The sequence below is a fragment of the Vibrio sp. MA40-2 genome (assembly GCF_047302445.1).
In the GTDB taxonomy this organism is placed as follows: Bacteria; Pseudomonadota; Gammaproteobacteria; order Enterobacterales; family Vibrionaceae; genus Vibrio.
The window spans coordinates 980,412-1,095,754 of the sequence record NZ_CP178628.1; the positions used below are offsets into that span (position 1 = coordinate 980,412).

Below are 115,343 nucleotides of genomic sequence, written 5' to 3' on the forward strand. Positions count from 1 at the left end.
ACCGTTTAGACGTAAAAAACCGAGGTTTTTTACTGTTTCTTGAACAGGTAAATGTACTCACTACCGAAACCCGTGAAATGGTTATTGACAGAGTCATGGGATTAGAAACTCAAGAATTACAACTTGATGATTTAAAATGGATTATCTTGATGGTGTTATTTAACGTACCCGGTAATGAAAATGCTTATACGTTAATGGAAGAATTATTGTATACCGCAGAAACGGGAATATTACATTAACATTCAACATCTAAGGTATGTATGAGTGCAAAGATAAATAATCAGTTGTTTGAAGCACACGAGCAAGCGCTTGAGCATGGTGAGTGCCCATCTTGTTCAAAGACTCATGGCGGTGAATTGATCTTACGCCATGGTAAGCGTGGGCCATTTTTAGGTTGTAGTCGTTACCCTGAATGTGACTACATTAAGCCTTTACATCATAATGATGGACACATAGTCAAATATTTAGGTGTACCTTGTCCTGAATGTGGTGAAGAGTTAGTTCTTCGCCAGGGTAGGTATGGCATGTTTATTGGTTGTCATGGTTATCCTGATTGCCAACATATCGAGTCCCCAACCCATACTACGGAAACTAATCAGGAAAAGTTACAATCAGTCAGTTGTCCTGAATGTACCAAGGGAAAACTTGTCGAAAGACAGTCACGATTTGGTAAAACTTTTTGGGCTTGTGATAATTATCCTAGTTGTAAGTTTGCGATTAACTCAACGCCTGTACAAGGTCAATGTGAACAGTGCCACTTTCCATTGCTGGTTGAAAAAAACAGCAAAAAAGGTAAAAGCATTCAATGTGCTAGTCGTAAGTGCCAACATATACAAAAATAAACGGCGCCTAATGCGCCGCTTTAGTGTGAATATTTATTGTTAAATTGATGTTTCGTTAGCTTTTTGCTTTAAGACAAATTGTCTTAAAGCAGGGTAAGCTACAGGATCAAGAATATTTGATAATGTAAGTAAATGCTCACTTAGCTTTGCTTTATTATCAGCACTAACATTAATATGCCCCATTTTTCTTCCCGGACGTTTTTCTTTTCCATACCAATGTATATGACATGCTGGCTGTTTTAATACATCGATTGGTACGCTATCTTCGCCGAGAATGTTGATCATAGTGGTCGGGCGAATTAATGATGCGCTTCCAAGTGGTAATCCACACACTGCTCTGAGATGGTTTTCAAACTGACAAACTTCGGCACCTTGCTGTGTCCAGTGACCAGAGTTATGAACGCGAGGCGCTATTTCATTGACTAATAGATCGCCAGCAACATCAAAAAACTCTATTGCGAGTACGCCAACATAGTTAAGCGTTTCTGCAACATTGGCGAACATCTCTTTAGCTTGGGCTTGCAGATCAATATCAGTTATCGCAGTAGAAATTGAGAGAACACCATTAGTGTGAATGTTTTCGGCTAATGGGTAGACTTCTATTTCTCCATCTTTTCCTCTGGCTCCAACAAGAGAAACTTCACGGTCAAATGGAATGAATGCTTCTGCAACGATGGCTTGTTCTGGAGACTCCGCTATACAATCTGCTAATTCAGGCCATAGGTTATCAGCATCAGACAATGACATTAGTCGCCATTGACCTTTTCCGTCATACCCCCCTAACGTACTTTTTAAAACCATTGGAGCGCCGACTATCTCTAATGCTTGAGCGAAGTCTTGCTGACTATTGATTATGTGGTATTTAGCGTTTGCAACCTTTGCTTTATCTAAGAGTGCTTTTTCTAGTCGACGATCGCCACCAATTTTTATTGCTTCGGTACTTGGTAAAAATCTTCCGCTTGCTTGGCAAATATCTAAAATGTCATGTGGAATGTGTTCAAACTCAGCAGTGATTACATCTGCTTGTTGAATGGCATTATCAAGTCCATGACCCAGTACCGCTTGAGTTAGTGGGTGAACAATTTTTTCACTTGTTACGTCAAACGCAGAAATTTTAATATTAAGTGGTGCACCAGCAAGAGCCATCATTCTAGCAAGTTGCCCAGCGCCTAATACAAGAACATGCATCATTAATCCTCGGCAGGGTTTGGGTTGGCTAAAACGGTGTCAGTTTGCTCATTGCGAAAGGCTTCGACTTTAGCCATTACGTTTTCATCACTTGTACCGATAATTTGCGCCGCAAGTATACCGGCATTAGCTGCACCTGCTTCACCTATGGCTAGAGTTCCAACTGCAATGCCTTTAGGCATTTGTACAATAGATAATAATGAATCCATCCCTTTCAACGCACGAGATTGAACCGGAACCCCTAATACTGGAATACTGGTAAACGCTGCTGCCATGCCTGGCAGGTGAGCCGCACCACCCGCGCCAGCAATAATAACTTTTAATCCACGTTCTTTGGCACTGTTAGCATAATCTGCTAATAATTGTGGCGTACGATGTGCTGAAACAACTTTTGTTTCATATGGAACTCCAAAAAGATCAAGCATCTCCGCAGCAAGTTTCATTGTTGGCCAATCTGACTTTGAACCCATAATAATTCCGACTTTCATGTTTAACTCCTACAGATTTATGATAATGCGCGGATATTTTTCGCGCATTATAAGGTTAAAACGGCGCAAGGAAAACGTTTGCGTCGGTTATTTTTGTTTCTTGTAAAGATTTACCGTAACTTTCGATAGGCTGTAATGGTTGATATTGTTATAACCGTGAGTAAAGTGGCACTGCTCAACTTTTATTTGTTCCAAGTAGATAGGTATTATGTCTGATTGGACTAACTTAGGTGAAATAAATTTAGTCGCTTGGACAAAGAATTTGTACACTAAACAAAATAAAGAATAATTTGAATAGATTTATGACTCATTTTAACCAAGTTAACCTTGATCAAGTTGTTAATGCCCTACATAACGGGGATGTCATTGCGTATCCTACCGAAGGTGTTTTCGGTGTTGGTTGTGATCCTGATAATGAGATGGCAGTTAAGAGACTCTTACAAGTGAAAAACCGGTCGGTAGATAAAGGACTGATATTAATAGCCGCTTCCTATCAACAGGTTCTACCTTATATTGATGAATCTAAACTGACCAAAAAGCAATTAACGGAAATAAAAACTACTTGGCCAGGCCCTGTTACGTGGGTAATGCCAGTCAGCACTAAGACATCAAAATTAGTCACAGGTAAGTTTAATTCAGTCGCGGTGAGGGTCACAGATCACCCTTTAGTTAAATACCTGTGCACCTTGTTTGATAAGCCTATTACCTCAACCAGTGCAAACTTATCTGGTATGCCGCCTTGTATGACTACGTCTGAAGTGCGAAATCAGCTTGGTCAATCGGGTGTAGTTATTCTATCGGGTGAAACGGGTGGGCGAAATAAACCCTCAGAGATACGAGATGCAGTAAGCGGAAAAATTTTGAGGCAAGGTTAATTAGGTCTTTGGTAATAAATAGTGTTTGTATTGATAAAGGTTAGGTATGTCCACGGTAAATAAACAAGCAGTAAAGTCATTTCTTTTGCAACTGCAAGATGATATTTGTCAGCAACTTGAACAAATCGACGGTAAAGGTAAATTTGAAGAAGATGCTTGGCAAAGAGAATTAGGTGGTGGGGGAAAAACTAGAGTACTTAAATCTGGTGACGTTATTGAACAGGGTGGCGTTAATTTTTCTCATGTATTTGGTGATAAAATGCCTGCTTCAGCAACGGCTCACCGACCAGAATTAGCAGGTCGAAAATTTGAAGCTATGGGAGTATCTTTAGTTCTCCATCCAAATAACCCTTATATTCCAACATCTCATGCAAATGTCCGCTTTTTTATTGCCGAAAAAGAAGGTGAACAACCTATTTGGTGGTTTGGTGGAGGATTTGACCTTACTCCATTCTACCCTTTTGCAGAAGACTGTGTTTACTGGCATCAAACGGCAAAATCTATTTGTGACGATTTTGGTGAAGGCGTTTACTCTAAGCATAAAAAATGGTGTGACGAGTACTTTTACCTACCACATAGAAATGAAACTCGCGGCGTCGGTGGATTGTTTTTCGATGATTTAAATTCATGGGGTTTTGATAAGAGTTTTTCTTACATTAAAGCCGTCGGTCAAGGTTTCACTCGCGCTTATTTACCTATTGTGGAAAAAAGAAAAGAGATCCAATACGGAGAACGAGAACGCCAATTTCAACTTTACCGTCGTGGACGCTATGTTGAGTTTAATTTGGTTTATGACAGAGGAACATTGTTTGGTTTACAAAGTGGCGGAAGGACAGAGTCTATTTTAATGTCGATGCCTCCTTTAGCTCGTTGGGAGTATGATATTCAATTAGAACCCAATAGTCCTGAAACTGAGCTCTATAGAGATTACCTTAAAGCTAAAGAGTGGATATAAATTCTTGTCGATAAGATATGGTTTTATTATTTGGCCTTGTTAATTACAAGACCTGGGCTTCAGTGATTGAAAAGTCTCTGTACTTTAAAATTAGAGGGTTATAGACTTTCTCCTTAAAAGTTCAGGTTAGGTAAGAATATGGCTAGCACTATTGATAAATACGTAGTATTTGGTAATCCAATTTCACAAAGTAAATCTCCATTTATCCATACACTGTTTGCAAGGCAAACGATGCAAAAGATGCAGTATTCTAAATGTGAACCTGAGGAAAATGGTTTTTTAGCTGCTGTGACCGCATTCTTTGAACAAGGTGGAAGAGGTTGTAATGTCACTGCACCATTTAAGGAAGAGGCGTACCAATTCGCCGACCGGTTGACTGAGCGTGCAAAATTAGCGGGCGCAGTAAATACGCTTAAAAAATTAGATGATGGCGAGATTATTGGTGATAATACTGATGGGGAAGGATTGGTTCAAAACCTCCTTCAATATCAGGTTTCGTTGAAAGATAGCCGTATTTTATTATTGGGTGCTGGTGGTGCAGCCAGAGGAGTAATAAAACCCCTATTAGACCAACAACCTTACCAACTTACTCTAGTTAATCGTACCGTTGAAAAAGCAGAACAACTGGCAGAAATATTTATGCCGTTTGGTAAGATTAATGTTGAGCATATGGACCGGGTAAATGAGCCTTTTGATTTAGTTATCAACTCAACTTCCGCTAGCTTATACAAACAACTACCGGATGTGAGCAGCAGTATATTTAGTCCTACCACAACCGCATACGATATGAGTTATGGAGCAGGTATGACGGTATTCAATCAATGGGCAAGAGACAATGGTGTTGCGCAAGCATACGATGGCTTAGGGATGTTGGTTGGTCAAGCGGCTGAAAGTTTTATGCTGTGGCGTGGATTACGCCCTGGAACCAAGCAAATATTACGTGAACTCAGAAAAAACTTAGAAGGCCTATAATGAATCAAGCTATTTTGTTTGCCGATATCCAAGATTGGAATGATGAGCTGAGTATCGTCGAGTTCTATGCTCAGAATGCAGGTACGCTAATAGAATGCAGCATTTCTAAACAAAAATTAGCCGCTATTTCTGGTGTTAGAGAGATAAACTCATCTAACGCAGTGAATATTTTCTTGCAGTATCGTTTCGATATAGAAGAAATAGCAGAAGATATGATCGAAGATGAGCAGTTTAATCATCTCGATCAAATCCAAATTAGATAACAGGTTTCATTTCTAAAAGGTAATTATTTTTGGTTTCGACGTAATTACTAGCAGATTTTTTCAAAAACGCTCGTTCGTCATTAGTTAACAGTCTTACCTGTTTTACTGGAGAGCCAACATATAGATAGCCACTTTTGAGTACTTTATTGGGCGGAACTAAACTACCGGCGCCAATCATGACATCGTGTTCTATTGTTACTCCATCTAATACGATAGCCGACATACCAACAAGAACCCGATCTTGAATGACGCAACCATGCAACATAACTTTATGCCCAATAGTGACATCATCGCCGATAATAAGCGGAAATCCTTCGGGATTTTTTTCGGATTTGTGGGTAACATGCAACACACTGGCATCTTGTATATTTGAACGACGGCCAATAGATATAGAATTAACATCGCCTCGAGCCGAAACAAATGGCCAAATGCTCGAATCCTCTCCTATTGCTACTTGTCCAACTAATATAGCACTTGTATCTATATAGACATTTTCTCCAATGTCTGGTGATATTCCTTTATAACTCTTTAAAGTAGTCATAGTTTATCCTTTGATAAGTGAGTAAATAGAGTATAGATAAAGAGTAAAGTGAGTAAAACTAGTCTTTAGTGGACAAAAACTGTTCGAACAGTAAAAAAATCAGCAAAAAGTGCAAAAAGGGGTTGCCAATGTGATTCAGCTCTCTATAATGCGCCTCACTGACACGGCAGAGCCCACAAGGGTTACCGCTAAAACCAGTAAGACGAGCTGCTTGAAAAAGCCTTTCGAAATTAAATTGAAAAAGTATTTGACTCTTCACTTTAAATCGCTAGAATGCACGTCCGCTTCAAGGCAAAGCCAAGAAGCAACGCTCTTTAACAATTTAAACCTATATCAATCTGTGTGGGCACTTGTTGATGATAATCGACACGATTTTGTATCTTAGGATATACAATCACAACGGTATCAATGAACCAGTGACCTAATTTGATGACAGATACTTTAGCTTTTTAAGTTAACGTGTCTTAAGTATCAAGCACAGTTATTTATCTATCATTCTGTTGGAATGATAGGAACTTTAAATAGCATTTACTGCTTGGTTATTACCAAGAAGTAAAGGCAATTTGAAGTCAGTATTCATTGAGACCCGTTTTTCTTTCTTAGGAAAGAGAAACACATCAAAATCTTAAATTGAAGAGTTTGATCATGGCTCAGATTGAACGCTGGCGGCAGGCTTAACACATGCAAGTCGAGCGGAAACGAAAATAGCTTGCTATTTGGCGTCGAGCGGCGGACGGGTGAGTAATGCTTAGGAATTTGCCCAGTTGAGGGGGATAACCATTGGAAACGATGGCTAATACCGCATACGCCCTACGGGGGAAAGGAGGGGACCTTCGGGCCTTCCGCGATTGGATAAGCCTAAGTGAGATTAGCTAGTTGGTGGGGTAATGGCTCACCAAGGCGACGATCTCTAGCTGGTCTGAGAGGATGATCAGCCACACTGGAACTGAGACACGGTCCAGACTCCTACGGGAGGCAGCAGTGGGGAATATTGCACAATGGGCGAAAGCCTGATGCAGCCATGCCGCGTGTATGAAGAAGGCCTTCGGGTTGTAAAGTACTTTCAGTCGTGAGGAAGGTGTTGTACTTAATACGTGCAACATTTGACGTTAGCGACAGAAGAAGCACCGGCTAACTCCGTGCCAGCAGCCGCGGTAATACGGAGGGTGCGAGCGTTAATCGGAATTACTGGGCGTAAAGCGCATGCAGGTGGTTTGTTAAGTCAGATGTGAAAGCCCGGGGCTCAACCCCGGAAGGTCATTTGAAACTGGCAAACTAGAGTACTGTAGAGGGGGGTAGAATTTCAGGTGTAGCGGTGAAATGCGTAGAGATCTGAAGGAATACCAGTGGCGAAGGCGGCCCCCTGGACAGATACTGACACTCAGATGCGAAAGCGTGGGGAGCAAACAGGATTAGATACCCTGGTAGTCCACGCCGTAAACGATGTCTACTTGGAGGTTGCGGTCTTGAACTGTGGCTTTCGGAGCTAACGCGTTAAGTAGACCGCCTGGGGAGTACGGTCGCAAGATTAAAACTCAAATGAATTGACGGGGGCCCGCACAAGCGGTGGAGCATGTGGTTTAATTCGATGCAACGCGAAGAACCTTACCTACTCTTGACATCCTCAGAAGAGAAAAGAGATTTTCTTGTGCCTTCGGGAACTGAGAGACAGGTGCTGCATGGCTGTCGTCAGCTCGTGTTGTGAAATGTTGGGTTAAGTCCCGCAACGAGCGCAACCCTTATCCTTAATTGCCAGCGAGTCATGTCGGGAACTTTGGGGAGACTGCCGGTGATAAACCGGAGGAAGGTGGGGACGACGTCAAGTCATCATGGCCCTTACGAGTAGGGCTACACACGTGCTACAATGGCGCATACAGAGGGCAGCTAACTAGCAATAGTGTGCGAATCCCAAAAAGTGCGTCGTAGTCCGGATTGGAGTCTGCAACTCGACTCCATGAAGTCGGAATCGCTAGTAATCGTAGATCAGAATGCTACGGTGAATACGTTCCCGGGCCTTGTACACACCGCCCGTCACACCATGGGAGTGGGCTGCAAAAGAAGTAGGTAGTTTAACCTTCGGGGGGACGCTTACCACTTTGTGGTTCATGACTGGGGTGAAGTCGTAACAAGGTAGCCCTAGGGGAACCTGGGGCTGGATCACCTCCTTAAACGATAAGATTGTGATTGATGAGTGTTCACACAGATTGATTAGGTTTAGAAAGTAAAGAGAGATAACTCAATCTCGGTTATTGAAAAGCCCAAAGCAAGTATGGGTCTGTAGCTCAGCTGGTTAGAGCGCTCGCCTGATAAGCGGGAGGTCGGTGGTTCAAGTCCACTCAGACCCACCAAATTGCCTTTATGCTGCGTTAAGTTGCGCGTTGTGTGCTTAAAGTACACAGCCTTACAACTTGCCTTGTCTAAAGAATATTTCATCCTAAATGAGTTATCACAAGCCACACCCACTGATGGGGTTATAGCTCAGCTGGGAGAGCGCCTGCCTTGCACGCAGGAGGTCTGCGGTTCGATCCCGCATAGCTCCACCATCTTTAAGTGTTTTTACTCTGTATCAGATGAGAATATTTAAAAATGGTTTTGGCTTATTTTAAATAAGTATAAAATCTTTGCTCTTTAACAATTTGGAAAGCTGACGAATAACAACTTTGATTGGTTGTTATTCAAATAAAAGTTCTCAAATCCTATGACTCATTATGAGTGATAGGTACCAACACACATTCAAGTGTTCTTGGAAACAGCGAAAGCTGTTTATATTTGAGTCCGGCAAAATCGAACGTTGTCTCGCTCATTCAAATAATGAGACAACAATAAACACCTTGGTTGTTTGCCATACGCTTATTTATCGTCACGTAAGTGACAGTAAAAAGAAACCTCTTGGGGTTGTATGGTTAAGTGACTAAGCGTACACGGTGGATGCCTTGGCAGTCAGAGGCGATGAAAGACGTAATAACTTGCGATAAGCCCAGATTAGGTAGTAATAACCGTTTGAGTCTGGGATTTCTGAATGGGGAAACCCACTAGCATAAGCTAGTATTATTAACTGAATACATAGGTTAATAAGGCAAACCCGGGGAACTGAAACATCTAAGTACCCGGAGGAGTAGAAATCAACCGAGATTCCGAAAGTAGCGGCGAGCGAAATTGGACTAGCCCTTAAGCTTTTAATGATGCAGGTGAAGATTCTGGAAAGTATCGCGATACAGGGTGATAGCCCCGTAACCGACACGTCATTTTAAGTGAAAACGAGTAAGGCGGGACACGTGATATCCTGTTTGAATATGGGGGGACCATCCTCCAAGGCTAAATACTACTGACTGACCGATAGTGAACCAGTACCGTGAGGGAAAGGCGAAAAGAACCCCTGTGAGGGGAGTGAAATAGAACCTGAAACCGTGTACGTACAAGCAGTAGGAGCACCTTTTTGGTGTGACTGCGTACCTTTTGTATAATGGGTCAGCGACTTATATTTAGTAGCAAGGTTAACCGAATAGGGGAGCCGTAGGGAAACCGAGTCTTAACTGGGCGTCGAGTTGCTAGGTATAGACCCGAAACCAGGTGATCTAGCCATGGGCAGGTTGAAGGTTGAGTAACATCAACTGGAGGACCGAACCGACTAATGTTGAAAAATTAGCGGATGACTTGTGGCTAGGGGTGAAAGGCCAATCAAACCTGGAGATAGCTGGTTCTCCCCGAAAGCTATTTAGGTAGCGCCTCGGACGAATACTACTGGGGGTAGAGCACTGTTAAGGCTAGGGGGTCATCCCGACTTACCAACCCTTTGCAAACTCCGAATACCAGTAAGTACTATCCGGGAGACACACGGCGGGTGCTAACGTCCGTCGTGGAGAGGGAAACAACCCAGACCGCCAGCTAAGGTCCCAAAGTATAGCTAAGTGGGAAACGATGTGGGAAGGCTCAGACAGCCAGGATGTTGGCTTAGAAGCAGCCATCATTTAAAGAAAGCGTAATAGCTCACTGGTCGAGTCGGCCTGCGCGGAAGATGTAACGGGGCTAAGCTATACACCGAAGCTGCGGCAATGAAGTTTACTTCATTGGGTAGGGGAGCGTTCTGTAAGCCGTTGAAGGTGAACTGTAAGGTTTGCTGGAGGTATCAGAAGTGCGAATGCTGACATGAGTAACGATAATGGGGGTGAAAAACCCCCACGCCGGAAGACCAAGGGTTCCTGTCCAACGTTAATCGGGGCAGGGTAAGTCGACCCCTAAGGCGAGGCTGAAAAGCGTAGTCGATGGGAAACGGGTTAATATTCCCGTACTTCTTATAATTGCGATGGGGGGACGGAGAAGGCTAGGTGGGCCTGGCGATGGTAGTCCAGGTTCAAGGGTGTAGGCTAATTTCTTAGGTAAATCCGGGAAATTATTAGGCTGAGACCCGATGTCGAGTCACTACGGTGATGAAGTCATTGATGCCATACTTCCAGGAAAAGCCTCTAAGCTTCAGATTATAAGGAATCGTACCCCAAACCGACACAGGTGGTCGGGTAGAGAATACCAAGGCGCTTGAGAGAACTCGGGTGAAGGAACTAGGCAAAATGGTACCGTAACTTCGGGAGAAGGTACGCTCTTGACGGTGAAATCCCTAGCGGATGGAGCTATTGGGAGTCGCAGATACCAGGTGGCTGCAACTGTTTATTAAAAACACAGCACTGTGCAAAATCGTAAGATGACGTATACGGTGTGACGCCTGCCCGGTGCCGGAAGGTTAATTGATGGGGTTAGTCTTAGGACGAAGCTCTTGATCGAAGCCCCGGTAAACGGCGGCCGTAACTATAACGGTCCTAAGGTAGCGAAATTCCTTGTCGGGTAAGTTCCGACCTGCACGAATGGCGTAATGATGGCCACGCTGTCTCCACCCGAGACTCAGTGAAATTGAAATCGCTGTGAAGATGCAGTGTACCCGCGGCTAGACGGAAAGACCCCGTGAACCTTTACTACAGCTTGGCACTGAACATTGACCCTACATGTGTAGGATAGGTGGGAGACTATGAAACTTCGTCGCTAGATGGAGTGGAGTCAACCTTGAAATACCACCCTTGTATGCTTGATGTTCTAACTTAGTCCCCTAATCGGGGATGAGGACAGTGCCTGGTGGGTAGTTTGACTGGGGCGGTCTCCTCCCAAAGAGTAACGGAGGAGCACGAAGGTGGGCTAAACACGGTTGGACATCGTGTGGTTAGTGCAATGGCATAAGCCCGCTTGACTGCGAGAATGACAATTCGAGCAGGTGCGAAAGCAGGTCATAGTGATCCGGTGGTTCTGAATGGAAGGGCCATCGCTCAACGGATAAAAGGTACTCCGGGGATAACAGGCTGATACCGCCCAAGAGTTCATATCGACGGCGGTGTTTGGCACCTCGATGTCGGCTCATCACATCCTGGGGCTGAAGTCGGTCCCAAGGGTATGGCTGTTCGCCATTTAAAGTGGTACGCGAGCTGGGTTTAGAACGTCGTGAGACAGTTCGGTCCCTATCTGCCGTGGGCGTTGGAAGATTGAAGGGGGCTGCTCCTAGTACGAGAGGACCGGAGTGGACGAACCTCTGGTGTTCGGGTTGTCATGCCAATGGCATTGCCCGGTAGCTAAGTTCGGAATCGATAAGCGCTGAAAGCATCTAAGCGCGAAGCGAGCCCTGAGATGAGTCTTCCCTGGCACTTTACGTGTCCTAAAGGGTTGTTCGAGACTAGAACGTTGATAGGCAGGGTGTGTAAGTGCTGCGAGGCATTGAGCTAACCTGTACTAATTGCCCGTGAGGCTTAACCATACAACACCCAAGGGGTTTTGGCAGAAATTGTTCCAGACAATTTACTGCACTTCCTACATCCGTGTAGGTCGTGGACTCAAATAAAGAACATTGAATGTGTATGAGACTTTTATAATTAGCTTTCCAAGTTTTTTAGACTTCCCAAGTGCTCTAGGTAGCGCAGGGATAAAGTTTGCTGGTAAGGCAACTTGAGTAACGATTGAAGGCGCTTACATTGGTAAGTAACTGAAAGAGAGAACAAGTTAACGCAGTCCAGCGAGTTTTATCACAAGCGGGAGGTTTAATACCAAATTTTGCTTGGCGACCATAGCATTGTGGACCCACCTGAACCCATGCCGAACTCAGAAGTGAAACGCAATAGCGCCGATGGTAGTGTGGGGTTTCCCCATGTGAGAGTAGGACATCGCCAGGCTTTAATTCGCTTTTATCTTTTTTAGAGAAGATGAAGGCAAACATTAATAAAGCGTACCAATAAGACTTTATTAAGTGTCACCAATACCATGTGGAGTGGTAGTTCAGTTGGTTAGAATACCGGCCTGTCACGCCGGGGGTCGCGGGTTCGAGTCCCGTCCACTCCGCCATTTGGTATTGAAATCTAGTAAGAATTTTAAAAAGCCTCAACAGAAATGTTGAGGCTTTTTTGCGTTTGATTATCTATACGTTTTTTATCTTTGTCCTTATAATTCATAAATTAAATGCTGTTTGTGGGTACAGTTAAAGTGACACATGTAACTTTTTAAAAGTATGTAACTTTATGCTGTGTGCTACATGATTTTTATTGGTTAATTTTCACTTAAATCTATAGAATGGGCTTATCTTTATAAATCATTGGTTACTTATGGGACAGTTTTCTATTTTAGGATATATAGCGTTAGGAGGGGCTTTTGGTGCATGTTCTCGTTACTTACTTTCAGAGTTATGCGTCAGCTTATTCGGTCGAGATTTTCCTTATGGTACGCTTGCTGTTAATGTTCTAGGCTCGTTCGCTATGGGGTTATTGATAGCTGCTTTTGAAACTGAAATGCTATCTCAGATACCTTGGCGTCAAGTTATCGGTCTAGGTTTTTTAGGCGCGCTAACTACATTTTCTACCTTCTCTATGGATAACGTTTTGTTGTTACAACAAGGCGACTTTTTCAAAATGGGCCTCAACGTATTATTAAATGTGTCTTTAAGTATTTGTTCTGCTTGGTTGGGTTTTCAATTGCTAGTGAGAGGTTAATTATTTTTAACTGTTGCATGCTTTGACTGCTTAACTATAATAGAAGGACTTGTCGGAGTGCCAACTGGCTGAGACCGTGAAAACGGAATCCGTAGAACCTGATTCAGGATAATACCTGCGAAGGAAACAAGCGAAAGCCAATTTTTACCTAAGTCAATTATTCTGACGACTTATGTCCTATTAGTTGCTTTTCCGACAAGGTTTTATTTACTTTAGGGAAAAGCAATGCCACATAATTTACTTCATTTTTTATTACCTATCTATACACCGCTATTTCTATTATTTCAGCTTATCTTGGAAGAGGTGTAGTGTGTATATCCATATTCCTCGAAATTTTCAGTGGCTTTCTGACTTGTTGACAAAGAACTTACAAGTAGCCTACTGTCTTCATCCTATCGATTTTACACTTGTTGATACCGATATTTTCACCATTTTTGACGGTTACTCTAAATTCGAATTCCAAGTGTTTAGTAAGCTCTCCGCTTCAAAAAAAGATTGTTTACAACTTTGTTATTCTCCAGGCAATACTATTAGCCATGCTTTGATCCAGCGTCAAAATATAGTAACTATTGGCTTTCCTGACCCAAATCATGAAGGACATTATGTTGATAGCTGGTTTGACGAGATAGCTCATAAAATCAGCTATGACTATCAGGTTACTGATAGAGTTGATTTCAATCAGCGACACTTATCATGGTTTATTTCACTGGTCGTGCTTGGCTATGCGTTAGAAGATGCAATTCTAGTCGCTAATACTATGGTCTGTTGTAATGTTTCACGTGAAACATGGTCGAATCATTTGACCCTTCCTTATGCGACTGTTGATATAGAACAAATTGTCAAAACTAGTAGGCATAAATTCGATAGCAAAAATATCAATTTCAAGGCGCTTCGTAGTAATAGGCTAGGGCTATATCCAGTAGTAGATAACCTGGCGTTACTAGAAGAGTTATTGGCTTTAGGTATTGGAATAATCCAGCTACGTGTTAAGGATAGCAAATTGAGTATTAGTCAGATTGAACAACTGATCATTCAGGCTATAACAATGGGCGAATCTTATAACTCGCAAGTATTTATAAATGACTATTGGCAACTGGCAGTAAAACACGGTGCTTATGGCGTTCACTTGGGTCAGGAAGACTTATATTGTGCAGATTTAAATGCGATACATTGTGCCGGACTAGCTTTAGGTATTTCTACTCATAGCTACTATGAAATTCTGCGGGCGATTGAGTTTTCTCCCTCATATGTTGCGTTAGGTCATGTATTTGCTACGCCGACTAAGGTCATGAAATCCAACCCACAAGGTCTGGATAAGCTAAGTTCCTATGTGCAACTCATTAAGGCCAAATGTCCCAATATACCAACAGTTGCAATAGGTGGTATTGATACCCAAAATGCAGAGCAGATAATGTCAACCGGGGTTTCAGGTATCGCAGTTGTTAGAGCGGTATCAGAATGTTCAGACCTCACTAAAACAGTTGGCTATTTGTCTACGCTTATCTCAAACAAAAGTAACCATGACGAGTTTAACCATGTTAAATGACTTCGAATTTCTGCGGTATAGCCGGCAAATTTCCGTCGCGCAAATAGGGTTAGGTGGTCAAGAAAAACTTAAACATTCACGCGTCTTAATCGTTGGATGTGGCGGCTTGGGCAATGTCGTCGCATTATATCTCGCGGCTTCTGGTATCGGTAAATTGGTATTATCAGATGGCGACAAAGTAGAAAGTTCAAACTTGCAACGACAGATTGCCTATTCCGAACACGAGATCGGTAATTCTAAAGCTAACAGCTTGTGTAAAAAAATAGTTGCGCTGAACTCATCCTGTAACGCTGTTGCTATTGACCAAAACCTATTCGGTGAAAGGTTACAGTTAGAGACAATGATTAGTGATTTAGTCATTGATTGCACCGACAATTTTAGAACTAGAAAAGAGATTAACCAAGCTTGTGTATTACATAGAACACCGTTGGTTTCTGGTTCTGTAATTAATTGGCAAGGGCAGGTTGCTATCTTTAACAATCATAGAGACGCACCTTGCTATGAATGCTTATTTCCTAGCACGGAAGAGCAAAGTAATGTCAATTGTTCCTCGTTGGGAGTAGTTGGCCCTATCGTAGGTGTGATTGGATCAATGCAAGCTTTGCTATCGATTCGATTGATAGCCAATGTAGACAGTACTACACAAAATGAGCTCCATTGTTTTGACGGATTGGATATGAAATGGAATAAGTTTGTTATGCAGCGGAATATCGATTGCGTTGTGTGTATGGATAAGGAGTTTTAAGTGGACCACAACATCGAATTAGAAGTGAATGGGAAAGCAGTCAACGTTGCCAAAAACATGTCTTTGGCTGAAGTGATTGCGTTAATGGGGTTGAGCTCGAATGGCTCCGCAGTTGCTGTCGGAAGTCGCATTATTAATCGAAACGAGCTCGATAGTTACATTGTATCTGAAGCTGAGAAAATATCAGTATTTCAAGCTATAGCAGGAGGTTAATTATGCTTACAATCGGAGATAGAACATTTGAATCGCGTTTGTTTATTGGTACTGGGAAATATGCCAATAGCAGTGTAATGGCACAGTCAATCCTTGCATCCGGATCTGAGCTAGCAACGATGGCGCTTAAGCGTATAGACATAGAAGATCAACAAGACGATATATTAAGTCCACTTTTGGCTGCTAACATTAATTTGTTGCCTAATACGTCTGGTGCTAAGAATGCCCAAGAAGCGGTATTTGCATCTCGATTAACTAGAGAAGCGCTACAAACTAACTGGATAAAATTGGAGGTTCACCCCGATCCCAAGTATTTGTTGCCTGACCCGATAGAAACACTCAAAGCTGCTGAAGAGTTAGTGAAACTTGGCTTTGTTGTATTACCTTATTGCCATGCAGACCCTGTACTGTGTAAACGCTTAGAAGAAGTAGGTTGCGCAGCAGTAATGCCTTTAGGCGCGCCTATTGGTACAAATAAAGGGCTCGTTACTAATGAATTTATTAAAATTATTGTCGACCAAGCAAATATTCCGGTTGTGGTCGATGCTGGTATCGGCGCACCTTCACATGCTGCTTACGCTATGGAAATGGGGGCAGATGCGGTATTGGTCAATACGGCTATAGCGACAGCAGCTGATCCGGTTGAAATGGCAATAGCTTTTAAGATGGCTGTGACTTCAGGTCGAATTGCTTACGAGTCGGGTTTAGCTTGTCAATCTCCGCGAGCTCTGGCATCAAGCCCTCTTACTTCTTTTCTTGATGAGTAGGTCAGTTATGAACTATTACGACCAGCTAGCCTCTATAGCTTGGGATGACGTAAACCTATCGATATATTCTAAATCTGCTAATGATGTGCGTAAAGCTTTGCTGGCTGAGCAACCTACACTAGAAGATTTTAAAGCATTGATTTCGCCAGCTGCAGAACCGTTTTTAGAGCAAATGGCGGTTAAGTCTCAGCAGATCACTCGAACACGCTTTGGTAATACGATGTCGCTGTACATACCACTATACCTTTCAAACCTTTGTGCCAACGTTTGTACTTACTGCGGCTTCTCTATGGACAACAGAATTAAGAGAAAGGTTCTTACTGTGGAGGAGATAGAGAAGGAGGTTGATGTAATTGTCGGGATGAAATTTGATAGTGTTTTATTAGTAACTGGCGAACATGAAACCAAAGTTGGTTTAGAGTATTTTAAGCAAGTTGTTCCGGTCATAAAAAAAAGAATTAACTATGTTGCACTTGAAGTGCAACCAATGCAGCAACAAGCTTACCAAGAATTGGTGTCCTTAGGTGTCGATGCAGTGATGGTTTACCAAGAAACTTATCATCCATCTACTTACGCCCAGCATCATTTACGAGGTAATAAGCGTGATTTTGAGTTTAGAGTTAACACTCCCGACAGGTTGGCTAGGGCAGGAGTCAAAAAAATTGGACTTGGTGCTCTGATTGGACTAGAAGATTGGAGAGTAGATACTTTCTTAACCGCCTCCCACCTCAATTATATGGAACGAAATTATTGGAAATCTAGCTATTCTATTTCGTTTCCTCGGATACGGCCGTGTGAAGGCAGTATCACTCCTAAGTCAAATATGAGTGACAAACAACTTGTTCAGCTTATCTGCGCCTATAGAATATTCAATCAGCAAGTTGAATTATCCTTATCAACTAGGGAGTCACCTAAGTTTAGAGATAACGTCCTGTCGTTAGGGATAACGAATATGTCCGCGGCATCGAAAACGCAACCAGGAGGGTATGCCTCCAACCAAGAGGAACTAGAGCAATTTGCTATAAGTGACGAACGTAGCGCGCTAATCGTGGCTGATTCTATTATGAAGGCAGGGCTGCATCCAGTTTGGACTGACTGGGATAAAGTCTATTCTGGAAAATAACAAAAAAACGATAGTGTTTCACGTGAAACATGCAGTACATTTGTGTACTGCATGTTAAGTCTGGAGGCTAATTTATAAAATTAGCGACTTAAAGGCATAGTAGCTTGTCTTAACCATCTTGTGTCATCTTGGTCTAAATGTATGTGTAAAGCGTCCCATACTTTTTGGTGATACTGGTTTAACCAATTTAGTTCACTATCAGTAAGAAATTCCACCTCTATATTTCTATAGTCAATAGGACAGAGAGTCAGGGATTCAAATCCCAGCGCTGAAAAATCACCGTTCGTTTTCTTTTCAACCACAAGCTCTAGATTTTCGATACGAATACCAAAATGACCAGCGCGATAATATCCAGGTTCATTAGACAGCACCATTCCTGGTAGTAGCGCAACGGTATTAGGCTTTTTAGAAATACTTTGCGGTCCTTCATGAACACTTAAAAAATGACCTACACCATGTCCAGTCCCATGATCGTAATCATATCCTTTAGACCATAGATGGTTTCTAGCTAAAACGTCCAACTGGCTACCCGTTGTGCCATGCGGGAAGACAGCACTGGCTAGGCTGATATGACCTTTTAAAACTAATGTAAATAAAGTACGCATCTCTAGTGATGGTGTACCTATAGCAACGGTTCTAGTGATATCAGTTGTTCCGTTTAGATATTGACCTCCAGAGTCGACTAAATATAAGGAGTCAACAGATAGTGCTCCGGGTGTAGATTGATCATTATGATTGTAATGGCACATTGCTGCATTAGCGCCCGCAGCTGAGATAGTATCAAAACTCAAATCTACTAAGCTAGGTTCTTGCTCTCTAAATGCTTGAAGTTTGTCTGATATTATAGCTTCATTATGTAACCGTTCAGCTGCAACTTCTTCGTCTAACCAACGTAAAAATTTAACCATCGCTATGCCATCTAGAACATGACAGGCCTTCATGCCATCGGTCTCGACGTTATTTTTTTGTGCTTTGGGCAATGAGCATGGATCAGGACTTTCTATAACGTTTATCGATGCTGAGTCCATTGCTAATTTAAACCATGCATTGCTTGAAGTAGGGTCAAGAATTACTCTTTTGTGACTTAAATCATCAATGCACTGCTGCAATTGGTCAGGCTGCTTTATCGTTACACCGATACCTGCATGTGTTTCAAACCCGTCAACCTTTCTATTTGAATCTAAAAAGAAGTCTACGGTAGCGTCGGAATAAATGATGGCGTGCGAGAGTAAAACAGGAAGGCGAGATATATCACTTCCTCGGATGTTTAATAGCCAACAAATGGAATCTAGCTTAGTTAAGATCGCGGCATCAACGTCGTTGCTTGTTAAGTAAGCACTGATTTGCTCTCGTTTATCTTTACATGATTGACCCGAAATACTGTCGTCCATTAAGCGCATTTGACTTAGCTTGGCAATAGGTCGATCTGTCCAAAGCTGATCGATTGGATTTTGTGCAACTGCAGCTAAAGATATATGTTTGTCTAAAAGGCTGGAAGCTGAACTGTACCAACTAGCGGAATGCATTTTAGGGTCAAATGCGATTATTGCCGTTTTGGTGAATTGCGTGTTGACCCAGCTTAGATAAGGATCATCAATAAGATGTTTGTATTCGAATACTGAATCGGGAACTTGGTTTTGTACTTGCACAGTATATCGCCCATCAACAAAAACTGCGGCGTTGTCTTGCGTGATAACAGCTACACCCGCAGAACCTGTAAACCCTGTGGCCCAATGCAAACGTTCATTGTGCTGGGGAAGATATTCTCCAAGGTACTCATCTTCGTGTGGGACAATTATAGCGTCATAGTTGTTTGTAGTGAGCCAAAGACGTAAAGCTTCGATACGTTGTGAAATTGACGTGTGCATTAACACTCCTTGCAGGTGCATTTGTAGACTGACTAAACACGGTTATTTATCTAACATAACAATGCTTATCTTAGGTGTTGGGTTTTATTGATGATAAGATCTTTAAGCCAAGTTAAGGCGGGATCATCTTCTCTGTTTGAGTTCCAAAACAGTGTATACGCCATGGGCGGAAACTCAAGTGGTAGCGGCAGTAATACGAGGTCATAATGTTCAGCGACAAGCTTAGTAAAATAACTCGGTGCAGTAAAAATATAGTCAGTATAGGTGCACAAAGCTGCGGCACTATTAAAATCTGGTACTGTTATCGCTATATCTCGAATTAAGCCTTGTTCTGCTAATTTATAATCTAATAACCAACGGTCACTGCCTGCACACCTTACTTGAATATGCCTTGAGTGTAAGTAGTGTTGTAAGTTCCAGTTTTGTCCTAGCGCGGGATGGTTAGGTCTTACGACACACATTTGTTTATCTCGATAAATTTCACGTTCATTAATGAAGTGCGGAATTGGCATAGTAAGAGCAGCATCAGCGATATCAATATCTCTACCTGTTATACCGATGTCGATTTCTCCCTTTTTGAGTTTTTGGAAAGTATTGTCATCCCAGGTGTGGCTATTAATACTTACAGACGGTGCTGATTGGAAAAGAGTTGGCAGAAAGTGGGGTAGGATAAGTGGGTACGCACTTTCAACTAGAGCAAGGTTGAACTTGATTGTAGAGGTTACTGGTGAAAATAGATCCGGTTGGCTAATCAATTCTAATTGGTGAATGAGTTGGTCTAATTTTGGTTGAAGATTGAGAGCTCTCGGTGTTGCTTTCAAACCATGCGATGTTCTAACAAATAACGGATCATCAAATTGATTACGAAGTTTTGCTAAAGATTTACTTACCGCTGATTGGCTTACACATAAGCGGTTTGCTGCTCGAGTAACACTAAGCTCTTGAAACAACACTTTCAAACAAACTAATAAATTTAAGTCTATACGACCTAGTGCTTCTAAATTCATCTTACATTCCATTAGGGAATAACTATAATGATTATAAAGTATTTGAATTCATAACAGTAGAGAATTACTATGCCAGGCCAAAAATAGCCTGAAGAAATATAATGCCTACTAATCACAATTCTACAAAATATCAAATCGTACTGTTAGTACTACTCGTTCTTTTCGCTCCCTTAGCTATCGATATTTATCTTCCGGCTTTGCCGATGATTTCAGATACGTTCCACGTGGAACATTCAATGGCTCAAGATACAGTAACTTGGTTTTTGTTCACTATGGGAGTAGGACAGTTGTTTGCGGGCCCATTGGCGGATAAGTTAGGCAGAAAAAAAATAGCTTTAGCGGGTATTTTTATATACGGAATTAGTGCGCATTTAGCTTGGTTAGCGTCTAGTATTGAATGGTTGTTGGCTGCTCGATTATTACAAGGCTTTGGAGCTTGTGCCACATCAGTTGCAGCATTTGCGACAGTAAGAGATATTTTTGGAGCACACAAAAGCGGCAGAATGATTAGCTACCTAAATGGTGCAATTTGTTTTGTTCCAGCCTTAGCTCCTATTCTTGGTAGTTACCTGACCCAGCATTTTGGTTGGAGAAGTAACTTTTCTTTTATGACAGTATTTTCCGTTGCTATCGGTATATTGTTATTCTTTGCGATGAAGGAAACTAATCCTGCACAGGAAAAAACCAATGTATTTAAATTGTCTCGGTATGGGGCAGTCATTTCAAACCAAAATTTTATTTATCATGCTTCACTTTGTATGCTCGCCATGTCTGTAATTTTAGCCTATGTCACTAATGCACCAATTGTTCTAATGGACCAAATGGGCTTAAGTATGGATACGTTCACGTTTTGGTTTGCAGTCAATGCGGCAATAAATATTGCGGCGGCTTTGTTAGCACCAAAATTAATGGACAAAGGGACACATAAAGCTCTGATCATTGGAATAGTTACTATGATTGTTGGTGGAGGATTGATGATTATTTTACCTAGTGATCAATATGCATGGGCATTTATGATACCGATCTTTCTTTCTTCAATAGGGTTTGCCTTGGTATTAGGGACTGCTGCAGGTAAGGCTTTATCACCGTTTGGAGACAAGGCGGGTACGGCTGCCGCCTTATTAGGACTATTCCAAATGAGCGGAGCTGGTTTAGTTGTTGGTATAGTACATAGGTTAGATCTTACTGCTCAATCGACAATTTCGTTACACATGTTTCTCATTGCTCCAAGCCTGCTGATTTTATTAACGAACAAAGGTAGAGAATGGCATAAAGTATATAGCTAAACTATTTTGCTATAATTAATAGAATGTTGGTTTTCCAACTAGATATTAAGGTGTATATTTAACCTTGTATAGTAAATATCTAATTAACTAACTTTGGAAATATATATCCCTAATGTCATTAACGACTTATGAATTAGCTCGCGTATTAGAGCAATTAGAAGAATCCCCAGAAAAAGTAATGTTTGGTAAGTTGCTTACCGAGTTGGGTAATCAAAGTGAAGAGCGCATTCGTAGTGCTGCTAAACAAGTGCCAATTAGTACTTTAAGAGATATCGTGTTCCAGTTTCAGACGGTTATTGAATCCCGAAAAAGCGAACAAGTCGAGCACATGGCGAAACAACTGGCTGAGCAAGGTATATCAGCCGAAGAATTAAAAGAGTACCTAAATAAGTAAAACACTCTATTTATTTATATTACCTCCTAAAATTAAATATTCTAATGTAGAGTGACTTGCTTCATTAAGTTAAAGGTACTTTAGTTAGCTATCTTTAGCGTTAAAAGTAGGACATTGAGCCAAATCAATCATATATTATTTTCAATATTGAGTTTAAGCTGCTTTTTGTCTTTACTTCTTTTCTAGGCACATTAATTATTTTGGATATAACATCCAATATTATTAATACGATTGTGTAAATAGAGTAATCGTTATAGCTATTGAGCTTTTTTTCACTTATAACCAATCTGCTATATCAACGCCTCTAATCAAACGCTACCGCATTCAAATTATGACGTTAATTCAGAAATTTATTGCTATGAACAGCGATATAAAAGACGTTTAATGTATAATCTTTACAATATGTATAAATACACAGTAATTTTAATTGGGACTAAATAATGGACGCTTCACTACTACTTGATGGCCTAAATGATAAGCAAAGACAAGCTGTTGGTGCTCCCTTGGAAAATATGCTGATTCTTGCAGGCGCAGGTAGTGGTAAAACTCGAGTACTTGTCCACCGGATCGCATGGTTATTATCGGTCGAGAGTGCATCGCCTTTTTCTATTATGTCGGTTACGTTTACCAACAAAGCAGCAGCAGAAATGCGTGGGCGTATTGAAAACCTCACAAAGGGCAATGCTTCAGGAATGTGGAATGGAACATTTCATGGAATTTGTCATCGAATACTTCGAGCTCACTATTTAGATGCCGATTTACCACAAGATTTCCAAATTTTAGATTCAGAAGATCAACAGCGTCTGCTTCGTCGTTTGATTAAAGCGCAAAATTTAGACGAAAAACAATGGCCAGCTAGACAAGCAGCGTGGTGGATTAACGGTAAAAAAGATGAGGGGCTAAGACCAAAACACATTGATGCTTACCAAGACCCAATAACTCAAACGTGGTTACAAGTTTATTCCGCGTATCAAGAAGCATGTGATAGAGCGGGATTAGTTGATTTCGCAGAAATTTTACTTCGTGCAACCGAACTACTCAGAGATAAAACCTTCATAAGAGAGCACTATCAAGCGCGTTTTTCACATATTTTGGTGGATGAGTTTCAGGATACCAATAATATTCAGTACGCATGGCTCAGGTTGATGGCTGGTAAAACAAGTCATGTGATGATTGTAGGTGATGATGACCAATCTATTTATGGTTGGCGTGGTGCAAAGATAGAAAATATCCATAAATTTACAGAAGAATTTCCAAGCGTGACCACTATTCGCTTAGAACAAAACTATCGCTCAACCAAAACCATATTGAAGGCTGCTAATGAGCTGATCGGAAATAATACAGAGCGAATGGGTAAAGAGTTATGGACCGATGGAAGTGAGGGTGAACAAATTTCCGTTTATTCTGCCTATAACGAATTAGATGAAGCAAGATTTGCTGTTAGCAAAATTAAAGAGTGGCAAGAGCAAGGAGGGGCACTTACGGATTGTGCCATGTTATACAGGAATAATGCACAATCGCGAGTTTTAGAAGAAGCATTAATTCAAGCTCGATTACCATATCGTATTTATGGCGGGATGCGCTTTTTTGAACGGCAAGAAATTAAAGATGCGCTAAGTTATATGCGATTGATGGCGAATCGTCGAGACGATGCTGCATTTGAACGGGTCGTAAATACCCCAACTCGAGGTTTAGGTGATAAAACACTAGAAACAATTCGTCTTGCTGCGCGAGAGCGTGGTGCGACAATGTGGCAAGCGAGTGTCGCATTACTTGAAGAACGAGTGTTTGCGGGAAGAGCAGCTGGAGCATTAGGTCGATTTATCGAACTGATCAATGCGTTAGAAGATGATACGTCAGAGTTTTCATTACACCAACAAACGGACCATGTAATTAAGTCTTCTGGTCTATTTGCTATGTATGAGCAAGAGAAAGGTGAAAAATCACAAGCACGTATAGAAAACTTGGAAGAGCTTGTTACCGCAACAAGGCAGTTTGAAAAGCCTGAAGAAGCCGAAGATATGACTTTGCTCTCTGCGTTTTTATCTCATGCTGCATTAGAAGCAGGAGAAGGGCAAGCGGATGAATTTGATGATGCAGTTCAGTTAATGACATTACATAGTGCAAAAGGCTTAGAGTTTCCCTTAGTGTTTATGGTTGGTGTTGAAGAAGGTATGTTTCCAAGCCAAATGTCTGCAGAAGATGCGAGTCGTTTAGAAGAAGAACGACGCCTCTGTTATGTGGGGATGACTAGAGCAAAAGAAAAACTTTATATTACTTATGCAGAAATGCGACGTGTGTACGGACAAGATAAATACCACAAGCCGTCAAGATTTATTAAAGAGCTTCCTGAAACCTGTTTGGACGAAGTTAGAATGAAAGCTCAAGTGAGTCGTTCAGCAACTCATGGTCGTTTTAGTCAAACAGTAGTAAAAGAAAACTTCAATGAAACAGGCTTTAGTTTAGGCCAACGAGTTAAGCATCCTAAATTTGGCGAGGGCACTATTATCAATTTTGAGGGAAGCGGTCCACAGAGTAGAGTACAAGTTGCGTTTAATGGTGAAGGTATTAAATGGTTGGTTACACAATATGCCAAATTAGAAAAAGTGTAGAATGGAACGGTAAGAAATAATACTCTAGATGAAAAAGAAAACCCCGATACCTAGGTATCGGGGTTATAGTCTTACTTGCAGCAATCCGGCTACTAAATGTGCTCCATGCATCAAATCCTTGATAGTGTGCTGTATTCCTTCAGCGCATTCCCTTTCATCGCCTTCCTAGCGGTGTCCTTGATCTTATCCTGATCTGCTAACAATCCTCGTCAGCGTCCGTCACTTGATCCTTGAGCGGTGTCCCTTACATCTTCCTGATGTTCAGTCCTTGCCTCTTCCTGAGGTGTCCTTTGTCTTTCCTTAGTAGTAACCATCCTAGTTACTATTGAGTCCATTCAAAGTCCTATTTGCTTTCCGTGCAGATTATTCATCCTGAATAACCATCCCTTCTTCCTGAAGGTTACCAAATCCTTGGCTAATTAAACTTAATGTTAGATTCCTTCCAACGCAGAAAATCATAGCAACTACAGTTATATCATCAAGAGCTACAAAAATAAGATCATACAAATAGATATTAAAAATTGAGAGGAGTTTAGCATCAACGCCTATTCTAAAAGGGGTTGATGCTAAATTTTAAAAAATACATCAGTAAAAATAGGCTGGATGTCTTACGTTCCTGTGAGAGATCTCTTACAAATGTATAATCTTATGACTCTGTGAAATATATTGAGATAAGTCAAATTATTGGGCTATTGATGGTTGTTGGCAAACACAGCGTCATGTTTTTTTTGTTTTCGTTTTTGATTAGCGAATTTAAGTCCATCAAAACTGAACACGATAAGTGCTCCCCAAATAAATGCGAAGGTAATTGCTTTGTCTGTAGTAAAAGGTTCGTTATAAATGAATACTGCTAATAAAAACATTAAGCTAGGCCCGATATATTGGAAAAAACCCAATGTAGAAAGCATGATTCTTGTTGCGGCACCATTAAAACAAAGTAACGGTAGAGTGGTAACAACCCCTGCTGACATTAGTAATAAGGTTAGCTTTATATCGTTATCTAATAGATGAGATGTGGCACTGTCAGCAATAAAAAATAGATAAATAAGTGCGGCAGGAAGAATAATCATAGTTTCAATAAAAAGTCCTGTTTGTGCATCCAGATTAATTTTTTTCCGAAGTAAGCCATAGCAGCCAAAGCTGGTTGCTAAAGCAAGAGCAACTACGGGGATCCTACCAAAGGCAATAATTTGAATAGCGACGCCAATAAAGGCGAGTAAAACAGCAAACCATTGTAACTTTCTCAATCGCTCACCAAGAAACAACATACCCAGAACAACATTGAACAACGGGTTAATATAGTAACCAAGGCTTGCATCTATCATATGATTAGCATTAACCGCCCAAATAAATATTAACCAATTAGTACCAACAAGCACGGATGTAATGGTCAGAAAAAGCATGTTTTTCTTATTTTTTAACACTTGTCTAACAGTTTTCCACCGTCTGCTAAGGTGAAGTAAAAAGGCTAAAAAAACAAATGACCAAATAACCCTATGGCTAAGTATTTCTAAAGCAGAAACTTCAGTAATGGATTTAAAATAGATTGGTGCAATACCCCACATGGTATAAGCCGCTATCGCGAGTAAAATACCTTGTTTTGACCTAGCCTGTTGTTCGTGTGTCATTATCTTTTAACTTATTATGATATTTAAACGGACGACAAGTATAAAAGGCAGATCACATATTAACCTAATAATTTGATGTTTTATTCCCTGTTAAACCCCATTACAATGTCTGACCACCGTAAAGGTAGAATAACTTACATGTATATTCGGTATTAATTATTAGGACACTAATGACTTCCAACCTCTTAGAACAGCAAATTGAAACTGATAAAAATGAGGCAGAATCGATACTTAATGATGTTTTTGGCTATCAACAGTATCGTGATGGCCAAGAGGAAGTCATTAATGCCGCTCTAAACAATAAAGATAGCCTTGTCATTATGCCAACGGGAGGTGGTAAGTCTCTTTGTTATCAAATTCCCGCACTGGTTAAAGATGGGCTTACCGTTGTTATTTCTCCTCTTATCTCTTTGATGAAAGACCAGGTTGACCAATTAAAAGCAAATGGTGTTTCTGCTGAATGCATTAATTCATCCATGCCGAGAGAAGATTTAATCTCAGTGTATAACCGGATGAACAGTGGCAAATTAAAATTACTGTATGTTTCTCCTGAACGTGCTCTTACTCAAGATTTTATGGAACGGCTGTCTTGGATAAACGTTTCTATGGTAGCGGTGGATGAAGCTCATTGTATTTCGCAGTGGGGCCATGATTTTAGGCCGGAATATGCTGCGTTAGGCCAACTTAAACTTCATTTTCCAAATATACCCTTTATGGCTTTAACCGCTACGGCTGATGATGCTACCCGGAAAGATATTATTTCTCGTTTACATATAGAGCAAGCTATCACTTACCTGGGGAGTTTTGACCGTCCAAATATCCGCTATAACCTTGTAGAAAAGCACAAACCAGTTTCTCAAGTTGTTCGTTTCCTTGCTACTCAAAAAGGCCAGTGCGGTATTATTTATTGCGGTAGCCGGAAGAAAGTAGAAATGTTGACCGAAAAACTCTGCAACAATCACATTAGAGCAGCGAGTTATCATGCCGGTCTCGATTCCGATGAACGTGCCTATGTGCAAGAAGCGTTTCAACGTGATGACATTCAAATCGTCGTTGCTACAGTTGCATTTGGTATGGGTATCAACAAACCCAATGTCCGATTTGTGCTGCATTTTGATATTCCACGAAATATAGAGTCGTACTATCAAGAAACTGGTCGAGCAGGGAGAGACGGACTACCTGCAGAAGCTATGATGTTATTTGATCCTGCTGATATGGGGTGGTTGAGAAAAATCTTAGAAGAAAAACCCGAAGGTGAACAGAAGCGAGTAGAAACTCACAAACTAAATGCAATGAGTGCGTTTGCTGAAGCTCAAACTTGTAGACGACAAGTGTTGTTGAATTATTTTGGTGAGTATCGACATGAGCCTTGCGGTAACTGTGATATTTGTTTAGATCCTCCTAAACATTTTGATGCGACAGAAGCAGCAAGAAAAGCGCTGTCTTGCGTATATCGTGTGAAACAAGGTTTTGGAATGGGCTATGTCGTTGAAGTGCTACGAGGTATGCAAAATATACGAGTGAGAGAAAATGGGCACGATCAATTATCTACCTATGGTATCGGCCGAGAACATAGCCATGATTATTGGATCAGTATCATGCGCCAATTGGTACATAAAGGAATGCTATTGCAAAATATCACTCGAAATTCCACATTACAATTAACCGAAGAAGCTAGGCCACTATTACGTGGCGAACGAACTATCGAACTTGCGGTACCGAGGTTGGATACTGCGGTTAGAGCGGCCAAATCTAATAAATTAACCAATAAAAATTATGATAAAAAGCTGTTTGTAAAATTGCGCAAATTGCGTAAATCGATTGCTGATCAAGCTGGCTTACCTCCTTATGTGGTCTTTAGTGATGCAACCTTAATTGATATGGCTGAAATATTACCCTGTTCTTATGGTGAGATGTTAGCCGTAAATGGTGTAGGACAAGTTAAATTAGATCGATATGCCGATGCGTTTTTAGATCTGATTCAGGAGCATATCACCCATGAAAAATGAGCACTATTGGGGATTGGTCGACTATTGTGAAAGCGAAGCACGGTTGATAGTGTCGTCACCTCCGTTTGATGTCGATAGCTTCCCATTGCTTGGTGAAACACTGATTAACTTGTTATCTGCGAAAGTAAAAGAGAAGCAATTTGATGCCGATTTACACTCTTGGCTCATTGATTTTGAAGGTAGTTTGCTGTTTCTTCGTGCCGAACATTATTCTGAATCGCTTTGGTTGGAAGCACTAGACAAAAACCAAAGCCAACAAGTGATGGCCTATTTAGCGAAATTATTTGCTAAAGGTTTTTAATACAATCCTTTATTTTATACCAGAGAGTTAAAAAATTTAGGCGTATAGATGAATATAATCGTTTGCTATATTTTTAGCCTCTTGCAGCACTAAACTATTACTGTATAATCGCCGCCCGCTCATATGAGTATTTTATTTAACTGCTGTAAAGAAGACATGTTGTCTACTTGGGTTCCCTCAACCCCAAGCAAAACTAAAAAGGTATAAAATGAATAATTTTACCCCAGTACAAATGCGTAAAGCATTATCAATTCTTATCCTGTTTCATTTAGTTATCATTGCATCAAGTAATTATTTGGTACAACTGCCATTTACCATTTTTGGTTTGCATACCACGTGGGGCGCCTTTACATTCCCATTCATATTTTTAGCAACTGATTTAACGGTTCGTGTTTTTGGCGCGGCGCTTGCGAGAAAAATCATCTTCTTAGTAATGTTGCCGGCTCTGATTGTGTCCTATTTACTGTCAGTGATTTTTTTCGAAGGTCAATTTCAAGGTTTTGGACCATTAACCGAGTTTAACTTGTTTGTTGCTCGTATCGCCGTAGCAAGTTTTATGGCGTATATATTAGGGCAAATATTAGACGTACATGTATTTAACCGTCTACGTCAACTAAAGCAGTGGTGGATAGCACCTACTTGTTCCACATTATTTGGTAATGCATTAGATACATTGGCATTTTTTGCTATCGCATTCTATCAAAGCCCTGACGCATTTATGGCGCAACATTGGCAAGAAATCGCTTTAGTAGATTATGGTTTTAAATTGGTTATTAGTTTAGGGTTGTTTGTTCCAATGTATGGTGTGGTTCTTAACTATTTAGTAAAAAGGCTGACAACCGTTAACCCTGAATTAAAAGTCACTGGAATTAATGTATAAAGATACAAACTAAACAGGCAGTAGAGATTCATATTGCCTGCTGGATCTAAGTTAGATTAAGTATTGCTAGTTAGCATTAATGATTAATGGCCAGCCAATATCAGATTGTCGATTGGATTCTATTTCTAGCTCAGCATTTGTTAGTGGATTTGATTCTAACCACTCTTTATTGATAGTAATGGTTAAAGTGTCCTGATCTGATTTTATAATGAATTGAGGCTCAAGTTCGGTATTGCGTCTATGAGTTAATATAATGGCTATTCGTAATAGACGTAGTAAGCGCTTACCACTTTTTTCCGATAAAGCATGTTGCTCTGGTAGTGAAGATAGAGGATCTTTGTACCGACGAGTAACCTCACCTATATAGAATTTTTGTGCGTGAGTAAAGCCAGGAAGATCCAGGTTTTGTAAAAGATAAGCACTGTGCTGGCCTCCTTTTTTAAAATCAATGGTTAATCCAATTTCATGTAACTTAGACACAGTTTCAAGTAACACTGGGGCTTGAGGTTCTGGTAACCATTTAGTGCCACCGCATTGTCGTAACAACGATGATGTGGTGTTATGGACTTGCTCCCCGTACTGCTTATCAATTTGATAGCGTGATTGTACGCTATTGATTGTGCGAGCCCGAACATCTTGTTGCTGCATTTCTGCCATCATCTCATAGACCATGCCTTCTCTGAGCGCTCCGCCAGCAAGTGTCATGGTTTCTATGTTTAGAAGTTCAAATATTGCAATTAATATAGACAGTCCACTTGGAAAGACTAATGCTCTTTCTAAGGTTAAACCGTCTATTTCTAATTCTTCTAGGTGATCAGATTGCATCGCTTGTTTTTGCAAACGCTTTAGTTTGGAGTGAGTGATCACTTCATCCATACCTTGAGCTAACATTATTTCTTGTAGGGCTTGAACCGTACCACTTGCTCCAACACAAATATTCCAGCCAAGGTCAGAGTATTGTTTAAGGAGAGGCTGTAATGTTAACTTAGCAGCATCAATTGCCTTATCAAAATTATGTGCATTGAGTTGGCGATCTTTAAAGTGTTTCTCAAGCCAAGTAACACAGCCCATTTTTACACTGGTTAATGCCTTTGCTTCAAAACCTTCACCAATAATGAGTTCGGTACTTGCTCCACCAATATCCACAACAAGTCGTCTTCCTAAACCACCTGATGTATGCGCGACACCTTTGTAAATTGTAGCCGCCTCTTCTTCACCAGAAATAACATTAATGTCATAACCGAGAAGAGTATTAGCTTGCTTGAGAAAAATATCCACATTGGTTGCCGTTCTTAAAGTCGCCGTGCCGACAATGCGAATATTTTCTTGAGGGATATCTTGTAGTCTTTCGGCAAATAGCTTCAAACAGTCCCAGCCTCTCTGCATCGCTTCTGGGCTTAAGGCATTATTCTGGTCCAATCCTGCGGCTAAGCGAACTTTGCGCTTGATTTTTGCCATGGTCTGAACACTACCATTAACATTGCGTACAACTAGCATATGAAAGCTATTTGAGCCTAAATCGATGGCCGCATAAAGCGGAGATGAAACTGTTTGGTCCATATTTACTTTTGTTATCCCTTGTTTATTCTAATTACGAGGTTGACGTGCTCGGTAATTATTTCGCTTGTTATTGCGATTACCATTACGAGGCCCACCAGACTGTCTGCGGTTATTACTTGTTCGGCTTTGAGAACGAAGCGGTTGAGGTAGGTCTTCAATTAAAGCGCTTGGGTCGTAATCAGAAACCGGTATTGCATGCTCAATATATTCTTCTATCGCCGTTAAATTAATGGCGTAATCTTCGCAAGCAAAACTAATTGATGAACCACTTTCTCCAGCGCGACCTGTTCGACCAATACGGTGAACGTAATCTTCGCTATCATCAGGTAAATCATAATTAAATACATGAGTCACTTGTGGAATATGTAATCCACGAGCGGCCACATCTGTCGCGACTAAAATATCCAATTCACCTTTAGTAAATTGCTCTAAAATACGTTCACGTTTCTTCTGTGGAACATCTCCGGTTAACAAACCAACACGGTGACCATCGGCAGCTAAATGCCCCCAAACTGAATCACACTTGTATTTTGTGTTAGCAAAAATTATAGCGCGGTCAGGCCATTCTTCTTCAATAATCGTCTGAAGAAGTGACATCTTGTGTTCATTTGATGGGTAAAAGAGTTCTTCTTTAATACGGTGACCAGTTTTCTGGGTCGGCTCAACGACAACATGCTCTGGGTTGTGCATGTGCTCAAAAGCAAGTTCTTGAACTCGGTATGAAAGCGTAGCAGAAAATAGCATATTGAGACGTTCGTTTGGCTCAGGCATACGACGGAAAAGAAAACGAATATCTTTAATAAAGCCTAAATCAAACATTCTATCGGCTTCGTCAAGAACAACCGCTTGAATATGATTCAAGTTAAAGACTTTCTGTTTATAGAAATCGATAATTCGACCGGTAGTACCGATAAGAATATCCACTCCTTTCTCTAACTTTTTAACTTGTTTGTCATAACTTTCACCACCATAAGCAAGCCCCGCAGTGATACCTGTCGATTCAATTAATGCTTCAGCATCATTGTAAATTTGAATCGCAAGTTCGCGCGTTGGGGCCATAATAATGGCGCGAGGTTGATTTGGTTTTCTACCTTCCTGTGCTGGTGTGGTTAGTAAATGATTAAAGGTAGCAGTAAGAAACGCTAAGGTTTTACCAGTGCCTGTTTGGGCCTGGCCTGCAATGTCTTGGCCGGTGAGCAGTACCGGCAACGCCAAGGCTTGGATAGGGGTACAATATTCGAACCCTTTTTTATCTAATCCTTCAATGACTTGCGGTAATAAACCGAAGTCGGCGAATTTTTGCTCTGTGATATGCGTCTTTGTCATAGGTATAGAATATCAGTTAAGGGTTGCATTACGGAAGTAAATACATTCCAATAGGGAATCTATTTTCTGGTTATCATCCAACCAGTAGCATATAAACACATTGGAGTGGAAGATGAGTGATAAATTTTTGCAGCTATCAGATGAAAGTTTTGAGAACGATGTAATCAAAGCTGCAGGGCCTGTATTAGTCGATTTTTGGGCAGAATGGTGTGGACCTTGTAAAATGATTGCACCTATTCTAGATGAGATCGCGGAAGAATACGAAGGTAAACTCACTATTGGTAAGCTAAATATTGACCAAAATGCGGGTACACCACCTAAATTTGGCATTCGTGGTATTCCAACATTACTTCTCTTTAAAGATGGTAGTGTAGCAGCAACGAAAGTTGGTGCACTTTCTAAATCTCAATTGAAAGAGTTTTTAGATGCAAACCTGTAGAATCGGTTGTATATGAGCAAGAAGCCGTGCATTTTGCAACAAATGCACGGTTTTGTTCTTTGTAAAACTAGACTACACTTTTATTTAATGTTAGTTTATCGCACGATAAATAAACAAATGTTCATTTCTTGGTCGCTCCTTAGGCCGAAAAAACCATAACTAACAAACAGATCCTATTTTGACTACAAAAGCTAAAGCATCCACTACTATGAATCTGACTGAACTGAAGAACAGGCCTGTATCTGAGCTTGTGAAACTTGGCGAAAGCCTCGGTCTGGAAAACCTTGCACGTCTACGTAAACAAGACATTATTTTCTCTACTCTTAAGGCTCACGCGAAAAGCGGTGAAGATATTTTTGGAGATGGTGTACTAGAAATCCTTCAAGACGGTTTTGGATTTTTACGTAGTGCAGATAGTTCCTATCTTGCGGGACCAGACGATATTTACGTGTCCCCAAGCCAAATACGCCGATTTAATTTACGTACTGGTGATTCGATCGCCGGTAAAATTCGTCCTCCTAAAGACGGCGAGCGTTATTTTGCTTTGTTGAAAGTTAATACTGTTAACCATGACAAACCAGATAATGCACGTAATAAAATACTTTTTGAAAACTTAACTCCATTGCATGCGAATGAACGTATGATGATGGAGCGTGGTAATGGTTCTACCGAAGATATTACTGCCCGTATTTTGGATTTGGCCTCACCTATTGGGAAAGGTCAACGTGGTTTGATTGTTGCTCCGCCAAAAGCCGGTAAAACAATGCTACTGCAAAACATCGCTCAAAGTATCGCTTACAATCACCCTGAGTGTGAACTGATGGTTTTACTGATAGATGAGCGTCCAGAGGAAGTAACGGAAATGCAACGCCTTGTTAAAGGTGAAGTTGTGGCGTCGACGTTTGATGAACCTGCGTCTCGTCATGTTCAAGTTGCAGATATGGTAATAGAGAAAGCCAAACGTCTTGTTGAGCATAAAAAAGATGTGGTTATTCTGCTTGATTCAATTACTCGTCTTGCTCGTGCATACAACACAGTTGTTCCTTCATCAGGAAAAGTGTTAACCGGTGGTGTTGATGCTAATGCATTGCATCGTCCAAAACGATTCTTCGGTGCGGCACGTAATGTTGAAGAAGGTGGTAGTTTAACGATTATTGCCACAGCACTGGTTGATACCGGTTCGAAAATGGATGAAGTAATCTACGAAGAGTTTAAAGGTACAGGTAATATGGAATTACATCTTAACCGCAAAATTGCGGAAAAACGTGTCTTCCCTGCCATTGGCTTTAAACGTTCTGGAACGCGTCGCGAAGAATTGCTCACAAAATCCGATGAACTGCAGAAAATGTGGATTTTGCGTAAAATTGTCCACCCAATGGGTGAGACAGACGCAATGGAATTTCTAATCGATAAGTTAGCAATGACTAAAACAAATAATGAGTTTTTTGACGCAATGCGTCGACAATAACGTTAACGACCTTTTAGTTTTTTAAACGCCATTCATATTTTGTATGAATGGCGTTTTTTTAATGCAGATAAAAATTGGCTTTCGTACAATCTTCGGATGAATACTAACTAAAAGTCGGTTTCGTTATTATTTTGTTATAAAATGAGCTTAATTCTAATAATCGAACGGTGACATGAGTAATGAGTATCAAGGATTTACGTGACTTTATTTCCCTTTTAGAAGAAAAAGGATTGCTTAAACGTATTACTCATCCAATTGATCCACAATTTGAGATGACCGAAATTAGCGATCGTACTCTACGAGCTGGTGGCCCTGCATTATTATTTGAAAATCCTATCGGTTATGACATACCAGTGTTAACCAATTTGTTTGGTACAGCCGAACGGGTTGCTTTAGGCATGGGCAGAACTGATGTATCAGAACTAAGGGAAGTCGGAAAACTATTAGCGTATTTAAAAGAACCTGAGCCACCTAAGGGGTTTAAAGATGCTATTGATAAAATTCCGGTATTTAAGCAAGTCTTAAATATGCCCACTAAAAGATTAAAAAAAGCGGCTTGTCAGAAAATAATTTGGCAAGGTGACGAAGTTGATTTAGATAAAATTCCCGTGATGAGTTGTTGGGCTGAAGATGTTGCTCCTCTTTTGACTTGGGGATTAACAGTAACCAAAGGTCCTAATCAGAAACGACAAAATTTGGGTATTTATCGTCAACAAAAATTGTCTAAAAACAAAGTGATTATGCGTTGGTTAGCTCATCGTGGCGGAGCTCTTGACTTACAAGACTGGATAGAAAATCATCCTGGTAAACCCTTCCCTGTATCGGTAGCTTTTGGTGCAGATCCTGCGACAATTTTAGGTGCAGTGACCCCAGTCCCAGACACACTGTCTGAATATGGTTTTGCTGGATTGCTTAGAGGCAGTAAAACTGAAGTAGTAAAATCTATCAGTAACGACTTAGAAGTTCCAGCGAGTGCAGAAATCGTGTTAGAAGGGTATATTGATCCGAATGAATATGCGGATGAAGGACCTTATGGAGATCATACTGGATACTATAACGAGGTTGAGCAACATCGAGTATTTACTATTACTCACATCACAATGAGAGAAAAACCAATTTATCACAGTACTTATACAGGAAGACCACCAGATGAACCGGCAATATTAGGTGTCGCTCTTAATGAAGTCTTTGTGCCTATACTGCAAAAGCAGTTTCCTGAAATTGTCGATTTTTATCTTCCTCCTGAAGGTTGCTCTTATAGAATGGCCGTTGTCACTATGAAAAAGCAATATCCCGGACATGCAAAACGAGTCATGATGGGGGTGTGGTCATTTTTAAGACAATTTATGTATACTAAATTTGTTATTGTCTGTGATGATGATGTAAATGCACGTGATTGGAATGATGTTATTTGGGCAATAACCACGAGAATGGATCCTGCTCGTGATTCGGTTATGATCAGTAATACCCCCATTGACTCATTAGATTTTGCCTCACCAGTTGTTGGTTTAGGTTCGAAAATGGGGCTTGATGCGACCAATAAATGGCAAGGCGAAACACAGAGAGAGTGGGGCCGTCCGATAAAGAAAGATCCTGAAGTAGTGAAAAAAATTGATGCCATTTGGGATGAACTTGGTATTTTATGATTTATAAAGTCACTATGCTCCCTAGTGGTCTCCAATTTGATGTACCAGCAGGACAAACGATATTAGAAGCCGCGCTCAACAATAATATAAGCTTCCCTTATCGATGTCAGGTCGGTGCCTGCGCCATGTGTATGTGCCGGAAATTGGAAGGAAACATATCCTACCATTTAGAGCCTATGTTGACCGAAAAAGAGCAGCTAAGAGGCTGGATGTTTACCTGCCAGGCTTATGCTGAAAGTAATTTAAAACTTACCTTTGAAGAGTAAGAGGAAATATGACTATCCGTTGTAAAGTAAAGTCCATCGAGCCACTAGCTTGTAATACATTTAAAATATTGCTTCACCCAGAGACACCTATTGAATTTAAAGCGGGCCAGTATTTGATGGTAGTAATGGGTGAAAAAGATAAACGTCCGTTCTCAATGGCTAATAGTCCATGCCGACATAATGGTGAGTTGGAACTGCATATTGGTGCTGCAGAACACAATCTATATGCTTCCGAAGTAGTAGATAAGATGAAGTTCGCTTTGGCAAATGATGAACTAATAGAAATTGATGCACCACATGGAAACGCTTGGTTACAACAAAGCGATCGTCCAATATTATTGATTGCAGGTGGAACGGGTTTTAGTTATGTACGTTCTATTTTAGATCATTGTGTCAGTCAAAATAATCAAAACCCCATTTATCTCTATTGGGGAGCAAGAACTGACGGTTTGCTTTATGCTTTTGACGAAATGACCAGTATTGCTAATCAATTTGATAATATTCATTTTATACCTGTAGTAGAAACTGCACCTAATGTCTGGAATGGCAAAGTAGGTAATGTATTATCGGCAGTAAAAACAGATTTCGAGACATTGCAACATTTCGATATCTATATCGCTGGCCGTTTTGAAATGGCCGGTGCGGCAAGAGAGCAATTTAGTCTAGAAAAAAATGCTAATAGAGAGCGTATGTTTGCAGATGCATTTGCATTTATCTAATTATGTTAAGTAAAGGTTATAAAATCGACTTTTTGTAACCTTGTTTTATTACTTTTGATGACAAAAACAGCAATTAAATAAAAAAATTAAATTATTTTAGAAAAGGACTTGCGTCACATATAAATCTGCCTATAATGCGCAACTCCTAACGACGAGGCCTTATTCAAAAAGGTTTCGTAGAGAAAAGGAAAAATAGGTCTTAGAAAAATAATTCTAAAAAAGTGTTTGACACGAAGAGTTATATCGCTAAAATGACCGCCCGCTTTAAAGGTAAAAGCAAAACGCTTAAATGTGCTTGTTTTTTCTTGTTAAGCAACGCTCTTTAACAATTTAAACCTATATCAATCTGTGTGGGCACTTGTTGATGATAATCGACACGATTTTGTATCTTAGGATATACAATCACAACGGTATCAATGAACCAGTGACCTAATTTGATGACAGATACTTTAGCTTTTTAAGTTAATGTGTCTTAAGTATCGAGCACAGTTATTTATCTATCATTCTGTTGGAATGATAGGAACTTTAAATACCATTTACTGCTTGGTTATTACCAAGAAGTAAAGGCAATTTGAAGTCAGTATTCATTGAGACCCGTTTTTCTTTCTTAGGAAAGAGAAACACATCAAAATCTTAAATTGAAGAGTTTGATCATGGCTCAGATTGAACGCTGGCGGCAGGCTTAACACATGCAAGTCGAGCGGAAACGAAAATAGCTTGCTATTTGGCGTCGAGCGGCGGACGGGTGAGTAATGCTTAGGAATTTGCCCAGTTGAGGGGGATAACCATTGGAAACGATGGCTAATACCGCATACGCCCTACGGGGGAAAGGAGGGGACCTTCGGGCCTTCCGCGATTGGATAAGCCTAAGTGAGATTAGCTAGTTGGTGGGGTAATGGCTCACCAAGGCGACGATCTCTAGCTGGTCTGAGAGGATGATCAGCCACACTGGAACTGAGACACGGTCCAGACTCCTACGGGAGGCAGCAGTGGGGAATATTGCACAATGGGCGAAAGCCTGATGCAGCCATGCCGCGTGTATGAAGAAGGCCTTCGGGTTGTAAAGTACTTTCAGTCGTGAGGAAGGTGTTGTACTTAATACGTGCAACATTTGACGTTAGCGACAGAAGAAGCACCGGCTAACTCCGTGCCAGCAGCCGCGGTAATACGGAGGGTGCGAGCGTTAATCGGAATTACTGGGCGTAAAGCGCATGCAGGTGGTTTGTTAAGTCAGATGTGAAAGCCCGGGGCTCAACCCCGGAAGGTCATTTGAAACTGGCAAACTAGAGTACTGTAGAGGGGGGTAGAATTTCAGGTGTAGCGGTGAAATGCGTAGAGATCTGAAGGAATACCAGTGGCGAAGGCGGCCCCCTGGACAGATACTGACACTCAGATGCGAAAGCGTGGGGAGCAAACAGGATTAGATACCCTGGTAGTCCACGCCGTAAACGATGTCTACTTGGAGGTTGCGGTCTTGAACTGTGGCTTTCGGAGCTAACGCGTTAAGTAGACCGCCTGGGGAGTACGGTCGCAAGATTAAAACTCAAATGAATTGACGGGGGCCCGCACAAGCGGTGGAGCATGTGGTTTAATTCGATGCAACGCGAAGAACCTTACCTACTCTTGACATCCTCAGAAGAGAAAAGAGATTTTCTTGTGCCTTCGGGAACTGAGAGACAGGTGCTGCATGGCTGTCGTCAGCTCGTGTTGTGAAATGTTGGGTTAAGTCCCGCAACGAGCGCAACCCTTATCCTTAATTGCCAGCGAGTTATGTCGGGAACTTTGGGGAGACTGCCGGTGATAAACCGGAGGAAGGTGGGGACGACGTCAAGTCATCATGGCCCTTACGAGTAGGGCTACACACGTGCTACAATGGCGCATACAGAGGGCAGCTAACTAGCAATAGTGTGCGAATCCCAAAAAGTGCGTCGTAGTCCGGATTGGAGTCTGCAACTCGACTCCATGAAGTCGGAATCGCTAGTAATCGTAGATCAGAATGCTACGGTGAATACGTTCCCGGGCCTTGTACACACCGCCCGTCACACCATGGGAGTGGGCTGCAAAAGAAGTAGGTAGTTTAACCTTCGGGGGGACGCTTACCACTTTGTGGTTCATGACTGGGGTGAAGTCGTAACAAGGTAGCCCTAGGGGAACCTGGGGCTGGATCACCTCCTTAAACGATAGATTGTGATTGATGAGTGTTCACACAGATTGATTAGGTTTAGAAAATAAAGAGAGCGCTTTATGTTCATTTTTTGATGAAGATAAAGCAAAGCACCTGCTTAGTTGCGGGTGTTGTTGTGAAAGTGCCCAACACTTTTACAAGCCTGTGTCCCGTTCGTCTAGAGGCCTAGGACACCGCCCTTTCACGGCGGTAACAGGGGTTCGACTCCCCTACGGGATACCACTTCCTTTTGTGAAGTATTTAGGGTCGTTAGCTCAGCTGGTAGAGCAGTTGACTTTTAATCAATTGGTCGCAGGTTCGAATCCTGCACGACCCACCATTCTTTCCCACGAAGGAATTAAAATCGTTTAACTTCATGAATAAATGAAGAAAAACAATGTGGGCGATTAGCTCAGTTGGGAGAGCACCTCCCTTACAAGGAGGGGGTCACTGGTTCGAGCCCGGTATCGCCCACCATTCTCTAAGTGTTTTTGGCATGTCTGTTAAATCAATAATTATTCATTGTTGGTTTTTTTGTAGACTCTGAAAATCTTTAGAAAATGTATCAAGCTTATTTATAAGCTCACAACATTTAGCTCTTTAACAATTTGGAAAGCTGACGAATAATTTAGTCGTTTTTACTTTTAAAAAAGTAAAACAAAACAGCTCAACGCTGACGATTGAATTATTCAAATAAAAGTTCTCAAATCCTATGACTCATTATGAGTGATAGGTACCAACACACATTCAAGTGTTCTTGGAAACAGCGAAAGCTGTTTATATTTGAGTCCGGCAAAATCGAACGTTGTCTCGCTCATTCAAATAATGAGACAACAATAAACACCTTGGTTGTTTGCCATACGCTTATTTATCGTCACGTAAGTGACAGTAAAAAGAAACCCCTTGGGGTTGTATGGTTAAGTGACTAAGCGTACACGGTGGATGCCTTGGCAGTCAGAGGCGATGAAAGACGTAATAACTTGCGATAAGCCCAGATTAGGTAGTAATAACCGTTTGAGTCTGGGATTTCTGAATGGGGAAACCCACTAGCATAAGCTAGTATTATTAACTGAATACATAGGTTAATAAGGCAAACCCGGGGAACTGAAACATCTAAGTACCCGGAGGAGTAGAAATCAACCGAGATTCCGAAAGTAGCGGCGAGCGAAATTGGACTAGCCCTTAAGCTTTTAATGATGCAGGTGAAGATTCTGGAAAGTATCGCGATACAGGGTGATAGCCCCGTAACCGACACGTCATTTTAAGTGAAAACGAGTAAGGCGGGACACGTGATATCCTGTTTGAATATGGGGGGACCATCCTCCAAGGCTAAATACTACTGACTGACCGATAGTGAACCAGTACCGTGAGGGAAAGGCGAAAAGAACCCCTGTGAGGGGAGTGAAATAGAACCTGAAACCGTGTACGTACAAGCAGTAGGAGCACCTTTTTGGTGTGACTGCGTACCTTTTGTATAATGGGTCAGCGACTTATATTTAGTAGCAAGGTTAACCGAATAGGGGAGCCGTAGGGAAACCGAGTCTTAACTGGGCGTCGAGTTGCTAGGTATAGACCCGAAACCAGGTGATCTAGCCATGGGCAGGTTGAAGGTTGAGTAACATCAACTGGAGGACCGAACCGACTAATGTTGAAAAATTAGCGGATGACTTGTGGCTAGGGGTGAAAGGCCAATCAAACCTGGAGATAGCTGGTTCTCCCCGAAAGCTATTTAGGTAGCGCCTCGGACGAATACTACTGGGGGTAGAGCACTGTTAAGGCTAGGGGGTCATCCCGACTTACCAACCCTTTGCAAACTCCGAATACCAGTAAGTACTATCCGGGAGACACACGGCGGGTGCTAACGTCCGTCGTGGAGAGGGAAACAACCCAGACCGCCAGCTAAGGTCCCAAAGTATAGCTAAGTGGGAAACGATGTGGGAAGGCTCAGACAGCCAGGATGTTGGCTTAGAAGCAGCCATCATTTAAAGAAAGCGTAATAGCTCACTGGTCGAGTCGGCCTGCGCGGAAGATGTAACGGGGCTAAGCTATACACCGAAGCTGCGGCAATGAAGTTTACTTCATTGGGTAGGGGAGCGTTCTGTAAGCCGTTGAAGGTGAACTGTAAGGTTTGCTGGAGGTATCAGAAGTGCGAATGCTGACATGAGTAACGATAATGGGGGTGAAAAACCCCCACGCCGGAAGACCAAGGGTTCCTGTCCAACGTTAATCGGGGCAGGGTAAGTCGACCCCTAAGGCGAGGCTGAAAAGCGTAGTCGATGGGAAACGGGTTAATATTCCCGTACTTCTTATAATTGCGATGGGGGGACGGAGAAGGCTAGGTGGGCCTGGCGATGGTAGTCCAGGTTCAAGGGTGTAGGCTAATTTCTTAGGTAAATCCGGGAAATTATTAGGCTGAGACCCGATGTCGAGTCACTACGGTGATGAAGTCATTGATGCCATACTTCCAGGAAAAGCCTCTAAGCTTCAGATTATAAGGAATCGTACCCCAAACCGACACAGGTGGTCGGGTAGAGAATACCAAGGCGCTTGAGAGAACTCGGGTGAAGGAACTAGGCAAAATGGTACCGTAACTTCGGGAGAAGGTACGCTCTTGACGGTGAAATCCCTAGCGGATGGAGCTATTGGGAGTCGCAGATACCAGGTGGCTGCAACTGTTTATTAAAAACACAGCACTGTGCAAAATCGTAAGATGACGTATACGGTGTGACGCCTGCCCGGTGCCGGAAGGTTAATTGATGGGGTTAGTCTTAGGACGAAGCTCTTGATCGAAGCCCCGGTAAACGGCGGCCGTAACTATAACGGTCCTAAGGTAGCGAAATTCCTTGTCGGGTAAGTTCCGACCTGCACGAATGGCGTAATGATGGCCACGCTGTCTCCACCCGAGACTCAGTGAAATTGAAATCGCTGTGAAGATGCAGTGTACCCGCGGCTAGACGGAAAGACCCCGTGAACCTTTACTACAGCTTGGCACTGAACATTGACCCTACATGTGTAGGATAGGTGGGAGACTATGAAACTTCGTCGCTAGATGGAGTGGAGTCAACCTTGAAATACCACCCTTGTATGCTTGATGTTCTAACTTAGTCCCCTAATCGGGGATGAGGACAGTGCCTGGTGGGTAGTTTGACTGGGGCGGTCTCCTCCCAAAGAGTAACGGAGGAGCACGAAGGTGGGCTAAACACGGTTGGACATCGTGTGGTTAGTGCAATGGCATAAGCCCGCTTGACTGCGAGAATGACAATTCGAGCAGGTGCGAAAGCAGGTCATAGTGATCCGGTGGTTCTGAATGGAAGGGCCATCGCTCAACGGATAAAAGGTACTCCGGGGATAACAGGCTGATACCGCCCAAGAGTTCATATCGACGGCGGTGTTTGGCACCTCGATGTCGGCTCATCACATCCTGGGGCTGAAGTCGGTCCCAAGGGTATGGCTGTTCGCCATTTAAAGTGGTACGCGAGCTGGGTTTAGAACGTCGTGAGACAGTTCGGTCCCTATCTGCCGTGGGCGTTGGAAGATTGAAGGGGGCTGCTCCTAGTACGAGAGGACCGGAGTGGACGAACCTCTGGTGTTCGGGTTGTCATGCCAATGGCATTGCCCGGTAGCTAAGTTCGGAATCGATAAGCGCTGAAAGCATCTAAGCGCGAAGCGAGCCCTGAGATGAGTCTTCCCTGGCACTTTACGTGTCCTAAAGGGTTGTTCGAGACTAGAACGTTGATAGGCAGGGTGTGTAAGTGCTGCGAGGCATTGAGCTAACCTGTACTAATTGCCCGTGAGGCTTAACCATACAACACCCAAGGGGTTTTGTGGACTCAGATAGAGAACATTGAATGTGTAGAGACTTTTATAATTAGCTTTCCGAATTTTAAAATTTTGCTTGGCGACCATAGCATTGTGGACCCACCTGAACCCATGCCGAACTCAGAAGTGAAACGCAATAGCGCCGATGGTAGTGTGGGGTTTCCCCATGTGAGAGTAGGACATCGCCAGGCTTTAATTCTTGTTTTTAGATAATCTAGAAACAAAACTAGTTGAAGTATATTTATTATATAATTATTTCAATTAGAACAGTTTGCGGAGAGATGGCTGAGTGGCCGAAAGCACCTGACTTGAAATCAGGCGACGGGCGACCGTCCTAGAGTTCGAATCTCTATCTCTCCGCCATTATTTAAGCCCTAGTCATTAGACTAGGGCTTTTTTGTGTCTTAGTTTTTGTCGCTATTTTTGGCACGAGTAAGTGCGTTATCAACGGACTGTAACATTTGATGGTAAATTTCTTCTGCTGTGAGGTCGATGCCTGCAATACTTTTTTCACCAAAGGTAACTACACCAACATGCACTGTTACTTTATTTGATGGTAAGATTATCGACTCTTGTACGCCTATTCTTAGTCTGTTTGATGCTAATTCGGCTTGTTTATGGTTGGTATTGAACATTAAAACCATAAATTTATCGCCATCAAATCGTCCTATAATATCACTGTCTCTGGCTACATCTTTAAGTGTCGTTGTGATCTGTATTATTATTTTATTCGCTTCTACTCGCTCTAGCTGTTCGTTAATTTGTTTGAAATTATCGACCTCAACCATCGCAAGAGATATGGGCATATGTTCTCTGGCAGCAATCAATAAATGTTGTGAAAATATCTCTTGTAATGCAACGCTGTTGTATAAAGAAGTGAGCTGATCGTACCTAACCAGTTTTTCTAGCTGTAATTTTTGCTTTACCAGCTGTGCTTCGGCTTGCTTCAATTGAGTAATGTCCGTTTGTGTAACAAGTACTTTACTGGTCTTTCCATTGCCGTCTGTAATACTTATAGCACGGCATTTTACCCATACCGTCGAACCATCTTTATGTGAATATCTGATTGTTGTCTCAAAAGGGATATTGGGATTATTACAGTGTACTTTGATGTTATGCAGTACTGTTTTTAAATCATCTTCATTAATTACTTTATGCCAATGCGATATTGAGTTGGACCTTTGTTCCGTTTCGTAACCGAGCTTTGTCCAAAACCAATCGCTTATCCATAGTAAGTTGTTCTGCTCTATGTCACTTAGAAATGCGCCATCAAAACATGTGTCGTGAAATAACTTGAATAACTCAGGATGTTTCAGAAAAATAGACTGAAGTTGTTGTTCTAAATCGTGTGGTTCTGTTGGTTCCATGTTTCAGACTCATGTATTGGTTCGAAATATATATTTGATTATATTAACGACAATCCTATCTAAAGTAATAAAAACCTTACATTTTATTATTAATTTTTAGATAAGGTACAAAGTTCTGTAACTGACTTTATATTGCGTAATTATCACAATTTAAATGAATGCAACCTAACTTAAGCTACAGAAACTCCGTTAACTCTTTGATATGTTCGATTTCGATATCAGGTAATACATTAATTTTACTTTGCATATTAAGTGGTGATTTAAGTGTATTGATCCAACATGTGGTATATCCGCATTGTTTCGCTCCACTAACATCTGAAATCAGGTGATCGCCTATATGTAATATGTTCTGTTTAGGTAAGTTAAGCTGTTTGGCTGCAGTGGAAAACATATCTGAGTAAGGTTTGGATCTGCCATCAGGACCAGCTTGCAATACAAAGTCAAAGTAGTCGCTTAGTCCTATTTTTTCAACGTTGACATTACCATTGGTGATCGCGACTAAGGGGTATTTTTTAGCCAAAGATTTCAATGTTTGATGAGACTCGTTAGGTACATCGACCTTATTTCTTAGCCATAGAGCGTATTCTATTCCTACTTGAGCGGCGTTTTTAGCTTGCAGATCACTATAGCCCAATTGCTTTAGCCCATATTCAATCTGAGTTTGTCTCAACTTGGTTACATCGTGAACCAAGTTAGGAATAGACGAGGCGAGTTTAAGTTTTATCGTATGCCACTGCTGTCGTGATAGTGTTTTTGAAACAGGATGGTTCGAGTGTAACCACGTTTCCATTTCGCTTTCTACTTTCATTATTACTGGGCGGTTATCGTATAAAGTGTCATCAAGATCAAAACTTAATGCTTTAATAGAATTAAAACTTCGATAGATATGCATTTATTTCTCTTTTTTCTTATGAGCGCGAGGATGAGCCTTATCGTATTCTTGAGCCAAATGCTGGAAATTTAAATGTGTGTATACTTGTGTTGTTGATATGTTCTCGTGTCCCAGCAACTCTTGCACCGCTCTAAGATTATTACTTGATTCTAGTACATGAGTAGCGAATGAATGCCTTAATTTATGAGGGCTAATATGGCTAGAAATTCCTTGTTTTAGTCCCCACTGTTCCATTCTTTTTTGTACATTTCGTGCCGATATCCGTTTACCGAGTTTGGAAATAAATAATGCAGGCTCGTCATTTTTTAGTAGCGTAGGCCTGACCGCTAACCATTTATTAACACTTTCTTTGGCATGGCCAGAAAAAGGTACTTTTCGTTCCTTGTTTCCTTTACCAATAACTCTAATCTCACCATCATGGTTGCTAATTTGCTTGACGTCTAAATTAATTAACTCAGCGAGACGAATACCTGTGCCATACATAAGTTCCATCATTGCACGATCACGTACAGATAATGGATCACTGTCATCGACTTCGAGCAATTGGCCAACTTCATCTACATCTAGATTTTTAGGTAATGGCTTTTGTCGTTTTGGGGTCGAAACCCCTTTTGCTGGATTGGCTGTTAATTCATTACGTAAAATCAAGAAGTCAAAAAATGCTCGAAGAGAAGATAAACGAGTGGCTAGGCTACTCGACTTAATACCTTGTCGCATCCCTTTACTTGCTATTTGACGAACCCACGCTGCATCGACTTGCTGCCAGTTTTTTACCCCTAGATCAAACAATTGAATAGTGATGATTTCTAGCTGTTTCTGGTAATTTTTTTGGGTATGCGGACTAAGCCCTTTCTCAGTTCTTAAGTATTCATAAAACTGAGAAAGAGGGTCCGTGAGGCACTTAGGCAGATGTGTGATTGAGGACATTGCTAGCTTGTGGTTTATTACACCACTTCAGTAGTGTAACTAGATGAGAGACAACGACAGCTAAATGGCGTAAAAACAGAGTATCCATCATCGGTTGAAAGTGACCACCATCATCACTTGAGAAAGCAATTATCCCTAATGGTTTTTCGGTTTGTAAAGGTAAAATCACAAACGATCCGAGTTCAGGGCATGAGTTATTCTTAAATAACAGATTACGGTCTGCTTTGTTTAACCTGCCTAGATAGACGTTTTTACCATTGAAGTGATTAATAGCAAATCGCTGCCAATCTTCACTATTAATATGGTATTTTGCCTTGTCATCATTAATCAGTTTGAAGTAAGCCGTTAGAGATAAGTCGGTGGCTAGTCTCTTTATTGCTTCTACAACTTGGTCTAGCGTATCACATTTAAGCAAGGTTTCTTGGAGACTCATAAAACGATGAAAATGCTGCCCATTATTAGCGGCTATCGACATTAACTCGGTGATTTCCTCCTCTAATTCAGTAATTTTCTGCCTTTGACGTTGTAGCTGAATTTCAACTAATGAAACGGCGCCTTGCTGACGAATAGGCAGCGACATTTTTTCGACTAACTCTTGTCGTGTGCTGAAAAAGTCTGGGTGATCGAGTAGATACTCCGCTACAACTTCTTCCGTTATCCTATTTTTTTCAATTAATGACAAAATAATTCCTCTACTTTTATGCCAATAAATTAACAGGTTAGTTGTCCGTCATACACATGTGTTGCTGGTCCTGTCATATACAGAACATGCCCTGGGCCTTTCCATTCAATAAGTAAATCTCCACCTGGCAGGTGGACTTTTACTTTTTCATCTAACAAGCCTTGCGATATTCCAACTGCAACCGCACCACAAGCACCGCTACCGCACGCTTGTGTTTCACCTGCACCTCTTTCATAGACTCGAAGATTAACCTCTTGTCTGCCCAAGACCTGCATAAAGCCAGCGTTAGCTTTTTCAGGGAATCGTTCATAGGACTCTAATAAAGGGCCTAAAGTCTCTACATCGGCTGTCTGTATATCATCGACCACAGTGACAACATGTGGATTTCCCATGCTCACTGCACCACAAAATAAAGTCTGATCATTCACTCGTATTATATACGTTTTCTCAGCTTGCTTGGCTTTGAATGGAATTTTACTTGGTTCAAAAATGGGCTCACCCATATTGACCTTTACCAAGTCATCTTCTTCTATATTTAGGACCATTTTGCCTTTTTTTGTACTGACTCCAATGCTGAATTTATTGGTTAGTCCTTTCATGCGAACAAAGCGCGCGAAACATCTTGCACCGTTGCCACATTGTTCTACTTCGCTTCCATCAGCATTAAAAATACGATAGTGGAAATCAGTTTCAGGATCATAGGGAGCTTCTACAACTAATAGTTGATCAAATCCGACCCCTGTATTTCTATCGGCTAATCGACGGATAAGATCGGGTGAAAAAAACATATTTTGAGTAATGCAATCAACGACCATAAAATCGTTGCCTAGACCGTGCATTTTAGAAAAATGGAAATGCATGTTATTTAATTACTCCGGTAAAATATGTTCGTCACGCCAAAGGTCGATATATTCTTCACGTTTACGAACCAGGTGCGTTTTTTGTCCGTCTACCATTACCTCAGCTGCGCGTCGACGTGCATTATAGTTAGATGACATGGAGAAGCCGTATGCCCCTGCAGATCGAATTGCCAACAAATCACCTTGTTGTAATATTAGCTCACGATCTTTACCTAAGAAATCACCGGTTTCACAAATAGGGCCAACAATATCATACGTCGTTGACTCTCCATCTCTTGGCGAAACAGGAACAATATTTTGCCAAGCTGAATAAAGTGATGGTCGCATTAAGTCGTTCATCGCCGCATCAACAACGGCAAAATTTTTAAATTCAGTGTGTTTTAGGTATTCAACTTTGGTTAGCAAAATACCCGCATTCGCTGCAATGGCTCGGCCAGGTTCAAAAATAAGCTCAAGATTAGAGTGGTTTGATAATCGAGCGAGTAAAGCTTTCGCATAATCAGAAGGCTGAGGAGGTAGCTCATCTTTGTATACTACGCCTAGGCCTCCACCAACATCTAAGTGTTTTATATGAATGCCGTCGGCAATAAGTTGGTCTATAAGTGCTAAAAGACGATCGGTGGCATCGATAAACGGATCAATGTCCGTAAGCTGAGAACCGATATGACAATCAATACCTTGTACATTTAGATTAGGTAAGCTGTTTGCAAAACGGTAAACATCTGGAGCACGATCAAATGCGATACCAAATTTATTGTCACGTAAACCTGTAGAAATGTACGGGTGAGTTTTAGCGTCGACATCAGGGTTAATGCGCAAAGATATAGGAGCAATAACCCCCATTGATTCTGCGACCGCATTCAGTCTTTCAAGTTCTGGTTCAGATTCGACGTTAAAACATTTAATGTTAAGTTCAAGCGCTTTTTTCATTTCATCGACAGTCTTACCTACACCAGAAAAAACGATTTTAGATGGGTCTCCGCCGGCTGCTATAACACGTTCTAACTCACCACCTGAAACAATATCAAAACCAGATCCTAAACGAGCTAGGCTATTTAATACCCCTAGGTTTCCATTTGCTTTCACCGCATAACAAACAAGGTGAGGGTGTGCGCCAACCGATTTATCAAACGCGTTCCAGTGCCTTTCTAGTGTCGCACGGGAATATACGTATAGAGGGGTGCCGTATTGTTTCTCTAAAGCGGTTAAGGAGACGTCTTCAGCCCACAGCTGGCCATCATCCTGATAATTAAAATAATCCAATGGTTTGTTTCCTTAAATATATTACGATTGCGATTGGTCGCTCTGTGGTGCGTCTGCTGGAATATAGAGTGCTCCAGTGTTTCCACAACCGGTTAAACCTAATGTAGATAACAAACAAAGTAGTGCGATAGTCTTTTTCATTATGCAATTCGTGATTATTGATTCAATGCCCCCTATAATCGCACTACTAATAAGAAAAGCAATAGGATAGAGCAGGATGAATGATACTGAATATCATCAAATAGTCGATGCCGTGTTCACCAGATTAGAAGAAGCGATCGATGAATCTGGTGCTGATATTGATTATGAGATAGTTGGCAATGTAATGAATTTAGAATTTGATGATAGAAGTCAAATAGTTATAAACAAGCAAGAACCAATGAAAGAGATTTGGTTAGCATCAAAATCTGGTGGTTTCCATTTCTCTTACGTCAATGAAAAATGGATTTGCTCGAAAACAGGAGTAGAATTTTTCTCATTTGTAAAAAATGAATGTAATAAACAGTCGAGCGAAGAGATTGAATGGGAGGAATAAAACAGGTTTGAACAGCGGTTATCGTGTTCAGTTAAATTGTTTAGAAAAATAATTTAACTGAACATCGCTTTAGTGTGTTTACTTATTTCTATGCATTTACCGCTTTAGATGGTTTGGATTGAATCGCGTTATCGTTGCGATACGGCGCTACATAGCTGTTGCTTTCACCATCTTCCGGGTGAATGATTTGATAATATTGCGGCAAATTAAAATTGATCAAACTATTGTCGGTAAATACGGAATCGTGGCTTGAGGTATAAAAACGATTAATGTTGTTAATTGTGTCATCTTTGCTGCCGTTGAACTGATGGTAAACCTCAACAGAATTTTCTTCATCTAAAACATAAATATTAAAACCGTCAGTAGTGTCTTCAAAAAAGAACTGTACTAATCCCTCACTAGCATAACTGTCTACCACCGACGGCAACTGATAGTCGCTTTCTTTATCAAGTAAAGCTAATGGCGAACCTTTAAGTTTATTGGTAGAAATGCTGCGATAAAAATCGATGGAATTTTCTAGTTTTTGTACTGAGACTCCGCGTCTTTCGAAGAAAAGACCGAACATTTTATTGGCAATTTTTATTGCTTTAAATTTACGATGAGTTTGTTCTTCTACTGGTTTTAGACGCATATCTATACATTCAGCAAGAAGTTGATAAACGGTATTTCTAATGATGCCTCGTAAGTTTTTACTGTAGCAAAAAACATCAACCGATTCTGGTGGAAGTGCGTCTTGGTGCATTTTGGCTAGAATGGTTTTTAGTGCGGTTAAAATCGAATTATCACCCGTAAAATGCATAGTACGCACTTCGTGCCATGAGTTGCGATAAACTAAATCAATACTGCCAACTAAGCTTATTGCTTCTTGACCAAAACTAAATATATCAATGTTTTTAACATCTATTTTGAGAGAACGAGGATTAAATTGACTACTCGGGTCATTTTCAAAATTAATGAACATAGCCAGTTGGCTTATTTCGCAAGGACTGCCTAAAGCTTGCATTGAAGGGCGACGTTTTCGCAAAGAAAAAGTATTGCGCAGATCACTTACCATTTGATAAAACTTATCAATATCGAGCTGTGCATTTCTAACAACAGAATGTAGTCGTGTTGATTCAGTAATTAAGCCATTAAAAAAAGACCATGAAACTAACTTGCTTAAATATTCATTATGCTCAAGATTTTTCGAGCCTATGAGTCTGTGGGCGACCAGTGGTTGCTTATAAAGATACCAACCCTCAGGGTTAGTATGCCCTTGAGGAACCTGAATAAAACTGAGATCAGGTTCGTGTAAATCTGGTGATATTTGAGGGTTTAATAAGGTCACTTTGCCGGGTAGCACCTCAAAAGCCGCATAGAGCTTTCTGGCCAGAATACTGATATCTTGCGGACTTATGGCGGAAGTTATGTCATTTCGTCGAGCAAATTGGATTAAGTTTCGATAACTTAGCATCAACGCATCAAGCAATCCATCGTGAACCACTTTGACTTGTTCAACTTTCCAATTACGGCGATTATCTAACTGCTTAATGACCTCTTCATTCCAGTTCCAGTGCTTGGTCATTTTGCCTAAAGCTTCACGACGCCATTCAACAGAACCTGGGCCTGGCGTGCGGGAGAGTTTTTCATGCGTTTTAAGATAAAAGCAGCGCCGTACCAAGTCTAAACGAGTGTGATCGTTAATGCGTTCTAAATAAGTGGTAACTTTGTCAAGCATGAGATAATAAGAATCCATGCCGTACAAATCGGGTTGATAAGCAAAAAATCGGCGTTTACTGTCAACACTCAATAGTTGAGTATTGGGGTATTCCCAAGAATAAGCTTCTAAAAGAATAGCTTTTAATACGGATTTATAAGGGGAATCAATGCTTTTATATAGTTGCCACAAATTTGAGCCAAAATACTCTTCTGCTGGGATTCGGTTCAACTCTCCGAAATCGATCCAATCTTGACAATTAATGTGTCCATTGGCACATAATTGATCGACATATTCTTGATAACACTCCTCCATTTCAGGAGGAACGATTTGCCACAGTAACCGCTGGCCAGCTAGGCGTACAGCAGAGCGATAAAACTCATCGAGCAAGAGTAAATGTTGAGAGGAGCCGCAGTTTTCACCCGTCATTTCCTCAGAGTAATTATTCCTGAAGCGCTCTTCATCCATTAAAAAGAAATTTGCTTCTACACCAAGGTTTTTGGCCCATTCAGTAATTAGTAGGCATTTATTACTAAGATGAGAACGTTCATCGTGGCTCATTTTAGGGGAGACACAAACCCATACATCTAAGTCACTTGATGTACTTTGCCCAATAGAAGAGGTACTGCCCATGGTATAAAGCCCTAGAATAGGCGTATCGTTTCCTGGCAGAATAGCTTCTTGTTGAGTGGAGGCGGCTTGTTTAATAAACTGTTTTTGTGTGTCGTTTTGTTCTAAAGAATGAACGCCGTATGGGACGGGTTTATTGTAATAACCTGGAATAGCAGGGTTATTATAATGAAGAAGCGTTGGAATTAAATTGAAAACTTGCTTGGCTTGTTGATCCATAATCGCCAGCGCACGTTCAATACGCTGCCGGTTCAGATAGTCAATTCTACTGATAATGGTTTGAATATAAGCCCGCAAGGTAGTTCCTTGATTTGATAAATTCTGTTCTGTTTTTATTCTTTATGACATACAAAACGTGATCAATCTAACATTTTTTACTCAAAAAGTAAAGATATCGCCATTTGGAACGGATATCGCTTGATTTCATTATTTAGGTTATTCATGTAGGTAAAGATTAAGTTCACCAGAATAAGCAAGATGAATCTAAGTGTAACCATAGTTGGGATGAGTATCACATATTTTTTGTCAAAAATAAGAGAAAGAAGCACAATTTATCAGACCTAATAACATTCGATATATGTCATTTACTTTGGATGGTAGGATGATAGTACAGTTGTTAATTAATAAGTAAATATTCGGAATTTTTCATGAAAGATAGTACCCCCGTAAGAATTGCCACTCGTAAAAGTCCTCTCGCTTTATGGCAGGCGTATTATGTTAGAGACGCTCTACAAGCTGCGCATCCAGGTTTAGAGGTTGAGTTGATTACCATGGTGACAAAAGGCGATATCATTCTTGATACACCATTGGCAAAAGTTGGCGGGAAAGGGTTATTTGTTAAAGAGCTTGAGTTAGCCATGTTAGAAGGACGTGCTGATATTGCGGTTCATTCCATGAAAGATGTTCCAGTTGATTTTCCTCAAGGGCTTGGCCTGGTTACTATTTGTGAGCGAGATGACCCAAGAGATGCTTTCGTTTCTAATACTTATGGCTCTATTGATGAATTGCCTTTGGGATCGGTCGTGGGAACTTGCAGTTTACGTCGTCAGTGTCAGTTAAAAGAAGCACGCCCAGATCTCGTTATCAAAGAACTACGTGGCAATGTTGGGACTCGTCTCGGTAAACTCGATGCGGGTAATTATGATGCGATTGTGTTAGCCGCCGCAGGGTTAAAACGGTTAAAACTTGAAGAAAGAATTAGAAGTTACATAGAGCCAGAACAGTCTTTACCTGCTGTAGGTCAAGGTGCAGTAGGAATTGAATGCCGTATAGATGATGAGCGTATTATAAATCTATTAAAACCATTAAATCATACCGATACACAAGATCGCGTTCTATGTGAGCGTGCAATGAATTTAACGCTAGAAGGTGGATGTCAGGTCCCGATTGGCAGCTACTCATTGCTCGATGGTGATCAAATATGGCTGAGAGCGTTAGTTGGCGAGCCGGATGGAAGCAAAATTGTCCGTGGTGAAATTCGTGGTGATCGTAATAATGCAGAAAAACTTGGTGTTCAATTGGCTAATCAGTTACTTGCCGATGGTGCGAAAGATATTCTAGATAAATTGTATAGTGAACATGAATAAAAATGGCAGTGCTGATAACAAGACCAAGTCCTGACGGTGAACAGTTATGTGATGAGCTGGGTGCTGTAGGTATAGAAGTGGTATATCAGCCATTGATTGCTTTTTCATCAAGTCAGGGTTGCGGTCATGTTGCCAATTTACTGAAAGAGGCTAATTTTGTGATTGCCGTCAGTAAACCCGCGGTCGAGTGGGCGAATAAAAGTCTGCAATCTCAACGGCAATTTTGGCCTCATTCCACTTGTTATCTTGCGATTGGTCAAAAAACAGCGGATAAATTAAGCGAAGTGACGGCTCAGAAAGTACACTGTCCAGAGGTGAGTGATAGTGAGCATTTATTAGTTCTACCTCATCTTCAACAAATTAATAACGCTAAAGTAGTCATACTAAGAGGCAATGGAGGAAGGGAAACCATCCGAACCGTCTTAGAACAAAGGGGGGCCAATGTTGAGTACTGTGAAGTCTACCAACGTAAACCTCTTTTATTTGATGGGCACTCTAGTGTTAAAAATTGGAAAAACAACAATGTTACTCAAATAGTGTTGACCAGTGGCGACCAATTGAGCTATTTCTTTAACAGGATACCTAAAGAAGAACATGAATGGCTCTTTAGACAAAGACTGATTGTGCCAAGCAAAAGAGTATCAGAATTGGCAAAACAACTTGGATTTCGTAACATAATGGTTTCGGGAAGTGCATCGAACCCCGATTTAGTCGCTGTCATTCAGCAGCAATGCACAACAGGATAAATACATGACAAGTAAAGATAACGGGCAAAAAGAACCTGAAAAAAAAGACGAAGCGATAATTGATGGTAAGCCGAAAAAGGAAAAAACAGATTCAGATTCTGTAGATTCTAGTTCTTTGGATTCTGCAGTTAACGCCAAACCAGAGGTGCAAAACGAAAAAGTAGATATTGACGAAACTACGGTTAAACCTGTTGAATTCGAAGAAAAACAAGGTAAGCGTGGCGTTAAGTTAGGGACGATAGCGATTATTATCTCTCTCTTTTTTGCAGGTGGTGGTGCTTTTGCTTTTTATCAACAAAATGTCCAGCATAAGTCGCAGTTGGCTCAACTTGAAGCCAAAATTGCCAATATGAATAATCAGCTTGAGCAACGGGTTACGTCGGTCGAATCCGCGACAGAGAGTAAGGTTGCGGCGGCCTACAACAAAGCAGAAACCGAGTTAATTCAACAGAGTGAAAGTATTAAAAGCCTGCAAGTGGCACTTACTGATGTACAAGGCCGACGTCCGAACGATTGGTTGTTAGCGGAATCTGATTATTTAGTAAAATTAGCAGGTAGAAAACTATTTTTAGAGAAAGATGTAGTGAGCGCAACCAAATTAATGGAAAGTGCTGATCAACGAATTTCAGTGCTAAATGATCCAAGTTTAGTACCATTACGCAAAGAAATGGCCAAAGACATCACCACACTTAAATCTGTGCCCTTAATAGATAAAGATGGGTTAGCATTACGACTCATTAGTTTGCAACAGCAAATCGATGTTTTACCATTAGCGAATGCAATTTTGCCTGATGCACCAGTTGTTGAAGACAAAGAAATATCAACAGATATCTACGACTGGCAAGATAACTTACTAACATCGTTAAAAGATTTTTCTGAGCAATTTATTACTTTCCGCACTCGCGAAGGCAATGTGATCCCTTTACTTGCTCCAGAGCAACATTATTACTTGAAAGAGAATGTTAAAGGTAAAATCGAAACAGCCATTCGAGCTATCTATAATGAAAACCAAGCAATTTATCAAAGTTCATTAAAAACCGCAGATGAATGGGCGATGCAGTTCTTCAAATTAGACGATCCAGCTGTTAAACAGTTTAATAAATCTATACAGCAACTTGCTGGTCAAAATGTAGAAGTTAATTATCCAATAAAACTTGTTTCACAAAAAGCGTTGAAAGATGTTATTAATGAGCGCCTTCGTCGCCAGGTCACCAGTATGACAGCGGAGGAGCAATAATGATTCGAGCGATTTTTCTTTTTTTAGTGCTGGGTATTGGGTTGTTTGCCGGTACTCAGTTTTCAGGGCAACAAGGTTACGTGCTGATTTCAATTGCCGATACCACGATTGAAATGAGTGTAACCACTATGGTTATCTTTATTGTTGCATTATTGGCTCTACTTTTTGGTTTGGAATATTTTATTAAAAAGACCATGAGTATGAGTAGTACTACTTGGAATTGGTTCAGTGTCCGAAAATTAAAACGCGCTCGACGCAATACCAACGAAGGTATTATTCGGCTGTTAGAAGGTGATTGGCAAACTGCTGAGAAAAAAGTAACGCGATGGGCTAATCATCATGATATGCCATTGTTGTGTTATCTCATTGCATCTGAAGCGGCTCAAGAAATGGGCGATAACAGCAAAAGAGAAAAATACTTGCAGTTAGCAGAAAAGCAAGATAACTCTAGATTAGCAGTACAGTTGACCAAAGCTCGTCAGCAAGTACGTGAACAAAATTTTGACCAGTCACTTGAGATTTTAACTGGTTTACAGGCCGATCACGGCAGTAACCCATTGGTGCTTAATTTATTAAAAATCACGTATATCAATTTAAAATTATGGCAACCACTGCAAGATATTTTACCTAAGTTGTTAAAGTGCAACTTAATTGATGCAGAAGAACAATCTAAACTTAGTCAGCAAGCCTATTGTGGGATGCTAGAAGCGGTAGCACAATCTGAAGGAAGTAAAGGGGCGGTTTCTTTATGGAATAGTTTACCCCGTAAAGTGAAACGTAGCAGTGAGGTTGTGGCTTGTTTAGCTAGGCAGTTAATTGCAAGAAAAGCTGATTCAGAAGCTTATACCTTGGTATTAGAATCATTGAAAAAGCATCGTGATGATACTCTTATTGAGCTGATTCCAGAGATGAACCTTTCAGATAACTACCCAGCGATTGTCATGTTACAAGGTCTAATAAAGAAAGATGAACAAGATGCAGCGGCTCACAGTGCATTAGGGAAGTTATTTGCTCACAATGAAAAATGGACTGAAGCTCAAGAACATTTTGAAAAAGCATTATCGGTAAGGGCGAATGTTTCTGATTATGCCAATCTAGCCATTGTGCTTGAGAAGCAAGATTTAACTCATGCAGCAAATGATGTGTCTAGACAAGCCTTAACACTCATTAGTGCTAATTAATTAGCAATACAAAGGGTTAAGATAGATAATTTGTTTTATAAAAAGTGAGCATTTTTATCATGCCGTTTCAAGGCCTGATTTGGGTATGTTATCCGAGTCAGGCCTATTCATTTCTCCGAATTAAAAACTCTCTTTATCACAAGTAAAAATGTGAAAACAGCATTATAAACAGCGCTTGTTTTTATCCGCCTTGTACGTGTTGAGATACAATTGAAAAAAATCATCTAATTGTTTTGCGTTCTCACTTTCATCTAATAGATGCAGTAGTTCAGTGACGGTTTCACACGTACATAAATTTCCATCTTGCTGATTTCTACGTAGCGTATAAGCGGAATCATTCCTTGGCAGTAAATGCATAGTCATGAGAGATTGTAGCCACGGGCTTTTACGGACCATTTTTCTTGCTTCTTGCCAAGTGGAGTCTAAGATAATAAATAACGAAGGTTTTTCATTATGATGGACGACTTCTTGATTGAGCGGCTGGCTTTCATTATTAGGAAAGAGCAATACAGTATTATATTGCTTGTCGGTAATGAGTTTAAGGAGAGCTTGTGGTGGATTGACTCTGTCCCAAGTAAAACAGAGGCAATTTGAGAGGCTTTGTTGCACCAGTTTGCCCGTATTAGTTAAACGACCATGTTCATTTGGGTGGAGCAAAAGTACAAACTGGCTTTTGGTGATTAAATTGGGTGAATACTGACAAATACAATTGAAGTGAAAGCCGCATTTTGGACACGGCTTTTTAGTTATATTAGACATTCTATGGTGTGTTCTTGTACAGAACCAATCCACCATTGGCTATTGGATAAACTTTGCCTGTCACCTTTTCATATTCTGCAATAAGTTGATTACCTTTAAGTGTAAATAATCGCTCTGCAACTAACCGTTGTCCTTGGTGATGGGTCATAACCACTTGCACCTGATCAGTGTTGAGCTCTTGCCAGAATCCAGACTCTGTAGTAGGTAAGCCAGTCGCATATGAATAGGTAGTGGTGGCAGTATGGTCCGGGTTTAGCTGTAACTTAATATCAAATCCTGAGGTGTAGGTGCTGGTGGCAATATAGGTGTTGACCCACTTCAACGTAGCATCTTGGTTGGCTAAGGTTGCACAGCCATTCTTGGTGGTGTCGTTATTTTCAAGCGACGATGTCCAACCATATAGACTGTCGCTCATAGAATCGGTGCACAATTCTTTGGTAATAGTCAGTTGTCCTTGACCAAAATGATAAGTTCGCTCAGATGGATTTAATCTTGTTGATGACAATGATAATCCGCGTTCATCAACGCCTAATTGCTGATAGCGGGTCTTTTCATCACTAAACTCAATTGACCAAAAAGGTTCATTGCCGAATGCTTTAGTTGAACGATAAGGTTGATCGCAACGTTCAACATTTTCAGCCGTAAGAACATTAATTCCAGAAACAATAAAACGAGCAGCAAAATCACTATCGAAGCCAGCAATGGATGTTTTCTCTAAATGACCGATAAATTCAGCGTAGATAGGTTGGTAAGGATCGGCGGTGAGATTCGTTGCTTGACTAAGTAAATTGGGTTCTACTTCTAGCCAATATTGCTGATTACTTCCACAAGGAACAAAGCTTCGAGTTTCGTGGCCGAGTATCGCCGTACCTCGCATTATAAAGGTTGGTGCGAGAGGTGTTTCGACCTCTGAGAGCTCGACAAGGTTACTCGATCCTGTTATCTGTTCAGTTTTTTGTGGTGAAGATGAACAAGCTTGAATCAAGCCTACTAATGCGATAGCAACTGATTTATGCAATAAACTCATAACAGAACCCTATTTTATTTAAATTATCGGTTAGTGATATAGATATATCTATTTCAATAGATTAACCAATATAAACTTTATTATCTAATGAAATAAGACACGGTTTGTCTTATTAATTCAATGTTAAGACATTGAATTAAAACAAGTGCTTTTTAAGATAATGTGCAACAGCATGGTTCTCATTAGAACCGATGACTTCGTTGTCCGGTAGCGCTTTTTTTACTTTCTCATGCGATGTTTGCATGACCAGTCCTTTTCCTGCCATAGATAACATCTCGACGTCATTCATTCCATCACCAAAAGCAATGCATTTATCTAATGAAGAACCGATAGAATTTGCTACTGCTTTGAGTGCTTCGCCTTTCGATACACCATATGCCATGACCTCTAGACACCACGGAGTTGAAAATACAACACTGATACGTCCCGCAAATTGTTTATTGAGCTGATCTTCGAAGGTCACTAAATAATCATGATCGGGGTAGGTAAAAAATAGCTTTGCAATACCGGTAGTTGGAGCTTGTTCAACATCAAAAACGGTATAGTGAAATCCTGAATCTTTGTGATATTTTTTGATTTCTTCATCTTCTTGATTCATAAGCCAAGAATCATTTTGATAGATGTGAATACGAATTTTAGGATCTTTTTTAATGATGTCGACAATCGGTTGAACTAGGCTTTCATCTAAGTTTTTGCTGTACATTAAATCGTCTTTCTGATTATGCACTCGAGCACCATTTGATGTGATCATATAAGCAGGTATCCCTACTTGCTTACGCATCTGTGCTACATCTACATGATGACGCCCAGTAGCAAATACAAAGGTATAACCTTTTTCGTGCAATTCTTTCAAGGTTTGTTTACTAAAGGTACTTAACTGGTGATCTGGAGCGAGAAGTGTGCCATCTAGATCTGAGGCAACAATTTGAAAAGATTGATTTTTGATTACGTTCATAAAACTCTTCTTTGGATTAAATGATTTAAGCGCATGTAGTTTAGGGCAAAACGGTATAGAAAAAGAGGGTAAAGTTAGTTGTGTTCTTTTCCCTATTTATATCGAATTTTAGTGTTTATAAAATTGTTTATAATTTTGAAAATTAATGATTATTAAGAAATTGTTCCAGTTTTTTTAGTGCGATATCTCTTATTTCATCACGTTCGAATAGGACTTCGTGCTGGCTTTCTTTTATTGTTTCTAGAACGACATCGGTGTTGGTTTTCATTAATGTGGAGATAAATGTTATTTGATCATTGTTACACACAACCACATCTTTTTCTGCTTGTAATAATAATATCGGAATTGTGATTTTATTTGTATTCTTCAGGCATTCTTTTGCTGCCGTTAAGCTTTGCCATACCCAACATGCGCTTGGACCGCCTAATTTTAGTTGTGGCATTTGTTCGTAAAGGTGTCTAAACCAGGCATAGCGAGTTGGACAGGATGTTAACGCATTGGTAGAAAAATCTTTGGCTTTGTATGTTGTGTTTTTGGTTAAATACCGAGGAACCGCTGAACAATGGCTGATTACATTAGCCCAATAGGGTGCGATCATTTTAATAAACGGAGACAAATGAACACCGAGCATCGGTGCGCTTAAAAGTAATCCATCAAAATTATGTGTGGGAGTTGTTTGTATATAACGTATAGATATTGCCCCTCCCATAGAATGAGCTAACATACAACGTTTTTTGTAACGCTTTAAATCAAAGCTATCGATTAATGTTCTTGCGTCTGTAATGTAATCAGAGAAACGATTGACGTGGCCAATTTGTTGGTCTTCGGTCAGCCTATCAGAGAGACCTTGTCCTCGATGATCAAATGAGTAAATGTCATAGCCAAGTGTAAACAGATGATAAAAAATTTCCTGATATTTCCATACGGTTTCCACTCGACCATTCATAATTACGACGGCTTTTTCATGCAGAGGATCGGTGAGAGACACCCAAAATAATTTTTTCCCTGCCACTCCTTCTACATACCCTTGGTCTCTTTGTTGCCAAAGTTGCGTTACTTCATTATCCATCATTGTTTGATAATCGGTGTGGTGGGCTGTTTTCTTCATACTTATAACTGCCTATAGGTTTCGTTTTGATGCCGTTACTTAACGGAGAACAAAATTAGCATACCATTCATGATCATTGGTTGACATTGCAGAATTATTTTCCGGGCGTATTTGGCGATATTTTCTAACGTTTCAATGCATATGAAGATTTGATGACAATTGGTGTTTAATGTTGTTTTGTTGGCTTAGTTATATAAGATATACGCATATGCATATATGGGGTGTAGTTATGCTACCTAATCAATTTTTCAAAATGTTGTCAGATGAAACCAGAGTTCGTTGCTTGCTTTTAATTGCTAGAGAACAAGAGCTGTGTGTTTGTGAGTTAACTTACGCATTGAAAGAGAGTCAGCCGAAGGTGTCGCGTCATTTGGCACAGTTACGTCAATCTGGAATATTGCAAGACCAACGAAAGGGTCAGTGGGTCTATTATCGAGTGGCGGGTAATTTACCTGGCTGGCTACAGAAAATTATCAACGGATTGAAACAATCAAACTGTTTAATGGAACAGTATAAAACAGATATTGAACACTTGAATGCAATGAAAAATCGTCCCGATCGCTGCTGAAATGCGTTTTTAAATTATTTACTTAGGAAAAGAAATATGACTATTAAAGTAGGAATTAATGGGTTTGGTCGTATTGGCCGCTTGGCTTTAAGAGCTGCTTATGACTGGCCTGATATGGAGTTTGTTTTAATTAATGATGTAGCCGGTGATACCACTACTTTAGCGCATTTACTGGAATTCGATTCTATTCAAGGTCGTTGGCAGCATGAAGTAGTTGCCGATGGAACAGACATTATTATTCAGGGAAAACGTATTGCAACAACCCAACAGCGTGATATTGATTCGGTTGATTGGTCAGGATGCGATGTTGTAATTGAAGCCACAGGTGTCCATAAAAAAACATCGCTGTTAAACAAGTATTTATCTCAAGGAGTTAAGCGAGTGGTGGTATCCGCTCCGGTTAAAGAAGAAGGTATCGCGAATATTGTTGTTGGTGTAAATGACCATATATTTGACCCTGAAAAACATCAAATCGTAACGGCTGCATCTTGCACAACCAACTGTATTGCACCTGTAGTAAAAGTGATTCATGAAAAGCTAGGCATTGAACAATCAGCTTTCACAACCATTCATGATTTGACGAATACTCAGACTATTTTAGATGCACCACATAAAGATCTACGTAGAGCACGAGCATGTGGTATGAGCTTAATTCCTACCACGACTGGATCGGCGACGGCGATTGTTGAAATTTTTCCAGAATTAAAAGATCGTATTAACGGCCATGCAGTACGAGTTCCTTTAGCTAATGCGTCAATAACCGATATTATTTTTGATGTGAAGCGAGACACAACAGCAGAAGAAGTAAATAACTTACTGAAAGAAGCGTCGGAAGGTGAGTTAAAAGGAATTTTGGGGTATGAAGAACGTCCGCTTGTGTCAATTGATTATAAAGGTGACCAACGCTCAACGATTGTCGATGCTTTATCTACCATGGTTGTTGGTTCTCGCATGGTTAAAATTTATGCTTGGTATGACAATGAGATGGGATATGCCACTCGTACTTCGGAATTGGCACGTAAAGTCGGTTTAGCATAAAAGGAATGAATATAATGACTCATCCATCATGGCAACTTAATGTTGCAGATAATAGCGCGGCATTGATTTTAACGCCTTGCCCAGGAACTAAACAGCTTGAATTAGAAGCCTCATTACAACAATTTAAAGATTCTGGTGCCAAAGCGATTGTAACTGCATTAGAAATAGAAGAGATGGAAAAAGCTGGAGTCGCCACTTTACCTGCGTTGGCTGAAAAAGTAGGGTTAAGCTGGTTTCATCTGCCGATTGAAGATGATCAGGTTCCAGGAAAACAGTTTATGGTTGATTGGCAAGTGATTAGCCCTCAATTGCATGACGTTTTAAAAAGTGGCGATAAAGTTGTTCTGCATTGCATGGGAGGGTCAGGTCGAACTGGTTTGCTTGCGGCCCATCTTTTGTTGGAACTTGGTTGGGACTTATCGAGGATAAAAACGGAAGTTCAAGCACTTCGTCCAGGTGCATTCACAAAACCGTTGCAAATTGAATATATTGATCAAGTAAGCAAAGTACACGATCGTTAATTTAGAATATTAACCACTAATCTTGGCTAAAAAATAGGATAAAGAGCTTTTGGGTTACGATGATCCTAAAGCTCTTATCGTTATAAATGGTGATTAAGTTTATGTTTTCTCATTTGAGCAAAAGTGTTCGTCAATATATGTTGGTAACGTTCAATTACTGGAACTTTACCATTACCGATGGTGCACTTCGCATGTTGGTTGTGCTGTATTTTCATGACCTTGGTTATAGCACTTTAGCGATCGCTTCTTTATTTTTGTTTTACGAATTTTTTGGAGTTGTCACCAACTTGGTCGGCGGCTGGTTAGGCGCAAGGTTAGGCCTTAATAGAACGATGAATGTCGGGCTAGGTTTGCAGATTGTTGCCTTAGTTATGTTAGCAGTACCAAGTATATGGTTAACGATTCCTTGGGTAATGATGGCTCAAGCAATATCTGGTATTGCTAAAGATTTGAATAAAATGAGTGCCAAAAGTGCGATTAAAACCTTAGTGCCAGATGAGCAACAAGGTGCTTTGTATAAATGGATCGCGATTCTTACTGGTTCTAAAAATGCATTGAAAGGTGCCGGTTTCTTTATTGGTGGGCTTTTGCTTTCACTAATTGGTTTTCAATATGCCGTACTTTTGATGGCGACTGTGCTTACGTTGGTACTGATTGGTAGTTTATTGTCACTAGAAAGTGACATAGGTAAAGCGAAAACTAAGCCTAAATTTAAACAGATTTTTTCTAAATCCCCCAGTATTAATATTTTATCCGCAGCACGGATGTTTTTGTTTGGAGCACGAGATGTATGGTTTGTAGTGGCACTGCCTGTGTATTTGGGATCGGTTTTTGGTTGGGACCATTTATGGGTTGGTGGTTTTTTGGCTCTCTGGGTAATAGCTTATGGTGTGGTTCAAGCTTTAGCACCTAAAATCACAGGTAAAGCTCAAGGAAAAGTGCCTGACGGCTCTGCTGCTGTTGTATGGGTAGGTTTGTTAACGGTCATTACTGGTATTGTGGCTTATGGTGTGCAAATTGAGTGGCGACCTGAATTAGTTATTATTGTTGGTTTATTAGCATTCGGTGCGGTTTTTGCCGTAAATTCATCTCTTCATTCCTATTTGATTGTTAGCTATGCCAAAGGCGACGGTGTCTCTCTAGATGTTGGATTTTATTACATGGCTAATGCAATGGGACGGCTTATTGGTACGATATTATCTGGGTGGGTATTTCAAGTTGCAGGACTATCGGCTTGCTTATGGGTCTCTTTTGTCTTTTTAGCCCTTACGACATTTATTTCTATTTATTTACCTAAAACTCGATAAAAGTAAATATATAGTAAGATTAAACGCGGCTATTTTATGGTGGCGTTTTTTTACTTATTTCTGACTATTTGTTTATTCTATGGCAGGTAATATGGCGAGATAAGTTTTGTCGCTACTCAAACCACGAATTCGTCATTCTATCAGCCAACGAATACACTTTATTGGTTATATGCGAGTTTGATTTGTTTTAACTAACAGAGTCTATAATGGAAAAAAGAGTTTTTTTCTTTGATTTACTGCGTTGTGTTGCAGCTCTAGCGGTTGTTGCTATCCATGTTCTTGCGCCTTATCGGCATGAGTTAGGTGTAATACCATTTCATGAATGGTTCTCTGCCATTACTATTAATGGTATGAGTCGCTGGGCAGTACCTGTCTTCATTATGATTACCGGTGGGTTGATGCTTACCGACGAGAGGCCTTTTGACGTGAAATATTATTTACGTCGTCGCCTTGGCAAAGTTTTGCTGCCTTTTATCATTTGGTCTGTGTTTTACGCGTATTTATCAGGTTGGTCTCTAGACGGTTATGATGTTGATATATTTATGAGCCTTTTAGTCAATAGCTATCAACAAGAAACTTATTATCACCTTGGTTTTTTCTACTATTTTATTCCTTTATATTTTGTTATCCCTTTTCTGCAGATCTTTATTGTTAGAGTGGATAACAGTACAGTTTTGTTTGTTCTATTATTCTGGTTATTAACCACGACATTGTATTTATTTAGAATCGATGGTTTTTGGAGCCATGAGCTCTGGTTATATTCGGGCTATCTATTACTTGGATACGTGCTTTATCAAAAAATCACTTTAACAAAACAGGTGATGATTTGTTTTGTTTTCTTGGGTTTAATTGGTTTAGCCGCCAGTGTTGGTATGGTGGCACTGAATAGTATTGCACTAGAAAAATACACTGTTGGTCGATGGTTATCCTACAAAACTATAAATACGGTAGTGGCTGCTTCGATGGTGTTTATGTTATGCCGGTACTATGCGGGTAATCTCAATGGCACAGCAAGAAAAATTATTGTTTTTATTAGCCGTTATTCTTTAGGCATTTATATTTTACACCCTATTTTTCTATGGCCGCTAAAAGTATTTTATGGTCTACAAGACGATGATATTCAAACCACTCGTATTCTAGCTCATCCATTATTGGTTATTCCATTTTGGACTATTTTCAGTGGTGCGGGAGCACTTTTTCTTAGTTGGAGAGTATCCAAAAGCGCTAAAATTGCTTGGTTACTTCCTTAATCAACCTAGACATTCTCTTTTTAACGGGAATTAATTTATACTTAAGTGAAGTTAGTATAACTAAGCGATAGGAGAACAATATGTCGGATATAGAGGAAGTCGTGAAGCGTTCTCGTCGTATTGAGAAGCTATTGCGGGTTCATTATCATGCGGATGGTAAAGGTTTGCATCAACTTATTACTAGTTGTGAAGAACGATTACCTCATGATATGGCCAAAAAACTGAGATACATCGCCACTATTCGCAATAAAATTGTGCATGAAGACGATTATAAGTTAGAGGATAATAAAGCTTTTTTTGCAACATGTGATTTGTGCGAAAAAGAATTAACCCCTAGAGCCAATGTATTTATATGGCGAGCGGCTATTTTAGTGATGCTATTTTTCACGTTAGCAGCGTTGGGTGTTTATGCTGTGCATTGGGATAAACTAGTAAGACACTTATAGTTAACATTAAATTAAGCCAATTATTAACAGTTAGATAACATAAAATGGTGAATTATTATAAAGATCGAACTATTGGTGATTAATGCTGGACTAAATTTACTATTTTTCTAAACTAACCGCCATTGGTTTAAAAAGGACAATGTATGTTTAGCTGGTTGGTAGTAGGGCTCTCTGGAGTAATTCATATTTTTACCGCAAATGGTAATCATAAACAGCTGTCTTATGTGTTTAGAACCGTGGCTTTATTGTCTTTAATTGTTCTTTTATTTCTGAATGGTTCAGATAAACCGCAGTTTATATGGGTAGCGACTGGTCTTGTTCTTTCCTGTTTTTCTGATATTGCCTATAAGTTTTTAAAACCCAATATGAGCAAGAGTTTTGTTGTCTTGTTGATTGCTTTTGTGTCGTACAGTAAAGGGTTTTGGTCGCAGTTGCATGGTGATATTGCATGGTGGGTACCGGCTTTATTAATCGCTGGCAGTGTGATTATTGTTCTATTACTACTTCCAAAGTTAGACACTATTATTCTTCCGATTTCTATTATAGGGTTGGTGATGCTGCAGATGTTTTGGGCAGCCTTAGCTGTTTGGATGAATAATGCCAGTATAGAAAATTTATACGGTTGTTTAGCCTGTATTATCTTAATTTTCACCATGGTATTAGATGTTATAAATAATTATCGAACTTATTTCACCAACGTAGAATCCTGGGTTTCTGGTGGTTTTTTAATCGGTCATTCTTTGATTGTGGCGTCAGTAATTGCCTAAATGTGGGTTGTTAATATGGCTATTTAACCCATTTATCAACTTAACCTATTTAGCAATTTAGCAATTTAGCAACTTAGCAACTTAGCAACTTAGCAACGTTGCATTAGTGTTTTGTTTTAGGCTTTTAATTAACTTTCTTCTCCAATGTCGTTTTGTATTAGTAAATTAATCATTTTTCTGAATCTGGAAAATGTTAAGTTATCATATAGATATTAAAAAAGTGCATAGCCCTGTATAGAAATTCTAAGTCAATAACTCAAACATAAAGATACGATGGAGCAATACAAAAAATGGATATATTGTCAGCCGCGACGATGATGTTTTTAATTATGGATCCGTTAGGCAATTTACCAGTCTTTTTATCCATACTTAAACATATCGAGCCGAAAAGACGTCGAAAAATTTTAATACGTGAGCTCTTTTTTGCCCTTGCAATTTTATTAGCGTTTTTATTTGGTGGTAAGACGATACTAGATTTTTTACAAGTACAACCAGAAACATTGAGTATCTCTGGTGGTATTATTCTATTTATTATCGCTATTCGTATGATATTTCCACAACAGGGTGGAGTGACTGGGCTAGCGGCTGGCGAAGAGCCCTACATTGTTCCTATGGCTATTCCTATGATTGCCGGTCCATCGGTTATGGCATCGCTACTGTTATTATCTAGCCAATATCCTGATCAAATTTGGGATTGGACTGCAGCACTATTAATTGCGTGGATAGCGAATTTCTTTGTGTTTATGTTCAGTAATTTCTTTCATAAATTACTGGGTGAGAAGGGCTTGAATGCAGTCGAAAGGTTGATGGGCTTAATATTGGTCATGATTTCTACCCAGATGTTCCTTGATGGAATAAAAAATTATATTGGTTAATCACGTCGTCGGTTAAAAATATTTATTGTTTAATTACGAAATTGTTTAATTACAAAATAGTTTAATAACGACATAGCTTAACTAACGATCAAAAAATAGCGCCTAATTTGGCGCTATTTTTACATCATGTGCTTTCTTCTAATGTCGAGCAAAGCAAAAATTCCAAAAATTAAAATAGACCACTTTTCCCATCCAGTGATTTTAATTTTATCACCAAACGCACCGATGAAGATGAGCATTTGAACCGCATGCATCATAAATAAAAACCCTGTCATAATGTAAAGTGCAATGGCTGCTTTACCTGGAAAGGGCATAAAAATGTTTAATAATAGTACTAGCCAAACAAAGGCAATTGATACTTTGGCTAATAAAATCAGGATTTTCATTGGCTATTCCTTTCAAATAATCGATAGCTGACCTGCCCAGCACTTTTTTCACGATAAAGCGACCAGTTGTTTGGTATATCAGGCAGCATGAGTTCTTTTTCAGTTTCTACGTAAATCATAGCATTTTTTGCCAACCAATTATTCGTTTCTAATCGTTGCAGGCATTGCTCTAATAACCCTTGCCTAAATGGTGGATCAACAAAAACAATATCAAAAGGGGTTCCTGGTTCAGAAAGAAACGATAAAGCATCGGTATTGATTGCTTTTATATTACTTGTATTTATTGTTGCTATGTTTTTAGTCAGTTGTAAGTGAGTTTGTTTGTTGAGTTCAAGCATGACAACACTTTTCGCTTGGCGAGATGCGGCTTCAAAGCCTAAGCTACCAGAACCAGCAAATAAATCTAAGCAACTTGCTTGTGATACATCTTGGGCTAGCCAATTAAAGAGCGTTTCTTTTACTCGGTCGGTGGTAGGTCTTAGTCCTTCAGCTTGTCCAACCGGGAGTTTTCTACCTCGCCATAGACCCGCAATGATACGAATTGAGCCTTGCTGAGATACTTTTTGTGAACTGTTTTTACTTCGACTTCTTGACATGGATTTTTTGACCGCTAATAAAGTGTTACTATGCTCTGTTAGATAATGGCAAAGTGTACCAATCAAAACAGAAATTATTCAGTACTTTGTTATTTTTCTCTGTTTTAATTTATTACAGAGCAGCGAATTTAGAAATAGTTAGTTAAATCTAGGACTCATGTCGATGACAGAAAAGAAAAAGCGCGGCCTATTCTCATGGCTTGGTTTCGGTGATGAACAAGACCAAAATCAAGGTGCAGAAAATAAAGAAATTGAAGAGCTTCAACAAGATGACCAAGGTATAGCGGTTGATAAAAAAACCGAGACGCCTGCTGATTCGGTTTCACTTACGCAAAAAACGGAAATGTTGGAAGAAACGCCAGTTGCGGTAGATGAAACAGAAGGCGCTAGTGATGACTTCGTTGAGCATACCCCTAAAGCTGAAGCCGTTATACCTGAAAACGTTGAGTTAGAGGTTCAAGCAACAGAAACTGAACTTAACGAGAGCGTTAACGTTAACCGAATTCAAGAACAAGAGAAGCCTGTTGAAGGTTTTTTTACCCGCTTAAAACGCAGTTTAGCTCGAACTAAACAAAATATCGGAGCTGGTTTTTTTGGTCTATTTAAAGGTAAAAAAATAGATGAAGATCTGTTTGAAGAATTAGAAGAACAGCTTCTTATTGCTGATGTGGGAATGGATACGACGCAAAAAATCATTAATAACTTGACTGATAAAGCCTCGCGACGTGATTTAAAAGATGGTGAGGCACTGTATGGGCTTCTGAAAGAAGAGATGGCAGAGATCCTTTCCACAGTAGAGCAACCATTAGAAATTGATAGTCAATCCTCACCGTATGTCATATTAATGGTTGGTGTTAATGGTGTTGGTAAAACAACCACTATTGGTAAATTGGCTAAGCAGTTCCAAGCGGATGGCAAAAAAGTCATTCTTGCAGCAGGCGATACCTTCCGTGCTGCGGCTGTCGAGCAATTGCAAGTATGGGGTGAAAGGAACAACGTGCCCGTTATTGCTCAACATACTGGCGCCGATAGTGCGTCTGTTATTTATGATGCGATAGAAGCGGCCAAAGCTCGTGGTGTTGATGTAGTGATAGCTGATACGGCTGGACGCTTACAGAACAAAGGCCATTTAATGGAAGAGCTACGTAAAATCGTTCGTGTAATGAAAAAAGTAGATGAATCTGCTCCGCATGAAGTTATGTTAACGCTGGATGCAGGTACCGGACAAAATGCGATTAGCCAAGCTAAGCTATTTAGTGACGTATCTCCAGTCACAGGTATTACGCTCACGAAATTAGACGGAACCGCTAAAGGTGGCGTTATTTTTGCTCTCGCCGACCAGTTTCAAATACCAATTCGATATATTGGTGTTGGTGAAGGAATAGATGATCTTCGTCCTTTTGAATCCGATAACTTTATAGAGGCGTTATTCAGCCGAGAAGATTAACGATTAAGCTTTTATCTTAAAGGCCAAATTATGCATAAGAAGTCAGTGTGCATAAAAAGTAAGTGGGCATAGTAAGAGGGATTATGGGTGATTAAATTTCAGCAGGTTAGTAAGGCTTACCGAGGAGGACGGCAAGCACTTCAAAAAGTAGACTTTCATCTTAGGCAAGGTGAAATGGCCTTTCTTGGTGGGCATTCTGGGGCAGGTAAGAGCACTTTGTTAAAGCTAATATGTGCAATGGAACGTCCTTCGGATGGCTCTATTCACTTTAATGGTCATGATATTAGCAAAATCTCGAATAGTGATATTCCTTTACTGAGACGAAATATTGGTATTGTTTTTCAAGATCATCGCTTGCTTATGGATCGTTCTGTATTCGAAAATGTTGCGTTGCCGATGAGAATAGAACAGGCGACAGAAAATGATATTAAACGTCGAGTATCGGCAGCATTAGATAAAATTGGTTTACTAGATAAGGCCAAGTGCTTGCCTAGCCAGTTATCGGGTGGTGAGCAACAACGAGTCGGAATTGCTAGAGCAGTTGTTAATCGGCCAATCTTGGTTCTAGCTGATGAGCCAACGGGTAACCTAGATCCAGAGTTATCGAATCGAACTATGCTATTACTTGAAGAATTTAACCGAGCAGGGGTTTCTGTCCTAGTGGCAACTCACGATATAGGCTTAGTCAATAGTCGACCACAATATAGAAGGTTTGAATTAAACCAAGGCTTTTTAAGCGAGGTTGAAGGTTATGGTCAATAAGTCGCGTCAAAAGAAGAGAACGGCACGTATTGGCTTTTTCGGTATTCATCTTCGACAAGCCAACGCATCATTTATGCAAATTTGGTATAGGCCTTTAGGTAATATTTTAACGTTAGCAGTTATCGCGATGGCACTAGCTTTGCCTGCCAGTATTTATTTAGTTACAAAAAATGTGGCCAAAGTTGGTGAAGATATGACGAGGCCAGCGTCGATTAGTGCCTATATCGAAGAAGATATTGCTGAAGCAAGAATTATGGTCCTTAAAGATCAGATAGAAAATTGGGAAAATGTAGAAAGTGTTCAATACATTTCTTCTCAACAAGGTCTTAGTGATATGAGTGAGTATTCTGGATTTGATCAAGCCATTTCCTTACTGACAGATTATTCCCTTCCAGCAGTTCTTGTGATTCATCCTTCCGCTACAAATGATAAAGATATTAAGGTAATCGCCTCAGCCATGAGTCAACAGCAAGGAATAACCGATGTCAGATTAGATGAAGATTGGCTTGCTCGTTTAGAGGCAATAAAAAACTTAGCTATTACGGTTGTTGTCACCCTTGCTACTTTAATGCTCAGCGCTGTTTTTCTTATTGTCGGTAATACGCTAAGGTTTACTATTTTAGCGCATAAAGAAGAAATTCAAGTGATGAAGCTTATCGGAGCATCAGACAGTTTTATTTTGAGGCCTTATTTATATTCAGGCATGTGGTTTGGCTTGATCGGTGCAGGATGTGCTTGGCTTTTGACGGCAGCAATGACTATTGCGGCAAATGGTGCGGTAGAAAGATTGGCTATGCTATATGACAGTCAGTTTCGTTTGATAGGTTTAAATTGGGATGAGTCATTGCTTTTATTGATGCTTGGTATTTGTTTAGGATATTGTGCAGCCTTGTTGTCAGCTAAGAAACATCTGAAAGAGATTGAACCTGTATAAGGTTTTTATGTCTTAAAATAGGCAAACAATTTGTCTTTAGAAATACTGTATACATAGAAATTACGGTTGTATAGTATTTATATCTGTGGATAATTACTGATCCCTTTTATTGAAATTTATAGTAATTAAGTTCAATATGGTTGGGATTAGGTACAAAAATTTCGCTCAATGTTAAATGAATGAGGAACTGAATGGCAATCCAAAAGTATTCAATGGGTTTAGTGACACAAGATAGCTTAGATAGCTATATACGTTCAGCAAATAGTTATCCAATGCTGACACCCGAAGAAGAACGTGAATTAGCTGAAAGACTACATTACAAAGGTGAAATAGAGGCTGCAAAAGGCCTTATATTATCTCACTTGCGCTTTGTAGTTCATGTTGCTCGAGGTTATTCTGGTTACGGGTTACCGATGGCAGATTTGGTTCAGGAAGGCAACATCGGCTTAATGAAAGCGGTTAAGCGTTTTAATCCTGAGGTAGGCGTACGTCTTGTTTCTTTTGCCGTGCACTGGATCAAAGCTGAAATTCATGAATATGTTCTTCGAAACTGGCGTATTGTAAAAATTGCTACGACTAAAGCACAGCGCAAATTGTTCTTTAACCTGCGTAAATCTAAAAAACGCTTAGGTTGGTTTAATAATGGTGAGGTTGAAACGGTTGCACGTGAACTGGGGGTTGAACCTTCAGAAGTGCGTGAGATGGAATCTCGCCTTGCAGCGCAAGATTCAGCATTTGAATTACAAAATGATGATGATGACTCTTCAAGTTACTCTGCACCAGTGCTGTATCTTGAAGATAAACATTCTGATGTAGCTGATAATGTAGAAGCTGACAACTGGGAACATCACACTAATACCCGTTTGTCTCATGCTTTAGCGACATTAGATGAGCGTAGTCAACATATCGTTCGTTCTCGTTGGTTAGAAGATAAAAAATCGACATTGCAAGAACTCGCCGAAATGTACAGTGTATCAGCAGAGAGAATACGCCAGTTAGAAAAAAACGCGATGAAAAAACTCAAACTTGCTGTTGGTGAGTTTTAACTCGTTCAATTTAGACGAGTAGTCGGTATAGCTTTATTGCACAGCCATAGACGATAAAAACCAATGTATTAAAAAAACCGAGATCAGTTGTGATCTCGGTTTTTTTATTTCTGATCACTATTGTTGATCATTTTGAGCGTTTTTTTGTGTATAAGTCTGTGGGAAAAACTTTTATGTCCTGTCAGGAAGCAATGAATAGACTCGATATAAAGCTAAAATAGCATTGGGGATAGTTTTTAATATATACACAGAAAAATGAAGATCCATACTACATATAGTGGATCTTTTTCTACTGTTATACTTTATCAACGTAACTAACAGCTTTATCCACAGATGGTGAAAACTTAATCATCAGTGGATAAGTTTCATTAATAAAAAATAGAATCCGTAATTTAGTTTGAGAAACAGGAAAGCACTTAAATCGTTATTATGTTACTTGGGTGTAAATAGCAGTTGGTATACAATCGAGTAACAGTAAAATTAAAAAGGTGAATCAATTGGATAGCTTTAAGCATATTGATGTTGTTGGAGCGAATAATTTGATTCGTGAAAAAGACGCGGTGTTAGTGGATATTCGAGATGCAGGGTCTTTTTTTACGTCTCATGCCAAATCTGCGCGTCATTTAACTAATGATACAATGGTTTCTTTTATGAATGATGTAGATTTTGAGCAACCGATACTTGTTATGTGTTATCACGGAATTAGTAGTCAAGGTGCAGCTCAATATCTAATTAACCAAGGTTATGAAGAAGTCTATAGTGTTGATGGTGGCTTTACCGCTTGGCACGCGGCTGACTTGCCAACTCAGAGAAATTAAAAAATGGTCAAGCTAATTGTTATTGATAACCCTAGGCTTGCTCAAGCCTTCATTGATTACATGGCCTCTCGACATATCGAAGTGAATTTGATGCCAGAGGGTGATGGCCAATTTGCGCTTTGGTTAAAAAATGAAGCAGATAAAGTAGAAGCGGAATCTGAGTTAAAGCAATTTTTAGCGAATCCTCAAGATAAAAAATATCAGGCGGCATCATGGGAACTAGCCGATAGCAGAACGCAAAAATTTAGCTACCATACACCAAGTATACTAGCGATGATAAAAGCCAAAGCCGGTCCGCTGACGCTGGTTATTATGTCTCTTGCAATCATTCTGTTCGTTTTTCTGCAACTAGGATTTAGACAAGAAGTTTTTTCAGTAATGAAATTCCCGTCTACTCAACATCAACAATGGCAATTATGGCGTTGGGTGTCTCATGCTTTACTTCATTTCTCAGTGGCTCATATTGCTTTTAATTTATTGTGGTGGTGGCAATTAGGCGGAGATATTGAAAAACGACTTGGTACGATTAAACTTCTGCAAATTTTTATTTTTTCAGCCGCGCTTTCTGGTGTCGCTCAATATTGGGTCGAAGATTCTAATTTTGGGGGGTTATCCGGGGTGGTTTATGCTCTGATGGGTTATTTGTGGCTGCTTGGTGTATTAGCTCCAGAAAAAGGTTTGAGTTTACCAAAACCTATTGTTGTCTTTATGCTCGTTTGGTTGGTGTTAGGTTTTATTCAACCTTACATGGCGATTGCCAACACCGCACATTTAGTCGGATTGTTGTCTGGTGTCGCATTAGCTTTTTTAGATGGCTATATGCAAAAAAACACCAACTAACGATATTTTGTTTTAAAGTGTGCTTGTGCAAAGAAGGGAGCGGTAAAGTTGTAGTCAGCGTCTATTGATAAAGATACTTAGTAAATAATAAATCAGCAATGAGTGTTTTCCCGGTTTCTGTCACCAATAGATTATTGAGGCTGTCTTTTAGTTGCTTTCTTAACGCTTCTCTTCCGGCAAGAGTTTTGGCTTGCTCTTGGGTTAACTGGCCTATTTGCTCAACGATAGCATCTCTAATTAGAGGAGCATGTTGTTCTAACTCGGCAACATAATCACTATCAGCGACCATTAAATCGATTCTAACTTGTAGATAAGCTAATCGTTGACCTTCGGCATACACATTGGTGGTTAAGTCTGGTGACAAAGTATAATAAGCGAATTCGGGTCCACTCTGTTGCTGCTCTTCATCGGCAATAGCAAGAATAGAAAAAGTACTTGTTAGGATAAAAAGCAGTAGAGTAACGTATTGTTTAAGCATAATTGTGCAATCTTTATTTTGATTCGGATTATAGGTGTGTTTTAGTCTGTTACAATATAGCATCTAATATTCAAGTATAAATTGCTTCTTTTATCAATACTAAATAAAAATATATGACAGAGCTAATTTCCACCTACATTACCGCTTTAAAACAAATAGATTGGCAAGATATCAATTTATTTAAAGATTCTTCTGATATTTCTCTGAATTGGTTATTGGAAAAGGGATCATTATCGCGCCGTTTAGAAAAACAATGTCAAAACTTGACAGTTAACGTTTGTTTCAATGAAATTATTTCTTCCTCTCACATGACGTCTGAAGAAACAAGTTTATTAGATAATACATCGTGTTTATTACGTGAAGTGGTTTTGAGCGGTGATGACCAAAAATGGTTAGTGGGTAGGACGTTAATTCCTGAAGGTTCACTTGACCAGCAACCATGTGATTTGCAAAAGCAAGGTAATACTCCTCTTGGGTTAACCGTTTTTAGTGTGGAGAGTGTTCGTCGAGATGCGTTACAATTTGGTTGGATCACGGTAGCCAATCAACGATTGGTTGCTAGACGTTCAAGGTTATGGATGAATAATAAACCGATGTTAGTCGCCGAGCTTTTTCTTCCTGGCTCACCGGTCTATCTTAAGGAAGAGGAGGTAAAATGAGTTTTACAAAAGCACGATCTTATTGGCAACTGATGCGAATGGATAAGCCTATTGGTTCGTTACTGCTATTATGGCCAACGTTATGGTCTTTACTGCTGGCTGCTGAAGGAAGACCTAAACTGGATGTGCTGATTGTTTTCGTATTAGGTGTATTGTTAATGAGGTCGGCGGGTTGTGTTATTAACGATTTTGCCGATAGAAAAATTGATGGTCACGTTAAACGCACACAACAGAGACCTTTGCCATCAGGTATGGTGAAACCAATAGAAGCGATCATACTATTTATTGTATTGGCTTTATCGTCGTTTCTTCTTGTTCTTACAATGAATGAATTAACGATTAAGTTGTCATTTATAGGGATAATTCTCGCGTTTATCTACCCATTTATGAAACGATTTACCCATTTACCGCAATTATTTTTGGGTTTAGCTTTTAGTTGGGCTATTCCGATGGCGTGGGCAGCACAAGCGAATGAATTAGTAACCCCAGTTTGGTTGTTGTTCGTAATAAATGCTATATGGACAATAGCTTATGACACGCAATATGCGATGGTGGATCGAGAGGATGATTTGAAAATAGGCGTTAAATCAACCGCTATTCTGTTTGGTCAACGTGATAAAACCATTATTGGTTGCCTACAACTTATGACGTTAGGGTTATTTATTGTCCTCGGTAATTGGTTACATTTAGGGTCTACGTTTTATTGGGGACTTCTAGTTTCAGCAGGGTTATTTGTTTACCAGCAAAACCTGATTAAGAAAAGAGAAAGAGATAATTGCTTTAAGGCATTTTTAAATAACAATAATATTGGTTTTGTTATCGCAGTGGCTATATTTTTTAGTTATTGATAATAAAACATTAAAAGCGAGTACCATTATAGATAAAATGATACTCGCTATTTCCTTCTAAATGCTTATACGATCAGCTATTAATATTATTTTTATTGAATAACACACTCCAGCCGTCTTATTTAGGATATCGGCCTCATATTTCACTGTATAAACTTTCTTGAATCGTTAATTTTACTTCTGTAGGCAATAATGCTGATAGCACATCCGCAAGGCGCTGGGTATTTTCAGTATTGCAGCGACCATCCGAATCGACATATTTTTGTTCTTTTAAGGTACTAAAGAGTGAAGTAAAGACGCCTTTATCAAAAAATTCTGGTGCATTGATACCATGTAATCGCCCAAGTCTTTGTGCTACTTCTTGGCATTTTTTCTCCAGTTGAGATTTTTCTAGTTCAGGATTGGCCCCGAGTAAATTGACCGAAATAGCATAACGTTGAAGAGTTTCGGCAATCGTACGAGCAAGTAGCATGAGTGATTGAATTCTTTGTTGATCAATGCAAATAGTCTCTTCAGTACGACACACCAGTTTTTGCCTTAGCAATTCGATTAGAAGGTTGTCTACAGTTTGATCTAATTCTGATTGGTCATAGTTTAAAAATAATTCCTTTTTAAGGAAAGGATAGAGCTGGTGAACAACCGATTTTATATAGTCGATAGATAAACTTTCATGACGAACGACCAGATGAGCAATCAGAGACGGCAAAGCAAATAAATGGATAATATTATTACGATAATAGGTCATTAAAATTGACTGATTACGATCAAGTGAAATCATATCGCCTATTGTGTCGGTTTCGGTCACAAACTTATCGAGTGATAATGCATGCGTAACCAGTTCTTCTGCCGGTTCACTTGGCATAGTAAAGGTATCGGAATACGGTACATTTTTTAGCAACGATAAATAAGAATCGATTTGTGTTATCAAGGTTTCTTTCGCTAGAGCGCGTTGACGAGAAGCGAGCAGGGCGGTAGCACATAGTGTTAATGCATTAGCTGCAGCCGCATCGTTTATGTTAGTCATCATTTTAACCGCAAGCTTATTTACCGTTGGTGTTAGCCATTGAGGCCTTGGTGGATCAAGTGGGTTAATATCTTGTTTCCATGCTGGTACTTGTTCATTGAGAAACTGATTTAATGGGATAGGTTGGCCAAAATTCACATATCCTTGCCCAAAATTGCGCAGTTTTCTAATCGTTTTGATAACTTGCCCTGCATTTTCCTTTTCTTTGCGCTTACCGCGTAACTCTTTGGCATAAGTTGATACTTCCATCACATGTTCGTAGCCAATATAAATGGGGACTAATGTTACTGGTCTAGTTTGCTCACGTAACATGGCTTGAATAGTCATTGCTAGCATGCCGGTTTTTGCTGGAAGCAATCGACCTGTACGAGAACGACCGCCTTCACTGAAATATTCAACTGAATAACCTTTGGTGAACAATTCTGATAAATATTCACGAAAAATAGTGGAATAGAGTTTGTTGCCTTTAAAACTACGGCGAATGAAAAATGCGCCACCGCGACGAAAAATAAGCCCAGCAGGGAAGAAATTTAGGTTGATACCGGCAGCAATATGAGGAGGAACCATACCTTCATGGTATAAAACGTAAGAGAGTAATAAATAATCCATGTGGCTACGATGGCAAGGAACATAAACAATTTCATGGCCATCTTGAGCCAAGCGACGAACCGTCGACGCATTATTTATAGTAAGCCCTTGATAGAGCTTATTCCAAAACCAGCCAAGAATTCGTTCACCATTTTTCACTAATGAATAAGAAAAATTAGCCGCTATCTCGTCTAATATTGAATGTGCTTCTTTGCGTGCTTTTTCAATACTGATGTTTTTGCTTTTAGACTCATCTTCTATGGCTTTTTTAATGACTTCAGAATCTAATAAGCGAGTGAATAGTTGTTCTCTATTTGGAAGCTTTGGCCCTGTAGCGGCGAGCTTTTGACGAGAAAAATGGGTACGCGCCACTCTTGCCAGTTTATGGGCAATTGACTTATCGGTACCATGTACGTCAGCCATATAACGAAGCGAAACCACTGGACTAAACCTGACCATACAATCTCGGCCCGAAAGAATAACTGCTGCGGCTTTTTGCGGGCCATTCATGGCTCGGAGATAAGGTCTTAAATCGGCTTCTTTACCTGGCTTTCTTCCCCATAGTACAGACGATGGGATGACCTGAATATCAAGCCCTGGATCTTCATCATGCAATTTCAATAAGTCGCGAAAGAGTGCAACTGATTCACTAGGAATATGTTTGTCATTCCTTAAAATCGTTGGTCGAGAACTAATAAATACATATCGGCCAAGCACTTTACCGTTTACTTCAAGTGGAGAGAGTGGATCAGGCAAACCGATCTCTAATGCTTTCTTTCTTAACGTTAGGAGATCAATATTTGAACGAAACGGCAGCGCATAGATGATAGGTTTATTAATATCAATCTGTAAGTCTGCAATGGGCTTAGTTGGGATCGCGGTACTTTTTACTAAAAAAGACAGTGGCAGTTTTAAAAGTGAGCGTGAAATTATTCGTCCAGATGACATTAGATGTATCGCCTCAAAAGTGATCAAAAATGCAGTGCATTTCCGTTGTACTAATGATGAAACTGCATCGTATTAATGGATGACAAAGTTTCGCTAAAAGTAATTTGTGCGCAAGAATACCAGAAACTGGATAAAGCTTTTATGTCTAAATCAAAATGTTTTATGATTTTTATACCTCAGAAAGTGTTTTTCGCATTAGAAAAAAGCTCATACTAAAGGATAGCGATACTTAGTGGTTAAAAAATAACACCTTTTGATTGCAAACTACAAAATACTGGATATACTCACAGTTAACTGTATAAAAAGACAGGTGAATTATGAAGCCGTTAACCCCACGCCAGCAACAAGTCTTCGATTTGATCAAAGATAAAATTGATGTCTATGGTATGCCTCCAACAAGAGCGGAAATCGCTAGAGAGTTGGGATTTCGATCAGCCAATGCTGCCGAAGAGCATTTAAAAGCATTAGCAAAAAAACAAGCGATCGAGATCATTCCCGGCGCATCAAGAGGTATCCGTATTTTGCTGCAAGAAAATGGTGCAAATGACGAGCTCGGTTTACCCTTAATTGGTCAAGTAGCAGCGGGAGAGCCAATTCTCGCTCAGGAGCATGTAGAAGCGAACTACAAAGTTGATCCTTCTATGTTTCGTCCTCAAGCTGACTTTTTGCTACGAGTTCAAGGCGAGAGTATGAAGGATATTGGTATTATGGACGGGGATCTATTAGCTGTTCATAAAACTCAAGATGTGAGAGATGGGCAGGTAGTGGTAGCTCGTGTTGATGATGATGTCACGGTTAAGCGATTAGAAAGAAAGGGCGCTACCGTTTTATTACATGCAGAAAATGAAGAATTTTCGCCAATTCAAGTTGATTTAACATCGCAGCATCTTGCTATTGAAGGGGTGGCAGTAGGGATTATTCGTAATACTGACTGGATGTAATATAGCTTGCATATATAAATGATAATCATTATCATTGTCTTCTTGGGGAGAAATGATAATGAACAAACAAACGTTTAAACCATTAACTAAAAGTTCTAATGAGGCGCAGCAGCGTCTCAATTATGCTGTCCCTGCCCACTTGTTACAGCCTATGTGGTTACGAGGACAAGAAAGTTTGGTTGATGATGGGTTAATTTATGATCCCATTGCTGCTAATGCTTGTCGAAACTGTATCCTGTCTGATGAATGCCTCGCCGGTGATATTAATCAAAAACAATTATTGCACGCCACTATTACAAAAATTTGTGATGAAAGAGTGCAAATGTTTTTAGAAAAAAATCCTAATGCTTGGGTGTTAAATATTGGCGCAGGGCTTGATACTCGTTTTTATCGGTTAGATAACGGAATTTGTCATTGGATAGAAATTGATGTATCTGAAAACCTTCTATGGCGAGAAAAACTATTTCACTCTAGTGGGCGATATAAGTTAATTTGTGGCTCGGTTGATGACGTTGATTGGATCGATTCCTTGTCTATCCCGTCTAATGTGCCGGTGTTAATTGTCTGTGAACATGCCTTGCTTCCATCTCCTGAGCGTAAAGTTCGCCAATTTATTCAATCTGTTAGTCTTCGCTTTAATTCTTGTCATGCCTGCCTTGTTGTTGCTGGTGACAAGTCGTCGTCAACATTAGGTTTGCGACTTGGTAGCCAACATTATTTACATGGCCTTGCTAAACCAGCGGAAACACTTCGCCAATGGCTTCCATGGTGTAAGTACATTAAATTATTTTCACCTCTGGATGACAATTGTGGCCGGTGGAAGTTGTGGCAACGAGCACTAGCAGTTTTTCCTTCTATTCGAAATCGGTTAACGCCTGTTTTAATTGAATTGTCTTGGTAAAATAATAAGGGACAATCATTAATTCGCTACGGTACACTCTCTATGAAACTTAGCGAGGTGATTGTGGCCAACTCTTTTTTATCTATATTGCGAAAAACAACTGTTCATAAGCAGGTTTTACTGCTCGCGATCCCAATGGTTTTATCTAATATTACTGTGCCGCTGCTAGGCCTGGTTGATGCGGCGGTTATTGGGCATTTATCTCATTCTTGGTTTTTAGGTGGCGTTGCGCTTGGTGGGACAATAATCAGTGTTTCATTCTGGCTGTTTGGTTTTTTACGAATGTCGACCACTGGTTTAAGTGCACAAGCATTTGGCGGAGAAAGAAAAGAGCAACAAGGGATTATTTTAGTGCAAGGATTAGCAATGGCATTATTATTTGCTTTTGGTTTCCTGTTGCTACATACCGTGATTGGCGAATTTATTTTTAATTCGAGCAACGCAAGTGATGAAGTAAAACACTACGGTGAAATTTATTTTTTTATTCGCGCATGGAGTGCTCCTGCCACTTTGGCTAATTATGTTCTTCTAGGCTGGTTATTAGGCACGCAAAATGCCAAGGCGCCCATGTGGATAGTTATCATTGCTAATTTAACTAATATTGCTTTAGATGTTGTCTTTGTTGTTTGGTTAGATTGGAAAGTGGCTGGTGCGGCGTATGCTTCAGTTATCGCTGAATATATTAGTTTATTGGTTGGGTTTTCTTTTGTTGTGCAAGCTTGGCGACAAAATTTACTGCCGAATTTATTTATTTTTATTCAAAATCGATTATCGACAATGACGGTAGGTTTATCCCGATTTATAAAACTAAATCGGGATATTTTTCTTCGTTCTCTTTGTTTGCAGGCTGCATTTAGCTTCATGACTTTTCAAGGCGCGAGTTATGGTGATGACATCGTTGCCGCTAATGCTGTGTTGATGAGCCTACTAATGGTTATTTCTTATGGAATGGATGGATTTGCTTATGCAATTGAAGCGATGGTTGGTAAGGCTGTAGGGGCGAGGAATCGTTCCGATCTAAAACAATCTATCGTGGTCACCTTTTTCTGGGGGGTGGTTATTTGTTCGAGTCTTACACTGTTATTTTTTATTTTTGGAAATCAGTTAATCGCTACTATTACCGATATTGACAGAGTAAGAGATATTGCGGCAGTTTTTCTCCCCTGGTTGGTTGCTATGCCGTTATGTTCTATGTGGTGTTTTATTTTGGACGGTATATTTATTGGTGCCACGAAAGGCAGAGAAATGCGCAATAGTATGTTTGTTGCTGCTTGCAGTTTTTTCTCGTTATTTTATTTGTTAAGTGAACAAGGTAATCACGCATTATGGGCAGCAATGCTTGGCTTTATGTTGATGAGAGGAGCTAGTTTAGCAGTGGTCTTTATTATGCAATGGCGCAAAAAACAGTTTATTTAGAGCGATTAAGTGCTCCCGATGATTGTTATTTAGCGTTAGTTTTTGTTCAATGCATTCGTTCACTCGATTCGTGAAACCCAACCGTATAATAAATTTATACGATGGAGTTTCACTGGCTTAATATGACATCAATTATGTTGGTTATATAAATAAAATTAGCTACATACCGAACCAACAGAAGTCCGAATAGTTCGCCTGTTTAAAATAAGCGATTAAGGCCGTTTAGTGCAGCCACGCGGTAGGCTTCTGCCATTGTCGGGTAGTTAAACGTGGTATTTACAAAGTACTCGATATTATTTGCGGATCCTTTTTGTTCCATAATTGCTTGCCCGATATGGATAATTTCTGCAGCTCGTTCACCAAAGCAATGAATACCTAGAATTTCTTTTGTTTCTCTATGGAAAAGAATTTTTAAACTACCAATATCTTTTCCAGCAATTTGAGCACGAGCTAAATGTTTAAATGAAGAACGTCCTACTTCATAAGGTACTTTTGCTGCAGTGAGCTCTTGCTCGGTTTTCCCTACCGAACTAATTTCAGGAATGGTGTAAATTCCGGTTGGAATATCTTCAATCAAATGCATGTCAGCATTGCCTTTAGCGATGCTCTGCGCCACAAAGCGTCCTTGATCATAAGCAGCACTCGCTAAACTTGGATAACCTATAACATCACCTACAGCATAAACATGCTCAACATCTGTTTGGTATTTATCATTAATAGCCAGTGTTCCCCTTGAGTCAGGAGATAAGCCGATTGCTTCAAGGTTCAATTTGTCTGTATTACCAGTTCGACCGTTTGCATACAATAAGCAATCGGCGCGCATTTTTTTGCCTGATTGTAAGTGAATAATGACACCATCATCATTGGCTTCTATTTTGTCGTAGGTTTCATCATTTCTTATGACGACACCACTATTCCAAAAATGGTAAGAAAGAGCATCGGATGTTTCATTGTCTAGAAACGAAAGTAGGCGATCACGAGTATTTATCAAGTCTGTCTTTACGTCTAAACCGCGGAAAATAGAAGCGTATTCACAACCAATAACGCCTGCGCCATAGATAATAATATTACGAGGAGTATGTTGCAGTGAAAGGATAGAGTCGCTGTCATAAATTCGATTATGAGTAAAATCAACGTCAGCAGGTTGATATGGTCTTGAACCTGTCGCAATAACAAATTTATCGGCACTATAATATTCAAAGCTGCCATCAGATTGCTTTACCGCGACTTTATTCGATTCTACAAAATGTGCTTCACCAAAAATAAGATCGCATTGGTTACGATCATAAAAACCTTGGCGCAGACGAGTTTGTTTATCTATAACGGTTGTTGCATGGTCAAGAATATCGGAAAAAGAGGCGTGTACACTGTTGGCATTACGACAAAAAATGGGGTTGTTGTTGAATTCAATAATACGACTAACGGCGTGTCTGAGCGCTTTAGAAGGAATCGTTCCCCAATGCGTACATCCTCCGCCTACACTTGGCTCTTTTTCAATAATGGCGACATTCAACCCTGCTTTGGTTAATCCCATTGCCGCCCCTTCGCCACCTGGGCCACTACCAATTACGATTACGTCAAAGTGCGTATGTTGTGTCATGTTGAATTGCCTTCCCTGATTTTTGTTTAACATCGTTTCATTTAACATTGTGATAGCGAAATTATAACTTATTGTAACGTTTTATAATCATTGTAACTTTTTATAACTATAGGTAAATCTTGATCACACTATAGAGTGGTAATGATCACGGACTTATGTAAATCTAATGGTTATAAGTTGCGCTTTGATAATGTGTATTTCTCACATATACAAATTCGAGTTATAGTAACCTATAGTCATTAGGTCAATAGGTAAAGATAACCCCCTATGGGAATTCGTGCACTACAAAAAGAAAAAACACGCCGTTCATTAATTGATGCAGCATTTACTCAATTAAGTGCTGAACGCAGTTTCTCTAATTTGAGTTTAAGAGAAGTTGCTAGAGAAGCTGGCATCGCTCCAACCTCTTTTTATCGTCATTTCAAAGATATGGATGAGTTAGGGTTAACATTGGTTGATGAAGGCGGGTTATTACTAAGACAACTAATGAGGCAAGCAAGGCAACGAATAGTAAAAGAAGGAAGCGTAATACGAACCTCGGTCGAAACATTTATGGAATTCATAGAAAGTAGCCCAAACGTATTTAGATTATTGTTACGTGAACGCTCTGGAACGTCTCCAGACTTTAGAGCCGCAGTAGCCAGAGAGATGCAACATTTTGTCGCAGAAATGACAGAATATTTAATAAGTACAGGAATGAAGAGAGAAGAGGCTTCCATTCAAGCAGAAGCGTCAGTTATCTTAGTGTTTAGTTCTGGCGCAGAAGCGTTAGATTTAAACAAACATGAGAGAGAAGAGTTAACTGAAAGACTTGTCATGCAATTACGAATGACAGCTAAAGGTGCTTATTGGTACAGAAAAGAACGTGAAAGACAAAACAATAGGATATAACTATGTCAAATGAATCAATCCCTGAAAAAAATGACTCCGCAAAAAAAACATTAATCCTAGCAGTTATTGCCGGTATGTGTGGTAACGCTTTATTGTCGCCGTTAACGGTTAATGAAATTTCTTTTTCTATATTTCCGTTAATCGCATTGGTTTTGGCAGTTCAGATGCTATATCAAGATTATCTGCGTCACCCAATTGCAGAAGACTTACCTTTGGTTGGTTTAGCATGCTTTTTTGTCGGTGCCTTTGGTCATTCTGCGTTTGTAAAAGCACAATATCCAGATGCTGGTTCTAACTTTTTTGCCATTATAGTGACATTATTACTCTTGCTTTGGGTAGGGAAAAAACTTGGGTTTGTCGCTAAACCTGCGTAAATAATAAAGCAGTATCGCGCTTTCCAGATAGAACCGATTACGTAAAATGAAAACGAGCTTATGCTCGTTTTTTCTTTCTCTGAGATAGCTTAAATCTGGATGTTTTTTTATTGTTTACTCACCCATGATTTTTGATCACTTCTTTACTTTTCATTCTACTACTCCTGACTGATTACATGACAATAATCGCTTAGTTTCGTTGTGTTTTTATGAGTTAACCATCTTGATAGTCTAAAATTACTTTGACGTGAAAGTAAACGTCAGTCTCCATTAATGTGATATGTGTCACATAATTGCCAGTGTTTATATCTTTGTTGGCGTCTTTCTGTAAATAATAAAAAGGAAATTAATTAGAGTTCAAACTAATATTTAGGAGAAATGATGTGCTCTCAAACAGCGAGAGAATCGTTTGGTAAGTCTGCAATAGAAGGATTAACCAACTCAATATCTTGGCAATTTAGTGTGCCTAGTATCAAAGATGGTTTGCAGGTGAATAGGCTGATTGCTGAGTCGCCGCCACTTGATACTAATTCGGCTTATTGTAATTTTCTACAAACCACACACTTTCAAGATACATCGATAGTGGCATATTTTCAGGGTGAGCTGGCCGGTTTCATTTCTGGTTATTTGAAGCCCAATGATTCAAAGACGTTGTTTATTTGGCAAGTTGCAGTTGCATCGAAATATCGAGGGCAAGGTTTGGCTAAAACCATGTTGAGTGAGTTACGTGCACGAAATTGTTTACGTGATATCACCGCCATCGAAACAACGATTACCAAAGACAATGACTCTTCATGGGCACTTTTTAAAACGTTGGAACAAGAAAGTGAGCAAGAAAGCTTAGTTAGTGTCTTCCTCGATAAAGAGCTCGACTTTAAGGGCCTCCACGATACTGAATACCTATATCGACTTCCTTTAACTCCACGCAACGAAACAAAAAACTAGAAATGGAATAATCATGGATATTTTTAAAAGAAAAGAATCAAATGTTCGCTCTTACTCAAACAGTTTTCCAGTTGTTTTTTCAAAAGCAAAAGGCTGTTGGCTAGAAACAGATGTTGGTGACCATTACCTCGATTTCTTAGCTGGAGCTGGTTCACTAAACTATGGTCATAATAATCCTATTTTTAAACTTGGGTTACTCGAGTATATCGAAAAAGATGGCATCACCCATGGACTCGATATGCACTCGGAAGCAAAAGCGGATTTTCTAGAGGCACTTGAACAACATATATTCAAACCTCGTAATCTTAATTACAAAGTTCAATTTACTGGGCCAACTGGAACCAATGCAGTGGAAGCTGCATTAAAACTTGCTCGGAATGTAACAGGCCGGAGTAATGTGGTGGCCTTTACCAATGGCTTCCATGGTTGTACTAGTGGTGCACTTGCTGCTACAGGTAATCAACATCATCGTCAAGGTGCTGGTACCACATTGAATGATGTAACTCGTCTTCCTTTTGATGGTTATGCAGATGTTGATGGACTCAAACTATTCAGTGCAATGTTAGAAGATAATTCATCAGGTATTGATAAGCCAGCCGCCGTACTACTAGAAACAGTACAAGGTGAAGGTGGACTAAACGTTGCCTCTGATGAGTGGCTTCAAGAGTTAAGCCGTATCTGTAAAAAAAATGATGTTCTACTTATTGTGGATGATATTCAAGCGGGATGTGGTCGAACTGGTACCTTTTTTAGTTTTGAATCTTCGGGCATTAAACCCGATATGGTAACACTATCAAAATCGGTTAGTGGTTATGGTTTACCAATGGCGATTGTACTGTTGAAACCGGAATTAGATGCTTGGAAACCAGGGGAACATAATGGGACTTTCCGTGGAAACAATCACGCTTTTATTACCGCAACTAAAGCCATTGAAACTTATTGGTTAGATGACAAATTTGAACAGCATATTAAGCAATGTGCCGAAACGGTTTCCGACAATATTAATACTATGTTGAATCGCTATCCTGACCTGTTTTCTCAGAAAAAAGGTAAAGGGATGATGCAGGGTATTGAATGTGAAAGTGGTGAGTTCTCTAGCCAAGTGACTAAAGCATGTTTTGACCGAGGGTTAGTTATAGAAACTGCTGGGCCGAACGGAGAAGTGATCAAGTTTTTCAGCCCATTGACGATTACTCAAGAAGAATTAGAGCAAGGAATGAGTATTTTTTCTGACGCAGTAGAGGCGGCCGTTGCCTCTCAATTTAAAAAAGCCTCGTAATGGAGAATGTAGAATGATTGTAAGAACATTAGAAGAATGCCTGAATAGCGAAAGAACGATTTCCACCGATACTTGGCAAAGTGTCCGAATGTTACTTAAAGATGACAATATGGGCTTTTCCTTTCACATTACAACAATTTATAAAGCGACTGAAACGCATATACATTATAAAAATCATTTAGAATCAGTATATTGTATGAGTGGTGAGGGCGAGATAGAGGTTATCGGTGGAGAGACCTATCCAATAAAACCTGGCACCTTGTATATCCTTGATAAACACGATGAGCACTATTTGAGAGCTTACGATCAAGAAGATATGGTGATGGCTTGTGTCTTTAACCCTCCAATCACTGGTCGTGAAACACACGATAAAAACGGCGTGTATCCGATAGTTGATTAAGCATGAATCAGAATAAAAGGAGGCGAATGTATTTTCTTCCTTCTTTTGTCTATAAGCGCTTTGCTCTGGAGCGGTTGTCTTTCATTGCAATACCGTTTTATTACTATTTTAGTTGAGTCACAAAGGCGCCTATAGACAAAAGCCTAAATAAACAGTTCGTGTAAATAAAAATAATTGTAAATAAAAAGGTTACTTATGAATTATACCGTAGAAAAAATCGGCGGTACTTCAATGTCAGCATTCGATACTGTGCTGGATAACATAATACTGCGCCCTTCATTGCGTGAGAACTTATACAATCGAGTGTTTGTTGTGTCTGCGTACGGTGGATTTACAGATGCATTGCTTGAATGTAAGCGTTCAGATAAACCGGGCGTATACCAATTAATCGTGCAAAATGAAGACGCTTGGATAGATGCGTTAGATGCCGTTGAACAAAGAATGTTATTAGTAAATGACAATATGTTTGCTGACCCAATGGATCGAATGCCAGTGGATGAATTTATTCAGTCTCGTGTGGCAGAAGCAAAGACATGTATTAGTAATATTCTTGAAGCTTGCCAATTTGGTCAATTTTCACTGTCAGACTATTTGCCGCAGATTAGAGAATCTCTTGCGTCTCTTGGTGAAGTACATAGCGCGTACAATACCTCGATAAAATTAAAGCGTTTAGGGGTTAATGCTAAATTTGTTGATTTGTCTGGGTGGAATAGTGCAAAACTGCCTGACACCATTGACGATACTATTCGTCAAGCTTTTGAATCAATAGATGTTAGTAGAGAATTACCTATTGTTACTGGCTATGCAGCTTCAAAAGAAGGGGTAATGTCTCAATTTGATCGTGGTTACAGTGAAATGACCTTTAGCCGTGTTGCATCGGTAACAAACGCTGATCTAGCCATCATACATAAAGAATATCACTTTAGTTCTGCCGACCCTCGACTTGTCGGTGCAGATAAAGTGCAACCTATCGGTAACACCAATTATGACGTTGCTGACCAACTTGCTAATTTGGGAATGGAGGCAATTCATCCCAACGCTGCTACAGGGTTGAGAGAAAGTGGTATCGAGTTACAAATAAAGAATACTTTTGAACCCGAACACGCAGGTACGCTTATCTCTGATAACTACCACCCTAAAGAAAAGTGTGTGGAAATCATCGCAGGCAAAGAAAAAGTTTTTGCGATACATCTATTCGACCAAGATATGGCATGCCAATTGGACAATGCAAGTTTAGAGTTTATACAGATCATTACTAACTCGGATGTTAACTTAATTAGTAAAGAGATGAATGCGAACTCAATGACTTATTATTTGACTGGTGACACGGAAAGTATTGATGGCGTACTTGATCGTGTACAACAACATTTTCCAACAGCAACGATTAAAGTTCAGGTTGTCTCAGTGATATCCGCTATTGGTTCACTTCTGGATACAAACCAAGCGTTAGCAAGAGGAACCAATGCATTAATAGAAGAAGGCATTGATCCTGTCGCTTTGCAGTCATCAATGCGTAATGTAAGCGTTCAATATGTGGTGGAAGAAGATAAATATAAGCAAGCCATTTGTATCCTTCATGACGCGCTATGCAATGATAATTCAACACATGTAATGCTTAATGTTGCTTAGTTGTTTTAACAGTATTCGAAAATAGATCCATTATTCTTGATAGACCTGATTATCAAAGGTCCACGTAAAGCCCTATCTGTTAATACTCGATAGGGCTTTATTTATCTGTGAGAAGAACGAACAGACATATTGTTATTTTGGTTGGATTTTTTCTAGTAGTACACCGGCTTCCATATGGTGGGTATAAGGAAATTGATCGAATAAAGCAAACCGTGTAATCGTATGAGTAGTAGATAGTATGGTTAAATTTTCTTTAAGTGTTTCAGGATTACAGGATATATACATGATACGTTCGTAACCTTGGACCATTTTACAGGTATCTATATCCATACCTGCTCGAGGAGGATCAACAAAAATGGTATTGCAGTTGTAATTTTGTAGATCGATATTTTCTTGTTTTAGGCGTCTAAATTCTCGCTTACCTTCCATTGCTTCAGTAAAGTCTTCTGCTGACATTCTTACAATTTGCACGTTTTCTATTTGATTTGCTGCAATATTATATTGTGCTGACACAACTGATGGTTTGGCTAATTCTGTTGCTAAAACACGCTCAAAATTTTGCGCTAGTGCCAGTGAAAAATTGCCGTTGCCGCAATACAATTCCAACAAATCACCTGAACTGTTTTTAGTGCAATCAACGGCCCATTCCAACATTTTTTGCGCGACGACGCCATTTGGTTGGGTAAAGCTATTTTCTACTTGTTGATAAATGTATGTCTGCCCGTGAACCTTTAGTTTTTCAATAACATAGTCTTTATCTAAAACGATTTTCATTTTGCGAGCACGACCAATGAGGTCAAGATTAAATCCTTTGTCGTTAAGTTGAGTTTTAAGGTTTTTGGCTTCAGTCGTCCACGAGTCATCAAGTTGACGGTGATAGAGCAACGAAATAAGAATTTCACCACTTAAAGTGGAAAGAAAATCCACTTGGAACAGCTTTTTGCGTAAAACATCATTAGTTTTAATTGATTCAAGTAGAACAGGCATAAGATCATTGATGATCTTGCTAGCTGTCGGAAAACTATCCACACGATATTTCTCACGTGTTTCTTGATCAAACATAATGTAATAAAGATCGTCACCTTCATGCCAAACTCGAAATTCAGCCCTCATACGATAGTATTTTTCTGGAGACTCAAATACTTCTAATTCTGGCACATCGTATTCGGCAAACATTTTTTTAAGGCATTCAGCTTTCTCATTTAACTGTTTGTGATAGTGATTAGGATTAACGTTAAGGCTTGCCATAGATATACCATTAGATAGAAACAAAGGAGCGCAGATTTTATTCAATCTAGAGTGCTTGTCCAGCATTCATATGAATAAGTTTCATGCCAACCTTAAAATAATAGCACTAGACAATTAATATAATGATAATTAGTATCATTGCGAAACTGGTGAGGGTGGCATTTAGCCACAGCCTTAATAGGGAATCTGGTGAGAATCCAGAACTGACGCGCAGCGGTAAAAAAGAACGAACATCTAAGGTGAAAACCACACACTACGATATTCAATAGATGGATACGTGGGAAGTGAGATGCTAGGAGACTGAGTTATTTTTGGTCGTGCTTTTAAGTCCGAATACCTGCCAGTAGGTAAGTGAATACACACTTACTCAGATTTACGCGAATAGGGTTTACTATGAACAAATCTATAATAGCGGCCACAGTGGCTTCGCTAGTCTCGGTTCCATCTTTATCTTTTGCACAATCTTCTTCTGATGTTGAAACCATGGTCGTTACTGCTAATCGGTTTGAGCAAGCTGAGTCCTCTGCGTTTGAGCCAATTTCGGTTGTCACTCGTGAAGATATAGAAGTGTCTCAAGCTAACTCATTGACTGATATTATTAAAAGGCTTCCAGGTGTAGAAGTCGCTCAAAATGGAGGCAGAGGTCACAATGCATCGGTTTATATTAGAGGTACTAACAGTGACCATGTCTTAATTCTGGTTGATGGTATTCGTATTGATAGTGCCGCAGGGGGCGTTGCTTTAAATAAATATCCAATAGGTTTAGTGGAGCGAGTCGAAGTTATTAGAGGTCCGGTCGCCGCTAAATATGGTTCTGATGCTATAGGTGGTGTTATCAATATCATTACTCGTTCGAATCGAGGAAATGAGAGGAAGCAAGTAACGGTTGGTATCGGTTCAAATTCCCAAAAGGAAAGTAATTTTTCTGTAAAAACAGATGTGAATGAAAATGGCCACCTGCAAATAGCCGCTGGCTATGAAGAAACTGATGGTTACAATATTAAAGATGATGATTCTAGTATTGATTATGGATTTGATTCAAAAAATGGAATGGTTGGATATGAACATATCTTTAATGACCATGTAACTTTTTATGGGTCGGCTACTTGGTTTGATAGTTTAGTTGAGTATGATTCTTATGGTTTAAACTATGGGTCCTCTGAGAATGAAAGTTTTACAGGACTAATAGAATATAAAAACGAACAACTTAACTCGAGAATAAGCTTGAATCATCAGTTGACAGAAAATGCCGATTATTCATTAGGGGAAACAAAAGATACCGCAAGTACCTTTGCTGAAATCACCATGACTCAGCTGCAATGGGCAAACCAATACCAGTATTCAGATCAAGTTACTATTTCCGGTGGTATAGAGGGAAGAAGAGAATCACTAGGAGATGATGCTATAAGTTATGGTTATGCACATAGTCTAGCAGGCGAAAGTAGAGATACAACAGGTATCTTTTTATCTAGTTCATTTATCGAAGGTGATTGGGGAATGGAAGCAAGCCTTCGTCATGATAAGCATGATGAATATGATTCATATACAACGTGGTCTTTAGCTGCAGGTTATCAAATAGATGATAACCATAGAATAAGAGCGAGCTATGGCACAGCATTTAAAGCACCAACATATACTGATTTAACGACAACTCCAGATTTGAAAGAAGAAACGTCCGATAATATAGAAATTGGAGTTTCTGGGGATTATTCGTTTTTCAATTGGAACTTGGCTGCTTATAAAAACGATGTGAAAAATTTGATTATTTGGTATCAATATCCGGAATATAATTGGTATTCTGATAATGTGGATGCAGAGATTAAAGGTGCCGAGTTAGATGTTAGTTTTGCAACTGGCCCTGTATATCATACTTTTGTGGCTGAATATAAAGATCATGAAGATGCCAATAATGTTCAGTTAGCACGTCGTGCAAAAGAAAACTTTAAATGGATTGGCTCTGTATCATTAGGAAAATTTGATATAGAAACAACCTATATCTACACTGGTAAGCGATTAAATTTACCAACACCACAACCTGACGCAGATGATTATATTGAACCATCTAACTTGTGGGACTTATCAGTTAGTTATTGGGTTAGTGATGATTTTGTTTTGAGAGGCAAAGTAAATAATGTCTTTAATGAACAATACGAAACTGCAATTGGTTATGCTGCTCCTGATAGAGAATATTATGTAAATGCTACCTATGAGTTTTAACTTATAAGAAACCGCCTTCGGGCGGTTTTTTTATTTGGGATAGGACAATGAAAAAATAAGTTGCTTATTTTGCGTATAGCCTGCATTAGCGTATGATTAGTCTGGTTATTCTAGTTAAGGATATTTCGTGTTTCAGCAACCTACGATCTTAATTTTTGATTCCGGTGTTGGTGGTTTATCGGTATATCAAGAAGTAAAAAAAAAATTACCTTATGCAAATTATATCTATGTGTTCGACAATCAGGGCTATCCTTATGGTGAACTTGCGCACGATGTACTTATTAGCCGAGTTACCTCTATTATTCGTTCTATTGTACAGAGGCACAAAGTCGATATTATTGTTATTGCTTGTAACACTGCAAGTACCATCGTTCTTCCTTCCTTACGTAAATTATTCCCTATACCTATAGTCGGTGTTGTTCCTGCTGTTAAACCTGCGTCAATGATCGCAATAAAAGCCATTGGTCTTATTGCAACGCCTGCAACTATCTCTAGAGAATATACTCACGAATTAATTGACAAGTTTTCTCCTAATACCAAAGTATTATTATTAGGAACGACAGAATTAGTCCATATAGCGGAGGCAAAATTACGTGGCGAATATATCTCTGCTGATCTAGTTGGACGTATATTAACGCCGTTAATCCACAAGATAGACGTTGCAGTATTAGGTTGTACACATTTTCCGCTATTAAAAGAAGAGATAAGGCAAGTATTTGGTGAAGATGTACAATTAGTTGATTCAGGAAAAGCAATAGCATCAAGAGTGAGTTGTTTATTAGAAGATAAAAATCCTAAAGCAGAGGCTGAGAGAGTAACCAACAACTTAGCTTATAGTAGTGCTACTCCGTCTAAAGAAGTAGCACTAAATAAAGCGTTTAAAGAGCGAGGCTTTAAAATTATTAAGACAATTCAGTTTCAGGATGTTTAGGGTCATTAGCAATACGTATTTTTAATGTACGTTGCATATAATCCTGATCGTTAAGTTTTGCAATGACATTGTCAACGTCATTACTCGCAATTACTACAAATCCAAAACCACGGCGTTTACCTGTGCGCTTGTCTTTCATTAAGCGAACAGCAAAAACTTCACCATGCTCAGAGAATAAATCACGAACATTAGCTTCATTTGCTTTATAAGGAAGGTTTCCAACATAAAGAGTTTTAGTTGACGGTTTGTCTTTTGGCGTTTTAGGAGAAGTTGTGCATGAAAGGTTAAGAATAAAAGCGGATGTAATAACACCTATTATAAAAGATATTGCTGGAGGAGTTGTCTCAGCGATCGTGTAAAAGATAATAGCACCGAGAATGATTAAAGCGATTGTTAAAAAAATAAATTTTTTAGAGTTCATATTTGAATACAACGTCTAGTTATAAAGAATTAAATGGAATGTGAAGCTAAATATAAAAATATATAGCTTTATGAATATTACGGGTAACGACTGATAATTTCCAACCTATTGATGTGACTCTGCTCAAATGTTTAAATTTTATCCAATAAATAACGATTTGAGTACTTTTTCAACATATAAAAAAATAATCGAAAAAAGATCTTGCTAGAAAATAAAACCTGCCTATAATGCGCCCTCACCAACACGGAGTATAGCAAATAACAACGTGCATTGGTTTTGAAAAAAGGTTTTAAAAAAACCTTGACTCATAAATTAGGAAGCGTATAGTACGCATCCCTAGCTGGTAAGCCTGAAAGGAGTTACTCAGTTAGAACGCTCTTTAACAATTTAAACCTATATCAATCTGTGTGGGCACTTGTTGATGATAATCGACACGATTATGTATCTTAGGATATACAATCACAACGGTATCAATGAATCAGTGACCTAATTTGATGACAGATACTTTAGCTTTTCAAGTTAACGTGTCTTAAGTATCAAGCACAGTTATTTATCTATCATTCTGTTGGAATGATAGGAACTTTAAATACCATTTACTGCTTGGTTACTACCAAGAAGTAAAGGCAATTTAAAGTCAGTATTCATTGAGACCCGTTTTTCTTTCTTAGGAAAGAGAAACACATCAAAATCTTAAATTGAAGAGTTTGATCATGGCTCAGATTGAACGCTGGCGGCAGGCTTAACACATGCAAGTCGAGCGGAAACGAAAATAGCTTGCTATTTGGCGTCGAGCGGCGGACGGGTGAGTAATGCTTAGGAATTTGCCCAGTTGAGGGGGATAACCATTGGAAACGATGGCTAATACCGCATACGCCCTACGGGGGAAAGGAGGGGACCTTCGGGCCTTCCGCGATTGGATAAGCCTAAGTGAGATTAGCTAGTTGGTGGGGTAATGGCTCACCAAGGCGACGATCTCTAGCTGGTCTGAGAGGATGATCAGCCACACTGGAACTGAGACACGGTCCAGACTCCTACGGGAGGCAGCAGTGGGGAATATTGCACAATGGGCGAAAGCCTGATGCAGCCATGCCGCGTGTATGAAGAAGGCCTTCGGGTTGTAAAGTACTTTCAGTCGTGAGGAAGGTGTTGTACTTAATACGTGCAACATTTGACGTTAGCGACAGAAGAAGCACCGGCTAACTCCGTGCCAGCAGCCGCGGTAATACGGAGGGTGCGAGCGTTAATCGGAATTACTGGGCGTAAAGCGCATGCAGGTGGTTTGTTAAGTCAGATGTGAAAGCCCGGGGCTCAACCCCGGAAGGTCATTTGAAACTGGCAAACTAGAGTACTGTAGAGGGGGGTAGAATTTCAGGTGTAGCGGTGAAATGCGTAGAGATCTGAAGGAATACCAGTGGCGAAGGCGGCCCCCTGGACAGATACTGACACTCAGATGCGAAAGCGTGGGGAGCAAACAGGATTAGATACCCTGGTAGTCCACGCCGTAAACGATGTCTACTTGGAGGTTGCGGTCTTGAACTGTGGCTTTCGGAGCTAACGCGTTAAGTAGACCGCCTGGGGAGTACGGTCGCAAGATTAAAACTCAAATGAATTGACGGGGGCCCGCACAAGCGGTGGAGCATGTGGTTTAATTCGATGCAACGCGAAGAACCTTACCTACTCTTGACATCCTCAGAAGAGAAAAGAGATTTTCTTGTGCCTTCGGGAACTGAGAGACAGGTGCTGCATGGCTGTCGTCAGCTCGTGTTGTGAAATGTTGGGTTAAGTCCCGCAACGAGCGCAACCCTTATCCTTAATTGCCAGCGAGTTATGTCGGGAACTTTGGGGAGACTGCCGGTGATAAACCGGAGGAAGGTGGGGACGACGTCAAGTCATCATGGCCCTTACGAGTAGGGCTACACACGTGCTACAATGGCGCATACAGAGGGCAGCTAACTAGCAATAGTGTGCGAATCCCAAAAAGTGCGTCGTAGTCCGGATTGGAGTCTGCAACTCGACTCCATGAAGTCGGAATCGCTAGTAATCGTAGATCAGAATGCTACGGTGAATACGTTCCCGGGCCTTGTACACACCGCCCGTCACACCATGGGAGTGGGCTGCAAAAGAAGTAGGTAGTTTAACCTTCGGGGGGACGCTTACCACTTTGTGGTTCATGACTGGGGTGAAGTCGTAACAAGGTAGCCCTAGGGGAACCTGGGGCTGGATCACCTCCTTAAACGATAAGATTGTGATTGATGAGTGTTCACACAGATTGATTAGGTTTAGAAAGTAAAGAGAGGAATTGTATTTCCTAGTACGAGGGGCTATAGCTCAGCTGGGAGAGCGCTTCGCTGGCAGCGAAGAGGTCTGCGGTTCGATCCCGCATAGCTCCACCATTTTTAAGTGTTTTTATATATATGAAAATATTTAAAAATGGTTTTTTTCTTTAAATAGAATGAAAATCTTTGCTCTTTAACAATTTGGAAAGCTGACGAATAACAACTTTGATTGGTTGTTATTCAAATAAAAGTTCTCAAATCCTATGACTCATTATGAGTGATAGGTACCAACACACATTCAAGTGTTCTTGGAAGCAGCGAAAGCTGTTTATATTTGAGTCCGGCAAAATCGAACGTTGTCTCGCTCATTCAAATAATGAGACAACAATAAACACCTTGGTTGTTTGCCATACGCTTATTTATCGTCACGTAAGTGACAGTAAAAAGAAACCCCTTGGGGTTGTATGGTTAAGTGACTAAGCGTACACGGTGGATGCCTTGGCAGTCAGAGGCGATGAAAGACGTAATAACTTGCGATAAGCCCAGATTAGGTAGTAATAACCGTTTGAGTCTGGGATTTCTGAATGGGGAAACCCACTAGCATAAGCTAGTATTATTAACTGAATACATAGGTTAATAAGGCAAACCCGGGGAACTGAAACATCTAAGTACCCGGAGGAGTAGAAATCAACCGAGATTCCGAAAGTAGCGGCGAGCGAAATTGGACTAGCCCTTAAGCTTTTAATGATGCAGGTGAAGATTCTGGAAAGTATCGCGATACAGGGTGATAGCCCCGTAACCGACACATCATTTTAAGTGAAAACGAGTAAGGCGGGACACGTGATATCCTGTTTGAATATGGGGGGACCATCCTCCAAGGCTAAATACTACTGACTGACCGATAGTGAACCAGTACCGTGAGGGAAAGGCGAAAAGAACCCCTGTGAGGGGAGTGAAATAGAACCTGAAACCGTGTACGTACAAGCAGTAGGAGCACCTTTTTGGTGTGACTGCGTACCTTTTGTATAATGGGTCAGCGACTTATATTTAGTAGCAAGGTTAACCGAATAGGGGAGCCGTAGGGAAACCGAGTCTTAACTGGGCGTCGAGTTGCTAGGTATAGACCCGAAACCAGGTGATCTAGCCATGGGCAGGTTGAAGGTTGAGTAACATCAACTGGAGGACCGAACCGACTAATGTTGAAAAATTAGCGGATGACTTGTGGCTAGGGGTGAAAGGCCAATCAAACCTGGAGATAGCTGGTTCTCCCCGAAAGCTATTTAGGTAGCGCCTCGGACGAATACTACTGGGGGTAGAGCACTGTTAAGGCTAGGGGGTCATCCCGACTTACCAACCCTTTGCAAACTCCGAATACCAGTAAGTACTATCCGGGAGACACACGGCGGGTGCTAACGTCCGTCGTGGAGAGGGAAACAACCCAGACCGCCAGCTAAGGTCCCAAAGTATAGCTAAGTGGGAAACGATGTGGGAAGGCTCAGACAGCCAGGATGTTGGCTTAGAAGCAGCCATCATTTAAAGAAAGCGTAATAGCTCACTGGTCGAGTCGGCCTGCGCGGAAGATGTAACGGGGCTAAGCTATACACCGAAGCTGCGGCAATGAAGTTTACTTCATTGGGTAGGGGAGCGTTCTGTAAGCCGTTGAAGGTGAACTGTAAGGTTTGCTGGAGGTATCAGAAGTGCGAATGCTGACATGAGTAACGATAATGGGGGTGAAAAACCCCCACGCCGGAAGACCAAGGGTTCCTGTCCAACGTTAATCGGGGCAGGGTAAGTCGACCCCTAAGGCGAGGCTGAAAAGCGTAGTCGATGGGAAACGGGTTAATATTCCCGTACTTCTTATAATTGCGATGGGGGGACGGAGAAGGCTAGGTGGGCCTGGCGATGGTAGTCCAGGTTCAAGGGTGTAGGCTAATTTCTTAGGTAAATCCGGGAAATTATTAGGCTGAGACCCGATGTCGAGTCACTACGGTGATGAAGTCATTGATGCCATACTTCCAGGAAAAGCCTCTAAGCTTCAGATTATAAGGAATCGTACCCCAAACCGACACAGGTGGTCGGGTAGAGAATACCAAGGCGCTTGAGAGAACTCGGGTGAAGGAACTAGGCAAAATGGTACCGTAACTTCGGGAGAAGGTACGCTCTTGACGGTGAAATCCCTAGCGGATGGAGCTATTGGGAGTCGCAGATACCAGGTGGCTGCAACTGTTTATTAAAAACACAGCACTGTGCAAAATCGTAAGATGACGTATACGGTGTGACGCCTGCCCGGTGCCGGAAGGTTAATTGATGGGGTTAGTCTTAGGACGAAGCTCTTGATCGAAGCCCCGGTAAACGGCGGCCGTAACTATAACGGTCCTAAGGTAGCGAAATTCCTTGTCGGGTAAGTTCCGACCTGCACGAATGGCGTAATGATGGCCACGCTGTCTCCACCCGAGACTCAGTGAAATTGAAATCGCTGTGAAGATGCAGTGTACCCGCGGCTAGACGGAAAGACCCCGTGAACCTTTACTACAGCTTGGCACTGAACATTGACCCTACATGTGTAGGATAGGTGGGAGACTATGAAACTTCGTCGCTAGATGGAGTGGAGTCAACCTTGAAATACCACCCTTGTATGCTTGATGTTCTAACTTAGTCCCCTAATCGGGGATGAGGACAGTGCCTGGTGGGTAGTTTGACTGGGGCGGTCTCCTCCCAAAGAGTAACGGAGGAGCACGAAGGTGGGCTAAACACGGTTGGACATCGTGTGGTTAGTGCAATGGCATAAGCCCGCTTGACTGCGAGAATGACAATTCGAGCAGGTGCGAAAGCAGGTCATAGTGATCCGGTGGTTCTGAATGGAAGGGCCATCGCTCAACGGATAAAAGGTACTCCGGGGATAACAGGCTGATACCGCCCAAGAGTTCATATCGACGGCGGTGTTTGGCACCTCGATGTCGGCTCATCACATCCTGGGGCTGAAGTCGGTCCCAAGGGTATGGCTGTTCGCCATTTAAAGTGGTACGCGAGCTGGGTTTAGAACGTCGTGAGACAGTTCGGTCCCTATCTGCCGTGGGCGTTGGAAGATTGAAGGGGGCTGCTCCTAGTACGAGAGGACCGGAGTGGACGAACCTCTGGTGTTCGGGTTGTCATGCCAATGGCATTGCCCGGTAGCTAAGTTCGGAATCGATAAGCGCTGAAAGCATCTAAGCGCGAAGCGAGCCCTGAGATGAGTCTTCCCTGGCACTTTACGTGTCCTAAAGGGTTGTTCGAGACTAGAACGTTGATAGGCAGGGTGTGTAAGTGCTGCGAGGCATTGAGCTAACCTGTACTAATTGCCCGTGAGGCTTAACCATACAACACCCAAGGGGTTTTGTGGACTCAGATAGAGAACATTGAATGTGTAGAGACTTTTATAATTAGCTTTCCAAGTTTTTTAGACTTTCCAAGTGCTTTAGGTAGCGCAGGGATAAAGTTTGCTGGCAAGGCAACTTGAGTAACGATTGAAGGCGCTTACATTGGTAAGTAACTGAAAGAGTGAACAAGTTAACGCAGTCCAGCGAGTTTTATCACAAGCGGGAGGTTTAATACCAAATTTTGCTTGGCGACCATAGCATTGTGGACCCACCTGAACCCATGCCGAACTCAGAAGTGAAACGCAATAGCGCCGATGGTAGTGTGGGGTTTCCCCATGTGAGAGTAGGACATCGCCAGGCTCTAATTCGCTTTTATCTTTTTTAGAGAAGATGAAGGCAAACATTAATAAAGCTTACCAATAAGACTTTATTAAGTGTTACCAATACCATGTGGAGTGGTAGTTCAGTTGGTTAGAATACCGGCCTGTCACGCCGGGGGTCGCGGGTTCGAGTCCCGTCCACTCCGCCATTTGGTATTGAAATCTAGTAAGAATTTTAAAAAGCCTCAACAGAAATGTTGAGGCTTTTTTGCGTTTTTATAATGTACTTAATTTTTAAATCAATTTACGTTATTTATTTTTATCTTGTAATAAAAACAAATAACGTAGCAAAGACTAAGAACTTTCTTTGCTACTGTTTGAATGTCTGTAGTTGAATGAAAAGGACGTGTCTATAAAATGCTTTTAAGTACTTTATCTGCTTTGACTCGTGTTATCTTACGGATAAGTTTTTGTACTTCTACAGGATAAGTATCAAGCCTGTCTAATTGCTTATAACTACCAATTAAATCTGTATGTTTCAGGATGTTTTCTATCTCAGCCTCAAACTTTGATGTTAAAAGGTGCTGGTTATCTTGTATTAATAAAGCATTTTCCAGATCTAAGCTCCAAGCTCGTGGATTGAGGTTATTACCCGTTAATAACATATAACGCTTATCTACCCAAATACCTTTTAAGTGAAAGCTATTGTTATCATGTTTCCAAAGCTTTAATGATAGCTTTCTACTTGCCATATTTGCTTCATTCATTTTAGCGAAACGTCTTAAATTCATTTCATATAAATAAGGCAAACCTGCAATAGTTTTGAACGGTTCATCAGGAGAGATATAAAAATCGTTGGCAGTTTTATCTCCAACGACGATGGTTACTTTTACCCCTCGTCTTAATGCTCGTTTTACCTGTTTAGCGACACTTTTAGGAAAGTTGAAATAAGGTGTGCAAATGAAAATTTCATCTTTAGCGGCAGCAATAAGCTGATTTATCCTAAGGTTAAGTTTATTGCGTCTTTTACCTATGCCGACAAGTGGCGTTATTGCTACTTGGTTGTTTTGGGCTACTTCATGCTCAAATTTATATTCCGACTGTGCTAAAGACGAGCGAAAGCGTCGAATAGCGAGTTTTATTTCTTTGGTATTAGGCTTGTTAGGACAGCAGAGATCATAGACTGCTGGATGAGCTATCATGTCGTTTTTAATAAAGTTAACCATCGATGTCGCTAAAGTATAGTTATTCAGAACATGATAGCGGTCAAACCGATATTTTTCGTGAAAGTTTAAATAGATATTATTGAGGCTTGCCCCGCTATAAATTACAGTATCATCTATGACAAAGCCTTTAAGGTGCAACACACCAAAAACTTCACGACCACGCACTGGAATACCGTATACGGGAACTTTATGGGTATATTTTGCAGAATACTCTTTGTATAAACTCGCATTGCCTTCGGAATGTTCTGCGCCAATTAAGCCTCTTTGTGCTCTGTGCCAATCAACACAAACAACAACGTCGAGATTGGGATTGTTCTGTTTTGCCTGATAGAGCGCGGTTAGGATTTCCTGACCTGCTTCATCATCTTCTAAGTAGAGTGCGGTGATATAAATACGTTTTTGAGCATTTCGAATGTGCGCCAACAAACATTCTCTAAAGTCTTCAGCAGTATGCAGGATATTAAAATCATCTGCATCTAAAGCGATAGTAGGCATCTGTTTGAACGGATTGTGTAATGCCATCATATTATATAAATTGCCTCAGGGATTAAAAGTTAACTAAATTAAATCTTATCAAATGTCTACATAGAGTAACTAATGATTACTGTGAGAATTGATACGTGATCATCAATGATATTGAAATTTTTAAAGATTAGACACTAATTTATGACTAGAATAATGATAAATTGACAAAATAATAAGTCAGAATGATAGCAATGACTGATCGGAATCGGAGTAATGCATTGCTGAAAGAGGTTTACCGCTCGCCGAATAGCGTAGTAATAGTTTCTTTAATGGTTCTGGTAATCGTTCTGTGGGTGTAAGCCTAAAATTATGTTGTTGGTAAAATTCTTCAAGGTTGGAATAGGCGAAGCAATAGTCGCGATTATTCAGTGCTACTTTGCTACAGTGTTGAAGTAATAAGTGACCAATACCGAATCCTCTGTATTTGGGTATGACTAGCATTCCGGTTAACAAACGATACTCACCAATCGTCTTTAAGCGTACAACTCCACACAGTTCCTGATCACGGCGAGCAATAAATATTAACTCATCCTTCTTTGCTTTGGATGATTTATAGTGCTGCTTGTATAATTTTTGAACCAATGGGATCATTTGTGGGTCAAGCTGGCTAATGGTTATTTGCATCATTCAAACTGTGCTTATTCGTTCAATAGGGTAGAATAGTTAGATTGTTATTTTATCCTCGAATGCTATGCAAATATATAAAAAAGCTAATTTAAAGTCGTTTCATACCTTCGCAGTGAATGTGACCTGTGATTTTCTGGTAATTATTGAATCGCAACAGGATCTTATTTCTGTTTATCAGAATAGTGAGTGGAATGACTTACCTAAGCTTTTATTAGGTAAGGGAAGTAATGTTCTCTTTACTGAGCATTTTAGCGGTGTGATTGTTATTAATCGTCTTTCAGGAATACAAGTAACTGAAAGTAACACTCATTGGCATCTTGATATTAAAGGTGGCGAGGATTGGCCTGAGCTTGTTGAATGGACGTTAACACAAGGCTATCTAGGGCTAGAAAACTTGGCATTAATCCCCGGTTGTGCTGGTTCTGCTCCTATCCAAAACATTGGTGCTTATGGTGTGGAATTTAAAGATGTTTGTGAGTATGTCGAAGTATTGCATCTTGATAGCTTTGTAGTCTCTAAATTGACAACAGAAGCGTGCAAGTTTGGTTATAGAGACTCTATCTTCAAAAATAAGTTACGCAGCAAAGTAGCAGTGATGAGTATCGGTTTAAAGTTGCCTAAACAGTGGAAACCAGTTGTTAACTATGGAAGCTTAGCTGCTATTCCTGTTGATGAATTGAGTGCTAAACGAGTTTTTGATGAAATTTGTTTAGTTCGAAGAAATAAATTACCTGATCCTGATGTCATTGGAAACGCAGGTAGTTTTTTTAAAAATCCAATAATTACTGGTGAACATTGCCAGAAATTAAAGGCACAGTTTCCAGAAATGGTCGCCCATTCAGTAAATGAAGGTATGAAAGTCGCTGCTGGTTGGCTAATTGATCATAGTGAATTAAAAGGCGTAACTTGTGGAGGTGCGATGGTACACAGAGAGCAAGCACTAGTGATCGTTAATATGAATGATGCTAGCGCGCAGGATATTCTAGAACTAGCCAGAAAAATATGCGCGAAAGTGCTCGAAAAATATCAGATACATTTAGAGCACGAAGTTCGTTTTTTTAATTCAAAAGAAGAAACATATCTACATAAAATGATAAGTAAATAAATGAAAGATTATAGCGTCAAACTTAAGATCATCGAATTGTTATCTTCTGGAGAGTTTGTGTCTGGTGAACTGCTAGGTTCTAAACTGGGTATATCTAGGGCTGCAATAGGTAAACATATAAAAAGCATTTTATCTTGGGGCTTGGATATATACCGGGTTCAGGGTAAGGGATATCGCTTATCAAAGCCGATTGAGCTATTGCATAAGCAAAAAATCGAGGCGCTCACAAATCAAAATATCGAGTTAATTCCTGTGATCGATTCGACTAATCAATATTTACTGGAACGAAATGGCTCTCTAGAGAGTGGCGCGACTTGTCTAGCAGAATATCAATATCATGGTAGAGGAAGAAGAGGTCGACAATGGGTTTCTCCTTTTGGCAGCAACTTGTACTTATCTATGTATTGGAAACTTGAAGCCGGTATGGCGGCATCAATGGGATTAAGTTTAGTTGTTGGTGTTGCAGTGGTTGAGGCATTGGAATCTATAGGTATTAAAGGTATCAAACTTAAATGGCCAAACGACCTTTATTACAATGATAAGAAACTCGCAGGAATATTAGTTGAGATGAATGGACAAGCAGGGGGGGCGGCAAATTTAGTTATCGGTATGGGTATGAATATCGATATGCCAATGGCTATTGCTGGTATCGATCAACCATGGACCTCTTTATCGGGTGTGACTAGTGACTTACCTGAACGGAATATTTTAGCTGCAACTATTATTAACACTTGGAAGAAAACACTTGAAGATTATGAGCTATTTGGTATGAACGAATTTGTACCAAGGTGGAACCGTTTGGATAATTTTATAGATAGACCAGCTAAACTACTCATGGGAGAACGACAGGTCTCTGGTGTTGTAAAAGGGATCAACGATCAAGGCGCTATATTAATCGAAACACACAATGGAGTAGAGAGCTTCATTGGCGGCGAAATCTCTTTGAGAAAGGATAACGAGATCTAATGACTAAATGCAGTACTGGTTTCTATTTTCTCAATAAAATTTCTTTCACCATATGATTACTGCCCTTTTTCAATATTAACTGAGCTCGTTCTCTTGTTGGCAAAATATTTTCTATTAAATTCTTACCATTAATGGTGCGCCAAATAGTGAGTGCTTTATTAATCGACTCTTGCTTAGATAACTGTGTGTAGTGTGAAAAGTAAGATTCTGGTTTTTTAAATGCACTTTCTCTAAACTTAATGAATCGTTCTATATACCACCGCTCTATAAGTTTTACATCTGCATCGACAAATATGGAAAAATCAACAAAATCTGATACGAAAACACGATGTGGGTCGTGAGGGTAATCCATACCGCTTTGTAAAACATTTAACCCCTCTATAATCAGTACATCGGGCAAATCCACGACTTTTTTTTCCGATGTAATATCGTAGGTAATATGCGAATAAACTGGAGCAGTAACATAACGTTTACACGCTTTTATATCGGAAACAAATTGAACTAATCCTTTCATATCATAAGATTCAGGAAATCCTTTTTTTGACATGAGATCGCGTTTATTGAGTTCTCTATTTGGTAGTAGAAAACCGTCAGTAGTGATTAATTCTACTTTATGGTGTTGTTTCCATTTAGACAGAAGAGCTTTGAGTAGTCTCGCGGTTGTACTTTTGCCTACCGCGACACTTCCTGCGATACCAATTACAAACGGTGGAGAAGGTTGTTCTTTACCTAAAAAATTATGCAATACCGAATTTCTACCTTGCCTAGCAGAGATATAAAGATTCAGTAGCCGAGTTAATGGTAAATAAATTTCCACCGCCTCTTGCATAGACAGCTTTTCATTAATCCCTTGTAATTCTTTTAAATCTTCTTCTGATAATGTCATCGGTACAGAATTACGCAATTCTGACCAATGATTGCGATCAAAAGACATGTAAGGGCTCATAAGATTGCTGCCGTTAAAAAAGAAGGAGAGTGAAAAATACATCAACTTGCTAGGAATTCAAGCGACTTAATCGACATATTGCTATATTAGGTCGATTAAGTGTTTAAAAACCGCACTATAGGCGAGAAAGTTGCGGAAAACGTAACTTTTTTTAATTTACCTATTGCAAGGTAAAAGATCATCAAATAGAATGCGCTCCACTTATGTGCCGACTTAGCTCAGTAGGTAGAGCAACTGACTTGTAATCAGTAGGTCACCAGTTCGATTCCGGTAGTCGGCACCATTTTCTTATAAGCGAAAAAGCTTCAAAGAAAAAGAAATTTTGGAGGGGTTCCCGAGTGGCCAAAGGGAGCAGACTGTAAATCTGCCGGCTCCGCCTTCGATGGTTCGAATCCGTCCCCCTCCACCATATTATTCTTAAGGAACACCATATTCTTAAGGAAATAGCTCTCAGAGTTACGTGTGCGTGCATCGTATAATGGCTATTACCTCAGCCTTCCAAGCTGATGATGCGGGTTCGATTCCCGCTGCACGCTCCATATTATGAGTGCTGATATAGCTCAGTCGGTAGAGCGCACCCTTGGTAAGGGTGAGGTCCCCAGTTCAAATCTGGGTATCAGCACCAGTTCTGAAGCATTGATTTTTTTTTGATTTTTCGTTCCAAAGAAAATATTGTTTTACGAAGAAATTTTACAATATACCAAGTATTTTTGGTTGCGTGGTCATCAAAGCCACCTAAATCCGTACCTAGAGGGACAAGTCATGTCTAAAGAAAAATTTGAACGTACGAAACCGCACGTAAACGTTGGTACTATCGGCCACGTTGACCACGGTAAAACAACTCTAACTGCTGCTATCTGTACTACACTTTCAAAAGTGTACGGCGGTGAAGCAAAAGACTTCGCATCAATCGATAACGCTCCAGAAGAGCGTGAGCGCGGTATCACAATCGCAACGTCTCACGTTGAGTACGATACTCCATCACGTCACTACGCACACGTAGATTGCCCAGGACACGCCGATTATGTTAAAAACATGATCACTGGTGCTGCGCAAATGGACGGCGGTATCCTAGTAGTTGCTGCGACAGATGGCCCTATGCCACAAACTCGTGAGCACATCCTACTTGGTCGTCAGGTTGGTATCCCTTACATCATCGTATTCATGAACAAATGTGACATGGTTGATGATGAAGAACTACTAGAATTAGTAGAGATGGAAGTTCGTGAACTTCTTTCTGAATACGAATTCCCAGGTGATGATCTACCAGTAATCCAAGGTTCTGCTCTAGGCGCACTTAACGGTGAGAAAGAGTGGGAAGATAAGATTGTTGAACTAGCAGAAGCTCTAGACTCATACATCCCTGAGCCAGAGCGTGCAGTAGACCAACCATTCCTACTACCAATTGAAGATGTATTCTCAATTCAAGGTCGTGGTACAGTGGTAACAGGTCGTATCGAACGTGGTATCCTAAACGTAGGTGACGAAGTTGCTATCGTAGGTATCAAAGATACAACGACTACAACATGTACTGGTGTAGAAATGTTCCGTAAACTTCTAGACGAAGGTCGTGCGGGTGAAAACGTTGGTGCACTACTACGTGGTACTAAGCGTGAAGACGTAGAGCGCGGTCAAGTACTAGCGGCTCCAGGTTCAATCACTCCTCACACGAAGTTCGAGTCAGAAGTGTATGTATTGTCTAAAGATGAAGGTGGCCGTCATACTCCATTCTTCAAAGGTTACCGTCCACAGTTCTACTTCCGTACAACAGACGTAACAGGCGACATCACTCTACCAGAAGGCGTAGAGATGGTAATGCCAGGTGACAACATCCAAATGACGGTTGAGCTAATTGCTCCAATCGCAATGGATGAAGGTCTACGCTTCGCGATCCGTGAAGGTGGCCGTACAGTTGGTGCTGGTGTTGTTGCTAAAATCTTCGAATAAGATTTGACTAACCGCTAGTAAAAAGGGCATCATTTGATGCCCTTTTTAAGCACAAGAAAAAAGGGTTGGCTATTTTTATGTTGATCTTATTGAAAAACAAAGAATTTTCTAGTTGAGGTGTTTATCTTGACTGGTCGGTACATCAGAACATTTGATGTATGAAAGAATGAGCCCTGCAGCAGCGGGGTTGTTGTCGTCTAAAGTGAAGACTTGTAACAGGTTGGTTTTATGAACGCAAACGCTGAAACTCCTAATAGCTCAAGTGCAGCAGATACCTTTAAGTGGATTATCGCTTTTGCTCTGCTAGCCGCTGCTGTAGTGGGTAATTACCTGTATGGTGAAATGTCTGTTGTGCTACGTGTCGCTGGTGTGGTTGTATTAATTGCCGCCGCCCTTGGTACTGCTGCAACTACAGTGAAAGGTAAAACAGCGATCAGTTTTGCTCGCGAATCTCGTATGGAAGTTCGCAAGGTAGTTTGGCCTACTCGCCAAGAAACTATGCAAACAACACTGATCGTTTTGGTCGTATGTATTATTATGGCTTTAGTACTTTGGGGAATTGATGGCATTATGGTTCGTCTTGTTTCCTTTGTTACTGGTGCATGAGGGTTTTAATTCATGAGTGAAGCTCCAAAAAAACGTTGGTATGTAGTTCAGGCTTTTTCAGGCTATGAAGGTCGTGTGGCTCAATCCTTACGTGAGCATATAAAAATGCACGCTATGGAAGATTACTTCGGTGAAGTTCTTGTTCCAACTGAAGAAGTGGTTGAGATGCGTGCTGGTCAACGCCGTAAAAGTGAACGCAAATTCTTCCCAGGCTATGTTCTCGTTCAAATGTTAATGAATGATGAATCTTGGCACTTAGTACGTAGCATTCCACGCGTGATGGGCTTCATTGGTGGTACTTCGGATCGCCCAGCTCCAATTACGGATAAAGAAGCAGATGCTATCTTGAATCGTCTAGAGCAAGCGAGCGAAGCACCGCGTCCTAAGACGATGTTCGAAGCGGGTGAAGTAATACGTGTTAACGATGGTCCATTTGCTGACTTCAACGGTACGGTTGAAGAAGTAGATTACGAAAAAAGCCGCATAAAAGTGTCTGTATCGATCTTTGGTCGTGCAACACCAGTAGAGTTAGAATTTGGTCAAGTAGAAAAACTTGATTAAAAAAACATCTTTTTAGACTTGTTTAAGGCGTGAAATGTGATTATAATTTCGCGCCTTTTTATAGGTTATTATTGAATTTAATTATAAATTCTTGTTAAAAAAGCGGGGAGCTGATCAAATAGATTAGCGATTGTACCCAATCATTAGGAAATATCATGGCTAAGAAAGTTGAAGCTTATATCAAGCTGCAAGTAGCAGCAGGTATGGCGAACCCAAGTCCACCAGTTGGTCCTGCATTAGGTCAACATGGTGTGAACATCATGGAATTCTGTAAAGCGTTTAACGCAAAAACAGAATCAATTGAGAAAGGTCTACCGATCCCTGTTGTTATCTCTGTATACAGCGACCGTTCTTTCACGTTCGTTACTAAGACTCCACCAGCAGCAGTTCTTCTGAAGAAAGCGGCAGGTGTTAAATCTGGTTCTGGTCGTCCAAATACTGAGAAAGTTGGTACTGTAACTGACGCTCAGCTGCAAGAAATTGCAGAAACAAAAGCTGCAGACATGACTGGCGCTGACGTTGAAGCAATGAAACGTTCTATCGCAGGTACTGCTCGTTCAATGGGCCTAGTGGTAGAGGGTTAAGATAATGGCAAAACTTACTAAACGTATGCGCGTGATCCGTGACAAAGTTGACGTGACTAAAGAATACGAAATCAATGAAGCAGTTGCACTTCTTAAAGAACTAGCAACCGCTAAATTCGTAGAAAGTGTTGATGTAGCAATTAATCTTGGCATTGATGCTCGTAAATCAGACCAAAACGTACGTGGTGCAACTGTGCTTCCGCACGGTACTGGCCGTGAAATCCGCGTTGCAGTATTCACCCAAGGTGCAAATGCTGAAGCAGCTAAAGAAGCTGGCGCAGATATCGTAGGTATGGAAGATCTTGCTGAGCAAGTTAAGAAAGGTGTTATGGACTTTGACGTTGTTGTTGCTTCTCCAGATGCAATGCGCGTTGTTGGTCAACTTGGTACTATCTTAGGCCCACGTGGTCTTATGCCAAACCCTAAAGTTGGTACTGTGACTCCTAACGTTGCTCAAGCAGTTAAAAATGCTAAAGCTGGTCAGGTTCGTTACCGTAACGACAAGAATGGCATCATTCACACTACTATTGGTAAAGTTTCTTTTGAAACTGCACAACTACAAGAGAACTTAGAAGCTCTTCTAGTAGCAATTAAGAAAGCTAAGCCATCTTCAGCAAAAGGCGTTTTTCTGAAGAAAGTAAGCATCTCTACAACTATGGGTGCTGGTGTGACTGTTGATCAGGTTAGCCTGAACACTGTAACAAACTAATTTGCACAGGCGCAAAATTAATGTATAATTTTGCGCCTGTTTAATTTGTGGTTGGGACTGCTCTAAAACTAAGTTATTTGTGATGTTTTTTTGCACAATACACTTTACTGAGTAGTCTCCGTCCAAGACCGTAGGCGTTTCGATTTTTATGATTGAAACTTAATGTCTACCTACGTAGACGGTGCCCGAACTGATAAAGCGAAACCAAATTGGTTGAGGTTTTTCTGGGAATGCACCGTATTAACTCCCGATATCCATTTATAGATATTGGGTGGTGTAACAACAACCAGGAGTAAATCCAAAATGGCTTTAAATCTTCAAGACAAAAAAGCAATTGTTGCTGAAGTCAACGAAGCGGCCAGTGGTTCACTTTCTGCAGTTGTAGCTGACTCTCGTGGCGTTACTGTTGGCGCAATGACTTCTCTACGTAAACAAGCGCGTGAAGCGGGTGTTTACATGAGAGTTGTGCGTAACACATTAGCACGTCGCGCTGTAGATGGCACAGACTACGAATGTCTTAAAGACGTATTCGTTGGTCCTACTTTGATCGCTTTCTCTAACGAGCACCCAGGTGCTGGTGCGCGTCTTTTTAAAGATTTCGCAAAAGAGAATAAAGAATTTGAGATCAAAGCGGCTGCATTTGAAGGTGTACTGACTGATCCAGAAGTATTAGCGACACTACCAACTTACGACGAAGCAATTGCACGCCTAATGATGTGCATGAAAGAAGCTTCTGCTGGTAAACTGGTACGTACTATCGCTGCTGTTCGCGATCAAAAAGAAGAAGTTGCGGCGTAAGCCTTGCTTTTTATTGATTGCAAAATAAACTAATTGTTGACTTAAAAGAGAATTGTTATGTCTATTACTAACGAACAAATCCTAGACGCAGTTGCAGAAATGTCTGTAATGCAAGTTGTAGAGCTTATCGAAGCTATGGAAGAAAAATTCGGCGTTTCTGCTGCTGCAGCAGTTGTTGCTGGTGGCGCTGCTGCTGGTGAAGCTGCAGAAGAGCAAACTGAATTTGAAGTAGTTCTTGCTTCTGTTGGCGGTAACAAAGTATCTGTTATCAAAGCAGTACGTGGCGCTACAGGCCTAGGTCTTAAAGAAGCTAAGGGTCTAGTTGATAGTGCTCCTGCTTCTATTAAAGAAGGCGTGTCTAAAGAAGAAGCAGAAACACTTAAAGCTACTCTAGAAGAAGCTGGTGCTACTGTTGAAGTTAAGTAATTATTACTTAACTTAGCCGAAAGGCTAATGGCTGGTGGTTTTATAACCACCGGCCTTTTTGCGCTGTAGGGTGTTGGTGAATTTTCCTGCTGTTTAGATACCAATATCCATGCAAAAAAACACTATGTAAGTCAGCTTGCATAGGGTCTACAGTAAACAGTTGCTAGTACTGCCCCGCTCTTTTCGTTAGAAAATGATTGGGTAGATTGGGTCACTTATCAGCGAGCTGAGGAACCCCATGGTTTACTCTTATACCGAGAAAAAGCGCATCCGTAAGGATTTTGGTACTCGTCCACAAGTTTTGGACATTCCATATTTGCTATCGATCCAGCTGGATTCTTTCGATAAATTTATCGATCAAGATCCCGAAGGACAATACGGTCTTGAAGCTGCTTTTCGTTCTGTATTTCCTATTCAGAGCTATAACGGCAATTCTGAGCTACAATACGTTAGCTATCGTCTTGGCGAGCCTGTTTTTGATGTTAAAGAATGTCAAATTCGTGGTGTCACCTATTCAAAACCACTGCGCGTTAAACTGCGTTTAGTTGTATTTGATAGAGATGCACCAGCAGGTACAGTAAAAGACATTAAAGAACAAGAAGTCTACATGGGTGAAATCCCATTGATGACAGACAATGGTACCTTTGTAATTAATGGTACTGAGAGGGTTATCGTATCCCAGTTGCACCGAAGCCCAGGCGTGTTCTTCGACAGCGATAAGGGTAAAACTCACTCATCAGGTAAAGTTTTATATAATGCACGTGTTATTCCTTATCGTGGCTCATGGTTAGACTTTGAGTTCGATCCAAAGGACAACTTGTACGTGCGTATCGACCGTCGTCGTAAGCTTCCTGCCTCTATCATACTTCGTGCATTGGATAAAACGACAGAAGAAATTTTGGATATCTTCTTCGAAAAAGTTAATTTCGAAGTGAAAGACCAAACTCTTATGATGGAGCTAGTTCCTGATCGCCTACGCGGTGAAACAGCGAACTTTGATATTGAAGCGAACGGTAAAGTTTACGTTGAAACCGGTCGTCGTGTTACGGCACGTCACATCCGCAGTCTTGAAAAAGATGGCGTCGAGTTCATCGAAGTACCAGTAGAGTATATTGTTGGTAAAGTAGCGGCTAAAGACTATATCAATGAAGATACCGGCGAAGTTATTGTTGCTGCCAACCAAGAGATTAGCTTAGAAGCATTAGCGAATCTTTCTCAAGCTGGCCACAAAAACTTACAGGTTCTGTTCACTAACGATTTAGACCACGGTCCATTCATGTCTGACACATTACGTGTTGACAGCACCGTTGACCGTTTATCTGCGCTAGTTGAAATCTATCGCATGATGCGTCCTGGTGAGCCACCAACAAAAGATGCAGCAGAAGCTTTATTCCAAAGCTTATTCTTCGCTGTAGAACGCTATGATTTATCGACTGTTGGTCGAATGAAGTTTAATAGCTCTATTGGTCGTGAAGATGCGGGTGAGCAAGGTATTCTTGACGAAACCGACATCATTGAAGTAATGAAAAAACTTATCTCGATTCGTAACGGCAAAGGTGAAGTGGATGATATTGATCACTTAGGAAACCGTCGTATTCGTAGCGTAGGTGAGATGGCAGAAAACCAATTCCGTGTTGGTTTAGTACGTGTTGAACGTGCGGTTAAAGAACGCCTAAGCCTTGGTGATCTTGACGCAATCATGCCTCAAGATTTGATCAACGCTAAGCCTATTTCTGCTGCTGTTAAGGAATTCTTTGGTTCTTCTCAGCTTTCACAGTTTATGGATCAGAACAACCCATTATCAGAAGTAACGCACAAACGTCGTATTTCTGCATTGGGTCCAGGTGGTCTTACTCGTGAACGCGCAGGGTTTGAAGTACGTGATGTTCACGTAACTCACTATGGTCGTCTATGTCCGATCGAAACACCTGAAGGTCCAAACATCGGTCTAATTAACTCGTTGTCTGCTTTTGCACGTTGTAACGATTTCGGTTTCTTAGAAACACCTTATCGTCGTGTAGTTGATGGAATTGTAACTGATGAAGTAGATTACCTATCTGCTATTGAAGAAGGTCAGTTCATTATTGCTCAGGCAAACTCTGCCTTGACTGAAACGAATTCGTTTAGTGAAGAATTAGTTACCGCTCGTCAAAAAGGCGAATCTGGTCTTCACCCACGTGATCAAGTTAACTACATGGACGTTGCAACCAATCAGGTTGTATCTGTTGCTGCATCGCTTATTCCGTTCCTAGAACACGATGATGCGAACCGTGCCTTAATGGGTGCGAACATGCAACGTCAAGCCGTTCCAACATTACGAGCTGATAAGCCTCTTGTTGGTACAGGTATTGAACGTAATGTAGCTGTCGATTCTGGTGTTACAGCAGTAGCAAAACGTGGCGGTATGATCCAGTCAGTTGACGCATCTCGTATCGTAGTTAAGGTTAACGAAAGTGAATTAGTACCTGGCGAAGCTGGTATCGATATTTACAACTTAACCAAATATACGCGTTCTAACCAGAACACATGTATTAACCAACGTCCAACCGTATTGCCTGGTGAGCCAGTAGCAAAAGGTGATGTTATTGCTGATGGTCCTTCAACAGACCTTGGTGAATTGGCGCTTGGTCAAAACATTCGCTTGGCATTTATGCCATGGAACGGGTACAACTTTGAGGATTCAATCCTTGTATCTGAGCGTGTTGTTCAAGAAGACCGTTTTACTACTATTCATATACAAGAATTATCTTGTGTAGCACGTGATACCAAGCTGGGTTCAGAAGAGATCACAGCTGATATTCCAAACGTAGGTGAATCTGCTCTATCTAAACTAGATGAGTCGGGTATCGTTTACATTGGTGCTGAAGTTAAGGGTGGCGACATTCTTGTTGGTAAAGTAACACCAAAAGGTGAAACTCAACTGACTCCTGAAGAAAAACTCTTACGAGCTATCTTCGGTGAAAAAGCATCGGATGTTAAAGATACATCATTGCGTGTGCCTAATTCTGTTTCAGGTACGATTATCGATGTTCAAGTCTTCACTCGTGATGGCGTGGAAAAAGATAAGCGTGCACTTGAAATTGAACAAATGCAGCTAAAAGAAGCGAAGAAAGACCTCACCGAAGAATTTGAGATTCTAGAAGGCGGTTTACTTGCGCGTGTTAGAGCTGTACTTGTGTCAGGCGGTTATTCTGAAGCTAAGCTTGAGTCTATCCACCGTAAACAATGGCTAGAACAAACGTTAGAAGACGATGAGCTACAATCACAGCTTGAGCAACTAGCTGAGCAGTGGGATGAGCTTAAAGCAGATTTCGATAAGAAGTTTGAAAACAAACGTCGTAAAATCACTCAAGGAGACGATTTAGCTCCTGGTGTTCTTAAGATTGTTAAAGTTTATCTAGCGGTTAAGCGTCGTATTCAGCCTGGTGATAAAATGGCCGGCCGTCATGGTAACAAAGGTGTAATCTCTAAGATTAACCCTGTTGAAGACATGCCATACGATGAAAAAGGTCAACCTGTTGATATCGTATTGAACCCACTAGGGGTTCCATCGCGTATGAACATCGGTCAGATCCTTGAAGTTCATATGGGTCTAGCTGCTAAAGGTATTGGTGACAAGATCAACCAAATGCTCAAGGAGCAGCAAGAACTTGCTCGTTTCCGTGAATTCTTGCAAAAGGTTTATGATCTTGGTGACACACGTCAGACAGTAAATATCGCAGAGCTTTCTGATGATGAAGTTCGTACATTAGCAAATAACCTTCGTGGTGGTTTGCCGATTGCAACACCTGTATTTGATGGTGCGCCAGAAGGCTCAATCAAGGAACTATTGAAATTGGGTGACTTACCAGAATCTGGTCAGTTACGTTTATTTGATGGTCGTACTGGTGATGAATTTGAGCGTCCTGTAACCGTTGGTTACATGTATATGCTTAAACTAAACCACCTTGTTGATGACAAGATGCATGCACGTTCTACAGGCTCGTACAGCTTAGTAACTCAGCAACCACTAGGTGGTAAAGCTCAGTTCGGTGGCCAGCGTTTCGGTGAGATGGAAGTATGGGCGCTAGAAGCATACGGTGCCGCTTATACACTACAGGAAATGTTGACCGTTAAGTCCGATGACGTAAATGGCCGTACTAAGATGTATAAGAACATCGTAGACGGAAACCATAGTATGGATCCTGGTATGCCTGAATCCTTCAACGTACTGTTGAAAGAGATTCGCTCACTTGGTATCAACATCGAGCTAGAAGACGAAGAGTAATCCCGTTTTCCTATAAAATAATTATAGGAAGGTAACAGGGTTATCGGTAGAAAGGTTCTCGTTATTGACTGGTTAGCCCATCTGACGAGTTCCTTTTAACTCCTTACAGGAGCTGATTGTGAAAGACTTATTAAACTTTCTAAAAGCACAGCATAAGACCGAAGAATTTGATGCTATCAAAATCGGTCTATCATCACCTGACATGATCCGTTCATGGTCTTTTGGTGAAGTTAAGAAACCTGAAACGATTAACTATCGTACGTTCAAACCAGAGCGTGACGGGCTTTTCTGTGCGCGTATATTTGGACCAGTTAAAGACTACGAATGTCTTTGTGGTAAATATAAGCGTTTAAAACACCGTGGTGTTATCTGTGAGAAGTGTGGC

General features: G+C 40.4%; 95 protein-coding genes, 13 tRNA genes, 9 rRNA genes, 1 pseudogene and 2 riboswitches (2 of these 120 cut by a window edge). Of the genes and pseudogenes, 88 read left to right on the top strand and 30 right to left on the bottom strand.

Features of this window, described 5'->3' with window-relative positions; all coding sequences use genetic code 11:
* Together ACLKML_RS12125 and ACLKML_RS12130 are read left to right on the top strand one after the other, a co-directional pair.
* Positions 1-239 carry the 3' portion of a DUF494 family protein gene (locus ACLKML_RS12125; protein WP_317718161.1) on the top strand. Its footprint begins 235 nt before the window's first position, so only the last 239 of its 474 coding nucleotides appear in the window; its start codon lies beyond the left edge, outside the window; the stop codon is at positions 237-239.
* Between the two features lie 21 nt (positions 240-260).
* Positions 261-842 carry a type I DNA topoisomerase gene (locus ACLKML_RS12130; protein ID WP_413285533.1) on the top strand — a complete coding sequence of 194 codons (582 nt, stop codon included), beginning with the start codon at positions 261-263 and terminating at the stop codon, positions 840-842.
* A gap of 39 nt (positions 843-881) precedes the next feature.
* Here ACLKML_RS12130 and ACLKML_RS12135 read toward each other — a convergent pair whose 3' ends face one another.
* Both ACLKML_RS12135 and purE read right to left on the bottom strand, forming a co-directional pair.
* Entirely contained in the window at positions 882-2,030 is a 1,149-nt protein-coding gene (locus ACLKML_RS12135) for a 5-(carboxyamino)imidazole ribonucleotide synthase (RefSeq protein ID WP_413285876.1), read from the bottom strand.
* Positions 2,031-2,032: 2 nt separating this feature from the next.
* Positions 2,033-2,518, bottom strand: coding sequence for a 5-(carboxyamino)imidazole ribonucleotide mutase (gene purE / locus ACLKML_RS12140; RefSeq protein WP_317718163.1), 486 nt, complete (start codon positions 2,516-2,518; stop codon positions 2,033-2,035).
* Positions 2,519-2,820: 302 nt separating this feature from the next.
* Between purE and ACLKML_RS12145 the strand changes: the two genes are divergently transcribed.
* The 4 genes from ACLKML_RS12145 (at position 2,821) to ACLKML_RS12160 (ending at position 5,583) form a co-directional block, all read left to right on the top strand.
* Positions 2,821-3,393, top strand: coding sequence for an L-threonylcarbamoyladenylate synthase (locus ACLKML_RS12145; protein ID WP_317718164.1), 573 nt, complete (start codon positions 2,821-2,823; stop codon positions 3,391-3,393).
* A gap of 46 nt (positions 3,394-3,439) precedes the next feature.
* Positions 3,440-4,348: an oxygen-dependent coproporphyrinogen oxidase gene (gene hemF / locus ACLKML_RS12150; protein ID WP_413285534.1), complete on the top strand. Its 909-nt coding sequence runs from the start codon at positions 3,440-3,442 to the stop codon at positions 4,346-4,348.
* Between the two features lie 138 nt (positions 4,349-4,486).
* Complete coding sequence (gene aroE / locus ACLKML_RS12155) at positions 4,487-5,320, top strand: shikimate dehydrogenase (protein ID WP_413285535.1); 834 nt, start codon at positions 4,487-4,489, stop codon at positions 5,318-5,320.
* Positions 5,320-5,583: a DUF1488 domain-containing protein gene (locus ACLKML_RS12160; protein ID WP_413285536.1), complete on the top strand. Its 264-nt coding sequence runs from the start codon at positions 5,320-5,322 to the stop codon at positions 5,581-5,583. Before aroE ends, ACLKML_RS12160 begins: the two co-directional genes overlap by 1 nt.
* On the opposite strand, the gene ACLKML_RS12165 is transcribed toward ACLKML_RS12160, so the two are convergent.
* The gene (locus ACLKML_RS12165; protein WP_413285537.1) at positions 5,576-6,124 is read right to left on the bottom strand and encodes a gamma carbonic anhydrase family protein; all 549 of its coding nucleotides are present in this window, start codon (positions 6,122-6,124) and stop codon (positions 5,576-5,578) included. The genes ACLKML_RS12160 and ACLKML_RS12165 overlap by 8 nt on opposite strands.
* 627 nt (positions 6,125-6,751) lie before the next feature.
* Between ACLKML_RS12165 and ACLKML_RS12170 the strand changes: the two genes are divergently transcribed.
* From ACLKML_RS12170 to thiH, 12 genes are all read left to right on the top strand, one after another.
* Positions 6,752-8,292: ribosomal RNA gene (locus ACLKML_RS12170) — 16S ribosomal RNA — on the top strand.
* Between the two features lie 103 nt (positions 8,293-8,395).
* A tRNA-Ile gene (locus tag ACLKML_RS12175) sits at positions 8,396-8,472 on the top strand.
* 119 nt (positions 8,473-8,591) lie between these two features.
* A tRNA-Ala gene (locus ACLKML_RS12180) sits at positions 8,592-8,667 on the top strand.
* A gap of 358 nt (positions 8,668-9,025) precedes the next feature.
* Positions 9,026-11,915, top strand: a 23S ribosomal RNA gene (locus tag ACLKML_RS12185).
* A 296-nt stretch (positions 11,916-12,211) separates the two neighbouring features.
* Positions 12,212-12,327: ribosomal RNA gene (gene rrf, locus ACLKML_RS12190) — 5S ribosomal RNA — on the top strand.
* Together the 16S, 23S and 5S rRNA genes with 3 tRNA genes alongside form the textbook arrangement of a ribosomal RNA operon.
* Positions 12,328-12,419: 92 nt before the next feature.
* A tRNA-Asp gene (locus ACLKML_RS12195) sits at positions 12,420-12,496 on the top strand.
* A 257-nt stretch (positions 12,497-12,753) separates the two neighbouring features.
* Positions 12,754-13,137, top strand: a complete 384-nt coding sequence (gene crcB / locus ACLKML_RS12200) for a fluoride efflux transporter CrcB (RefSeq protein ID WP_413285538.1) — start codon at positions 12,754-12,756, stop codon at positions 13,135-13,137.
* Between the two features lie 43 nt (positions 13,138-13,180).
* A riboswitch (TPP riboswitch) is annotated at positions 13,181-13,280 on the top strand.
* Positions 13,281-13,447: 167 nt separating this feature from the next.
* Positions 13,448-14,683 (top strand): thiamine phosphate synthase, encoded by a 1,236-nt coding sequence (thiE, locus tag ACLKML_RS12205; protein ID WP_413285539.1) that lies wholly within the window; start codon positions 13,448-13,450, stop codon positions 14,681-14,683.
* Positions 14,673-15,428, top strand: coding sequence for a HesA/MoeB/ThiF family protein (locus ACLKML_RS12210; protein ID WP_413285540.1), 756 nt, complete (start codon positions 14,673-14,675; stop codon positions 15,426-15,428). The genes thiE and ACLKML_RS12210 overlap by 11 nt, the downstream gene beginning before the upstream one ends.
* Positions 15,429-15,641: a sulfur carrier protein ThiS gene (gene thiS, locus ACLKML_RS12215; protein ID WP_413285541.1), complete on the top strand. Its 213-nt coding sequence runs from the start codon at positions 15,429-15,431 to the stop codon at positions 15,639-15,641.
* Positions 15,642-15,643: 2 nt separating this feature from the next.
* The gene (locus ACLKML_RS12220) at positions 15,644-16,408 is read left to right on the top strand and encodes a thiazole synthase (RefSeq protein WP_413285542.1); all 765 of its coding nucleotides are present in this window, start codon (positions 15,644-15,646) and stop codon (positions 16,406-16,408) included.
* Positions 16,409-16,415: 7 nt separating this feature from the next.
* Positions 16,416-17,531, top strand: coding sequence for a 2-iminoacetate synthase ThiH (thiH, locus tag ACLKML_RS12225; RefSeq protein WP_413285543.1), 1,116 nt, complete (start codon positions 16,416-16,418; stop codon positions 17,529-17,531).
* 80 nt (positions 17,532-17,611) lie between these two features.
* Here the strand turns inward: thiH and ACLKML_RS12230 are convergent, their stop codons facing one another.
* Both ACLKML_RS12230 and ACLKML_RS12235 read right to left on the bottom strand, forming a co-directional pair.
* A complete protein-coding gene (locus tag ACLKML_RS12230) occupies positions 17,612-19,399 on the bottom strand; it encodes an aminopeptidase P family protein (protein ID WP_413285544.1) in 1,788 nt (595 codons plus the stop codon).
* Positions 19,400-19,464: 65 nt separating this feature from the next.
* Positions 19,465-20,406, bottom strand: a complete 942-nt coding sequence (locus ACLKML_RS12235) for a LysR substrate-binding domain-containing protein (RefSeq protein WP_413285545.1) — start codon at positions 20,404-20,406, stop codon at positions 19,465-19,467.
* 101 nt (positions 20,407-20,507) lie between these two features.
* Between ACLKML_RS12235 and ACLKML_RS12240 the strand changes: the two genes are divergently transcribed.
* The 3 genes from ACLKML_RS12240 to uvrD all read left to right on the top strand — a co-directional run bounded on the left by ACLKML_RS12240 (position 20,508) and on the right by uvrD (position 24,698).
* Positions 20,508-21,692, top strand: coding sequence for a multidrug effflux MFS transporter (locus tag ACLKML_RS12240; protein ID WP_413285546.1), 1,185 nt, complete (start codon positions 20,508-20,510; stop codon positions 21,690-21,692).
* A 112-nt stretch (positions 21,693-21,804) separates the two neighbouring features.
* Positions 21,805-22,086 carry a hypothetical protein gene (locus ACLKML_RS12245; RefSeq protein WP_413285547.1) on the top strand — a complete coding sequence of 94 codons (282 nt, stop codon included), beginning with the start codon at positions 21,805-21,807 and terminating at the stop codon, positions 22,084-22,086.
* Between the two features lie 437 nt (positions 22,087-22,523).
* Positions 22,524-24,698 carry a DNA helicase II gene (gene uvrD / locus ACLKML_RS12250; protein ID WP_413285877.1) on the top strand — a complete coding sequence of 725 codons (2,175 nt, stop codon included), beginning with the start codon at positions 22,524-22,526 and terminating at the stop codon, positions 24,696-24,698.
* 689 nt (positions 24,699-25,387) lie between these two features.
* Here the strand turns inward: uvrD and rarD are convergent.
* A complete protein-coding gene (gene rarD / locus ACLKML_RS12255) occupies positions 25,388-26,326 on the bottom strand; it encodes an EamA family transporter RarD (protein ID WP_413285548.1) in 939 nt (312 codons plus the stop codon).
* Positions 26,327-26,496: 170 nt separating this feature from the next.
* Here rarD and recQ point away from each other — a divergent pair, with 170 nt between their 5' ends.
* The 3 genes from recQ to ACLKML_RS12270 all read left to right on the top strand — a co-directional run bounded on the left by recQ (position 26,497) and on the right by ACLKML_RS12270 (position 29,516).
* Positions 26,497-28,335 (top strand): ATP-dependent DNA helicase RecQ, encoded by a 1,839-nt coding sequence (gene recQ, locus ACLKML_RS12260; RefSeq protein WP_413285549.1) that lies wholly within the window; start codon positions 26,497-26,499, stop codon positions 28,333-28,335.
* Positions 28,325-28,636, top strand: coding sequence for a DUF3630 family protein (locus ACLKML_RS12265; RefSeq protein ID WP_413285550.1), 312 nt, complete (start codon positions 28,325-28,327; stop codon positions 28,634-28,636). The genes recQ and ACLKML_RS12265 overlap by 11 nt, the downstream gene beginning before the upstream one ends.
* Before the next feature lie 208 nt (positions 28,637-28,844).
* Positions 28,845-29,516, top strand: coding sequence for a 7-cyano-7-deazaguanine/7-aminomethyl-7-deazaguanine transporter (locus tag ACLKML_RS12270; protein ID WP_413285551.1), 672 nt, complete (start codon positions 28,845-28,847; stop codon positions 29,514-29,516).
* A gap of 66 nt (positions 29,517-29,582) precedes the next feature.
* Here the strand turns inward: ACLKML_RS12270 and gppA are convergent, their stop codons facing one another.
* A complete protein-coding gene (gppA, locus tag ACLKML_RS12275; protein ID WP_413285552.1) occupies positions 29,583-31,076 on the bottom strand; it encodes a guanosine-5'-triphosphate,3'-diphosphate diphosphatase in 1,494 nt (497 codons plus the stop codon).
* A gap of 27 nt (positions 31,077-31,103) precedes the next feature.
* Positions 31,104-32,402: an ATP-dependent RNA helicase RhlB gene (rhlB, locus tag ACLKML_RS12280; RefSeq protein ID WP_413285553.1), complete on the bottom strand. Its 1,299-nt coding sequence runs from the start codon at positions 32,400-32,402 to the stop codon at positions 31,104-31,106.
* Positions 32,403-32,514: 112 nt separating this feature from the next.
* Here rhlB and trxA point away from each other — a divergent pair, with 112 nt between their 5' ends.
* The 12 genes and pseudogenes from trxA (at position 32,515) to ACLKML_RS12340 (ending at position 43,286) form a co-directional block, all read left to right on the top strand.
* Positions 32,515-32,841, top strand: coding sequence for a thioredoxin TrxA (trxA, locus tag ACLKML_RS12285; RefSeq protein ID WP_317718659.1), 327 nt, complete (start codon positions 32,515-32,517; stop codon positions 32,839-32,841).
* Between the two features lie 208 nt (positions 32,842-33,049).
* Positions 33,050-34,309, top strand: coding sequence for a transcription termination factor Rho (rho, locus tag ACLKML_RS12290; protein WP_413285554.1), 1,260 nt, complete (start codon positions 33,050-33,052; stop codon positions 34,307-34,309).
* A gap of 179 nt (positions 34,310-34,488) precedes the next feature.
* Positions 34,489-35,940: pseudogene (ubiD, locus tag ACLKML_RS12295) on the top strand (4-hydroxy-3-polyprenylbenzoate decarboxylase); the annotation flags it as partial.
* 11 nt (positions 35,941-35,951) lie between these two features.
* The gene (locus ACLKML_RS12300; protein ID WP_413285555.1) at positions 35,952-36,221 is read left to right on the top strand and encodes a 2Fe-2S iron-sulfur cluster-binding protein; all 270 of its coding nucleotides are present in this window, start codon (positions 35,952-35,954) and stop codon (positions 36,219-36,221) included.
* A gap of 8 nt (positions 36,222-36,229) precedes the next feature.
* Entirely contained in the window at positions 36,230-36,940 is a 711-nt protein-coding gene (gene fre, locus ACLKML_RS12305; protein ID WP_413285556.1) for an NAD(P)H-flavin reductase, read from the top strand.
* A gap of 635 nt (positions 36,941-37,575) precedes the next feature.
* Positions 37,576-39,116: ribosomal RNA gene (locus ACLKML_RS12310) — 16S ribosomal RNA — on the top strand.
* Between the two features lie 155 nt (positions 39,117-39,271).
* Positions 39,272-39,347: transfer RNA gene (locus ACLKML_RS12315), tRNA-Glu, on the top strand.
* A gap of 21 nt (positions 39,348-39,368) precedes the next feature.
* Positions 39,369-39,444, top strand: a tRNA-Lys gene (locus tag ACLKML_RS12320).
* Positions 39,445-39,505: 61 nt separating this feature from the next.
* Positions 39,506-39,581, top strand: a tRNA-Val gene (locus ACLKML_RS12325).
* A gap of 438 nt (positions 39,582-40,019) precedes the next feature.
* Positions 40,020-42,909, top strand: a 23S ribosomal RNA gene (locus ACLKML_RS12330).
* An 89-nt stretch (positions 42,910-42,998) separates the two neighbouring features.
* Positions 42,999-43,114: ribosomal RNA gene (rrf, locus tag ACLKML_RS12335) — 5S ribosomal RNA — on the top strand.
* 84 nt (positions 43,115-43,198) lie between these two features.
* A tRNA-Ser gene (locus ACLKML_RS12340) sits at positions 43,199-43,286 on the top strand.
* A 41-nt stretch (positions 43,287-43,327) separates the two neighbouring features.
* Here the strand turns inward: ACLKML_RS12340 and ACLKML_RS12345 are convergent.
* The 7 genes from ACLKML_RS12345 to lptM all read right to left on the bottom strand — a co-directional run bounded on the left by ACLKML_RS12345 (position 43,328) and on the right by lptM (position 49,055).
* The gene (locus tag ACLKML_RS12345; RefSeq protein WP_413285557.1) at positions 43,328-44,290 is read right to left on the bottom strand and encodes a diguanylate cyclase; all 963 of its coding nucleotides are present in this window, start codon (positions 44,288-44,290) and stop codon (positions 43,328-43,330) included.
* A 175-nt stretch (positions 44,291-44,465) separates the two neighbouring features.
* Positions 44,466-45,182, bottom strand: coding sequence for a 5-amino-6-(5-phospho-D-ribitylamino)uracil phosphatase YigB (yigB, locus tag ACLKML_RS12350; RefSeq protein ID WP_413285558.1), 717 nt, complete (start codon positions 45,180-45,182; stop codon positions 44,466-44,468).
* Complete coding sequence (gene xerC, locus ACLKML_RS12355; RefSeq protein WP_413285559.1) at positions 45,183-46,109, bottom strand: tyrosine recombinase XerC; 927 nt, start codon at positions 46,107-46,109, stop codon at positions 45,183-45,185.
* On the bottom strand, positions 46,084-46,791 hold the full coding sequence (locus ACLKML_RS12360) for a DUF484 family protein (protein ID WP_413285560.1): 708 nt from the start codon (positions 46,789-46,791) through the stop codon (positions 46,084-46,086). Before ACLKML_RS12360 ends, xerC begins: the two co-directional genes overlap by 26 nt.
* A gap of 29 nt (positions 46,792-46,820) precedes the next feature.
* Positions 46,821-47,651 (bottom strand): diaminopimelate epimerase, encoded by an 831-nt coding sequence (gene dapF / locus ACLKML_RS12365; protein WP_413285561.1) that lies wholly within the window; start codon positions 47,649-47,651, stop codon positions 46,821-46,823.
* Between the two features lie 9 nt (positions 47,652-47,660).
* A complete protein-coding gene (gene lysA, locus ACLKML_RS12370) occupies positions 47,661-48,914 on the bottom strand; it encodes a diaminopimelate decarboxylase (protein ID WP_413285562.1) in 1,254 nt (417 codons plus the stop codon).
* 21 nt (positions 48,915-48,935) lie between these two features.
* Complete coding sequence (gene lptM / locus ACLKML_RS12375) at positions 48,936-49,055, bottom strand: LPS translocon maturation chaperone LptM (protein WP_411572430.1); 120 nt, start codon at positions 49,053-49,055, stop codon at positions 48,936-48,938.
* Positions 49,056-49,131: 76 nt separating this feature from the next.
* Here lptM and cyaY point away from each other — a divergent pair, with 76 nt between their 5' ends.
* Positions 49,132-49,449 (top strand): iron donor protein CyaY, encoded by a 318-nt coding sequence (gene cyaY / locus ACLKML_RS12380; protein ID WP_317718495.1) that lies wholly within the window; start codon positions 49,132-49,134, stop codon positions 49,447-49,449.
* Between the two features lie 88 nt (positions 49,450-49,537).
* Here cyaY and ACLKML_RS12385 read toward each other — a convergent pair whose 3' ends face one another.
* Positions 49,538-52,072, bottom strand: a complete 2,535-nt coding sequence (locus ACLKML_RS12385) for a class I adenylate cyclase (protein ID WP_413285563.1) — start codon at positions 52,070-52,072, stop codon at positions 49,538-49,540.
* Positions 52,073-52,422: 350 nt separating this feature from the next.
* On the opposite strand from ACLKML_RS12385, the gene hemC reads away from it, so the two are divergent.
* Genes hemC through ACLKML_RS12405 form a run of 4 tightly spaced genes read left to right on the top strand, consistent with a single transcriptional unit; the run spans position 52,423 to position 56,525 of the window.
* Positions 52,423-53,361: a hydroxymethylbilane synthase gene (gene hemC / locus ACLKML_RS12390; protein WP_413285564.1), complete on the top strand. Its 939-nt coding sequence runs from the start codon at positions 52,423-52,425 to the stop codon at positions 53,359-53,361.
* A gap of 2 nt (positions 53,362-53,363) precedes the next feature.
* On the top strand, positions 53,364-54,107 hold the full coding sequence (locus ACLKML_RS12395) for a uroporphyrinogen-III synthase (RefSeq protein WP_413285565.1): 744 nt from the start codon (positions 53,364-53,366) through the stop codon (positions 54,105-54,107).
* Between the two features lie 4 nt (positions 54,108-54,111).
* A complete protein-coding gene (locus ACLKML_RS12400) occupies positions 54,112-55,344 on the top strand; it encodes a uroporphyrinogen-III C-methyltransferase (RefSeq protein WP_413285566.1) in 1,233 nt (410 codons plus the stop codon).
* Positions 55,344-56,525 carry a heme biosynthesis protein HemY gene (locus tag ACLKML_RS12405; protein WP_413285567.1) on the top strand — a complete coding sequence of 394 codons (1,182 nt, stop codon included), beginning with the start codon at positions 55,344-55,346 and terminating at the stop codon, positions 56,523-56,525. The genes ACLKML_RS12400 and ACLKML_RS12405 overlap by 1 nt, the downstream gene beginning before the upstream one ends.
* Positions 56,526-56,687: 162 nt before the next feature.
* Here the strand turns inward: ACLKML_RS12405 and ACLKML_RS12410 are convergent, their stop codons facing one another.
* From ACLKML_RS12410 to ACLKML_RS12425, 4 genes are all read right to left on the bottom strand, one after another.
* On the bottom strand, positions 56,688-57,284 hold the full coding sequence (locus tag ACLKML_RS12410) for a tRNA-uridine aminocarboxypropyltransferase (protein WP_413285568.1): 597 nt from the start codon (positions 57,282-57,284) through the stop codon (positions 56,688-56,690).
* A 1-nt stretch (position 57,285) separates the two neighbouring features.
* Positions 57,286-58,311 (bottom strand): COG3650 family protein, encoded by a 1,026-nt coding sequence (locus ACLKML_RS12415; RefSeq protein ID WP_413285569.1) that lies wholly within the window; start codon positions 58,309-58,311, stop codon positions 57,286-57,288.
* Positions 58,312-58,447: 136 nt separating this feature from the next.
* On the bottom strand, positions 58,448-59,266 hold the full coding sequence (locus ACLKML_RS12420) for a Cof-type HAD-IIB family hydrolase (protein ID WP_413285570.1): 819 nt from the start codon (positions 59,264-59,266) through the stop codon (positions 58,448-58,450).
* A 142-nt stretch (positions 59,267-59,408) separates the two neighbouring features.
* Entirely contained in the window at positions 59,409-60,374 is a 966-nt protein-coding gene (locus ACLKML_RS12425) for an alpha/beta fold hydrolase (protein WP_413285571.1), read from the bottom strand.
* 229 nt (positions 60,375-60,603) lie between these two features.
* Here ACLKML_RS12425 and ACLKML_RS12430 point away from each other — a divergent pair, with 229 nt between their 5' ends.
* The 8 genes from ACLKML_RS12430 (at position 60,604) to ACLKML_RS12465 (ending at position 67,146) form a co-directional block, all read left to right on the top strand.
* Complete coding sequence (locus ACLKML_RS12430) at positions 60,604-60,942, top strand: metalloregulator ArsR/SmtB family transcription factor (protein WP_413285572.1); 339 nt, start codon at positions 60,604-60,606, stop codon at positions 60,940-60,942.
* 36 nt (positions 60,943-60,978) lie between these two features.
* A complete protein-coding gene (locus ACLKML_RS12435; protein WP_413285573.1) occupies positions 60,979-61,980 on the top strand; it encodes an ArsJ-associated glyceraldehyde-3-phosphate dehydrogenase in 1,002 nt (333 codons plus the stop codon).
* 14 nt (positions 61,981-61,994) lie between these two features.
* A complete protein-coding gene (locus ACLKML_RS12440) occupies positions 61,995-62,501 on the top strand; it encodes a phosphatase (RefSeq protein WP_413285574.1) in 507 nt (168 codons plus the stop codon).
* A gap of 101 nt (positions 62,502-62,602) precedes the next feature.
* Positions 62,603-63,808, top strand: a complete 1,206-nt coding sequence (arsJ, locus tag ACLKML_RS12445; protein ID WP_413285575.1) for an organoarsenical effux MFS transporter ArsJ — start codon at positions 62,603-62,605, stop codon at positions 63,806-63,808.
* Positions 63,809-64,014: 206 nt separating this feature from the next.
* Positions 64,015-65,058: an acyltransferase gene (locus tag ACLKML_RS12450; protein ID WP_413285576.1), complete on the top strand. Its 1,044-nt coding sequence runs from the start codon at positions 64,015-64,017 to the stop codon at positions 65,056-65,058.
* Positions 65,059-65,138: 80 nt separating this feature from the next.
* A complete protein-coding gene (locus tag ACLKML_RS12455; protein ID WP_413285577.1) occupies positions 65,139-65,504 on the top strand; it encodes a DUF4145 domain-containing protein in 366 nt (121 codons plus the stop codon).
* A gap of 143 nt (positions 65,505-65,647) precedes the next feature.
* Positions 65,648-66,271, top strand: coding sequence for a lysoplasmalogenase family protein (locus ACLKML_RS12460; protein ID WP_413285578.1), 624 nt, complete (start codon positions 65,648-65,650; stop codon positions 66,269-66,271).
* Positions 66,272-66,561: 290 nt separating this feature from the next.
* Entirely contained in the window at positions 66,562-67,146 is a 585-nt protein-coding gene (locus tag ACLKML_RS12465) for a YhgN family NAAT transporter (protein ID WP_413285579.1), read from the top strand.
* 119 nt (positions 67,147-67,265) lie between these two features.
* On the opposite strand, the gene ACLKML_RS12470 is transcribed toward ACLKML_RS12465, so the two are convergent.
* Positions 67,266-67,532, bottom strand: a complete 267-nt coding sequence (locus tag ACLKML_RS12470; protein ID WP_413285580.1) for a DUF1145 domain-containing protein — start codon at positions 67,530-67,532, stop codon at positions 67,266-67,268.
* Positions 67,529-68,128: a 16S rRNA (guanine(966)-N(2))-methyltransferase RsmD gene (rsmD, locus tag ACLKML_RS12475; protein WP_413285581.1), complete on the bottom strand. Its 600-nt coding sequence runs from the start codon at positions 68,126-68,128 to the stop codon at positions 67,529-67,531. The genes ACLKML_RS12470 and rsmD overlap by 4 nt, the downstream gene beginning before the upstream one ends.
* Before the next feature lie 163 nt (positions 68,129-68,291).
* Here rsmD and ftsY point away from each other — a divergent pair, with 163 nt between their 5' ends.
* The 6 genes from ftsY (at position 68,292) to glpG (ending at position 73,975) form a co-directional block, all read left to right on the top strand.
* On the top strand, positions 68,292-69,575 hold the full coding sequence (ftsY, locus tag ACLKML_RS12480; protein WP_413285582.1) for a signal recognition particle-docking protein FtsY: 1,284 nt from the start codon (positions 68,292-68,294) through the stop codon (positions 69,573-69,575).
* Positions 69,576-69,662: 87 nt separating this feature from the next.
* A complete protein-coding gene (gene ftsE, locus ACLKML_RS12485) occupies positions 69,663-70,337 on the top strand; it encodes a cell division ATP-binding protein FtsE (RefSeq protein ID WP_413285583.1) in 675 nt (224 codons plus the stop codon).
* Positions 70,327-71,271, top strand: coding sequence for a permease-like cell division protein FtsX (gene ftsX, locus ACLKML_RS12490; protein ID WP_413285584.1), 945 nt, complete (start codon positions 70,327-70,329; stop codon positions 71,269-71,271). Before ftsE ends, ftsX begins: the two co-directional genes overlap by 11 nt.
* 191 nt (positions 71,272-71,462) lie before the next feature.
* Positions 71,463-72,317, top strand: coding sequence for an RNA polymerase sigma factor RpoH (gene rpoH / locus ACLKML_RS12495; RefSeq protein ID WP_413285585.1), 855 nt, complete (start codon positions 71,463-71,465; stop codon positions 72,315-72,317).
* A 497-nt stretch (positions 72,318-72,814) separates the two neighbouring features.
* Positions 72,815-73,135: a thiosulfate sulfurtransferase GlpE gene (gene glpE / locus ACLKML_RS12500; protein WP_413285586.1), complete on the top strand. Its 321-nt coding sequence runs from the start codon at positions 72,815-72,817 to the stop codon at positions 73,133-73,135.
* Positions 73,136-73,138: 3 nt separating this feature from the next.
* Complete coding sequence (gene glpG / locus ACLKML_RS12505; RefSeq protein WP_413285587.1) at positions 73,139-73,975, top strand: rhomboid family intramembrane serine protease GlpG; 837 nt, start codon at positions 73,139-73,141, stop codon at positions 73,973-73,975.
* A 61-nt stretch (positions 73,976-74,036) separates the two neighbouring features.
* Here glpG and ACLKML_RS12510 read toward each other — a convergent pair whose 3' ends face one another.
* Complete coding sequence (locus tag ACLKML_RS12510; RefSeq protein ID WP_413285588.1) at positions 74,037-74,453, bottom strand: flagellar basal body-associated protein FliL; 417 nt, start codon at positions 74,451-74,453, stop codon at positions 74,037-74,039.
* A gap of 113 nt (positions 74,454-74,566) precedes the next feature.
* Between ACLKML_RS12510 and ACLKML_RS12515 the strand changes: the two genes are divergently transcribed.
* Together ACLKML_RS12515 and ubiA are read left to right on the top strand one after the other, a co-directional pair.
* On the top strand, positions 74,567-75,112 hold the full coding sequence (locus tag ACLKML_RS12515; protein ID WP_413285589.1) for a chorismate lyase: 546 nt from the start codon (positions 74,567-74,569) through the stop codon (positions 75,110-75,112).
* Complete coding sequence (gene ubiA / locus ACLKML_RS12520) at positions 75,109-75,960, top strand: 4-hydroxybenzoate octaprenyltransferase (protein WP_413285590.1); 852 nt, start codon at positions 75,109-75,111, stop codon at positions 75,958-75,960. Before ACLKML_RS12515 ends, ubiA begins: the two co-directional genes overlap by 4 nt.
* A 136-nt stretch (positions 75,961-76,096) precedes the next feature.
* Here ubiA and plsB read toward each other — a convergent pair whose 3' ends face one another.
* Positions 76,097-78,520 carry a glycerol-3-phosphate 1-O-acyltransferase PlsB gene (gene plsB / locus ACLKML_RS12525; RefSeq protein WP_413285591.1) on the bottom strand — a complete coding sequence of 808 codons (2,424 nt, stop codon included), beginning with the start codon at positions 78,518-78,520 and terminating at the stop codon, positions 76,097-76,099.
* Between the two features lie 317 nt (positions 78,521-78,837).
* On the opposite strand from plsB, the gene lexA reads away from it, so the two are divergent.
* The 3 genes from lexA to ACLKML_RS12540 are packed head-to-tail and all read left to right on the top strand — an operon-like array spanning position 78,838 to position 81,778.
* Positions 78,838-79,461, top strand: a complete 624-nt coding sequence (lexA, locus tag ACLKML_RS12530; protein ID WP_413285592.1) for a transcriptional repressor LexA — start codon at positions 78,838-78,840, stop codon at positions 79,459-79,461.
* A gap of 58 nt (positions 79,462-79,519) precedes the next feature.
* Positions 79,520-80,362 carry a class I SAM-dependent methyltransferase gene (locus tag ACLKML_RS12535; protein WP_413285593.1) on the top strand — a complete coding sequence of 281 codons (843 nt, stop codon included), beginning with the start codon at positions 79,520-79,522 and terminating at the stop codon, positions 80,360-80,362.
* A gap of 42 nt (positions 80,363-80,404) precedes the next feature.
* On the top strand, positions 80,405-81,778 hold the full coding sequence (locus tag ACLKML_RS12540) for an MATE family efflux transporter (protein ID WP_413285594.1): 1,374 nt from the start codon (positions 80,405-80,407) through the stop codon (positions 81,776-81,778).
* Positions 81,779-81,977: 199 nt separating this feature from the next.
* Here ACLKML_RS12540 and sthA read toward each other — a convergent pair whose 3' ends face one another.
* The gene (gene sthA, locus ACLKML_RS12545) at positions 81,978-83,378 is read right to left on the bottom strand and encodes a Si-specific NAD(P)(+) transhydrogenase (RefSeq protein ID WP_413285595.1); all 1,401 of its coding nucleotides are present in this window, start codon (positions 83,376-83,378) and stop codon (positions 81,978-81,980) included.
* Between the two features lie 267 nt (positions 83,379-83,645).
* On the opposite strand from sthA, the gene fabR reads away from it, so the two are divergent.
* The 6 genes from fabR (at position 83,646) to ACLKML_RS12575 (ending at position 88,896) form a co-directional block, all read left to right on the top strand.
* Positions 83,646-84,269, top strand: a complete 624-nt coding sequence (gene fabR, locus ACLKML_RS12550; protein WP_413285596.1) for an HTH-type transcriptional repressor FabR — start codon at positions 83,646-83,648, stop codon at positions 84,267-84,269.
* Positions 84,270-84,271: 2 nt separating this feature from the next.
* Entirely contained in the window at positions 84,272-84,643 is a 372-nt protein-coding gene (locus ACLKML_RS12555; protein WP_413285597.1) for a YijD family membrane protein, read from the top strand.
* 381 nt (positions 84,644-85,024) lie between these two features.
* A complete protein-coding gene (gene ectA, locus ACLKML_RS12560) occupies positions 85,025-85,588 on the top strand; it encodes a diaminobutyrate acetyltransferase (protein ID WP_413285878.1) in 564 nt (187 codons plus the stop codon).
* A gap of 13 nt (positions 85,589-85,601) precedes the next feature.
* On the top strand, positions 85,602-86,867 hold the full coding sequence (ectB, locus tag ACLKML_RS12565; protein WP_413285598.1) for a diaminobutyrate--2-oxoglutarate transaminase: 1,266 nt from the start codon (positions 85,602-85,604) through the stop codon (positions 86,865-86,867).
* A 13-nt stretch (positions 86,868-86,880) separates the two neighbouring features.
* Positions 86,881-87,267: an ectoine synthase gene (locus ACLKML_RS12570; protein WP_317718799.1), complete on the top strand. Its 387-nt coding sequence runs from the start codon at positions 86,881-86,883 to the stop codon at positions 87,265-87,267.
* A 195-nt stretch (positions 87,268-87,462) separates the two neighbouring features.
* Entirely contained in the window at positions 87,463-88,896 is a 1,434-nt protein-coding gene (locus ACLKML_RS12575) for an aspartate kinase (RefSeq protein WP_413285599.1), read from the top strand.
* A gap of 132 nt (positions 88,897-89,028) precedes the next feature.
* On the opposite strand, the gene trmA is transcribed toward ACLKML_RS12575, so the two are convergent.
* Positions 89,029-90,144 (bottom strand): tRNA (uridine(54)-C5)-methyltransferase TrmA, encoded by a 1,116-nt coding sequence (gene trmA / locus ACLKML_RS12580; RefSeq protein ID WP_413285600.1) that lies wholly within the window; start codon positions 90,142-90,144, stop codon positions 89,029-89,031.
* A 130-nt stretch (positions 90,145-90,274) separates the two neighbouring features.
* Positions 90,275-90,504: riboswitch (cobalamin riboswitch) on the top strand.
* Between the two features lie 33 nt (positions 90,505-90,537).
* On the opposite strand from trmA, the gene ACLKML_RS12585 reads away from it, so the two are divergent.
* Both ACLKML_RS12585 and murI read left to right on the top strand, forming a co-directional pair.
* Positions 90,538-92,361, top strand: a complete 1,824-nt coding sequence (locus ACLKML_RS12585; RefSeq protein WP_413285601.1) for a TonB-dependent receptor domain-containing protein — start codon at positions 90,538-90,540, stop codon at positions 92,359-92,361.
* A 127-nt stretch (positions 92,362-92,488) separates the two neighbouring features.
* Positions 92,489-93,292 (top strand): glutamate racemase, encoded by an 804-nt coding sequence (gene murI / locus ACLKML_RS12590; protein ID WP_413285602.1) that lies wholly within the window; start codon positions 92,489-92,491, stop codon positions 93,290-93,292.
* On the opposite strand, the gene ACLKML_RS12595 is transcribed toward murI, so the two are convergent.
* On the bottom strand, positions 93,264-93,713 hold the full coding sequence (locus ACLKML_RS12595; protein ID WP_413285603.1) for an RNA recognition motif domain-containing protein: 450 nt from the start codon (positions 93,711-93,713) through the stop codon (positions 93,264-93,266). The two genes, murI and ACLKML_RS12595, sit on opposite strands and share 29 nt — an antisense overlap.
* 692 nt (positions 93,714-94,405) lie before the next feature.
* Here ACLKML_RS12595 and ACLKML_RS12600 point away from each other — a divergent pair.
* The 5 genes from ACLKML_RS12600 to ACLKML_RS12620 all read left to right on the top strand — a co-directional run bounded on the left by ACLKML_RS12600 (position 94,406) and on the right by ACLKML_RS12620 (position 99,874).
* Positions 94,406-95,946 (top strand): 16S ribosomal RNA (locus ACLKML_RS12600).
* Between the two features lie 84 nt (positions 95,947-96,030).
* Positions 96,031-96,106: transfer RNA gene (locus ACLKML_RS12605), tRNA-Ala, on the top strand.
* Between the two features lie 349 nt (positions 96,107-96,455).
* Positions 96,456-99,345: ribosomal RNA gene (locus ACLKML_RS12610) — 23S ribosomal RNA — on the top strand.
* Between the two features lie 244 nt (positions 99,346-99,589).
* A 5S ribosomal RNA gene (gene rrf, locus ACLKML_RS12615) occupies positions 99,590-99,705 on the top strand.
* Between the two features lie 92 nt (positions 99,706-99,797).
* Positions 99,798-99,874, top strand: a tRNA-Asp gene (locus tag ACLKML_RS12620).
* Positions 99,875-100,075: 201 nt separating this feature from the next.
* On the opposite strand, the gene pssA is transcribed toward ACLKML_RS12620, so the two are convergent.
* Positions 100,076-101,416, bottom strand: coding sequence for a CDP-diacylglycerol--serine O-phosphatidyltransferase (gene pssA, locus ACLKML_RS12625; RefSeq protein ID WP_413285604.1), 1,341 nt, complete (start codon positions 101,414-101,416; stop codon positions 100,076-100,078).
* Positions 101,417-101,593: 177 nt separating this feature from the next.
* The gene (locus ACLKML_RS12630; protein ID WP_413285605.1) at positions 101,594-102,043 is read right to left on the bottom strand and encodes a GNAT family N-acetyltransferase; all 450 of its coding nucleotides are present in this window, start codon (positions 102,041-102,043) and stop codon (positions 101,594-101,596) included.
* A 64-nt stretch (positions 102,044-102,107) separates the two neighbouring features.
* Here ACLKML_RS12630 and murB point away from each other — a divergent pair, with 64 nt between their 5' ends.
* Together murB and birA are read left to right on the top strand one after the other, a co-directional pair.
* Positions 102,108-103,148, top strand: coding sequence for a UDP-N-acetylmuramate dehydrogenase (gene murB / locus ACLKML_RS12635; RefSeq protein WP_413285606.1), 1,041 nt, complete (start codon positions 102,108-102,110; stop codon positions 103,146-103,148).
* On the top strand, positions 103,149-104,114 hold the full coding sequence (birA, locus tag ACLKML_RS12640) for a bifunctional biotin--[acetyl-CoA-carboxylase] ligase/biotin operon repressor BirA (protein WP_413285607.1): 966 nt from the start codon (positions 103,149-103,151) through the stop codon (positions 104,112-104,114).
* A gap of 22 nt (positions 104,115-104,136) precedes the next feature.
* Here the strand turns inward: birA and coaA are convergent, their stop codons facing one another.
* On the bottom strand, positions 104,137-105,060 hold the full coding sequence (gene coaA / locus ACLKML_RS12645) for a type I pantothenate kinase (protein WP_413285608.1): 924 nt from the start codon (positions 105,058-105,060) through the stop codon (positions 104,137-104,139).
* A gap of 207 nt (positions 105,061-105,267) precedes the next feature.
* Between coaA and ACLKML_RS12650 the strand changes: the two genes are divergently transcribed.
* From ACLKML_RS12650 to rpoC, 13 genes are all read left to right on the top strand, one after another.
* A tRNA-Thr gene (locus ACLKML_RS12650) sits at positions 105,268-105,343 on the top strand.
* A gap of 41 nt (positions 105,344-105,384) precedes the next feature.
* Positions 105,385-105,469, top strand: a tRNA-Tyr gene (locus ACLKML_RS12655).
* A 55-nt stretch (positions 105,470-105,524) separates the two neighbouring features.
* Positions 105,525-105,599: transfer RNA gene (locus tag ACLKML_RS12660), tRNA-Gly, on the top strand.
* A 10-nt stretch (positions 105,600-105,609) separates the two neighbouring features.
* A tRNA-Thr gene (locus ACLKML_RS12665) sits at positions 105,610-105,685 on the top strand.
* 137 nt (positions 105,686-105,822) lie between these two features.
* The gene (gene tuf / locus ACLKML_RS12670; RefSeq protein WP_413285609.1) at positions 105,823-107,007 is read left to right on the top strand and encodes an elongation factor Tu; all 1,185 of its coding nucleotides are present in this window, start codon (positions 105,823-105,825) and stop codon (positions 107,005-107,007) included.
* Positions 107,008-107,235: 228 nt separating this feature from the next.
* Positions 107,236-107,613 carry a preprotein translocase subunit SecE gene (gene secE / locus ACLKML_RS12675; RefSeq protein ID WP_413285610.1) on the top strand — a complete coding sequence of 126 codons (378 nt, stop codon included), beginning with the start codon at positions 107,236-107,238 and terminating at the stop codon, positions 107,611-107,613.
* A 12-nt stretch (positions 107,614-107,625) separates the two neighbouring features.
* The gene (gene nusG, locus ACLKML_RS12680; RefSeq protein WP_317718587.1) at positions 107,626-108,174 is read left to right on the top strand and encodes a transcription termination/antitermination protein NusG; all 549 of its coding nucleotides are present in this window, start codon (positions 107,626-107,628) and stop codon (positions 108,172-108,174) included.
* A gap of 155 nt (positions 108,175-108,329) precedes the next feature.
* Complete coding sequence (rplK, locus tag ACLKML_RS12685; RefSeq protein WP_413285611.1) at positions 108,330-108,758, top strand: 50S ribosomal protein L11; 429 nt, start codon at positions 108,330-108,332, stop codon at positions 108,756-108,758.
* 4 nt (positions 108,759-108,762) lie between these two features.
* Positions 108,763-109,467: a 50S ribosomal protein L1 gene (gene rplA / locus ACLKML_RS12690; protein WP_413285612.1), complete on the top strand. Its 705-nt coding sequence runs from the start codon at positions 108,763-108,765 to the stop codon at positions 109,465-109,467.
* A 303-nt stretch (positions 109,468-109,770) separates the two neighbouring features.
* Positions 109,771-110,265 carry a 50S ribosomal protein L10 gene (gene rplJ / locus ACLKML_RS12695; protein WP_317718584.1) on the top strand — a complete coding sequence of 165 codons (495 nt, stop codon included), beginning with the start codon at positions 109,771-109,773 and terminating at the stop codon, positions 110,263-110,265.
* Between the two features lie 57 nt (positions 110,266-110,322).
* Positions 110,323-110,691 carry a 50S ribosomal protein L7/L12 gene (rplL, locus tag ACLKML_RS12700; RefSeq protein ID WP_413285613.1) on the top strand — a complete coding sequence of 123 codons (369 nt, stop codon included), beginning with the start codon at positions 110,323-110,325 and terminating at the stop codon, positions 110,689-110,691.
* Positions 110,692-110,929: 238 nt separating this feature from the next.
* Positions 110,930-114,958 (top strand): DNA-directed RNA polymerase subunit beta, encoded by a 4,029-nt coding sequence (gene rpoB, locus ACLKML_RS12705; protein WP_413285614.1) that lies wholly within the window; start codon positions 110,930-110,932, stop codon positions 114,956-114,958.
* A 118-nt stretch (positions 114,959-115,076) separates the two neighbouring features.
* Positions 115,077-115,343 carry the start of a DNA-directed RNA polymerase subunit beta' gene (gene rpoC, locus ACLKML_RS12710; RefSeq protein WP_413285615.1) on the top strand. It continues 3,939 nt past the right edge of the window, so the window shows 267 of its 4,206 coding nt (coding positions 1-267); its start codon is at positions 115,077-115,079; its stop codon lies beyond the right edge, outside the window.

Coding starts and splice junctions, on each gene's coding strand:
- lexA (WP_413285592.1), top strand. CDS start 78,838: ATGAAGCCGTTAACCCCACGCCAGCAACAAGTCTTCGATTTGATCAAA.
- ACLKML_RS12345 (WP_413285557.1), bottom strand. CDS start 44,290: ATGGAACCAACAGAACCACACGATTTAGAACAACAACTTCAGTCTATT.
- thiH (WP_413285543.1), top strand. CDS start 16,416: ATGAACTATTACGACCAGCTAGCCTCTATAGCTTGGGATGACGTAAAC.
- ACLKML_RS12240 (WP_413285546.1), top strand. CDS start 20,508: ATGCCTACTAATCACAATTCTACAAAATATCAAATCGTACTGTTAGTA.
- purE (WP_317718163.1), bottom strand. CDS start 2,518: ATGAAAGTCGGAATTATTATGGGTTCAAAGTCAGATTGGCCAACAATG.
- coaA (WP_413285608.1), bottom strand. CDS start 105,060: ATGAGCCCTTACATGTCTTTTGATCGCAATCATTGGTCAGAATTGCGT.
- ACLKML_RS12450 (WP_413285576.1), top strand. CDS start 64,015: ATGGAAAAAAGAGTTTTTTTCTTTGATTTACTGCGTTGTGTTGCAGCT.
- ectA (WP_413285878.1), top strand. CDS start 85,025: ATGTGCTCTCAAACAGCGAGAGAATCGTTTGGTAAGTCTGCAATAGAA.
- ACLKML_RS12220 (WP_413285542.1), top strand. CDS start 15,644: ATGCTTACAATCGGAGATAGAACATTTGAATCGCGTTTGTTTATTGGT.
- ACLKML_RS12510 (WP_413285588.1), bottom strand. CDS start 74,453: ATGCTTAAACAATACGTTACTCTACTGCTTTTTATCCTAACAAGTACT.
- ACLKML_RS12575 (WP_413285599.1), top strand. CDS start 87,463: ATGAATTATACCGTAGAAAAAATCGGCGGTACTTCAATGTCAGCATTC.
- ACLKML_RS12455 (WP_413285577.1), top strand. CDS start 65,139: ATGTCGGATATAGAGGAAGTCGTGAAGCGTTCTCGTCGTATTGAGAAG.
- ACLKML_RS12395 (WP_413285565.1), top strand. CDS start 53,364: ATGGCAGTGCTGATAACAAGACCAAGTCCTGACGGTGAACAGTTATGT.
- ACLKML_RS12460 (WP_413285578.1), top strand. CDS start 65,648: ATGTTTAGCTGGTTGGTAGTAGGGCTCTCTGGAGTAATTCATATTTTT.
- ubiA (WP_413285590.1), top strand. CDS start 75,109: ATGAGTTTTACAAAAGCACGATCTTATTGGCAACTGATGCGAATGGAT.
- ACLKML_RS12430 (WP_413285572.1), top strand. CDS start 60,604: ATGCTACCTAATCAATTTTTCAAAATGTTGTCAGATGAAACCAGAGTT.
- ACLKML_RS12540 (WP_413285594.1), top strand. CDS start 80,405: ATGAAACTTAGCGAGGTGATTGTGGCCAACTCTTTTTTATCTATATTG.
- rplK (WP_413285611.1), top strand. CDS start 108,330: ATGGCTAAGAAAGTTGAAGCTTATATCAAGCTGCAAGTAGCAGCAGGT.
- murB (WP_413285606.1), top strand. CDS start 102,108: ATGCAAATATATAAAAAAGCTAATTTAAAGTCGTTTCATACCTTCGCA.
- ftsX (WP_413285584.1), top strand. CDS start 70,327: ATGGTCAATAAGTCGCGTCAAAAGAAGAGAACGGCACGTATTGGCTTT.
- rho (WP_413285554.1), top strand. CDS start 33,050: ATGAATCTGACTGAACTGAAGAACAGGCCTGTATCTGAGCTTGTGAAA.
- ACLKML_RS12585 (WP_413285601.1), top strand. CDS start 90,538: ATGAACAAATCTATAATAGCGGCCACAGTGGCTTCGCTAGTCTCGGTT.
- ACLKML_RS12265 (WP_413285550.1), top strand. CDS start 28,325: ATGAAAAATGAGCACTATTGGGGATTGGTCGACTATTGTGAAAGCGAA.
- ACLKML_RS12300 (WP_413285555.1), top strand. CDS start 35,952: ATGATTTATAAAGTCACTATGCTCCCTAGTGGTCTCCAATTTGATGTA.
- ACLKML_RS12235 (WP_413285545.1), bottom strand. CDS start 20,406: ATGAATTTAGAAGCACTAGGTCGTATAGACTTAAATTTATTAGTTTGT.
- rarD (WP_413285548.1), bottom strand. CDS start 26,326: ATGACACACGAACAACAGGCTAGGTCAAAACAAGGTATTTTACTCGCG.
- ACLKML_RS12165 (WP_413285537.1), bottom strand. CDS start 6,124: ATGACTACTTTAAAGAGTTATAAAGGAATATCACCAGACATTGGAGAA.
- trxA (WP_317718659.1), top strand. CDS start 32,515: ATGAGTGATAAATTTTTGCAGCTATCAGATGAAAGTTTTGAGAACGAT.
- ectB (WP_413285598.1), top strand. CDS start 85,602: ATGGATATTTTTAAAAGAAAAGAATCAAATGTTCGCTCTTACTCAAAC.
- ACLKML_RS12470 (WP_413285580.1), bottom strand. CDS start 67,532: ATGAAAATCCTGATTTTATTAGCCAAAGTATCAATTGCCTTTGTTTGG.
- nusG (WP_317718587.1), top strand. CDS start 107,626: ATGAGTGAAGCTCCAAAAAAACGTTGGTATGTAGTTCAGGCTTTTTCA.
- arsJ (WP_413285575.1), top strand. CDS start 62,603: ATGTTTTCTCATTTGAGCAAAAGTGTTCGTCAATATATGTTGGTAACG.
- rplJ (WP_317718584.1), top strand. CDS start 109,771: ATGGCTTTAAATCTTCAAGACAAAAAAGCAATTGTTGCTGAAGTCAAC.
- lptM (WP_411572430.1), bottom strand. CDS start 49,055: ATGAAAAAGACTATCGCACTACTTTGTTTGTTATCTACATTAGGTTTA.
- trmA (WP_413285600.1), bottom strand. CDS start 90,144: ATGGCAAGCCTTAACGTTAATCCTAATCACTATCACAAACAGTTAAAT.
- ACLKML_RS12435 (WP_413285573.1), top strand. CDS start 60,979: ATGACTATTAAAGTAGGAATTAATGGGTTTGGTCGTATTGGCCGCTTG.
- rplL (WP_413285613.1), top strand. CDS start 110,323: ATGTCTATTACTAACGAACAAATCCTAGACGCAGTTGCAGAAATGTCT.
- sthA (WP_413285595.1), bottom strand. CDS start 83,378: ATGACACAACATACGCACTTTGACGTAATCGTAATTGGTAGTGGCCCA.
- ACLKML_RS12230 (WP_413285544.1), bottom strand. CDS start 19,399: ATGCACACGTCAATTTCACAACGTATCGAAGCTTTACGTCTTTGGCTC.
- birA (WP_413285607.1), top strand. CDS start 103,149: ATGAAAGATTATAGCGTCAAACTTAAGATCATCGAATTGTTATCTTCT.
- ACLKML_RS12160 (WP_413285536.1), top strand. CDS start 5,320: ATGAATCAAGCTATTTTGTTTGCCGATATCCAAGATTGGAATGATGAG.
- ACLKML_RS12570 (WP_317718799.1), top strand. CDS start 86,881: ATGATTGTAAGAACATTAGAAGAATGCCTGAATAGCGAAAGAACGATT.
- ACLKML_RS12270 (WP_413285551.1), top strand. CDS start 28,845: ATGAATAATTTTACCCCAGTACAAATGCGTAAAGCATTATCAATTCTT.
- ACLKML_RS12630 (WP_413285605.1), bottom strand. CDS start 102,043: ATGATGCAAATAACCATTAGCCAGCTTGACCCACAAATGATCCCATTG.
- tuf (WP_413285609.1), top strand. CDS start 105,823: ATGTCTAAAGAAAAATTTGAACGTACGAAACCGCACGTAAACGTTGGT.
- ACLKML_RS12400 (WP_413285566.1), top strand. CDS start 54,112: ATGACAAGTAAAGATAACGGGCAAAAAGAACCTGAAAAAAAAGACGAA.
- rplA (WP_413285612.1), top strand. CDS start 108,763: ATGGCAAAACTTACTAAACGTATGCGCGTGATCCGTGACAAAGTTGAC.
- secE (WP_413285610.1), top strand. CDS start 107,236: ATGAACGCAAACGCTGAAACTCCTAATAGCTCAAGTGCAGCAGATACC.
- fre (WP_413285556.1), top strand. CDS start 36,230: ATGACTATCCGTTGTAAAGTAAAGTCCATCGAGCCACTAGCTTGTAAT.
- ACLKML_RS12420 (WP_413285570.1), bottom strand. CDS start 59,266: ATGAACGTAATCAAAAATCAATCTTTTCAAATTGTTGCCTCAGATCTA.
- gppA (WP_413285552.1), bottom strand. CDS start 31,076: ATGGACCAAACAGTTTCATCTCCGCTTTATGCGGCCATCGATTTAGGC.
- ftsY (WP_413285582.1), top strand. CDS start 68,292: ATGACAGAAAAGAAAAAGCGCGGCCTATTCTCATGGCTTGGTTTCGGT.
- ACLKML_RS12555 (WP_413285597.1), top strand. CDS start 84,272: ATGTCAAATGAATCAATCCCTGAAAAAAATGACTCCGCAAAAAAAACA.
- ACLKML_RS12425 (WP_413285571.1), bottom strand. CDS start 60,374: ATGAAGAAAACAGCCCACCACACCGATTATCAAACAATGATGGATAAT.
- ACLKML_RS12465 (WP_413285579.1), top strand. CDS start 66,562: ATGGATATATTGTCAGCCGCGACGATGATGTTTTTAATTATGGATCCG.
- ACLKML_RS12535 (WP_413285593.1), top strand. CDS start 79,520: ATGAACAAACAAACGTTTAAACCATTAACTAAAAGTTCTAATGAGGCG.
- ACLKML_RS12145 (WP_317718164.1), top strand. CDS start 2,821: ATGACTCATTTTAACCAAGTTAACCTTGATCAAGTTGTTAATGCCCTA.
- cyaY (WP_317718495.1), top strand. CDS start 49,132: ATGAATGATACTGAATATCATCAAATAGTCGATGCCGTGTTCACCAGA.
- plsB (WP_413285591.1), bottom strand. CDS start 78,520: ATGTCATCTGGACGAATAATTTCACGCTCACTTTTAAAACTGCCACTG.
- ACLKML_RS12210 (WP_413285540.1), top strand. CDS start 14,673: ATGTTAAATGACTTCGAATTTCTGCGGTATAGCCGGCAAATTTCCGTC.
- ACLKML_RS12440 (WP_413285574.1), top strand. CDS start 61,995: ATGACTCATCCATCATGGCAACTTAATGTTGCAGATAATAGCGCGGCA.
- ACLKML_RS12130 (WP_413285533.1), top strand. CDS start 261: ATGAGTGCAAAGATAAATAATCAGTTGTTTGAAGCACACGAGCAAGCG.
- fabR (WP_413285596.1), top strand. CDS start 83,646: ATGGGAATTCGTGCACTACAAAAAGAAAAAACACGCCGTTCATTAATT.
- ACLKML_RS12515 (WP_413285589.1), top strand. CDS start 74,567: ATGACAGAGCTAATTTCCACCTACATTACCGCTTTAAAACAAATAGAT.
- rhlB (WP_413285553.1), bottom strand. CDS start 32,402: ATGACAAAGACGCATATCACAGAGCAAAAATTCGCCGACTTCGGTTTA.
- rpoH (WP_413285585.1), top strand. CDS start 71,463: ATGGCAATCCAAAAGTATTCAATGGGTTTAGTGACACAAGATAGCTTA.
- recQ (WP_413285549.1), top strand. CDS start 26,497: ATGACTTCCAACCTCTTAGAACAGCAAATTGAAACTGATAAAAATGAG.
- pssA (WP_413285604.1), bottom strand. CDS start 101,416: ATGATGGCATTACACAATCCGTTCAAACAGATGCCTACTATCGCTTTA.
- ACLKML_RS12410 (WP_413285568.1), bottom strand. CDS start 57,284: ATGTCTAATATAACTAAAAAGCCGTGTCCAAAATGCGGCTTTCACTTC.
- ACLKML_RS12135 (WP_413285876.1), bottom strand. CDS start 2,030: ATGCATGTTCTTGTATTAGGCGCTGGGCAACTTGCTAGAATGATGGCT.
- ACLKML_RS12245 (WP_413285547.1), top strand. CDS start 21,805: ATGTCATTAACGACTTATGAATTAGCTCGCGTATTAGAGCAATTAGAA.
- rsmD (WP_413285581.1), bottom strand. CDS start 68,128: ATGTCAAGAAGTCGAAGTAAAAACAGTTCACAAAAAGTATCTCAGCAA.
- xerC (WP_413285559.1), bottom strand. CDS start 46,109: ATGTCCTCAATCACACATCTGCCTAAGTGCCTCACGGACCCTCTTTCT.
- dapF (WP_413285561.1), bottom strand. CDS start 47,651: ATGCATTTCCATTTTTCTAAAATGCACGGTCTAGGCAACGATTTTATG.
- crcB (WP_413285538.1), top strand. CDS start 12,754: ATGGGACAGTTTTCTATTTTAGGATATATAGCGTTAGGAGGGGCTTTT.
- aroE (WP_413285535.1), top strand. CDS start 4,487: ATGGCTAGCACTATTGATAAATACGTAGTATTTGGTAATCCAATTTCA.
- hemC (WP_413285564.1), top strand. CDS start 52,423: ATGAAAGATAGTACCCCCGTAAGAATTGCCACTCGTAAAAGTCCTCTC.
- ACLKML_RS12405 (WP_413285567.1), top strand. CDS start 55,344: ATGATTCGAGCGATTTTTCTTTTTTTAGTGCTGGGTATTGGGTTGTTT.
- hemF (WP_413285534.1), top strand. CDS start 3,440: ATGTCCACGGTAAATAAACAAGCAGTAAAGTCATTTCTTTTGCAACTG.
- glpG (WP_413285587.1), top strand. CDS start 73,139: ATGGTCAAGCTAATTGTTATTGATAACCCTAGGCTTGCTCAAGCCTTC.
- rpoB (WP_413285614.1), top strand. CDS start 110,930: ATGGTTTACTCTTATACCGAGAAAAAGCGCATCCGTAAGGATTTTGGT.
- ACLKML_RS12415 (WP_413285569.1), bottom strand. CDS start 58,311: ATGAGTTTATTGCATAAATCAGTTGCTATCGCATTAGTAGGCTTGATT.
- yigB (WP_413285558.1), bottom strand. CDS start 45,182: ATGCATATCTATCGAAGTTTTAATTCTATTAAAGCATTAAGTTTTGAT.
- ACLKML_RS12595 (WP_413285603.1), bottom strand. CDS start 93,713: ATGAACTCTAAAAAATTTATTTTTTTAACAATCGCTTTAATCATTCTC.